Annotated in this window: 107 protein-coding genes, 5 tRNA genes and 1 other RNA gene (2 of these 113 only partly in view); 52 read left to right on the plus strand and 61 right to left on the minus strand. The window is 39.2% G+C overall.

What is annotated here, in order from left to right:
- The 4 genes from AACH28_RS20560 to AACH28_RS20575 all read right to left on the minus strand — a co-directional run.
- A protein-coding gene (locus AACH28_RS20560; protein ID WP_112375548.1) for a dihydrofolate reductase family protein crosses the window boundary here: on the minus strand, positions 1–530 show its 5' portion. 22 nt of this gene lie to the left of the window's left edge; 530 of the gene's 552 nt are visible here — the first part of the coding sequence; its start codon is at positions 528–530; its stop codon lies beyond the left edge, outside the window.
- A 391-nt stretch (positions 531–921) separates the two neighbouring features.
- Positions 922–2,892 (minus strand): DUF3857 domain-containing protein, encoded by a 1,971-nt coding sequence (locus AACH28_RS20565; RefSeq protein ID WP_341831369.1) that lies wholly within the window; start codon positions 2,890–2,892, stop codon positions 922–924.
- Positions 2,893–3,072: 180 nt separating this feature from the next.
- On the minus strand, positions 3,073–4,344 hold the full coding sequence (locus AACH28_RS20570) for a carboxypeptidase-like regulatory domain-containing protein (protein WP_341831370.1): 1,272 nt from the start codon (positions 4,342–4,344) through the stop codon (positions 3,073–3,075).
- A complete protein-coding gene (locus AACH28_RS20575; protein ID WP_088162847.1) occupies positions 4,331–4,909 on the minus strand; it encodes an RNA polymerase sigma factor in 579 nt (192 codons plus the stop codon). The genes AACH28_RS20570 and AACH28_RS20575 overlap by 14 nt, the downstream gene beginning before the upstream one ends.
- Positions 4,910–4,990: 81 nt before the next feature.
- Between AACH28_RS20575 and AACH28_RS20580 the strand changes: the two genes are divergently transcribed.
- Together AACH28_RS20580 and AACH28_RS20585 are read left to right on the plus strand one after the other, a co-directional pair.
- On the plus strand, positions 4,991–6,853 hold the full coding sequence (locus tag AACH28_RS20580; protein ID WP_341831371.1) for a von Willebrand factor type A domain-containing protein: 1,863 nt from the start codon (positions 4,991–4,993) through the stop codon (positions 6,851–6,853).
- A 270-nt stretch (positions 6,854–7,123) separates the two neighbouring features.
- Positions 7,124–7,534, plus strand: a complete 411-nt coding sequence (locus AACH28_RS20585) for a hypothetical protein (RefSeq protein ID WP_341831372.1) — start codon at positions 7,124–7,126, stop codon at positions 7,532–7,534.
- A 344-nt stretch (positions 7,535–7,878) separates the two neighbouring features.
- On the opposite strand, the gene AACH28_RS20590 is transcribed toward AACH28_RS20585, so the two are convergent.
- Complete coding sequence (locus AACH28_RS20590; RefSeq protein WP_341831373.1) at positions 7,879–8,541, minus strand: DUF6266 family protein; 663 nt, start codon at positions 8,539–8,541, stop codon at positions 7,879–7,881.
- A gap of 474 nt (positions 8,542–9,015) precedes the next feature.
- Here AACH28_RS20590 and AACH28_RS20595 point away from each other — a divergent pair, with 474 nt between their 5' ends.
- Positions 9,016–10,071, plus strand: coding sequence for a fatty acid desaturase (locus AACH28_RS20595; RefSeq protein ID WP_341831374.1), 1,056 nt, complete (start codon positions 9,016–9,018; stop codon positions 10,069–10,071).
- Here the strand turns inward: AACH28_RS20595 and AACH28_RS20600 are convergent.
- On the minus strand, positions 10,068–10,556 hold the full coding sequence (locus AACH28_RS20600) for a helix-turn-helix domain-containing protein (RefSeq protein ID WP_286778275.1): 489 nt from the start codon (positions 10,554–10,556) through the stop codon (positions 10,068–10,070). The genes AACH28_RS20595 and AACH28_RS20600 overlap by 4 nt on opposite strands.
- Positions 10,557–10,995: 439 nt before the next feature.
- Positions 10,996–11,178 carry a hypothetical protein gene (locus AACH28_RS20605; RefSeq protein ID WP_070565808.1) on the minus strand — a complete coding sequence of 61 codons (183 nt, stop codon included), beginning with the start codon at positions 11,176–11,178 and terminating at the stop codon, positions 10,996–10,998.
- A gap of 263 nt (positions 11,179–11,441) precedes the next feature.
- On the opposite strand from AACH28_RS20605, the gene AACH28_RS20610 reads away from it, so the two are divergent.
- Both AACH28_RS20610 and AACH28_RS20615 read left to right on the plus strand, forming a co-directional pair.
- Positions 11,442–12,329 (plus strand): sugar phosphate isomerase/epimerase, encoded by an 888-nt coding sequence (locus tag AACH28_RS20610; protein WP_070565810.1) that lies wholly within the window; start codon positions 11,442–11,444, stop codon positions 12,327–12,329.
- Between the two features lie 117 nt (positions 12,330–12,446).
- A complete protein-coding gene (locus tag AACH28_RS20615; protein ID WP_341831375.1) occupies positions 12,447–13,265 on the plus strand; it encodes a universal stress protein in 819 nt (272 codons plus the stop codon).
- A 60-nt stretch (positions 13,266–13,325) separates the two neighbouring features.
- On the opposite strand, the gene AACH28_RS20620 is transcribed toward AACH28_RS20615, so the two are convergent.
- Together AACH28_RS20620 and AACH28_RS20625 are read right to left on the minus strand one after the other, a co-directional pair.
- The gene (locus tag AACH28_RS20620; protein ID WP_341831376.1) at positions 13,326–13,769 is read right to left on the minus strand and encodes a hypothetical protein; all 444 of its coding nucleotides are present in this window, start codon (positions 13,767–13,769) and stop codon (positions 13,326–13,328) included.
- 84 nt (positions 13,770–13,853) lie between these two features.
- Positions 13,854–14,357, minus strand: a complete 504-nt coding sequence (locus AACH28_RS20625) for an N-acetyltransferase family protein (RefSeq protein WP_341831377.1) — start codon at positions 14,355–14,357, stop codon at positions 13,854–13,856.
- A 554-nt stretch (positions 14,358–14,911) separates the two neighbouring features.
- Between AACH28_RS20625 and AACH28_RS20630 the strand changes: the two genes are divergently transcribed.
- The 3 genes from AACH28_RS20630 to AACH28_RS20640 all read left to right on the plus strand — a co-directional run bounded on the left by AACH28_RS20630 (position 14,912) and on the right by AACH28_RS20640 (position 16,792).
- A complete protein-coding gene (locus AACH28_RS20630; protein WP_341831378.1) occupies positions 14,912–15,388 on the plus strand; it encodes a DUF5009 domain-containing protein in 477 nt (158 codons plus the stop codon).
- 10 nt (positions 15,389–15,398) lie between these two features.
- Positions 15,399–15,662 carry a hypothetical protein gene (locus AACH28_RS20635; protein ID WP_341831379.1) on the plus strand — a complete coding sequence of 88 codons (264 nt, stop codon included), beginning with the start codon at positions 15,399–15,401 and terminating at the stop codon, positions 15,660–15,662.
- Positions 15,663–15,748: 86 nt separating this feature from the next.
- Positions 15,749–16,792 (plus strand): glycoside hydrolase family 18 protein, encoded by a 1,044-nt coding sequence (locus tag AACH28_RS20640; RefSeq protein WP_341831380.1) that lies wholly within the window; start codon positions 15,749–15,751, stop codon positions 16,790–16,792.
- 20 nt (positions 16,793–16,812) lie between these two features.
- Here AACH28_RS20640 and ssrA read toward each other — a convergent pair.
- The 3 genes from ssrA to AACH28_RS20655 all read right to left on the minus strand — a co-directional run bounded on the left by ssrA (position 16,813) and on the right by AACH28_RS20655 (position 20,861).
- Positions 16,813–17,180: a transfer-messenger RNA gene (ssrA, locus tag AACH28_RS20645) on the minus strand.
- Between the two features lie 272 nt (positions 17,181–17,452).
- Positions 17,453–19,483, minus strand: coding sequence for a M3 family metallopeptidase (locus AACH28_RS20650; protein WP_286778279.1), 2,031 nt, complete (start codon positions 19,481–19,483; stop codon positions 17,453–17,455).
- A gap of 172 nt (positions 19,484–19,655) precedes the next feature.
- Entirely contained in the window at positions 19,656–20,861 is a 1,206-nt protein-coding gene (locus AACH28_RS20655; RefSeq protein WP_232475608.1) for a pyridoxal phosphate-dependent aminotransferase, read from the minus strand.
- Between the two features lie 267 nt (positions 20,862–21,128).
- Between AACH28_RS20655 and AACH28_RS20660 the strand changes: the two genes are divergently transcribed.
- The 4 genes from AACH28_RS20660 (at position 21,129) to AACH28_RS20675 (ending at position 25,634) form a co-directional block, all read left to right on the plus strand.
- On the plus strand, positions 21,129–22,118 hold the full coding sequence (locus AACH28_RS20660; RefSeq protein ID WP_153846845.1) for a cation diffusion facilitator family transporter: 990 nt from the start codon (positions 21,129–21,131) through the stop codon (positions 22,116–22,118).
- Positions 22,119–22,262: 144 nt separating this feature from the next.
- Entirely contained in the window at positions 22,263–24,053 is a 1,791-nt protein-coding gene (lepA, locus tag AACH28_RS20665) for a translation elongation factor 4 (protein ID WP_046672392.1), read from the plus strand.
- 64 nt (positions 24,054–24,117) lie between these two features.
- Entirely contained in the window at positions 24,118–25,005 is an 888-nt protein-coding gene (locus tag AACH28_RS20670; protein WP_088162834.1) for a bifunctional 5,10-methylenetetrahydrofolate dehydrogenase/5,10-methenyltetrahydrofolate cyclohydrolase, read from the plus strand.
- An 86-nt stretch (positions 25,006–25,091) separates the two neighbouring features.
- Positions 25,092–25,634: a hypothetical protein gene (locus AACH28_RS20675; RefSeq protein ID WP_115046770.1), complete on the plus strand. Its 543-nt coding sequence runs from the start codon at positions 25,092–25,094 to the stop codon at positions 25,632–25,634.
- 95 nt (positions 25,635–25,729) lie between these two features.
- Here AACH28_RS20675 and AACH28_RS20680 read toward each other — a convergent pair whose 3' ends face one another.
- Positions 25,730–26,599, minus strand: a complete 870-nt coding sequence (locus AACH28_RS20680) for a serine hydrolase (RefSeq protein ID WP_201638663.1) — start codon at positions 26,597–26,599, stop codon at positions 25,730–25,732.
- Positions 26,600–26,753: 154 nt separating this feature from the next.
- Between AACH28_RS20680 and AACH28_RS20685 the strand changes: the two genes are divergently transcribed.
- On the plus strand, positions 26,754–27,296 hold the full coding sequence (locus tag AACH28_RS20685; protein WP_201638664.1) for a DUF1543 domain-containing protein: 543 nt from the start codon (positions 26,754–26,756) through the stop codon (positions 27,294–27,296).
- A 67-nt stretch (positions 27,297–27,363) separates the two neighbouring features.
- On the opposite strand, the gene AACH28_RS20690 is transcribed toward AACH28_RS20685, so the two are convergent.
- The 6 genes from AACH28_RS20690 to AACH28_RS20715 form a co-directional block, all read right to left on the minus strand.
- On the minus strand, positions 27,364–28,848 hold the full coding sequence (locus AACH28_RS20690) for an amino acid permease (protein WP_341831381.1): 1,485 nt from the start codon (positions 28,846–28,848) through the stop codon (positions 27,364–27,366).
- 132 nt (positions 28,849–28,980) lie between these two features.
- Positions 28,981–29,628 carry an NAD(P)H-binding protein gene (locus AACH28_RS20695; RefSeq protein WP_341831382.1) on the minus strand — a complete coding sequence of 216 codons (648 nt, stop codon included), beginning with the start codon at positions 29,626–29,628 and terminating at the stop codon, positions 28,981–28,983.
- Between the two features lie 7 nt (positions 29,629–29,635).
- Positions 29,636–30,049, minus strand: coding sequence for an Rrf2 family transcriptional regulator (locus AACH28_RS20700; protein WP_201638667.1), 414 nt, complete (start codon positions 30,047–30,049; stop codon positions 29,636–29,638).
- 115 nt (positions 30,050–30,164) lie between these two features.
- Positions 30,165–30,851, minus strand: coding sequence for a carboxypeptidase-like regulatory domain-containing protein (locus tag AACH28_RS20705; protein ID WP_201638668.1), 687 nt, complete (start codon positions 30,849–30,851; stop codon positions 30,165–30,167).
- Positions 30,852–30,972: 121 nt separating this feature from the next.
- A complete protein-coding gene (locus AACH28_RS20710) occupies positions 30,973–32,919 on the minus strand; it encodes a M1 family metallopeptidase (RefSeq protein ID WP_237241809.1) in 1,947 nt (648 codons plus the stop codon).
- A 169-nt stretch (positions 32,920–33,088) separates the two neighbouring features.
- The gene (locus AACH28_RS20715) at positions 33,089–33,436 is read right to left on the minus strand and encodes an ArsC family reductase (RefSeq protein ID WP_088162829.1); all 348 of its coding nucleotides are present in this window, start codon (positions 33,434–33,436) and stop codon (positions 33,089–33,091) included.
- A gap of 316 nt (positions 33,437–33,752) precedes the next feature.
- Between AACH28_RS20715 and fbaA the strand changes: the two genes are divergently transcribed.
- The 3 genes from fbaA (at position 33,753) to AACH28_RS20730 (ending at position 36,545) form a co-directional block, all read left to right on the plus strand.
- Positions 33,753–34,832 carry a class II fructose-bisphosphate aldolase gene (fbaA, locus tag AACH28_RS20720; protein WP_046672381.1) on the plus strand — a complete coding sequence of 360 codons (1,080 nt, stop codon included), beginning with the start codon at positions 33,753–33,755 and terminating at the stop codon, positions 34,830–34,832.
- 135 nt (positions 34,833–34,967) lie between these two features.
- Positions 34,968–35,642: a head GIN domain-containing protein gene (locus tag AACH28_RS20725; RefSeq protein ID WP_088162828.1), complete on the plus strand. Its 675-nt coding sequence runs from the start codon at positions 34,968–34,970 to the stop codon at positions 35,640–35,642.
- A 234-nt stretch (positions 35,643–35,876) separates the two neighbouring features.
- Positions 35,877–36,545 (plus strand): sterol desaturase family protein, encoded by a 669-nt coding sequence (locus tag AACH28_RS20730; RefSeq protein ID WP_236582760.1) that lies wholly within the window; start codon positions 35,877–35,879, stop codon positions 36,543–36,545.
- Positions 36,546–36,654: 109 nt separating this feature from the next.
- Here the strand turns inward: AACH28_RS20730 and AACH28_RS20735 are convergent, their stop codons facing one another.
- Complete coding sequence (locus AACH28_RS20735) at positions 36,655–37,047, minus strand: group III truncated hemoglobin (RefSeq protein ID WP_088162827.1); 393 nt, start codon at positions 37,045–37,047, stop codon at positions 36,655–36,657.
- A 187-nt stretch (positions 37,048–37,234) separates the two neighbouring features.
- Between AACH28_RS20735 and AACH28_RS20740 the strand changes: the two genes are divergently transcribed.
- Positions 37,235–37,801, plus strand: a complete 567-nt coding sequence (locus AACH28_RS20740; protein WP_341831383.1) for a hypothetical protein — start codon at positions 37,235–37,237, stop codon at positions 37,799–37,801.
- A 187-nt stretch (positions 37,802–37,988) separates the two neighbouring features.
- Here the strand turns inward: AACH28_RS20740 and AACH28_RS20745 are convergent, their stop codons facing one another.
- Both AACH28_RS20745 and AACH28_RS20750 read right to left on the minus strand, forming a co-directional pair.
- Positions 37,989–38,525 (minus strand): biopolymer transporter ExbD, encoded by a 537-nt coding sequence (locus AACH28_RS20745; protein WP_341831384.1) that lies wholly within the window; start codon positions 38,523–38,525, stop codon positions 37,989–37,991.
- A 316-nt stretch (positions 38,526–38,841) separates the two neighbouring features.
- Positions 38,842–39,384 carry a hypothetical protein gene (locus tag AACH28_RS20750; protein WP_341831385.1) on the minus strand — a complete coding sequence of 181 codons (543 nt, stop codon included), beginning with the start codon at positions 39,382–39,384 and terminating at the stop codon, positions 38,842–38,844.
- 247 nt (positions 39,385–39,631) lie between these two features.
- On the opposite strand from AACH28_RS20750, the gene AACH28_RS20755 reads away from it, so the two are divergent.
- Positions 39,632–40,447: a winged helix-turn-helix domain-containing protein gene (locus AACH28_RS20755; protein WP_341831386.1), complete on the plus strand. Its 816-nt coding sequence runs from the start codon at positions 39,632–39,634 to the stop codon at positions 40,445–40,447.
- Between the two features lie 163 nt (positions 40,448–40,610).
- Here AACH28_RS20755 and AACH28_RS20760 read toward each other — a convergent pair whose 3' ends face one another.
- From AACH28_RS20760 to AACH28_RS20805, 10 genes are all read right to left on the minus strand, one after another.
- Positions 40,611–42,146, minus strand: a complete 1,536-nt coding sequence (locus tag AACH28_RS20760) for an IS1182 family transposase (RefSeq protein ID WP_341831387.1) — start codon at positions 42,144–42,146, stop codon at positions 40,611–40,613.
- 112 nt (positions 42,147–42,258) lie between these two features.
- Positions 42,259–42,343: transfer RNA gene (locus AACH28_RS20765), tRNA-Ser, on the minus strand.
- Between the two features lie 277 nt (positions 42,344–42,620).
- The gene (locus AACH28_RS20770) at positions 42,621–43,217 is read right to left on the minus strand and encodes a hypothetical protein (protein WP_088162823.1); all 597 of its coding nucleotides are present in this window, start codon (positions 43,215–43,217) and stop codon (positions 42,621–42,623) included.
- Positions 43,204–43,698: an RNA polymerase sigma factor gene (locus AACH28_RS20775; protein WP_341831388.1), complete on the minus strand. Its 495-nt coding sequence runs from the start codon at positions 43,696–43,698 to the stop codon at positions 43,204–43,206. The genes AACH28_RS20770 and AACH28_RS20775 overlap by 14 nt, the downstream gene beginning before the upstream one ends.
- 4 nt (positions 43,699–43,702) lie before the next feature.
- Positions 43,703–44,599: an alpha/beta hydrolase gene (locus AACH28_RS20780; RefSeq protein WP_341831389.1), complete on the minus strand. Its 897-nt coding sequence runs from the start codon at positions 44,597–44,599 to the stop codon at positions 43,703–43,705.
- A gap of 230 nt (positions 44,600–44,829) precedes the next feature.
- Positions 44,830–45,639, minus strand: a complete 810-nt coding sequence (locus tag AACH28_RS20785) for a transposase (RefSeq protein WP_341831390.1) — start codon at positions 45,637–45,639, stop codon at positions 44,830–44,832.
- The gene (locus AACH28_RS20790) at positions 45,623–45,814 is read right to left on the minus strand and encodes a hypothetical protein (protein ID WP_341831391.1); all 192 of its coding nucleotides are present in this window, start codon (positions 45,812–45,814) and stop codon (positions 45,623–45,625) included. Before AACH28_RS20790 ends, AACH28_RS20785 begins: the two co-directional genes overlap by 17 nt.
- The gene (locus AACH28_RS20795; RefSeq protein WP_286767917.1) at positions 45,807–46,160 is read right to left on the minus strand and encodes a transposase; all 354 of its coding nucleotides are present in this window, start codon (positions 46,158–46,160) and stop codon (positions 45,807–45,809) included. Before AACH28_RS20795 ends, AACH28_RS20790 begins: the two co-directional genes overlap by 8 nt.
- Before the next feature lie 144 nt (positions 46,161–46,304).
- Positions 46,305–46,389: transfer RNA gene (locus AACH28_RS20800), tRNA-Ser, on the minus strand.
- 95 nt (positions 46,390–46,484) lie between these two features.
- On the minus strand, positions 46,485–47,369 hold the full coding sequence (locus AACH28_RS20805; protein ID WP_341831392.1) for a bestrophin family protein: 885 nt from the start codon (positions 47,367–47,369) through the stop codon (positions 46,485–46,487).
- A 67-nt stretch (positions 47,370–47,436) separates the two neighbouring features.
- On the opposite strand from AACH28_RS20805, the gene AACH28_RS20810 reads away from it, so the two are divergent.
- Genes AACH28_RS20810 through trxA (AACH28_RS20820) form a run of 3 tightly spaced genes read left to right on the plus strand, consistent with a single transcriptional unit; the run spans position 47,437 to position 49,321 of the window.
- Positions 47,437–48,285: a GH25 family lysozyme gene (locus AACH28_RS20810; protein ID WP_341831393.1), complete on the plus strand. Its 849-nt coding sequence runs from the start codon at positions 47,437–47,439 to the stop codon at positions 48,283–48,285.
- 8 nt (positions 48,286–48,293) lie between these two features.
- Entirely contained in the window at positions 48,294–49,025 is a 732-nt protein-coding gene (locus AACH28_RS20815; RefSeq protein WP_341831394.1) for a rhodanese-like domain-containing protein, read from the plus strand.
- Positions 49,025–49,321, plus strand: coding sequence for a thioredoxin (trxA, locus tag AACH28_RS20820; RefSeq protein ID WP_075994036.1), 297 nt, complete (start codon positions 49,025–49,027; stop codon positions 49,319–49,321). Before AACH28_RS20815 ends, trxA (AACH28_RS20820) begins: the two co-directional genes overlap by 1 nt.
- Before the next feature lie 87 nt (positions 49,322–49,408).
- Here trxA (AACH28_RS20820) and AACH28_RS20825 read toward each other — a convergent pair whose 3' ends face one another.
- From AACH28_RS20825 to mqnC, 3 genes are all read right to left on the minus strand, one after another.
- Entirely contained in the window at positions 49,409–49,570 is a 162-nt protein-coding gene (locus AACH28_RS20825; RefSeq protein WP_167450446.1) for a hypothetical protein, read from the minus strand.
- A 153-nt stretch (positions 49,571–49,723) separates the two neighbouring features.
- Positions 49,724–50,284, minus strand: a complete 561-nt coding sequence (scpB, locus tag AACH28_RS20830) for an SMC-Scp complex subunit ScpB (RefSeq protein WP_341831395.1) — start codon at positions 50,282–50,284, stop codon at positions 49,724–49,726.
- 9 nt (positions 50,285–50,293) lie between these two features.
- Positions 50,294–51,418: a cyclic dehypoxanthinyl futalosine synthase gene (gene mqnC / locus AACH28_RS20835; protein ID WP_341831396.1), complete on the minus strand. Its 1,125-nt coding sequence runs from the start codon at positions 51,416–51,418 to the stop codon at positions 50,294–50,296.
- Between the two features lie 430 nt (positions 51,419–51,848).
- On the opposite strand from mqnC, the gene AACH28_RS20840 reads away from it, so the two are divergent.
- The 8 genes from AACH28_RS20840 (at position 51,849) to AACH28_RS20875 (ending at position 64,840) form a co-directional block, all read left to right on the plus strand.
- Entirely contained in the window at positions 51,849–55,151 is a 3,303-nt protein-coding gene (locus tag AACH28_RS20840) for a TonB-dependent receptor (protein WP_341831397.1), read from the plus strand.
- Positions 55,152–55,184: 33 nt separating this feature from the next.
- Positions 55,185–56,900, plus strand: coding sequence for a RagB/SusD family nutrient uptake outer membrane protein (locus AACH28_RS20845; protein ID WP_341831398.1), 1,716 nt, complete (start codon positions 55,185–55,187; stop codon positions 56,898–56,900).
- Positions 56,901–57,024: 124 nt separating this feature from the next.
- On the plus strand, positions 57,025–58,344 hold the full coding sequence (locus AACH28_RS20850; RefSeq protein WP_341831399.1) for a D-alanyl-D-alanine carboxypeptidase: 1,320 nt from the start codon (positions 57,025–57,027) through the stop codon (positions 58,342–58,344).
- A gap of 10 nt (positions 58,345–58,354) precedes the next feature.
- Positions 58,355–59,653: an MFS transporter gene (locus AACH28_RS20855; RefSeq protein WP_341831400.1), complete on the plus strand. Its 1,299-nt coding sequence runs from the start codon at positions 58,355–58,357 to the stop codon at positions 59,651–59,653.
- Positions 59,654–59,673: 20 nt separating this feature from the next.
- Positions 59,674–60,402, plus strand: a complete 729-nt coding sequence (locus tag AACH28_RS20860) for a (Fe-S)-binding protein (protein WP_070566110.1) — start codon at positions 59,674–59,676, stop codon at positions 60,400–60,402.
- Between the two features lie 22 nt (positions 60,403–60,424).
- Positions 60,425–61,315, plus strand: a complete 891-nt coding sequence (locus AACH28_RS20865; protein ID WP_046672364.1) for a TIM barrel protein — start codon at positions 60,425–60,427, stop codon at positions 61,313–61,315.
- Positions 61,316–61,592: 277 nt separating this feature from the next.
- Positions 61,593–63,167 carry a peptide MFS transporter gene (locus tag AACH28_RS20870; protein ID WP_341831401.1) on the plus strand — a complete coding sequence of 525 codons (1,575 nt, stop codon included), beginning with the start codon at positions 61,593–61,595 and terminating at the stop codon, positions 63,165–63,167.
- An 83-nt stretch (positions 63,168–63,250) separates the two neighbouring features.
- Positions 63,251–64,840 (plus strand): peptide MFS transporter, encoded by a 1,590-nt coding sequence (locus AACH28_RS20875; RefSeq protein WP_341831402.1) that lies wholly within the window; start codon positions 63,251–63,253, stop codon positions 64,838–64,840.
- A gap of 76 nt (positions 64,841–64,916) precedes the next feature.
- On the opposite strand, the gene AACH28_RS20880 is transcribed toward AACH28_RS20875, so the two are convergent.
- On the minus strand, positions 64,917–66,209 hold the full coding sequence (locus AACH28_RS20880; protein WP_201638674.1) for a hemolysin family protein: 1,293 nt from the start codon (positions 66,207–66,209) through the stop codon (positions 64,917–64,919).
- Positions 66,210–66,354: 145 nt separating this feature from the next.
- A complete protein-coding gene (locus AACH28_RS20885; RefSeq protein WP_046671778.1) occupies positions 66,355–67,701 on the minus strand; it encodes a Gfo/Idh/MocA family protein in 1,347 nt (448 codons plus the stop codon).
- Positions 67,702–67,931: 230 nt separating this feature from the next.
- Here AACH28_RS20885 and AACH28_RS20890 point away from each other — a divergent pair, with 230 nt between their 5' ends.
- Together AACH28_RS20890 and AACH28_RS20895 are read left to right on the plus strand one after the other, a co-directional pair.
- Positions 67,932–69,038, plus strand: coding sequence for an aminoglycoside phosphotransferase family protein (locus AACH28_RS20890; protein WP_341831403.1), 1,107 nt, complete (start codon positions 67,932–67,934; stop codon positions 69,036–69,038).
- A gap of 78 nt (positions 69,039–69,116) precedes the next feature.
- Entirely contained in the window at positions 69,117–69,761 is a 645-nt protein-coding gene (locus AACH28_RS20895) for a carbohydrate-binding family 9-like protein (protein WP_341831404.1), read from the plus strand.
- Positions 69,762–69,785: 24 nt separating this feature from the next.
- Here AACH28_RS20895 and AACH28_RS20900 read toward each other — a convergent pair whose 3' ends face one another.
- Entirely contained in the window at positions 69,786–70,124 is a 339-nt protein-coding gene (locus AACH28_RS20900; RefSeq protein WP_046671775.1) for a DUF2853 family protein, read from the minus strand.
- Positions 70,125–70,349: 225 nt separating this feature from the next.
- Here AACH28_RS20900 and AACH28_RS20905 point away from each other — a divergent pair, with 225 nt between their 5' ends.
- From AACH28_RS20905 to AACH28_RS20940, 8 genes are all read left to right on the plus strand, one after another.
- Complete coding sequence (locus AACH28_RS20905) at positions 70,350–70,598, plus strand: type B 50S ribosomal protein L31 (protein ID WP_046671774.1); 249 nt, start codon at positions 70,350–70,352, stop codon at positions 70,596–70,598.
- Between the two features lie 78 nt (positions 70,599–70,676).
- Entirely contained in the window at positions 70,677–71,843 is a 1,167-nt protein-coding gene (locus tag AACH28_RS20910; protein ID WP_341831405.1) for a putative sugar nucleotidyl transferase, read from the plus strand.
- An 11-nt stretch (positions 71,844–71,854) separates the two neighbouring features.
- Positions 71,855–72,622, plus strand: coding sequence for a triose-phosphate isomerase (tpiA, locus tag AACH28_RS20915; protein WP_070566100.1), 768 nt, complete (start codon positions 71,855–71,857; stop codon positions 72,620–72,622).
- Positions 72,623–72,631: 9 nt separating this feature from the next.
- The gene (gene prmA / locus AACH28_RS20920; protein ID WP_341831406.1) at positions 72,632–73,471 is read left to right on the plus strand and encodes a 50S ribosomal protein L11 methyltransferase; all 840 of its coding nucleotides are present in this window, start codon (positions 72,632–72,634) and stop codon (positions 73,469–73,471) included.
- A 7-nt stretch (positions 73,472–73,478) separates the two neighbouring features.
- Positions 73,479–74,849, plus strand: coding sequence for a Mur ligase domain-containing protein (locus AACH28_RS20925; RefSeq protein ID WP_046671771.1), 1,371 nt, complete (start codon positions 73,479–73,481; stop codon positions 74,847–74,849).
- Positions 74,850–74,915: 66 nt separating this feature from the next.
- On the plus strand, positions 74,916–75,245 hold the full coding sequence (locus AACH28_RS20930) for a helix-turn-helix domain-containing protein (protein WP_046671770.1): 330 nt from the start codon (positions 74,916–74,918) through the stop codon (positions 75,243–75,245).
- 137 nt (positions 75,246–75,382) lie between these two features.
- Positions 75,383–77,155 (plus strand): peptide MFS transporter, encoded by a 1,773-nt coding sequence (locus tag AACH28_RS20935; RefSeq protein WP_313187374.1) that lies wholly within the window; start codon positions 75,383–75,385, stop codon positions 77,153–77,155.
- A gap of 54 nt (positions 77,156–77,209) precedes the next feature.
- The gene (locus AACH28_RS20940; RefSeq protein ID WP_075994022.1) at positions 77,210–78,739 is read left to right on the plus strand and encodes a peptide MFS transporter; all 1,530 of its coding nucleotides are present in this window, start codon (positions 77,210–77,212) and stop codon (positions 78,737–78,739) included.
- Between the two features lie 73 nt (positions 78,740–78,812).
- Here AACH28_RS20940 and AACH28_RS20945 read toward each other — a convergent pair whose 3' ends face one another.
- Positions 78,813–79,805: an acyl-ACP desaturase gene (locus AACH28_RS20945; protein WP_317669714.1), complete on the minus strand. Its 993-nt coding sequence runs from the start codon at positions 79,803–79,805 to the stop codon at positions 78,813–78,815.
- A 190-nt stretch (positions 79,806–79,995) separates the two neighbouring features.
- On the opposite strand from AACH28_RS20945, the gene AACH28_RS20950 reads away from it, so the two are divergent.
- The gene (locus AACH28_RS20950) at positions 79,996–81,219 is read left to right on the plus strand and encodes a cysteine desulfurase (protein WP_286775381.1); all 1,224 of its coding nucleotides are present in this window, start codon (positions 79,996–79,998) and stop codon (positions 81,217–81,219) included.
- Positions 81,220–81,231: 12 nt separating this feature from the next.
- Positions 81,232–81,651: a SufE family protein gene (locus tag AACH28_RS20955; protein ID WP_341831407.1), complete on the plus strand. Its 420-nt coding sequence runs from the start codon at positions 81,232–81,234 to the stop codon at positions 81,649–81,651.
- Positions 81,652–81,728: 77 nt separating this feature from the next.
- Here the strand turns inward: AACH28_RS20955 and AACH28_RS20960 are convergent, their stop codons facing one another.
- The 4 genes from AACH28_RS20960 to AACH28_RS20975 form a co-directional block, all read right to left on the minus strand.
- Positions 81,729–82,550 (minus strand): VOC family protein, encoded by an 822-nt coding sequence (locus AACH28_RS20960; protein WP_341831408.1) that lies wholly within the window; start codon positions 82,548–82,550, stop codon positions 81,729–81,731.
- A 22-nt stretch (positions 82,551–82,572) separates the two neighbouring features.
- Positions 82,573–83,502 (minus strand): DUF1801 domain-containing protein, encoded by a 930-nt coding sequence (locus AACH28_RS20965; RefSeq protein ID WP_341831409.1) that lies wholly within the window; start codon positions 83,500–83,502, stop codon positions 82,573–82,575.
- A gap of 8 nt (positions 83,503–83,510) precedes the next feature.
- The gene (locus AACH28_RS20970) at positions 83,511–83,939 is read right to left on the minus strand and encodes a DUF1801 domain-containing protein (protein ID WP_341831410.1); all 429 of its coding nucleotides are present in this window, start codon (positions 83,937–83,939) and stop codon (positions 83,511–83,513) included.
- Between the two features lie 92 nt (positions 83,940–84,031).
- Positions 84,032–84,484 carry an SRPBCC domain-containing protein gene (locus AACH28_RS20975; protein WP_286770963.1) on the minus strand — a complete coding sequence of 151 codons (453 nt, stop codon included), beginning with the start codon at positions 84,482–84,484 and terminating at the stop codon, positions 84,032–84,034.
- A gap of 380 nt (positions 84,485–84,864) precedes the next feature.
- Here AACH28_RS20975 and AACH28_RS20980 point away from each other — a divergent pair, with 380 nt between their 5' ends.
- Positions 84,865–86,763 (plus strand): alpha-L-fucosidase, encoded by a 1,899-nt coding sequence (locus tag AACH28_RS20980; RefSeq protein WP_286775258.1) that lies wholly within the window; start codon positions 84,865–84,867, stop codon positions 86,761–86,763.
- 110 nt (positions 86,764–86,873) lie between these two features.
- Here AACH28_RS20980 and AACH28_RS20985 read toward each other — a convergent pair whose 3' ends face one another.
- The 4 genes from AACH28_RS20985 to AACH28_RS21000 all read right to left on the minus strand — a co-directional run bounded on the left by AACH28_RS20985 (position 86,874) and on the right by AACH28_RS21000 (position 89,634).
- Positions 86,874–87,857: a transposase gene (locus tag AACH28_RS20985; protein ID WP_286767918.1), complete on the minus strand. Its 984-nt coding sequence runs from the start codon at positions 87,855–87,857 to the stop codon at positions 86,874–86,876.
- The gene (locus AACH28_RS20990; RefSeq protein ID WP_286767917.1) at positions 87,850–88,203 is read right to left on the minus strand and encodes a transposase; all 354 of its coding nucleotides are present in this window, start codon (positions 88,201–88,203) and stop codon (positions 87,850–87,852) included. Before AACH28_RS20990 ends, AACH28_RS20985 begins: the two co-directional genes overlap by 8 nt.
- 136 nt (positions 88,204–88,339) lie before the next feature.
- Positions 88,340–88,412: transfer RNA gene (locus AACH28_RS20995), tRNA-Lys, on the minus strand.
- A 268-nt stretch (positions 88,413–88,680) separates the two neighbouring features.
- A complete protein-coding gene (locus AACH28_RS21000; protein ID WP_046671762.1) occupies positions 88,681–89,634 on the minus strand; it encodes an acetyl-CoA carboxylase carboxyltransferase subunit alpha in 954 nt (317 codons plus the stop codon).
- 161 nt (positions 89,635–89,795) lie between these two features.
- Between AACH28_RS21000 and AACH28_RS21005 the strand changes: the two genes are divergently transcribed.
- From AACH28_RS21005 to chrA, 3 genes are all read left to right on the plus strand, one after another.
- Entirely contained in the window at positions 89,796–91,982 is a 2,187-nt protein-coding gene (locus tag AACH28_RS21005; RefSeq protein ID WP_341831411.1) for a glucoamylase family protein, read from the plus strand.
- 97 nt (positions 91,983–92,079) lie between these two features.
- Complete coding sequence (locus AACH28_RS21010; RefSeq protein WP_046671760.1) at positions 92,080–92,601, plus strand: OmpA family protein; 522 nt, start codon at positions 92,080–92,082, stop codon at positions 92,599–92,601.
- 201 nt (positions 92,602–92,802) lie between these two features.
- A complete protein-coding gene (gene chrA, locus AACH28_RS21015; protein WP_341831412.1) occupies positions 92,803–94,131 on the plus strand; it encodes a chromate efflux transporter in 1,329 nt (442 codons plus the stop codon).
- A 137-nt stretch (positions 94,132–94,268) separates the two neighbouring features.
- On the opposite strand, the gene AACH28_RS21020 is transcribed toward chrA, so the two are convergent.
- The 3 genes from AACH28_RS21020 to AACH28_RS21030 form a co-directional block, all read right to left on the minus strand.
- Positions 94,269–94,353, minus strand: a tRNA-Leu gene (locus AACH28_RS21020).
- 5 nt (positions 94,354–94,358) lie between these two features.
- Positions 94,359–94,431 (minus strand) — tRNA-Gly (locus AACH28_RS21025).
- Between the two features lie 112 nt (positions 94,432–94,543).
- Positions 94,544–95,032 (minus strand): regulatory protein RecX, encoded by a 489-nt coding sequence (locus tag AACH28_RS21030; RefSeq protein WP_286774971.1) that lies wholly within the window; start codon positions 95,030–95,032, stop codon positions 94,544–94,546.
- 76 nt (positions 95,033–95,108) lie between these two features.
- Between AACH28_RS21030 and AACH28_RS21035 the strand changes: the two genes are divergently transcribed.
- Positions 95,109–97,550 carry a bifunctional UDP-N-acetylmuramoyl-tripeptide:D-alanyl-D-alanine ligase/alanine racemase gene (locus AACH28_RS21035; RefSeq protein WP_341831413.1) on the plus strand — a complete coding sequence of 814 codons (2,442 nt, stop codon included), beginning with the start codon at positions 95,109–95,111 and terminating at the stop codon, positions 97,548–97,550.
- Positions 97,551–97,594: 44 nt separating this feature from the next.
- A complete protein-coding gene (locus AACH28_RS21040) occupies positions 97,595–98,194 on the plus strand; it encodes a DUF502 domain-containing protein (RefSeq protein WP_046671757.1) in 600 nt (199 codons plus the stop codon).
- Positions 98,195–98,356: 162 nt separating this feature from the next.
- Here the strand turns inward: AACH28_RS21040 and AACH28_RS21045 are convergent, their stop codons facing one another.
- Entirely contained in the window at positions 98,357–99,256 is a 900-nt protein-coding gene (locus AACH28_RS21045; protein WP_046671756.1) for a pirin family protein, read from the minus strand.
- Positions 99,257–99,301: 45 nt separating this feature from the next.
- On the opposite strand from AACH28_RS21045, the gene AACH28_RS21050 reads away from it, so the two are divergent.
- Complete coding sequence (locus AACH28_RS21050) at positions 99,302–99,901, plus strand: hypothetical protein (RefSeq protein WP_341831414.1); 600 nt, start codon at positions 99,302–99,304, stop codon at positions 99,899–99,901.
- On the opposite strand, the gene AACH28_RS21055 is transcribed toward AACH28_RS21050, so the two are convergent.
- Positions 99,898–100,680, minus strand: coding sequence for a Cof-type HAD-IIB family hydrolase (locus AACH28_RS21055; protein WP_046671754.1), 783 nt, complete (start codon positions 100,678–100,680; stop codon positions 99,898–99,900). The genes AACH28_RS21050 and AACH28_RS21055 overlap by 4 nt on opposite strands.
- A 549-nt stretch (positions 100,681–101,229) precedes the next feature.
- Between AACH28_RS21055 and dnaE the strand changes: the two genes are divergently transcribed.
- Both dnaE and trxA (AACH28_RS21065) read left to right on the plus strand, forming a co-directional pair.
- On the plus strand, positions 101,230–105,648 hold the full coding sequence (gene dnaE, locus AACH28_RS21060; protein WP_341831415.1) for a DNA polymerase III subunit alpha: 4,419 nt from the start codon (positions 101,230–101,232) through the stop codon (positions 105,646–105,648).
- A gap of 124 nt (positions 105,649–105,772) precedes the next feature.
- Positions 105,773–106,093, plus strand: a complete 321-nt coding sequence (trxA, locus tag AACH28_RS21065; RefSeq protein WP_046671752.1) for a thioredoxin — start codon at positions 105,773–105,775, stop codon at positions 106,091–106,093.
- Positions 106,094–106,641: 548 nt separating this feature from the next.
- On the opposite strand, the gene rplI is transcribed toward trxA (AACH28_RS21065), so the two are convergent.
- The 7 genes from rplI to AACH28_RS21100 form a co-directional block, all read right to left on the minus strand.
- Positions 106,642–107,085: a 50S ribosomal protein L9 gene (gene rplI, locus AACH28_RS21070; protein ID WP_046671751.1), complete on the minus strand. Its 444-nt coding sequence runs from the start codon at positions 107,083–107,085 to the stop codon at positions 106,642–106,644.
- A 15-nt stretch (positions 107,086–107,100) separates the two neighbouring features.
- On the minus strand, positions 107,101–107,364 hold the full coding sequence (gene rpsR / locus AACH28_RS21075) for a 30S ribosomal protein S18 (protein ID WP_028071347.1): 264 nt from the start codon (positions 107,362–107,364) through the stop codon (positions 107,101–107,103).
- A complete protein-coding gene (rpsF, locus tag AACH28_RS21080) occupies positions 107,364–107,732 on the minus strand; it encodes a 30S ribosomal protein S6 (RefSeq protein WP_046671750.1) in 369 nt (122 codons plus the stop codon). The genes rpsR and rpsF overlap by 1 nt, the downstream gene beginning before the upstream one ends.
- Positions 107,733–107,879: 147 nt before the next feature.
- A complete protein-coding gene (gene dapA, locus AACH28_RS21085) occupies positions 107,880–108,758 on the minus strand; it encodes a 4-hydroxy-tetrahydrodipicolinate synthase (RefSeq protein WP_333627205.1) in 879 nt (292 codons plus the stop codon).
- Positions 108,759–108,795: 37 nt separating this feature from the next.
- Positions 108,796–110,820 carry an NAD-dependent DNA ligase LigA gene (gene ligA, locus AACH28_RS21090; RefSeq protein ID WP_088162787.1) on the minus strand — a complete coding sequence of 675 codons (2,025 nt, stop codon included), beginning with the start codon at positions 110,818–110,820 and terminating at the stop codon, positions 108,796–108,798.
- 119 nt (positions 110,821–110,939) lie between these two features.
- Positions 110,940–111,971: a glycosyltransferase family 2 protein gene (locus AACH28_RS21095; RefSeq protein WP_333627207.1), complete on the minus strand. Its 1,032-nt coding sequence runs from the start codon at positions 111,969–111,971 to the stop codon at positions 110,940–110,942.
- Entirely contained in the window at positions 111,968–112,834 is an 867-nt protein-coding gene (locus tag AACH28_RS21100) for a lysophospholipid acyltransferase family protein (RefSeq protein WP_341831416.1), read from the minus strand. Before AACH28_RS21100 ends, AACH28_RS21095 begins: the two co-directional genes overlap by 4 nt.
- 87 nt (positions 112,835–112,921) lie before the next feature.
- Between AACH28_RS21100 and AACH28_RS21105 the strand changes: the two genes are divergently transcribed.
- Positions 112,922–113,533: a WbqC family protein gene (locus AACH28_RS21105; protein ID WP_341831417.1), complete on the plus strand. Its 612-nt coding sequence runs from the start codon at positions 112,922–112,924 to the stop codon at positions 113,531–113,533.
- A gap of 63 nt (positions 113,534–113,596) precedes the next feature.
- A complete protein-coding gene (locus AACH28_RS21110) occupies positions 113,597–114,283 on the plus strand; it encodes a hypothetical protein (RefSeq protein WP_341831418.1) in 687 nt (228 codons plus the stop codon).
- Between the two features lie 5 nt (positions 114,284–114,288).
- On the opposite strand, the gene AACH28_RS21115 is transcribed toward AACH28_RS21110, so the two are convergent.
- Together AACH28_RS21115 and AACH28_RS21120 are read right to left on the minus strand one after the other, a co-directional pair.
- On the minus strand, positions 114,289–115,290 hold the full coding sequence (locus AACH28_RS21115; RefSeq protein WP_341831419.1) for a YihY/virulence factor BrkB family protein: 1,002 nt from the start codon (positions 115,288–115,290) through the stop codon (positions 114,289–114,291).
- A gap of 35 nt (positions 115,291–115,325) precedes the next feature.
- Positions 115,326–115,343: the final stretch of a long-chain fatty acid--CoA ligase gene (locus AACH28_RS21120; RefSeq protein ID WP_341831420.1), read on the minus strand. It continues 1,749 nt past the right edge of the window; 18 of the gene's 1,767 nt are visible here — the last part of the coding sequence; its start codon lies beyond the right edge, outside the window; the stop codon is at positions 115,326–115,328.

The raw sequence follows: 115,343 nt of genomic DNA on the forward strand, positions 1-115,343 counted from the left end.
TAGATTAACTGAACAACACCCGATTTGAATGTGACGCTTTGAACAAGTTTTAGAGATAGTCGTTCAGGTAAGTTTTCAAATAAAGGCTTGCCACTTCCCAGGGCAATGGGGTGAACGGAAATGCGATAGACGTCAACAAGGTTGGCTTGGATGAATGTTGTGATTAGACGTGCTCCCCCATATAGCCAAATATCTTTTCCGGGCTGTGCTTTTATTTCCTGAACATGTTCAGTGATATCAGTTTGGATGAAAGTAGCGTTTTCATCTTGTCTTGCTTGACTGGAAAAAACATATTTTTTCTTCGCATGGACATTTTTCCAAAGATTTATTTCCGTTTCATCGGCCGTAGCACCCGGTTGGAAATTACCCCAGGCATCATAGCTCACCCGGCCATAAAAGATGGTATCGACCGAAGCCAAAAAGCCATCGAAATCCATGTCATCATCCATAATGCACCAGTCAACCTCTCCCTGTGAGCCTTCAATAAAGCCATCTAAGGTCATGGCCAGATCCAATATTATTTTTCTCATGTGTGTTATTTGCTTTAAACCTATTACTTGCGTTCCCGTAATAATAGAAGCTGGGTTAGCTCAACGGCGGATTGTCAGGATGACATAAAGATAGAGAAATAATAAGGTTTGGCCAAATTGCCGAACAACGGAGCAAAGAAAAAGCCCAGCAAAGAATGTCTGGGCTTTGAGATTATATAAGGGGAATAATACTTGCTAAAAAAGTGAAGACCTAGTCTTCATCGGTGATAATATCATCACCATCTAATTCGAAACCTTCACCAAGGAAGGTATTCTCTAGTTCGAATAAATCTGAATCTTTAATCATTTTACTATTTTTTGATATTCAAAGTTATCACCCTTATTTAAGCTAATCGTCAATATAAAATGAAGTTTGTGTTAAGTGATATCGTTATATTTTTTTGAGTACAACATCTAATTTTTCTGCCTGGATGATCCGACTGAAAAACTCTTTTAAATCAAAATACTCTTCCGGCATAAACAAGGGTTTGTTTAATTGTGTTGCAGATTCGATGATCAGAACATCCGGTGTTGTATTATTGATTTTGAAAATATATCGGGCCGCACGTTCAGGAAGAGCCATACTGATGTTTTTTAACTTTCCTTCCGTTGGATATGCATAGCCTTTTGGCAGTTTGATTTCAATGTAGCACTCTTCTTGGACTAAAGAACCAAAGTCGATCGGATAATTCCGCTCCGTAAGGTTGAAGGGATTCTTGGACATTTTTGTGTCAATATAAGGATTGAATAGAAGTTGCTCATTTTGCAGGGTTGCAAAATTCTTAATCTCAATTTCAAACTCCTCCGTTAGCGGTTTATCAAGGGATTCCCGATTCGATACTTTAAAACTATTGATTTTGATGCGATTGTTTTCTTCATCTATTTTTTCGTAGAATTCTTCTTCAGAATTACTTCCTTGAAGGCGTTCACGCATTTTGGAAGCACCGTAACCGTTACGTGAGGTAATCCATTTTCCTTTTAATGCACCATCTTCCGACAGTTCACCGTAGAAGAAGTTACTGTAAGTAGATGCAAGATTTGCCTCGAGCTTTACCCAGTCAGATTCGCCTTCCAGGGGAATTGATCTTCCCTGAAAGTTGACACATTTCATTGGGATATTTCCAAACATCTCATAGGGAGAGGTCGCATCCAGCAGGTAGTAGTTTTCACCTATTTTTACCTGGGCAATGACATGGTTGAACTCTGATATCGCTGGTGCATAGAGCCCTGCATAGCCATTCTCACGTGTCGATAAAATAACAGGGATGGCATCTAGTTTCGCATAACGTAAGGCATTGACCAGTCCAAGGTTAATATCGGCGCTATTGCCTGTTCTTTTTTCGATGGCTTCTTTGATATTTTTTGCGTAGATCGAATGGCGGTTATTCCATTTTATTTGTTTCTGGAAGTAGGTATACAGTCGTACCGCTTTCTCCAGGTCATCTTTTGAATCCTGCAATACCGGTTCAATGAACTCTTTCAATGCCGTTTTTCGCTTTACCTGTCCACCAAAACTTTCGTCCTGTACGAGTTTATCTCTGACATTTTCCCACGTGAGCGAAAAGTCTTTTGTCGGTCCTATTGGAATGCTATACCGACCAAGCTCAAAGAAAATGATTGACCTAAAATTTTTAGAAGAGGTCATGTAATCTTCGGTGTGGAAAGCCGGGATATTTTCCATGGTATAAATGGTTTTATTGCCTAAGACTTCTCCAACTTGAGAGTTTAGCCCCGTGTTGTAATTTTCAACCTTTCGGTCACTGACGGCTAATCCCCCCTTTAAATTGGCTTTATAATGAAAAACTTCGGGAATACGCGTGACGTATTGGCTATAAAGTTTCGGGAGATCTTCCTGAAATTCCCAAGCATTTAGGTTAAAGATAAATGGCGATTCTGTGCGGTAGCGGTATTCAATAATTGTACCTTCTTGGACCTGCGGAATGGCCGCTTTTGTTACCGCATAGTTTTCTGAGGCGTTTTCGTTAAAAATATTCGCTTTCGTCATCTCTGTTTCCACGACCTTATCACCGACGAGGTGATAGGATGCTCCCTTGATGTCCATAAGGACTTCGCGTTCGTTCCCACTTTTATATAAAGGGATGCTGAAATTAGCGTAATCATAAGCTTCCTTATTTAATATTTTAATGCGGACGTGTCTGAAAAATTGAACAACCGGACCTTTGTTTTTATCATAACTAACTTCGGCTGATCCATATTCACGTAAGACAAAGGCATTTGCTGCTGTATCTATTTTGTCAACAGTAATGGCAAAATCTTCCTTTTTTATTTTACCGAACGAAAAATCTTGTGCTTGTAGGGATATACCACTAAGCAAGAGGAGGCCAGTGAAAAAACTTTTCATAAAAAATGACTGTATGGCTAAGAATTATAACACTAAAGTATGAAATAATTTTAAATCCAAACCCTTATAAATAAAATTGATTGAAAAGATAAATGGATCGATAAATTTCGACTGCTTATTTGTCCAGATAGCGAGATAAACTTGTGTTGTAGTCTGATGAGATGCGTAAAGATAGCGTATTTACAAGGTGAATTCGAAGCTTAACGTGACATAGCGGTAGTCTTCGCCTCTCCATTTTGGTCCCGAAAGTAGGATTTCTTTGGCTTTGGCATCGAGGTAATCATTTGCACTTTGGAGAACGCTGATATTTGTTGGGAATCCATCTTTATCGATATAGAAGCTTAAACGGACAGTGCCCTCATAACGGCTTTTAGCTGTTTTTTTCTTGATGTAATTGTTGAACGATCTCCAGCCCCAGATCGGTTCGGCACTTTTTGATTTGCGTGAAGACATCGTTGTGACGACGACTTCATCAAGTGTGGCGCCGGAAGGTTGCAGTTTGATCGTTGTATTTTTGCTGCGACGCATATTCAATGCAACCGAGTTGTAGCCCAGCGCCATGATGTCGACGAGTGAATCCATTGTACTGGGTTGGATGGTCGCTTGTCCCTGTGCGTCGGTATTCGTCGCAAACTTGCTATTGGGTTGAATGATTGTCACTCCCGAAATAGGCAAGCCTGTCTCTTTGTCCCGAATCGTAAGTTGTAGCGGTGTACCTTGTTGTTGTGGGATCGAAATACCTGGAGCCCTGGCTGCAAGTGCATTGTTTAAACTTGAGGTTCCTCGAATCATAATCGTTTGGGAAGCATCTTTTTTCTTTGCCATTGGCGCATAACCGATAACAATTGTACTGTCTGTAGGTCTTAATCCAAATACAGGGCGATCATTATTGAGACCTTCCTTCATTTCTTCCAGTGATTTTACACGTAGGGAGGGTTCCTGGGATAAAACGGTCACCTCTTCCAGTGGGTGCTGTTCATGAAGCCGCGGTCTGTTATTATCTGCTAATTGTGGCGAATGATCTTGAGATCCTATTTTTGATGCAATATCATCTGAAGGAATGATAGAATCTGCTGCTGTAACCTTTGTTTTGGGTTTTTCCTGTGTAACACTTACTTCAGCGGTACGCCTCGCTTCGGATGAATTTTTGTCCTGTTGACGGTAAAGAAGAAGACCAACCCCCAACACGATCACTGCTGCTGCAGCGATGCTAAGTCTCTTCCAATCAAAGACCTTTATTTTAGCGGAATTGTCTTTTTCAATACGTTGCGCAATTTGGTTGTTGATTGTTGTAATTACGGTTTTATTCTGATCCATTTCAATACCTATAAGAATATCCGCCAACATGGGGTCACGTTGCGCCTCCCGTTCAAGCGCATACATCTCCGTAGGAGATAATTCGCCGTTGACGTATTTCTTTAAGTATGCTATGTCGTAATTACTGTTGCTCATTCCAAGCCTCCATGCAATTTTTTAAATTCCGTTTTCCATTCTGAATATAGCTTTTTACTTCGTTCAAGCTATAACCGGTAGATTCACTAATCTCTTTGTAACATTTTTCTTCCAAAAAGAAGAGTCTAACCGACTGTTGCTGTTTGTCTGGCAATTTTCCCAGACAGCCTTCCATGGCTGTTAGCTGTTCTTCTTTTTCATCATATTGTTCATACTGATGCATGTCTCCCGGAAATTTCACAAATTCATCCAAAGAAATTTGAGTTTTGTTCTTTTGAGACCTCAAATACATCAGACAATGGTTCTTGCTTAATACATAAAGCCACCTTGGGAAGTCCTTGATTTCTTGTTTGTTGACTTTGTATATTAATTCTTCAAAGATATTCATGACAGCATCTTTACTCAATTCGGAATCTTGGAGATACCGTAAGCAAACATAGTATACCATCTCCGTATGTCGTTGGTATAGATCACCCAATACCTGGAGCTCCTTAGACTCCTGGTAGTGCAGCAAGAGCTCGTGGTCTTGTGCTGTATCTATTTTTGACGACTTGAATGCGAACATTTTATTGGTTAAAAATATTTTTTTTTTCTGGTTTATGGAAATTTAATATTTGAGGCATCCCTTGGCAAAAATGTAAAAGATATGAGAGCAATACTTTTTGTAATAGGCTTGTTGCTATCCTTAGGCGGATATGCCAAGCAAGGATATGAGGTTAGGGGGAAGGTTGTCGATGCGAATACAGGAATGGCAATTGTGGGGGTACAGGTGAACAATGCTGCAACCAAAGCACATGTGCAGACCGATGACAAGGGAAACTATCGTATTCAAGTCCTTGATGGTAAAAACATCTTGATTTTTAGTTATATCGGATATCTTGAGCAGCGGATAGCGGTCAACCATCGGACAACGGTTGATGTGGCGTTGGTGCAGCAAAATAATGCGCTGGATGAGGTTGTGGTGACCGGATATGAGCACAAGGCGAAGCGTCAGACGGCATCGGTGATGAATGTTAATGCAGCTTTGTCTGGGCAAGTATCGGGTTTGTATATTAGAGGAACGGCGTATGTGCCTAATCAGAACCAAGAATCTTATCAAAAGTTGAAGGAAAATAGCTTTATCAATCCACGTAAAGAGCCTTTATCGACCTTTGCAGCCGATGTTGATGCTGCTTCCTATAGTAATGTGCGTCGATTTATCAATTCGGGAACTCTGCCTGAAAAAGACGCAGTACGGGTTGAAGAGATGATCAATTACTTTCAGTATCAAGTGGCTGGACCTAAAAATGGTGAACCTGTAAATATCGTCACCGAATTGACCAAGGCACCCTGGAATACTACACATCAGCTCATGCGCGTAACATTAAAGGCGAAAGATATACCGACGGCGAATCTTAAAGCTTCCAATCTGGTGTTTTTGATCGATGTGTCGGGATCAATGATGGGACCGGGGCGTCTGCCTTTGGTGAAAGCTTCGCTGAAGATGTTGGTTGATCAACTACGTGCTGTAGACCATGTTGCCATTGTGACCTATGCTGGATCGGCAGGGGTAAAACTGGAGAGTACGCCCGGTGATGAAAAGATGAAAATTAAATCGGCTATTGAGGAGCTGGAAGCCGGTGGAAGTACGGCTGGAGCTGCAGGAATTAAGAAGGCTTACGAAATTGCGAAGCAACAATTTATCAAAGGTGGAAACAACCGGATTATTTTGGCTAGTGACGGCGATTTCAATGTTGGGGAAAGCAGTGACGAATCGATGGAAGAGCTGATTGCCAAAGAAAGTAAATCGGGGGTTTTCCTCACAGTATTGGGGTATGGCATGGGGAATCTGAAGGACAGTAAGATGGAAATCCTTGCAGACAAAGGGCATGGGAATTATGCGTATATCGACAACATTTCTGAAGCACGAAAAGCGATGGTGACCGAATTCGGGGGAACCTTGTTTACCGTTGCGAAAGATGTCAAGATCCAGGTCGAATTTAATCCCAGTTATGTGCAGGCATACCGTTTAGTGGGGTACGAAAACCGCTTGTTGGAAGCTGAAGATTTCAATGACGATCAAAAGATGGGTGGTGATATGGGGGTAGGTCATGTGGTGACAGCCCTATATGAAATTGTACCGGTCGGTGTGGAGTCTGGGATGGTCGGAACGGTAGACCCCTTAAAATATCAACAACAAGCGGATCCGGTAGCTGAGCGGAGAAATGCTGAACTGGCAACCGTGAAATTTCGGTATAAGGAGCCCGAAGGGGAGAAAAGCAAGTTGCAACAAAAGGTGATAGGAACTACTGTTACGGAATTGAATCGCGTGAGTGAAGATTTACAGTTCGCCACTGCGGTAGCGGAACTTGGTCTATTACTTCGTGATTCTGATTTTAAGCAAAAGGCCAGTTTTGATCAGCTCATCGCGCGCGCAAAAGCTTCCAAAGGCAAAGATGAGGAAGGTTATCGTGCTGAATTTATCCGTATGGCAGAGAATGCACGGGATTTATCGAGATCGAAAGAATAAATTAAGATAAGAATATCCAAAAGTATTTTCAGCAAATGCAATCGAAAGGCTGCTGCTGAAAATACTTTAGTTTTTGGGATCATAGACAAAAAAGTAAATAAAATCTATATTTTTAGGCCATAAATAAAAGGAACGTATTTTGCTGTTGTGACTGATGTTACACGCTATTTGGATGAGGCGATGTTTTGGTGAATAGAGGTAACGTGTAAAGGAATCGGTCAGGCTGTCGATAGTGAGGCAAAATATGCGGGAATAAAAAATAATAAATAAATGAAGAATTTCTTCTTGTGCTTTTTTTTGGCGATTGGTATTGCGATACCTACAGTAGCCCAAAACGCCGGTTTGAATAAACAGCAGACGATGGCCTATATTAACAAGCTGTATAAAGTAGCTTATCATTATAAGGATACAAAAATTGATACGGTGACGGTAGACGGAAGAGTGCTGACAGTCTTTCTTTCCAGTGGCCAGCATTTTCGAAGCGATATTGCCAAATCAGATGTACTTGTCATTGCCAGGGTAAAATCAGGGTATCAGATTCGATTCAAGTCGTCGCCAAGCACGGATGAAATTTTATGGGCAATCCAAACAGAAGATGATGCCAAACGTCTGAAAAATGCGTTGGAGCATCTGATTAAAATTGTAAAAACGGAGAAAAAGACAGATCCTTTCAGTAGTTAAGTATTTTAGAAGCGTTCTGGTCCGATGAATACTAGAATGTTCGGCAAGGTATGAGCTTGCCGAACTGAATAGAGAAAGTAGTAGGGCTTGCACATGGATATGTGTTGAGGATTGCTGAGGGGGTAACCAAATGCCTACTAGATATAAAGACGATTGGCTCATGGCCGAAATTGATGTGGCTATTGAAACCATCGATTGTAAATCACATCGCTTATACGAAGTAAGCATATTTACATGAATTCGGTGTTAAAATGTTGTTATCTTATTGTAATCAAGTGTGTTGTGTGTTTGTTTCCGAATGGTCTTATTTCTCCTGTTGATGAATTTATTTCCCTAGAGTGCCATTATCCTCTTTGCAAGCTTATATTTCCGAGATAGCTGCTATTCATGCTTCGATTAGTCCCGTCAGCTGCAATAAAACCTAGATATAAGTGATATGTATCACTTCGGGTTAGTTTCGGTATTTGAATAGATTCTTGTAAATCCATGATGTAATTATTAAGTAAAACACCTTGTGAACCGTTTATTGGATTCTCAGGAATGAGGAGTACCAAGGTTCGGAAATCTGTCAGATCTTCATGCAAGAGTTTTTCGGAGTTTTTTAGTTCCCAAGTGATATGGATAGTTTCGTTCAACAATTGAAATGTTGCCCCTGTAATCTCTTCGTCCAACCCTCGGCTTAGGGCAATCTTTTCATAATCGATATGAAAACCTTCATCGTCTTTTTGCATGGCATGGTGAAGGTTGTAGGACATTGCAGCATTATAAGCTGTCATATTTTTGGTGTAGTTTGCGAAGCCGAGCCGTATAATTTTTTTGTAGGGACTTAAGAATTGCTGCATAAGTCCAAATTTGTTTCGGTTGTTAACTTCCTTATCCGAAAGCGGCCTTCTTTTATTCACTCTTGGAAGAGATCGGACATAATTGATTTCTTTCCATTTACAAAAAACAACTGCACCGACCTTACCAGAAGGAGGACCGTTTATACCGTGTTTTACATTTGCCATAGTATTAAATTAAAGTTCATAGGCTTTTACTAACGTACAAGTGGTGGATAAGTTTAGACCAACACCTCGATTTATTGTAAATAAACTGTTACATTATAGGGGGCTAATAGGGAGCTGAAACGCTTTCATCCGAATGAGGTCCCTATCAGGTCCCTATAAAGTCCCTATCAAATCCCTTTTAGGGAATTATTTTTTTTGGATGAGATCCCTTGTTGCTGAAATAATGGTTTGCATAAAAAAAGCAGATCCGATGAATGATCTGCTTTGACTGATAGATATTAGAAGTTGGCTGATACGTTAACCTAGTAGTACGGTAAATAGTGGGATCACATATTTTGGGGCCCGTTCGTTTTGTTACAGCTTTTGGAAATATTTTTAGAGCTTATTATGGTTATTGGTAGGTAGGGGCATTCTACCTAACATGTTAGATGTCTGCGAAAAAATCCTTATTTTTACCGATAAAATCACATCGAATTGACACATCAGGAAAAGTCGAGCCAGATTAGGAGGGAAATAAATCTTTCCTATCAACAGCTTAAAGGAATGTACCCCATCTTAAAAAGTCAGAACAGTATCGGAATGGCCATATTTGCACTAGCGATCCTGGCCATTGTTGTTGTATCGATAGCTTGGTCTCGCGCTCTTGTTCCGACTTGGCTTATGATTGTCAGTAATGCCTTTTTTATGGGTGTTTTACATGAAATAGAACATGATCTGATTCACTGGCTTTATTTTAAAAGACAAAAAGTGGTTCATCATTTTATGCTTTTTAGTGTATGGATATTACGCCCATTGACTGTCAATCCCTGGATACGCAGGACCTTGCATCATCATCATCATAAATTTTCGGGTACATTACATGATGTTGAGGAACGCAGTGTGACGAATGGCGAGCAGTGGTCGATCAAACGTTTGGTAACAACGGCCGATGTTGTATTGGGCGGGCTCTTTCGGCTGCATCGTATGTTTAATGATATGGACAAAGAGGTGAAAAATGGGAATCTAAAATTGGAGACTTCTTCAAAACTAAAACGGATTATGTTTTTAAGCATTGTTCCAGTGACGATTTTTGCACATGTGATCTTATATTTCTTCTTTGCAGACCTATTATTTGATTGGTTAAGAGTGGTTTTTGGAGTGAATTTGAGTTTTCCACACTATGTTGATAACATGTTGATAAGTTTGCGTTGGATCATTTATGTTATTCTATTACCAAACTTATTACGCCAATTTTGTTTACATTTTATTACATCAAACATGCATTATTTTGGCGATGTCGAAGCTGGAAATGTTATTGAGCAAACGCAGGTATTGACAGTTTGGTGGACTTTTCCGATGCAATTGTTTTGTTTCTTTTTCGGTTGGACACATAGCATCCATCATTTTGTCGTCAATGAGACATTTTACGTACGTCATATTGGGCGCAAGAAGGCACAAGAAATTTTGCGCAAGTATGGGGTTCGTTTTAATGATTTGGGAACGTTTAGAAGGGCAAACCGTTTTCGTGAACTTTCCAACAAAGAAGTTTAGTCCTTTTTATTTACCTTTTTTTTACGATAGATTTTATAGTTACCATGCTGCTGATAGACGAGGGCTCCCTCTTCACAATAGTTGGTTAGATAAACAGAGAATTTGTTGCTTTGGCTCTTGTCAATACCCAATTGGACCAACACCTCCGAAACACGTCGTGCTGAGTGGAAAAAATCCGAATGATAGACGAGGTCATCCAGTTTTTTGCTTAGCGTGATTCTTTCCTGCGCATCAGGAGGTAGGGAATAGGGCGAATTAAAAACAATATCATGCTGAAAAAATACCGTCGGTTGGATTTCCAGGCTGCGGCATAAAGTTAAAAAGTTTGTGAGCGTTAAGTCTTTTCCCTTTTCTATACCATTGAGTGTTCCTGTTGAAATGCCTGTTAGATGGGATAGATCCCGTAGTGAATAATAAAGATCATTTCGTTTCGCGCGAAAGCGTAAACCAATTGTTTCCAGTAATGCTTTGTCTTCATCCGTCATACAACGAATTGAATGACAATTTGCGCAAAATATAGTTCATTATTTTGTTTAAAAATTTGTATTTATTATTTTTTCTTTTATATTTGTTATAACAGATGATTTAATCGGTACTGAGATTTGTTTAGTAAATAGACCCTACGTCACCGTCCTGTGTAAACCAATATAAAAAGTTATTATCTAGTAGCACACAGGCGAATGAAAAACGAAATTATTTAAGCAGATATTGTCGATTTACCTGGCTTCGGTTTCCAAGAATCCGTCAAGTTCCACCGGAGCCGTGGTAAATTGTCGAGTACGTCGGCACAATGACCGAAATTTTGGTCAGATTCTACCAGATTGTGTATGACGACAAAAGTCGACTTGCCCGGCTTCGGTTTCCAAGAATCCGTCAAGTTCCGCCGGAGCTGTGGTGAGTTGCATGGTTGCGGCTATTCGCCTGTTATTGTCCACTCATAAAATAATAAATCAGATAAAACACAATCAACACACATACTGCAATAATAAGTGTACGTTTGAGATTTCGACCGGCAGGTTCATCATCTTTTTCCTCAACGGCAACATCAGGTAGTTTCTCTTCCTGTTTTTGATCGCTATGTTCGGGGGTTTCATATTTATTTTCCATCACTCAACTTGTTTGTTATTGTAAATAGAACAGTTGCAAATTGTAAATCGTTGAGTTGGGTATATTTTTATTCCTATAAAAAAGCATGTTATGGAGCGCTGAGCACGCGACGTGAATAAATAAAACGGTAAAGCATTGTGTTTTTTCGAGTATTTGCATACATTGCGGCTATAATTAACGCGACAAACCTAAACAACCTGTAAACCTGCGTTTACAAATAATTTTGCGTTAAACGAAGTCTGTAATAAATAATTGAGCACTAAATGAAAAGAAGAACTCTTATCGGAACATTGGTAGCTGGATGTATGATGTTGGCTGTTAGTCCAACATTTGCACAACAGAAAGCTGCAAAAAAGGAAATTGGTCTACAGTTATATTCTGTACGTGAAGAAATCGGTAAAAACGCCAATTTCGACCAGATTCTGCAAAAGATCTCAGCATTGGGTTATACAGGAGTGGAAGCTGCTGGATACAAAGATGGTAAATTATATAACTTGAGCCCACAAGAGTTTAAGGCAAAAGTTGAAAAAGCTGGAATGAAGGTGATTTCATCACATGCAACGAAAACGCTATCAGAGAAAGAGTTAAGCTCTGGAGATTTTACAGAATCCCTAAAATGGTGGGACGAATGTATTGCTACGCACAAAGCAGCGGGAATGAAATACATCGTCACGCCTTGGATGGATGTACCTAAAACACTTAAGGATCTGGAAACGCAATGTCGCTACCTGGATGCTGTGGGTGCGAAATGCCGTCAGCAAGGAATCATTTACGGATACCACAACCACTCGCATGAGTTTAGAAAAGTGGAAGATAAAGTGATGTACGATTATATGTTAGAGCATACAAATCCTGAACATGTATTCTTCGAGATGGACGTCTATTGGGCGGTCATGGGGCAAGTTAGTCCGGTTGATTACTTCAATAAATATGCGGGCAGATTCAAGGCTTTGCACATTAAGGACCACCGCGAAATTGGCCAAAGTGGTATGGTCGGTTTCGATGCAATTTTTAACAATTCAAAAGTTGCTGGCCTGCAATATATTTTTGTTGAGCTGGAAGAAACACGTAACGATATTTATACCGGTTTACAACAAAGTATCGATTATCTGAAAAAAGCATCTTTTGTAAAGGCTAGCTACTTAAAATAGCCAAAAATAGGGAGAAAACTGACCCAGTTGAGACAATTCTCCGTTTGATAGATTTATTATTTTTCGTTAACTTGAATGTAATAAAAAGGGATTTTTTATTGAATTAAATTAGACCATATGAAACGGATTATTGTTGCCACAGACTATGCTGAAGAGGCCGAACATGCCTTAAAGTTTATTATGGAAGTTTTTGCAGGAAAAGAATACGAGCTCGTTTTATTTTCTCTTCAAAATCCTTCCATTCATGCAATGAACGCTCGACTTTCTCCCGATTCTATGTTCAAGATTTTTGAACATCAAAGTAAGGTTTTACGACGTAAAGCCGAGGCGATTACGGCCGAAAGTGGTGTTTTGACTATTCCTTATCTTGCGGCAGGTTTGTTTTATGACCAGATGACAAAATGCATCCAGGAGACGAATGCGGATTTGTTGGTGATGGGAATGGCCAAACGTTCCTTTGATCAGGACATGCTGGGGAATACCACCACGGCAGCAATCAGTAAGTTAAAAATACCTATCCTTTCCGTTCCGCTGGGCGCAAAATTTACGGGTCTGGAGCATATTCTTTTTGCCTGTGATATTGTTCGTGGTGTACAAAAGGAAATTCTTGAAAAAGTCAAGGATTTTGCCGCTGAATTTGGTGCGGTACTGGAGGTTCTCAATATTCGAAAAACTGTTGAGCAGCTGAATGAGGAAAAAGGAAAAGAAACACGTGAAACCATCAACGATGTGATGGGAATCGTAAGTTATTACTACAAAAATGTAACGTCCAATGAGGTCGTAAAAGCTATCCGGGACGAGGTAAAAGAAAGCAGTACGGATCTGCTGGTTATGATCCCCTATAGGTACGGTTTTTGGAGTTCATTGACCCATCGAAGTAAGACGCGTATGATGGCCTCGGGGCTGGATGTTCCTTTGCTGACCATCTCGATCTAATTTTTTTTATTATAAAAGCCCAGGTGAACTGAGATCAGCTGGGCTTTATCTTGATTGTACTTATTGAAATAGCGGGAGTATCTTATCCCAAATTTGCTGGTAGGCTTTATTGTTCCGGACGATTCCCTTATCTTCATCATAATAATTAGGTGCGTCAAAACTCCCGCCTTTACGCCTTTCTATTGAAAATATATTTAGAACTATTTTTGATCTTTCAGCTTGTAAAGGGCTGATCAGGAAGTTGAAAAATAATTTTTCTCCTTCTTTATTGCTTAGGAGATTATTGTTTTCAAGATATGTACTGGTTTGAATAAATCCCGAAGGCCGATCGAGCTGTACAATAAAATAACCACCATCCTGAAGCACTTGTATTATCTTGTTATATGCCGAATTACTTGCGATCGGGATAGTTTTAGTACGGTCTGGATTTTGTGCCAACAGGGGGCTGGAAAAGAAGAATACATAAGCAATCAGCATCAAGGAGAATTGGATAAAATGTTTCATATTGCCGAATTAAAGATCTTATCTAATGAATACTGTAATTTAACAATTTTATTTTTGATGACGGGTAATTAGATTGTCACGCTGTTATTTAATTCGTATACCTAATATTTTTAGACTACGTTCTTCCTGATCCAAGGTTGCTATATTGGGTAAGTTGGCCCATTCCTTGAAACCCGTCTTTTCAAATAATGCGATGCTTGGAAGATTGTGTGCAAAGATAAATCCCAATAAGGTATGTACGCCTAAACCTGGGGCTTTATCAATGCAGTACTGGAGAATCTGTTTACCCAGGCCTCGACCACGTTGCTGTTCATCCAAATAGATACTGATTTCTACTGTTGCGTCATAAGCTGGACGACCATAGAAAGATTGAAAACTTACCCATCCAAGTATCTGGTTATTTTCATCTTCTATCAGCCACAGGGGTCTTTTCGAAGCGTTATGTTCGTCAAACCATTTTTGTCTACTGGCAACAGATACTGGGGCAGTGTCTGCAGTAACCATGCGGGAGGCTATTGTAGAGTTGTATATTTCTACTATGCGTGGTAAATCATGTTGTGCTGCGTCGCGAAATTTTAATTGATTCATGGTTTGTACTGTTTAATTGTTGTTTGGACGACTCTGATATGCTGCCCGAAGATAGCCTGTGTTGCGAATAACAAGCAGATAAAAAGAATGAATTTCATGAAGATCGGCTTTATATTAAATCTGTTTTTGTCAAACTTAGATAAATTGCTTTTTATATGCAATACAATTACCCTTCATAAAGGTAACAATTCATACATGTGAGACATTTCTTGTTGTTTTTCTGGCTGATTTATATCGATCACAGGGGTAAATTGCACGATTTCTGTATTTTATGAGTGAAATTTACACTAATTTGAACAAATATTTCACTACATAGTGTTATTTTTTTTCTCATCTTAGATCATTCAACGAAGACACATCAGCGTTATTGATGATAGATCTTAGCGAAATAGCTTGTCTTTTCGTTTAGTTATACAGGAACTTTTCTAAACAGGAATTTTTCACCGAGTTCCGGTCGCCATAAAATCACTAAAAAATTAGCTAAGAAGGATCTAGGGAAGAGATTGGCTAGCAGCCATGCTGTTAGCTACTTTTTTGAATACAACGAATCAATTATGAACGCATTGCAAGCTGTACCTAAAATCCGAATCCGTTCAATGGATGTTATGCGTGGTTTCACGCTGTTCTTGATGTTATTTGTCAATGACTTGTTTATTCCAGGTGTACCTAAATGGCTGGTTCATTCGGAAGCAGATGAGGACGGAATGGGATTGGCGGATTGGGTATTTCCGGGATTTCTTTTTATGGTTGGAATGGCAGTGCCTTATGCTGTTGCGGCCAGGGAAAAGATAGGTTCATCGACAGCGGTCATTTTTGTTCATATGCTGATCAGAACATTAAGTTTATTGCTTATTGGTGTATTGATATTGAATGGTTCGCGAGTTGATCCACAGTTGACGGGGATGTCACATTTGTTGTGGTTGGCACTGCTGTATGTATTCGTTTTTCTGATTTGGAATCATTATCCGAAAGACATGCAATATCAAGATCCATGGTACGCCGAGCTGGGCATTGGTTTGTTGCGGGATTAGCGTATTGCTTTTGATACCACTTTATTATTTCATTGATGTGAAAGGCTACCATCGCGGGATAGGATTGTTTGAGGAGGCCGGAAAGAACTCATTAACGACCTATCTTGCTCCTGATCTGATCTACTTTGTCTGTTGGGGTTTTCATCTACCACTATTCTTCTATAAACAATCGGATTATATGAGCTTAGCTATTGCCGGTTCATTGCTTTGGGCTTTAGCCATGTTGTGGTATGCAATATTGATGAAGAAGCTACATATTTATCTGAAACTTTAGCTAGCGAGTAAGCATCAAATGTGAATGCTTTACGGATTATATATTAGAACGATCACTATCATCTAGAAACAAAATAAGAAGCTATTATGGAATGTAAATTGAAATCAATATTTAGTCAGACCTTCACTGTTCTGTTATTGACTTTATTGTTGTATCCTAGTGTAAGTTGTGCACGAGCGAAAAACAAAAAAGTTGTTATCGCCTATGTCACTTCCTGGTCTAAAGTGATGCCTGATCCGACTTATCTGACGCATATCAATTATGCCTTTGCACATGTCAGCGACAGCTTTGACGGCCTACGTATAGATAATGAATCTAGATTGAAGGCTATTACGGATCTTAAGAAAACACATCCACATCTAAAGGTATTGCTGTCCGTTGGCGGCTGGGGAAGCGGTCGGTTTAGCGAAATGGCTGCTAATGAATCTAATCGGCAAAAGTTTGCCAAAGACTGCTGGCGTGTGATGAGGGAATTTAATCTTGATGGTATTGACATTGACTGGGAATATCCAACGAATTCTTCTGCAGGGATCTCGTCTTCTTTAGCGGATACGGAGAATTTCACCTTGCTCATGCACGATATCCGCAAGGCTATTGGTAAGAAGAAACTGTTGACTTTGGCTTCTGTTGCGAACGGTAAGTATATTGCTTTTGACAAGATTAAGAATGATGTGGATTTTGTGAATATCATGACTTATGATTCGGGTCATCCGCCTTATCATCACGCGAGTTTACACCGTTCACCTTTATCTGGACATACAACTTGTGTGGAGGCCGTTAAGGCCCACATCGAGGGCGGTATGCCTGTTGAAAAATTGGTGCTGGGAATTCCATTCTATGGTCGGGGCAATAAAACTGAAGTCAAGAGTTTTATCGATTATAAAGATCTGCTTTCACTTCAGGGCTTTGAGCAGAAATGGGACGATGAGGCTAAAGCGCATTATCTTGTCAACGATAAAGGGGATTTTGTACTGACTTATGAAACGCCAGAATCGATTGCACTTAAATGCGATTATGTACACGACAGGACTACTCGGTGCGATGTACTGGGAATACGCGGGAGATACAGCAGGAGGTGTCTTACGGGATGCCGTCTACAAAGGTATTCTAGAATAAACAAAAAAGCCTAACGTGAGTTAGGCTTTTTTGTTTGTGGAGCTGGAGAGATTCGAACTCTCGTCCAGTCATGGTACTGTATACGCTTTCTACATGTTTAGCTTCTCTTTAATTGTCGAGCGAGGGAAGGTGAGTCGCTTACCTATACCGTACGCCGTAGTTGCTGTTTCTCACAAGTGCTTAGCAACATCACACTTGCCAGTTCTATTGTTCGATGCCCCGAATGTTAAACCAAAGAACAGGATCTAACGGGACAAATAGCTATGTTAAGTCTAACTTAAGCAGCTAAGGCGTAGTTTTCTTCGCCAGTTATAATTCTGAAAGTTCAGATTAAAGTGCTCTACTAACAACGCACTACATGCTTACATAACCGTCTCCATCCTGTCAATTCCGGTCAACCCCAATTATGTCTTACAAAGGTACTATTTTTTTGCTTAATCAGCAAGATACGTGCGATTCTTGTTTAATGCTTTGGTTCTGAATGGAAAACAAATGATGCTTTAATAAAATTGCTAAAGAATCGAACCTTATTTGACTGGCTGAGTGTTCTGTTATTTTTACAGGGATTTTGATAGGCAGAAAGTTCTTGATGGATTTATGTTTCCAATAAAAAAGCTGGATATAAAATCCAGCTTTTTTATTATTTGATCAATCCAATTATTTGATCAATCCAATTATTTGATCAATCCAGCCCTTTTCAACAAAGGTTCTACCGAAGGTTCTTGTCCCCGGAAACGTTTGTAAAGAACCATTGGATGTTCGGTTCCACCTTTTGAAAGAATATTATCCTTGAATTTGGTTGCGATTTCCTTATTGAAAATACCGTTTTGTTTAAAGTAGTCAAATGCATCTGCATCCAGTACTTCGGCCCATTTATAGCTGTAATAGCCCGAAGAATAACCGCCATTGAAAATATGGGAGAAGGCTGTGCTCATGGCATTGTCCTTGACATCGGGATAGAGTTTTGTCGAAGCAAACTGTTGATCTTCGAATGATTTGAGGTCCGAGATCGCGGTTGGATCCTGTCCATGCCAGCCCATATCCAATAGACCAAAGCTCAATTGGCGCATTGTTGCCATACCCTCAAGAAATGAAGCGCTTTCTCGGATCTTTTCGACAAGTTCAATCGGAATCACTTCGCCAGTTTCATAGTGTTTGGCAAATAGCTCAAGAGCTTCTTTTTCGTAGCACCAGTTTTCCATCACCTGACTCGGTAACTCGACAAAATCCCAATATACAGAGGTTCCAGATAGTGTAGGATAAGTGCTATCAGCTAGCATACCATGTAGGGCATGTCCAAATTCGTGAAATAATGTGGTCACTTCCTGAAAGGTCAACAGCGAAGGTTTTGAAGCTGTAGGACGCGTAAAATTGCAAACAATGGAGACATGCGGACGTTCTTGTTTACCCTGTTGAATGTACTGTGGTTTGAAAGATGTCATCCAGGCCCCATTTCTCTTTCCTTTACGCGGGAAGAAATCGGCATAGAAGATAGCGACTAATTCACCGTTGTCTTTACTGACCTCAAATGTTTGTACTTCTTCGTGGTAGGTATCTATTGTATCGACTTCCTTGAAGTTGATGCCAAACAAGCGATGGGCTACTTCAAATGCACCTTGTAAGACATTTTCGAGTTTGAAATAAGGTTTGAGCTTTTCATCGTCCAAATTAAAGCGTTCCTGTTTCAGCTTTTCGGCATAATAGGCGCCATCCCATTTTTCCAATTGGTCTATGCCATGCATGTTTTTTGCAAATTGGGATAATTCTGCAAATTCTTTCACTGCCGCTGGTTTCGCTTTTCCAAGGAGGTCGTTTAGGAATTCGGTGACTTTACTTGGGTTTTGCGCCATACGTTCGGCAAGGACAAAGTCTGCATGGGTGGCGTAGCCTAATAAGTTAGCACGTTCGAAGCGCAGTTTTACAATTTTAAGGACATTGTCTACGTTGTTGTGCTCGTTATCCTGAAAAGCTTTACGGCCTGCGGCGAGGGTAATTTCTTTGCGAAGTTCCCGATTGTCGGCATAAGTGACAAAAGGAAGATAGCTCGGGAAATCCAGGGTAAAAAGCCAGCCTTCTTTTTCCTTGGCTTTAGCCAAAGCATGGGCAGCTTCTACAGCACCCTCTGGAAGTCCAGCAAGATCTTTTTCGTCTGTTACCAACAGCTGATAGGCATTGGTTTCGGCCAGGACATTCTCCCCGAATTTCAATTTTAAAAGCGATAGCTCGGCATCTATTTCGCGGAGCTTTTCTTTCTGTTCATCATTTAAAAGTGCGCCGTTGCGTACAAAATCCTTATAGGATTTTTCCAATAAGGTGGTTTGCTCTGCCGTCAATGTCAGTTGATCCTTCTGGTCGTATACAGCCTTAACCCTTTTGAAAAGATCGAAATTTAAGGTGATATCATTGCCTAAAGCAGATAGTTTTGGGGCGACATCCTGTGCGATCTTTTCGAGATCAGCATTGGTTTCAGCGGAATGCAGATTGAAAAAGATATTGGACAAACGATCTAGTGTCTGTCCAGAGTAGGACATAGCAGCGATGGTATTGTCGAAAGTTGCCGTTTCGGGATTGTTGACGATAGCATCGACTTCATCTTTTGTCTTCTGAATAGCCTCATCAAATGCGGGAATATAATCTTCGTTTTTTATCTGTGAAAACGGAGCCGTGTCGTGCTGCGTTTTAAATTTTTCTGTTAAAATACTCATAGGAGTAAATGTAATAAATATTTATTTCAAGCGATAACATCTGCTTAAATTATGGGGCTGAGATGATATTTGACCGAATAGGCGTTTAGGCTGCGCCGAAAATTTAGGAGGAAAATTAGAACTGCATAAAAAAAGAGCTCCTCTGAGCTCTTTTTTATATTTGGATAGGAGATTAGGCCAGTTTTCCTAATGCTTCTTTGATTCTTTTCAAAGCTTCAATCAAACTTTCGTCTGAAGCAGCATAAGACAAGCGGATGTAATTGTCGTTACCGAATGAATCTCCACCTACTGTAGCTACGTGACCAACATTCAATAAGTACAATGCCAAATCAGATGAGTTTTTAATGACATTACCATCTTGGTCTTTTTTACCAAAGAACGAAGAGATTTCTGGGAAGAAATAGAATGCGCCCTCTGGAAGATTTGTTCTTACGCCAGGGATTTCAGTCAATAGATCGTATACCAATTGGCGACGACGAGCGAAAGCTTCTTTCATTTTGTTGACAGATTCTAATCCTTGTTCATAAGCGACGATTCCTGCACGTTGAGAAATTGAACATGTACCTGAGGTTGTCTGTCCTTGTAATTTATCATTCGCGGCAGCAATGGTTTTGTTGGCAGCGATATAACCTAAACGCCATCCCGTCATTGCAAATGCTTTTGAAAAGCCATTTATGATAATTACTCTATCTTTGATGCTTTCAAATTGTGCGATGGATTCGTGTTTGTCTACAAAGTTGATATGCTCGTAGATTTCATCGGATAGGATAAATACCTGTGGATGTTTTTCGAAAACTTCAGCTAATGCAGCCAATTCATCTTTGCTGTAAACTGTTCCTGTGGGGTTGTTTGGCGAAGAGAACATAAACAATTTGGTTTTTGGTGTAATTGCCGCTTCCAATTGTGCTGGTGTAATCTTAAAGTTATTGTCGATCTCTGTATTGATAAATACCGATTTTCCTTCTGCTAAAACGACCATTTCGGAGTATGATACCCAATACGGTGTTGGGATAATTACCTCATCACCCGGGTTGATCAACGTCAAAATTACATTAGACAGGGATTGTTTCGCACCTGTAGAAACAACAATTTGAGAGATATCATAATCTAAATTGTTTTCTGTCTTCAACTTGTTTACAATTGCCTGGCGCAACTCAGGGTATCCCGGTACCGGCGAATAACGCGTCCAGTTTTCATCTAGGGCTTTCTTCGCTGCATCTTTTACATGCTCAGGGGTGTTGAAATCAGGTTCACCTACGCTAAGGCTAATTACATTAACGCCTTTCGCTGCTAATTCGCGGCCCAACTTGGTCATTTTAAGTGTAGCCGATTCGGACAAATTATTTATCCTGTCTGATAAGTATGATGATGTGCTCATGGTAAGACAAAGATATTATATACGTTGCAAATAATCTTCTTTATTTTTGAGAATTTACAAAGAAAAGTAGCTCTTTTATTGGGCTTTTTTAATAAAAGGGCAGTTGAAGCGATTTAGCACAGTTATTTAATTGATCCCTGATGTTGGATGTTCAAAACTAATCGTTCTGATTTGTCGTTATATCTTTACCTTTGCGCTCACAAAAATGCTGGCTAGTCCTCATTTCATCATTAGCTCATAGAAGGTTTCATATAGAAGATAAGCATCATGTCAAGACAAAGAAGATTGGTTTTACTATCGCTTTTTACGGGAATAGGTTTGATGATTGTGAAGTTTTTTGCCTACTTTTTAACGGACTCCAGTGCAATCTTTACAGATGCGGCAGAGAGTATCGTTAATGTGATTGCTTCGGGTTTTGCATTTTATAGTATTTATCTTTCGGCGCAACCTAAGGATGAGAATCATCCCTACGGGCATGGTAAAGTGGAGTTCTTTTCGGTGTTTTTGGAAGGTGGACTTATTTTTATCGCCGGCGCCATTATCTTAGCCAAGGCTTGTTACAATCTTTTCTTTCCGGCAGCGTTAACGCACCTTGAACAAGGGATTTATTTGATCGGTATTACATCTGTGATAAATTTTGCAGTAGGATTCTATATCATGAAGCGTGGACGTGCATTGGGCTCTATTACCTTGGTGGCGGACGGAAAACATCTGCAGGTAGATGCCTATAGTACGGTCGGATTGATACTGGGTTTACTATTGATGAGACTGACAGGTTTCCAATGGATCGATGTGGTCATTTCAATTGTATTGGGGCTTTTTATCCTCTTCAATGGTTATAAGCTACTTCGCCAATCGATCGGTGGATTGATGGATGAATCGGATACAGCGCTCGTACAAGATGTCGTCGAAATCTTGGAGCGCAATCGGAAAGATGAATGGATTGATGTTCATAATCTTCGTGTACAGCGCTATGGGAACGAACTCCATGTAGATTGCCATCTCACACTACCCCGTTACCTTGACCTTATCCAGGTGCACGATGAAATTTCTGCTGTGGATAAGATTGTTAATAAGGAGATGTCGGTACGGACCGAATTTTTCGTTCATGCGGATCCTTGTCTTCCACAGTGCTGCCAATATTGTCAGGTCGACAATTGCCCAATTCGTTCGGAGCAATTTCGAGGACGAATTTCGTGGGACACAGACAATGTTACACGAAATCAGAAACATTTTTTATATGCTATTGCTGAATAGCGGATGCAGTTTCTACCGTTCTTAATAGGAATAGTGTCTAGTCTGATGTCTTCGCGTATAGTAAACTAAAAAAAAGCTAGTTTATATAAATATATATAAAAAAAGGTATCTTTGCCTTTTAGCAAAAGAGTTTAAAAATCCTATATGAAGCACATTCGTAATTTCTGTATTATTGCGCATATTGACCATGGCAAAAGTACTTTGGCAGACCGCCTTTTAGAGTATACCAATACCATCAGTCAGCGTGAGGCACAGGCACAATTACTTGATAATATGGATTTGGAACGTGAACGTGGTATTACGATCAAGAGTCACGCCATCCAAATGAATTATAAAAGAGATGGTCAGGAATATATTTTGAACCTGATTGATACCCCGGGACACGTGGATTTTTCTTATGAGGTGTCGCGTTCAATTGCTGCCTGCGAGGGCGCTTTATTGATCGTTGATGCATCTCAAGGTATTCAGGCGCAAACGATTTCAAATTTATATCTAGCGTTGGAGCATGATTTGGAAATCATCCCAATTCTCAACAAAATGGACCTTCCTGGTGCTATGCCGGAAGAAGTCAAAGATCAGATTGTGGATTTGATCGGTGGTGACCGCGATGCGATTATTCCTGCATCTGGTAAAACTGGTCTTGGTGTTCCGGATATTTTGGAAGCTATTGTGGACCGTATTCCACATCCAGTGGGTGATCCTGATGGACCTTTGCAAGCCTTGATTTTTGACTCTGTTTTCAACTCATTCCGTGGTATCATGGCTTATTTTAAAGTTGAAAATGGTGAAATCCGCAAGGGCGACCGCGTGAAATTTGTTGCTACTGGGAAAGAATATTTTGCCGATGAAATTGGTACACTGAAGTTGAATCAAGTACCTAAAGAAGTCATTAAGACCGGTGATGTAGGTTATATTATCTCTGGTATCAAGGAGGCACGGGAGGTGAAAGTAGGGGATACCATTACGCATAAAGATCGTCCTTGTTCTGAGGCTATCCAAGGGTTTGAAGAGGTGAAACCGATGGTCTTTGCGGGTATTTATCCTGTAGATACGGAGGATTACGAGGAGTTGCGTGAATCGATGCACCGTTTGCAGCTAAACGATGCTTCTTTGGTGTTTGAACCAGAGTCGTCGGCAGCCTTGGGTTTCGGTTTCCGTTGTGGTTTCTTGGGTATGCTTCACATGGAGATTATTCAAGAACGCCTAGAGCGCGAGTTTGATATGACGGTGATCACGACAGTTCCCAACGTATCCTATAAGGCCTATATGACCAAAGATAAAGAGGAAGTGATCGTACATAATCCTTCTGATCTACCGGATCCAAGTAAATTGGATTCAATCGAAGAGCCATATATTAAAGCTAATATTATTACGAAATCGGATTTCGTTGGACCAATTATGTCACTTTGTATCCAAAAACGCGGTACGATCATGAACCAGCATTATTTGACTTCAGATCGTGTTGAATTGGTTTTTGAAATGCCAATGGGAGAAATTGTATTTGACTTTTATGATAAGTTGAAAACAATCTCTAAAGGTTACGCTTCATTTGATTACCACCAGATTGGTTATCGCAAGTCAGATTTGGTAAAACTGGATATTCGATTGAACGATGAACCTGTAGATGCCTTGTCATCGTTGATACATCGGAGCAACGCGTATGATTTTGGTAAAAAGATCTGTGAAAAACTAAAAGAACTGTTACCCCGTCAACAATTTGAAATTCGTATCCAGGCGTCAATCGGTGCAAAGATTATTGCCCGGGAGACGATCTCAGCTTTACGTAAAGATGTTACGGCAAAATGTTATGGTGGTGATATCTCCCGGAAGCGTAAGCTTTTGGAAAAACAAAAGAAAGGTAAGAAACGCATGCGTCAGGTTGGGAACGTAGAGATTCCGCAATCTGCATTTATGGCGGTATTGAAATTAGATTAATCAAAATAACACAATAATAAAGGAGCTCTTGAGCTCCTTTTAAATACAATAAAATCTCCTAAACATGAATCTTTTAGATGGTAAACTAGTTTCCGAAAAAATTAAAGAACAAATTGCGTTAGATGCGGCTGAATTTACGACACAGACTGGCCGTAAGCCTCATTTGGTTGCTATCCTTGTGGGGAATGATGGTGGTAGCGAAACCTATGTAGCTAGCAAAATGCGCAACTGTCAACTGGTCGGCTTTGAATCAACAAACATTCGTTATGATGAAAACATAACAGAGGATGAATTGATCGCTAAGGTCAAAGAAATCAATCAGGATGAGTCTATCGATGGTTTGATTGTTCAGTTGCCTTTACCAAAACATATTGATCCAGATAAAGTTACCGAAGCAATTGATTACCGCAAAGATGTGGATGGTTTCCATCCGATCAACCTCGGACGTATGCAACGTAATCTTCCTTGTTTTATTCCAGCTACGCCATATGGTATTATGTTGATGTTGGATTATTATAAGATCGATACAGCAGGCAAGCACGCCGTAGTGGTTGGAAGAAGCAATATCGTAGGATCGCCGATGAGTATCTTACTGGCTCGTAATTCCAATCCAGGTAATTGTACTGTAACATTAACACATAGTCGCACAAAAGACCTTAAAACAGAGGTTTTGCGGGGTGATATCGTTGTTGCGGCAATCGGTAAGAAAAATTTTGTTACAGCAGACATGGTGAAAGATGGGGCAGTAGTAATTGATGTCGGTATTAATAGAGAAACTTCTACAGCAACGAAATCTGGTTTTAAGCTATATGGTGATGTCGATTTTGAAAATGTTGCTCCTAAAGCATCCTGGATTACACCTGTACCGGGCGGAGTTGGGTTAATGACGATCGTCGGTTTATTGAAAAATACACTGGAAGCTGCAAAAGGAACAATCTATCCGAAGCAATAATTTTGTCTAATTGGCATAGAAGTTGTATATTGATGTATACGTGCTCTGATGAGCCGTTGAAAACTACACTCATAAATCAATTTATAATGAAAAAAATTGCACTTTTAGCAGTCGTAGCAGGAGCATTGGTCATGTCTTCTTGCAACAATTCGGAGAAAAAAGACACTACAGCGACAGATTCGGCAAAAACAGTCGGTGAGCATGTAGATGCGGCAATCGCAGATTTAAAAAATGCGGAGGAAAATGCCCGTTTGAAAGCAGAGCAGGCGAAAAAGGATTTGGATGAAGCTATCGCAAAAGGCGATAAAGCCGCCGAGGAAAAGGCTCGAGCTGCTTCTGAAGAAGCTAACACTGCCTGGGAAAAAACCAAGGATGCTTTGCGTAATGCTGGAGAAGATGTAAAAGAGGGATTGAAAGACGCAAAAGATGCGACAGTAGATGCGACAAATACGGCTGTTGATAAAACAAAAGACGCTGCAAAAGATGTCGCTGACGGTACGAAGAAAGTTGCAAATGATGTTGCTACCGGAACCAAAGAGGCTGCTAAAGATGTAAAAGATGCTTCCAAAAAAGTAGGTGACGATATTAGTCGGAAAGCTAAAAATGTAGGTGAAGCGTTGAAAAATTAGTTGACGTATTTCATTTGAACGATAGGGAAGGGGAGCACTTTTTTGAGTGCCCCCCTTTTTTATATCACATCTTTATAATATTGACTTAAATAGGTTTATTGGTAATAATCCCATAATAATTTGGAAAGCTTACGGGTAAGCACCTCTGCTTCATTTGTTTTACCCCAGCTTTTGTCTACATTGTTTTTGGTGAAAATACTGAAAACGTAATCTCCTTTCGGCGCATTGACCAAAATGACCTCATTGCGTACGTCATCTAAAGAGCCTGTTTTTGAAGCTGTTTTAACAGTGGATGGGATTTGCGATAGTCCTCTTTCATCATAGAACATGTTGCCCATAAAACGATACATCTGATCGGAAGATTTTTGGGATACAACTTTGCCTTGTCGGATTAGTGTGACCAAGTCGGCCATTTCTTTTGGTGTAGTCTGGCCCCAGCCATATCTTTCCCAATCTGGCTTCCGCCCCTCTGTCTGTGAGTTGACACGTGTGTTGGCCAGTTGAAAATCGCTCATTAACTTATTGATCGCGACTCCTCCTCCCGCAAGTTTTTGGTTCCAAATGCTGGTTACATTATCACTATACGATAGCATAAGCGCAACCAAGGTTTTCAGGTCAACTTGTGTACTGTCCTTAAAAAATTGCATCAGCCCTGAGCCGCCATATCGTTGACTAGCACGGTAGAGCAGTTGCTGATCAAGTTGTAGTTCACCTTTTTCAATTTTATCAAAGATGCCGACTAAAATGGGGATTTTGACAATACTTGCCGTCGGGAAAATGCTGTCGCCCTGGATGTTGACTTCTTTGTTTTTTTTGAGATGGTGTACATAAATGCCGACATCGCCTTGAAAACCCTGAATCAGCTGTTTAATCTGTGATTCGAGTTTTTTATCGGTAGCGGCTTTTTGACCAAAGGACAGTAATGATAAGAATAGTAACGCAAATGATAGGAATATTTTGTGCATTGTGAAGATATAATATATGTTAAATGTGGTGGATAATAGTTATTTTTATTGTTTATAGGGCTTAAGTTACGAAATATCCATGATTCGTACGCACAGATCGATGAAAAATAAACTGGATATTCTAGCACGAACATTGAAAGACTGATTTTTGACTATGAAATTATTTATGATTTTGATCGGTTGTAAACCGAAAAATAGACGGACAGAACAGCATGACATTTTCTTTGGTATTGGTAATGAGCTCAAGGATTTTGTCGATCCCATTAAAGATTTTTGGCCCGAGGCAGACGGTAAAATTCACATTGATGCGTACCGTATTGTCCATAAGATTGGGGAATATGAGATCAAGGTTACTGAAAGGGGGAATGAACAGGCTATTGATTCAGAATTGAAGTTGTTTTTTGTCAATTTAGGTGGCTACAAACCGAATGAATTTGACGAGTTCCATTACAAAGAACTTATTGTAGCATCTAGTTTGGCCAAGGCGACTGAAAAGGCAAAACGCACTGTTTTTTGGAAGCACCACAGTTCGGCACATATCGATGATAAGTACGGTTTGGATGTTGATGATATTTATGAGATAGAAGATTTGCTATTACCTCATGATAAAGAGCTGTATAGTATTCAAATTACGCCAAAGATCGGTCTAGAAGAAGATACCATTGCGAATGGATATTTTAAACTGAGTGCGCTGTAATAAGAATGTGCGATTAGATTTCTTAAACATAAAAAAGGCTTCTTAATAAAGAAGCCTTTTTTTATGTTTAACCAATATTTTGTTGGTTCTGATGTTGTTTTCTAATGACACTATGTTTTTTACCGTATACAAAGTAAATCAATAAGCCTAAAGCGAGCCAGACCGCTAAACGCTCCCAGCTTTCAATTGGCAATGAGGCCATCATTAAAATACAGACCAAGATACCCATGATCGGAACGAAAGGAACCAATGGTGTTTTAAATGGGCGCTCCAAATTAGGATCTGTTTTACGTAGTACTAGAATACCTACACATACAAGGGTGAAGGCAAATAGGGTACCAATACTTACCATATGCCCAAGATCAGAAACTGGAACGAAACCTGCGAATATACTTACGAATACCATGAAAATAGCATTTGTTTTCCAAGGAGTCTGTCTTTTGGATAAGTCTGAAAATATCTTTGGAAGCAAACCATCTTTACTCATCGAATAAAATACGCGGCTCTGACCAAGTAACATCACGAGAATAACTGAAGTATATCCTGCAATAATCGTAAGAATCAACGCTGTATTTAAGAAATGATAGCCTGTTCGAGCAAAAGCTGTCGCAACTGGTTTAGCATCACCTTTGAACATCGTATAGTTTTCGATACCTGTCATGACGTAAGAGAATAAAACATACAAAAGTGTACAGATTATTAACGAGCCGATGATACCGATTGGCATACCTTTTTTTGGATCTTTCGCTTCCTGGGCAGCTGTACTCACTGCGTCAAAGCCGATGAATGCAAAAAAGACAACCCCAGCAGCGCGCAATACACCACTGATACCAAAGTGACCGAAGTCATCACTCTTTAAAAATGACCAAAAGCTTTGTTGTCCACTTTTCACAAGCTCTTCGCCTGCATTTGTAGGGATAAATGGATCGTGGTTTGCAGGATTGATAAAGCTCCATCCCAAGGCGATAAAAATCAATACTACCCCAACTTTTAGGATAACCAATATATTGTTTACCCGGGATGATTCCTGTGTGCCACGCATCAGTAACAGCGATAGTAAACAAACAATAATGATGGCCGGCAGATTGACTACCCCACCTTCCCAAGGGCCTTTGAGCAGGGTGTCGGGGAGCTGGATATGAAATATCATCAGGAGCTGGTTGAAATACTGAGACCAGCTGACGGCTACTGTAGCTCCTGCTAGTGCATATTCTAGGACGAGATCCCAGCCGATAATCCAGGCAACAAATTCACCCATTGTGGCGTAGGAATATGTGTAAGCACTTCCGGCAACAGGAATCATAGAGGCAAATTCGGCATAACAAAGACCTGCGAACCCACAGCCTACTGCTGCGATAATGAAAGATAGGATAACAGCTGGCCCTGCATTTTCAGCAGCGGCAATCCCTGTTAGGGAGAAAAGTCCTGCCCCAATGATGGCCCCGACACCGAGGGCGATAAGGCCCGAGCTGGACAGTGTCCTCTTTAGCGTGTGTTCTCCATTTTCATTTGCTTCAGCAATGAGTTGAGGAATCGATTTTTTAAATAGCATAGGATTAATTCTTTACGATTATTTAGCTTTTCAATTGTTTAATTAATGTCAAATATAAATGATCTCAATGAAAAAAGGGAAGATTGCTCCTCCCTTTTGTAATAAAATCTGAATCAAATGCTTGTTTGGGTACTAATACGCTGCTGTAAAGCGTTTATTGACGAATTGTTTGTTCTCAATTTCGTCTGCTATTGCTACAGCAAGATCCTCTACTGATAATCTAGAACGACCATCCTGATCAAATACCGGAGCATCAAGGCCTGTGCGGTATTTTCCGGTGCGAGTTCCACCAGCATGGGAATTCATTTCTATAGCAGGACTAAACATGGTCCAGGTAAGTTGATCTTCTTTCCGGATGGTATTCAGATAATCTGCTGCAGCTAATGCCCCAGGTTTAATTTCTTTGGGAAAATCCGGTGAATCGACCAGTCTATTTCCATCAACCAATAAACTTCCTGCACCACCAATAACAATGAAACGATTGATACCGGCATCTTTAACAGCCTGTTGGATGGCCAATGCACCTTTTGTAAAATCTTCGTATAGATTAGGGTTGGTCCATCCGGCATTGAAAGCCGAAACAACAACATCAACACCTTTTAGCGCAGAAACCAATTGATTATTATCATTGATATCTACTTGGAGTTTGGTTACTTTTTCACTCGATGGAATATTTTCGATGTGGCGGGCGATGGCGACTACGTCATAGTTACGGTTTACCAATTCTTTTACGAGATGAGATCCTACGTATCCTGTGGATCCAATTACTGCTACTTTCATGTTTCCTTTAATTAAATGTTTTGCTAAAATCAGCCAGGGTTATCTTTTCCAAACGCTGTACAATATCAGTGTCGACTTCCTGATACAGATCCTGGAGTTTGGAGTTGATATTTTTGCCCACAATACAGGCCGGATTGGGATTGTTAAATTTCCCGCCGAAATCGGTTTGCTTGGTGCTGATATAAATATCAGCCAAGGTAATCGTTGGATTCTCGGGATTTATGCGAATACCGCCGCCCTTACCTTCTTTACTTGTCAGTAAAGATGCTGTTTTGAGAGATGCAATTTCTTTGCGAACCACACTTGCATTGACCTGGATGCTTGACGCAATATATTCAGAAGAAAGCCATTGATTTGACTCTTCTAACTGTGCCAGAACCATAATGTGTAATGCTGTTGCGAACCTCAAGTTGTGTAACATCCTCTGCTGATTTTTCTAAATTATAACACAAAGTAACAGAAAAGGTTTTAAACTGAAATAAAAATTATTACAGTTTAAAACCTTCTGACAATCACGTGATAAAAGTGTTTGTTTTTTATTTTTTCTCGTTAAATTTTTTATAGCTATCCATGATATAGACCTTCAGAGTCTCTTGGGTGCTGTTTTGAATAAATTTATAGGAAGGTCTAAACCTTTCCTTAAACAGGGCTAGATCTGAACCATTGAGCGGAGTCAATTCTTTGATCAGATTTTCGGTGAATTTTCGATCAACTGCTCTTTTCTCAAGTTCTGCGACGAGGAGTTTGTGATTTGAACGTGCCTGTTTTCCCTCTTTGCTAAATATACGGCTTGGAGAAATTCGCACTCCGCCGCGGTTTTGACTTGCGTCGGAATACTTTCCTAAAGTCTTCTCGCGCTGGATTTCAGCAGCAAGTCTACTGTCTGTCATCCGTTCTACGACAACTTCATTGAGTTCGATAACATTATTCATTCTGTTCAAATAGATTCTGCGTAAGCTGCTATCATAAATGAAGACAGTATCTTGTTCATATCCCACAGCCTTGATTAACAAGAGGTCGTTAATATTGGCGTCAATTGCAAAGGAGCCATCTCTATTGGTCTGTACTTCAGCCTTGGTTCTTAAATTTTGAATTTGTGCAGCCTCAATTTTCTCACCGCTGACAAGTTCCATAATAATCCCCTTGGTTTTTTCCTGTGCAACAAGATGTCCACCCATTAGTGTAATAAGTAAGCAGCTTAGAATCGTTTGTAAGATTTTCATGTGAATAAATATAGTTATGTATTTTCAATCTATGAATGAACAGGGTATTTGCCGTTTTGTTTACGCCGTACGTTCATGATCGTTCTCTAGCCAAAAATAACGAATAGATTTTGAAAATCTGCTAATTTGCTTTCCACGAATTATTGTCTGGGTTCTTGTCCGGCATGACCATGTCAGGATCTAACTGTACAGATTGCAGTGGCTCTGTGGTCGGAATTTTAAATTGCCATACGTCGTTTCTTTCCCAGATTTCCACTGGTAGTTTTTTTCGAATCTTCTTGCCCGATACGGTTGTAGCTTCAACAATAACTGGCATCGGTAATTTTTCGAGATTTTCCACGGTGACAAGTGCGCCAAATTTTGGCTCGTTGTTGACATAGGATACCGATTTTATACCTTGGTCCATTTGCCAGTTGTTGACAAACCACCCGCGCCAGAACCAGTTTAGGTTTTCACCAGCACCATTTTCAATGGCTTTGAAGAAATCCTCCGGAGTAGGGTGTTTGTAAGCCCATTCTTGGATATACTTTTTAAAGGCGTAATCGAAACGTTCAGGACCGATGATTTCGTTTCGCAATAATTTCAGTCCATAAGCTGGCTTATAGTAGACCAAAGCACCAATATTACGTTCTTTCATGTTTTGCGGGGTACTCATGATCGGTTCAAGATTACGGGCAGTAAAGATGTACGATCTGCTCGCCTGATTACGGTAATATTCGCCATTGTTGAATTCTTTTGTTGCGAGTTCGTTAATAAATGTATTGAACCCTTCATCCATCCATCCATGTTCACGTTCGTTGGATGCGACAATCATTGGGAACCAATTGTGACCAAACTCGTGGTTGGTAACACCCCAAAGTGAGCCTGCTTTGGCCTGATTGCCACAGAACGACAAGGCTGGATATTCCATTCCACCGACGTTAGAGGCTACATTGACCGCTACAGGGTAAGGATACTCAAACCAGCTTTTTGAATAGATTTCAATTGCAGCTTTGGTGTATTCTGTCGAGCGTTCCCAGGCATTGTTACTGTTACTTTCAATTGGATAGGCTGACAACGCGAGGGATTTTTTTCCACTCGGTAGATTGATCTTCGCACCATCTAATATAAATGCCGTAGAGGACGCCCAAGCAATGTCTTGCGCATTATTAAGTTGATATTTCCAGGTTAAGGTTTTCTTGTCAGGCCTGGAGTTTTTTGCGTTAACTTCTTCGGCGGAGCGGATGATCACGGTTTCGTCGCTGCGTTGTGCCTGTTGGTATCGCTTGAGTTGCTCAGCTGTAAATACTTCCTGTGGGTTTAACAATTCACCACCCAATACAACCATGTGGTTTGCCGGGGTAGTGATCTCAACCTGGTAATTTCCGAATTCACGATAGAACTCTCCCGGTCCTGTATAAGGAAGGGTATTCCAACCTCTAATGTCGTCATAGACACACAGTCTTGGAAACCATTGTGCAATGGCATAGATTTTTCCGTTTTTTGTGTCAAGTATACCTGTACGGTCCGCACCGTATTTAGGAACTGTGTATTGGTATTTAATCTTAAAAGTTATTTTTCCGCCCTTGCTCTTTAACGCAGCAGGAAGTCGAAGCTGCATGCGGGTATCGTTAATAATATGTTCGATCGTATTTCCGTTTACATCCGTAACAGATTGTATCTGATATCCACCATCAAAAGTTGAGTTGCCATCACCGTAACGGCTGTTGGTCAAGGGGGAGATCAATTGACCGCGGCCATGTTGTGAAAACATATTTTGATCTAATTGTAACCACAGATAGTTCATATTGTCTGGACTATTGTTGCTATAGGTAATCTCGACAGATCCTGTAATTTGATCATTTTGATCGTTCAGGGAAGCCTGAATTTTATAGTCGGCTGCATTTTGCCAGTAGGCAGGGCCCGGTTTTCCGGCTGCGGAACGATATTCATTGCCATTATTTTTAAAAAACAAGGGTGCAAAGGCCTCTGTATAGCTGTAATTGGATGTTTTCTCCTGTGCAAAGGCTGGGTAAGCATAGCTCAACGCAACAAGGCTTAAAGAAGCCAGTGCAATTCTTTTCATCATACGTCTACTTAAATTATGTTTATTTGCTCCAATATACAATGAAAAGTACATTGAGCCAAAAAAAACGCAAACGACGTTTTATAATAAAAGGGATAGAAAGTGACCTTAAAGGTTTATTTTGGATAATTGGAGGCTTTTTAGAACCTCCATTCCGGGAAGCATTGTGGAACTATTTTAAATTTGTTACGTACTCTGCTTCATTAAAACCGAGTAATATACCTTTGTTGTATTCAATAACAGGACGTTTAATCATACTTGTATTTTCCTGAAGTACTTTATTGGCACTATCACTGTCAATGACTTGCTCTTGAGTTTCCGGAGATAACTTTTTCCATGTAGTTCCCTTTTTATTCACTAGAGCCTGCCAGTCTACTTGTTTTTCCCATTCTTTTAATTTATCCACACTGACGCCTTCTTTTTTGAAGTCATGAAATTGAAAGGGAACATTATTGTCTTCCAACCATGTAAGTGCTTTTTTTACTGTGTTACAATTTTTGATACCGTATACCTGTAGCATAATAGTGACAATTTGGTGAATCCAAATTTAATCAATCCCGATACAATTTTTAAAATAATTCATATTTCTATGGTGTCTTATCTGTGATTTAAGGATAATTGTGGATATTTTGTTGGCAATGCCATTGAAAAAAGGAGTAACCGGAAAGTTCTTATGCAATTGAACAATCAGGGTTTTATGATTTGTTAACATTCTATATCCCATGTGAAATGATAGTGTATTTAGTACACTATAAAAATTAGGAAGTAATAATAATTTTTAATAATTTAGTAGCTTCAAGTTTAATGAAAGATTAAAATAAATCAATAACAGAAATATGAGCCTAAAAGATTTTAAAGGTGTATTGACAGGAGATCAAGTACAAGAGTTGTTTGAGGTTGCGAAGAAACATAAGTTTGCTTTGCCTGCGGTAAACATTATCGGAACAAACTCTATCAATGCGGTTATGGAAACTGCGAAAGCAGTAAATTCTCCTGTAATTATTCAATTGTCAAATGGTGGAGCGCAATTCTACGCTGGTAAAACCTTAAACAACGATAATTTACAAGCTTGCGTATTGGGAGCGGTATCTGCAGCACAACATGTTCATTTATTAGCTGAGCATTATGGTGTAGCAGTTATTCTGCATACAGATCACGCAGCTAAGAAACTTTTACCTTGGATCGACGGTTTGTTGGACGCTGGCGAGAAATTCTTTGCGCAACATGGAAAACCATTGTTCTCTTCTCACATGTTGGATTTATCGGAAGAGCCAATTGAAGAAAATATTGAGATTTCCGCTAAATACTTAGCGCGTATGAAACCACTTGGTATGACAGTGGAGATCGAGCTGGGTGTTACAGGTGGTGAAGAAGACGGTGTTGACAACTCGGATGTGGATAGCTCAAAACTGTATACCCAACCAGAAGAGGTTGCCTACGCTTTTGAAGAATTGTCTAAAGTATCTGACAAATTTACAGTGGCAGCTGCATTTGGTAATGTTCATGGTGTTTACAAACCAGGTAATGTGAAATTGCAACCAGTTATATTACATAATTCTCAAGAATATATTCGTGAGAAATATAATCTTACTGCTGAGAAGCCCGTAAACTTCGTATTCCACGGTGGTTCTGGTTCTTCTCCGGAAGAAATTGCAGAAGCGATTTCATACGGTGCGATCAAAATGAACATTGATACGGATATGCAATGGGCTTTCTGGGATGGTGTAAGAGCTTATGAAGCGAAAAACCATGATTATTTGCAAGGTCAGATCGGTAATCCAGAAGGAGCTGATTCTCCAAATAAAAAATATTACGATCCACGCGTTTGGTTACGTAAAGGTGAAGAAACGTTTGTTGCTCGTCTGAAAGAAGCATTCGCTGATTTGAATGCAGTAGACGTTAATAGCAAACTATAAGCATAGGTTGAAAAAATAGATCATAAAGGCGCCCTTAGATAGGGCGCCTTTTTTATGTCAAAATAGGTTAAAAATATTGTTCTTACTAGGAATTGGCTTATTTTTTGACGAACAACAATAAAAAGTCAAGTAAATATGAAATTTTTAGGAGTCAGTGTAATTCTTTTATTAATTGCCCAAATGGGGTTTGGGCAGGTGAAGCAAAATGTTGGCGATTTTTCTTCGGTTGTAGCGACGGACAAGATTCAGGTGGAGTTGATTAAATCCGACGAGTCCTTGGTGACGTTTGAAGGACAGAACCATGAGAATGTTAAGGTAGTCAACACAAATGGATCCTTGGTTTTGAAAATGAATACGTTGAATATGCTGCAAGGGGGGAATATATCTGTGAAGGTATATTACAAGAGTTTGAACAATGTGGAAGCAAAAAAAGGAGCTAAGGTATTTGCAACTACAAATAATCCAGTTGCTGCTGACCACTTAAAAGTATATGCTTCAGAAGGGGGGCTGGTCGATCTCTATACAGCGGTAAAAACAGCTGAAATTAAGGTGACCTCAGGGGCTACAATCGCTTTGTATGGAAAGGCAAATAAACAGGAGATCATTTCAAACTTTGGCGGCAAATATGAAGGAAAAGATTTTAAGACGAGTATCACGACGGTCACTGTGAATGGTGGTGGTAAAGCAGATGTTTATGTTACTGATTCCATCGAAACCAAAACACGTGGTGGCGGTGTCATTGATGTCTATGGAAAACCAGAACAACGTGTAGAAAAGAAAATGGCCGGAGGAACAGTCAACTTTAAATAAGTAAACTGTCTTGGATTTGTCAATTTTAGTGCGCGTTTATTTTAGTTGGTTTTATAGAAAAGAGGGGAAATTTGAGGTAATAGATGAAATAAAAAGGGTTTAGCTTAATTAGAGTAATGATTGTTGTTTAACCTTTTTATTAAAAAGGTCAAATATTTTGTTTTTCTCATCAGAAACCTTCTTCATTTGTGCTTAAAATACTTATTTTTGTGAGGGAATAATAAAAATAGTATTATGGCAAAGCGTAATTATGTTTCAAATTCTACGGAATCTACGCGCATGTTCAAGAATGACTTTTTAGAGTCTTTGACGAAAGTGCATTGGAGTGTACCTTTGATTTTCTATGTACCCGTGGTTGTTTTCTTTTCGTATAAAGCGCTAGTTTGGGGAGAGATTTCCTTTTTAACCTACATTGGGTATTTTATTTTTGGTTTAGCTTTTTGGACTGCTTTTGAATATGCATTACATCGTTGGGTGTTTCATTTTCATCCGACATCGGAATGGGGAAAGCGAATCGCTTTTATTTTCCATGGTGTGCATCATGATTACCCAAGAGACCGTATGCGTTTGGTGATGCCGTTGTCAGCGAGTATTCCACTAGCTCTGTTGGTGTATCTTGGTTTTACATTGTTTTTTTCGAATGAGTTTATCTTAGCCTGTTTTTTTTCAGGTTTTATGGTGGGGTATTTGATCTATGACGAATGTCATTACGCGATGCACCATGCTAATTTTAAAAGCGGTATTTTCAAACGGATCAAGCAGCACCATATGTTGCACCATTATTCTGATCCAGAAAAAGGTTTTGGAGTAAGTTCTTCCTTATGGGATGAAATTTTACGCTCAGGTTTCGAAGAAAAGGAACCCAAAAAAGATTCTACTTCCTTAAAAGAAGAAAAAGCATAAATTGAATCACATCAACTAAAAAAGCCCTGGAAGTTTTCAAGGGCTTTTTTTATGGAATAATTTTTCTTTTTATTTAACAATGCCATCAAGTAGGCTTTGTAGGCTAACTTTAGATCAATGGTTTCTTGTTGGGGTTGGCATGCAGGTATTCCAGTTTGAACTGAAACATTTGGGCCATTTTCTGCGCACGCCATTTGGCTTCTTCGGCCTTTTGTCCACTGTATAAGCCATCTACTGTTGCTTCGAATAATTTGAGCCATTGACCAAAATGTTGCGCATCAATGGGTAAATTAATATGAGGTGGAAAGGGGCTGCCAAAATAACGATGTTCATCCAGTAGGATAGTCTGCCAGAAACTATACATCTTTTCAAGATGCATTGCCCAATTGTCTTGGATTCTTTCTTTAAAAATAGGTCCGAGCAAAGTATCGTTACGTATCGTCGTATAAAATTGATCTACTAATACTTTAATGTCATCGAGTGTTTGAATATCTTGTTTCATCGCGTATGATCTAAGCTCATGAATAAAGACCTATAGCTGGATCAAAAGCTTCTTCATGATGTTTATCTAGATTAAATGTAGTGACATTTATGGAGAATCGCATCACTTGGATGTAAAGATGTCTCGTTGAAATATTGTAATTCTCTTTTATTGTCAGTAAATTGACTCAATACTAAGGGAAAAACATATGGGAAAATACGTTCTTTTAATCCTATTATCGATGGGATTTTATGCGGCTGAGGCGCAGGTTACAACAATTTCGATCAATAAGGAAAATTTTCAATCTTCTGGTTTTCCATTTAAAGGGAAGCGTGTGTTGCAAGTGGAACGTATTCAAACTCCAAAAGAAGATAATTATATTGTGTTTTCAAAAGAGGAACGGGGTGCCTACCCCGACAAACTTTATGTACAACAATTTCAGCAGATCGATGGAATGTGGCAGCTCGTGGCTGATGAATTGATATCCGAAGAAGGGATCGTTACGTCGATTTGGGAATCTCGAAAGGCATTTTTTGATGCCGATAAGGATGGTAAATTGGATGCATTATTTATCTATTCAAGGCACCCAAAGGATGACCTAAAAAAGCAACTAAGCTGTATTGGTCTAGTTCTTTATAAGAAAAAGTTTTACCGTCTCCGTGCGGAGGAAGTAGATGGTTATAGTCAAACAACGTTTTCCGATAATTATGCGTCCCTACCGGTTGAGGTAAAAGAAAATGTGGAACGTTATTGGAACAATCTGGATAAAAGATAATTTACCGTACTGGGCTGGAATCTACCGAAAGATCGATCATACGACCTTTCGGTAAACTTGTTACTGTCTATTTTCATCAGATAGAAATCATTCCCATGTTTTTTGATGACAATAATTGATTTTACCTATGAAAAGCTCGTTCAATAGGTTGTTACAATGTATGGATAGGGCATCGCTCAAATCAATGTTACTGGATTATAGCGAGCAATTGCTTTTCTTCTTCGATTTGCGTTTTACTGATCACATAACGTGCGATATGCTGGCCCTTCAATTGATCTATCGTCTGAATAATATCTTTTGTGCGCGCTTCTTTGCTAGGCTTGATCAGTACAATCATGTCCTTTGTATTGGGCATAGTGCTTATCTTAGCTTTTAACTGTGCAATAACGCCTGAGAGCCCTTTCTCGATATCTACCGGTACTTTTGAAGAGCTGATCGGTTTTTTGAAATCCCCATGATACCACATGAATTTTCCTTCGCCAAGAATGAGCGTCGCCGTGCGGTTTTCATCAATAAGAACCGAACTTTCTACATCTGATTTACTTTTGTCCGGCATGGCGATATCCATTGCAGATGGTTTATTTAATGTTGTGGTCAACATAAAGAATGTAATGAGAAGAAATGCGAGGTCTACCATGGCTGTTAAATCTACTTTAGGAGCCATTTTTCTGCTTCTTATTTTTTTCTTTCCCGTTTCTTGCATTTTTTGGTTTAATTCTGCCATGATAGTCATTTTTAGGTTAACACGTTGTTGTTACTCACTATTATGATGTCAGAGAAGAATGGATTCCACAGTATTTTTTTTAAAACTGCGGTTTTTCTCAAGTATTTTCTGTGTTTTTTTCTTAATTGTTGATAATCAGTTTTTTTATGTTATGTTTTAGTTTGTTCGTTGTTGATCCGATTTGACCAATTCACTGGTCATTTTGTCCTTTCAATCAATTTAGGGCGCTTGCTAGGCTGTAGAAGTTTTTCTAATGGTGTGCAAAAAAGCCCTTCAATGCTGAAAGGCTTTTCTTGCGGAGTGGTGGGTAAGTTACTTAGCAACCGCCTTGGCTAGGGATGCGTTTATAAATTATTTTGTTATCTCTTTGTACATAGTCGCCCGCTACTATTGGATACGAATACTTAGGTGCGTACATGACACTACGACCTTTTATCGTTATTTTGTCGTTTACCTTCAGACTTTTCAATTGTTGAAATTCATTAGAATTTTCCAGACCAAAACTTAGAATATAGTCTTCACGATTAATCCTAACCATTACTCCGAAACCTAACTGTGCACCTAGTGGAAGGTAAAGAGAAGTTACAACCGCCTCTATGTCGGTAGAATTCTTTATTTGATTCTTTATTTTCCCAGCATTGTCAAGTACTTTTATCCCTTCGGAAGATTCTTTCCATTTTTTGAATTTTATACCATTGGGGCTCGCTTCCCATTTATTTATTTCGGCGGTCATTTCAGTAGGACTGCGTGAATTCGGGGCCGTTTTTTTTAAGGTTTCATTTTTGATTTCGCGATTGGCAAAGGCCAAGCCGCTTCCTATAGCGAGCGGTAAAACCAATACGTAGATAATTTTTTTCATATTTTTAAAAGTTTAATGAACATTAGATTTATCCCAGTAAATTAGATCCGTTCAAACTTTTTTTCTCGTATCTGTTTTAGAGTGATGTAACAAAATTACTTTTATGATACTTATATAGAGGTGTTTAGATTGTAAATAGTGATGTAATCTTTGTAAATAAATTGTAAATCGTATGTCTGAAAGCCGAAATATTTTCTCAGGGAACCGCAAGTACTTGTATGGCGGCATAATACTCTTGTTTATTGCGATGGCCTTTGTTGCTTTTGATATGACTGGCACAGACGATTTTGATAGCGCTAGGAGGGAAGTTTTGCTTAGGAGGATAGGAGATGAACTGCTTACGCAGTCGGGAGACAGTAGATCAAGGGTACTTCCGGTAGAAAAGATTCAAGAAAATGAATATCGGATCAGGTTTGAGAATGAAATCACCTTTAAACCAGACTCATTGGTGAGTACTATTCAGCGGCTGTTGGTCAATGATCCTCTTGCCCGTGATTATGTCGTTAATGTACTCAACTGTGGCAATTCGAGTGTAGCTTATGGATATGCTATTTCCCATAATAAAAAAGATGATATTATTGCTTGTAGAGGTAGAGTGCAACCTAAAGGATGTTACATGATCAATATTAAATTTAAACCGAGCGGGATAAATACAGCAGCGAATAACTATTTTCTTGGTATCGTGTTGTTTTTAGCATTTGCTGGATTCTTTTTTTTGAAATCGGATCGGAGGCGAAGCATTGTGTTAGACGATCAAAATAACAGTATTTTAACCTTTGGGGCCGTTTTGTTTAATCCGCAGGAGCGAGAAATGATCATTAATGAAAACACCATAGATCTCACTGGAACGGAAACCCGTTTGTTACATATTTTAGCCTTGTCTCCTAATCAAACGATAGCGCGAACACGGCTGCAAAAAGAAATTTGGGAAGATGAGGGAATTATTGTTGGGCGCAGTTTAGATATGTTTATATCAAAACTTAGAAAAAAATTGGAGTTTGATCCGAATATCAAAATTACGGTTATACGTGGTAAAGGATATAAACTTGAGGTAAGTTCTTAAGAAGAGTAAGGAGATAAATTTGGCTAAAATGCAAAAGAAGCTGTCTCAAATTTATTGAGGCAGCTTTTTTATTAAATATGGCTATGCGATAGATTTGTGAGTTGTTTGTTGATTATTTCACAGAACTGTTCATTTGGGAAGAAAAAGAACAAAAAGTAGCTTTTTAAGCTGCTTTTTTCCTTAGATTTTGCGCTATAGCCAATAAACCCCATTCTATGGACACTTTTTCCTTACCGCGGAGCATAAATCTTCGGAACCCGTGGTTCTGTTTTATGTTTCCAAAGACTGGTTCGACATCGTGACATCGCTGTTTTCTTTTGGCTATACCGACATCGCTGTTAAGCAATCCGTATGCTCTGTCTTTATAAGCCTCAAGCTGTTCATTTATCTGGATGATTCTATTGCCCTGTGATTTGTGGCAAGCACCGTTCAATGGGCAGTTTGTGCAGTTTTTTGCCTGATATCTTTTTATTTTTTGCTCGAAACCTGTGGAGGTCTTTTGTGTAAATAGACCTATGCAGTTCATTTCCTGTCCCATTGGACAGATATAGCAATCTTTTGCAGGGTTATAATGTAGTTTATCAACGGAGAATGGCTTCTTGCCCGAATAACTCTTTTTCTGCTCCTTGTCAAACATACCATATTTCACATAGGCCCCAATGTTTTTCCCTTCTAGTAACGCATAGTTCTCCTGGCTGCCATAGCCAGCATCTGCGGTAATGGTTTTCAGTATTTCCCCAAAGCTCGCCTCATGTTGTGCCAGATGACCGGGTAGCGTTGTGGTATCTGTGGGGTTGGGATGTATGGTGTAATTGACGATGTATTGATTGGAAGTAGATATCTGAATGTTATAACCTGGTTTGAGCTGGCCATTTTTCATATGATCCTCTTTCATGCGCATAAAAGTAGCATCGGGATCTGTCTTGCTATAACTATTTCTATCTCCAAGCGTTACTTCCTGCTCTTCATATTGAACAATCTTGGCCGGGTAGTTTTTAGTCGCATAGCGCAACTTTGCCCTCATCTTCTTGCTTACCGAAGGTTTATCGGACAAGACCCGGTTCAGGTTATCGACAGTAGCCTGAACTTTTTCGCGGTCAATTGTTGTCAGATCGGGAGGTTCCGGAAGGTTGTCCTCTGCTTTGGCGATACTTTGGGCGTATTCCCAAATATCTTTTAAGGCAGCTTTCATCTTCTCCTTATTGGTCTGGATAGCTTTTTTCCAGACAAAGGTGTATTTGTTAGCATTGGCTTCAATCTTGGTGCCATCGGTGTAAACATCTTCTATACTCAGCAGACCTTCTTCGGACAGGAGTTTGACAACTTCTTCAAATACACAACGAAGTGCTTCTTTCAAACGAACGCCTCGAAATCTGTTGATGGTATTGTGGTCGGGATAGCTCATGCCGCTCAGCCACATGAAATTGATGTTCTCCCGGCACGCCGTTTCCAATTTGCGACTGCTGTAGACATTGCTTACGTAGCCAAACACCAAAACTTTCAACAACATCTGCGGATGATAACTGGAGCAGCCTTTTATCTTATAAGCGTCCAATAGGGACTGGATGTTGATCCGGTTGATTACATCGTTAACGATACGTACCGGATGACCTTTGGACACCAGTTCGTCCAAAGTTGGAGGAATGGCCATGATCTGGTCCTGATAGTAAGGCTTAAAAGTAGCTCTTTGAGATGGCATATATCCTTTTTGTTTACACTATAAATATATGAAAATCAAACCGTTAAAACAAATAATAAACCTTAGATAATGCAAAAAAAGAGACTGCCTTTTTGAGACAGCCTCTTTTCTGCGGAGAGTGAGGGATTCGAACCCCCGAACCTGTGACAGTTAACGGTTTTCAAGACCGCCGCATTCGACCACTCTGCCAACTCTCCGCGACAAAAGTAGAAATTTTGTGTAGAATTACAAAACTTATTTTACATTTTTCTTTGTTTAAAAGCAGTTTTAGCACTCTTAAATAGAAATGTAGCTGAATACCAGTTGGTTATTTTTAGGGGTTGACCACCTTCCGATGTCATATTGGAGATAGCGGACTCTGCCCTGGACGATATGTCCGCTTTAGATGGGATCATAATCTTGTTTTAGGTTATTTATTGCAATTAAAAATGTAATCATGAACGTATTCTTAAGGAGCAAACATGATCCGATTTTTCAATTCCCGAACTGTCGTTCTAACTCCTGTAATTCAAAAATAACTTCGTTGATTGATCGGTCAATTTTAGCGAGTTGTCTTTTACCCAGATAAAAGTAGGAAAATAGAATCCAGCTATAGGTTGGAAGGTAAGTCAATAAATAATAGTGGAAACTAGCACCCGCTAGGATTTCCCGAAGATAGATCGAGATCGCTATACCGAGAAGTAGATGATAAATCGGCATATTCCAATGAATTCTTTTCTTTCGAAAGGAGTCAAACTCTTGCCACTGTTGTAAATGCTCGGTAGGTAAAGCTGCTTCGTTGATCTGTTTGACTTTACGTGCAGTGGTCAACATTAAGTATGCCTGTATAAAACAAAGGAACGATACGATAAACATCGCTGTGTACAATGTGAGCGTTTTATGCCTAAAATCAAGGAAATATGCCAGAGCAAGAATAATTAATCCTGTTGCAAGCAATAAAACAGCACCGGCTATTTCTTTCCTTATTAATTCTTGACGAAAGTTTTTGGCCTTATTCAGGTGTTTTGGGGGCAAGATATTTTGTTTGCTATCCTGTTTCCAAAGATGTTGTAAATCGTTAAAGTCTTGCATATTTATGGAAAATTTCGGTTAATTCCTTTTTAATTCTATGGATTTTTACACGGAGATTATTCTCTGTAATTCCCGTAATTTCTGCTATTTGCTCATAAGGTTTTTCATCTAATACCAATGTGATCAGTACTCTATCAGCTTCTTTCAGCTTGCTGATACATTTGTACAGCAGATCAATCTGCTGTATTTTTTCATTCGATGAATCCTCTGGTATATCGATGCAGCTTGTGTCGGTCATTTTTTTTAAATGCTGATGTTTTTTTCGCATACTCGTCAAGCAATTATTGATCGCTATTCTGTAGATCCAGGTGCTTAATATGGCATCGTTGCGAAAACTGTCGAGTTTTTTCCATACAGTAATGAAGGTCTCTTGGATTAAATCTTCTGCATTATCTCGGTCTCCGGTATAACTGAGGCATAACTTGCGGATGGCCGGCGCATATTCTTTGTAAATAATCTCAAAGTTTTCTTTGTTGGTCATCGGGTTATTTTAAAAATGTGTCTAGTTCTTTAAAAAACCAAATTGGCTGATCATACATAATAAAATGCTTACTGTTGGTATTGTGTAAAGTTAGCTTTTTTACATACTTATATTGCTCGGAAAGAATCTGTTGTGATTTTTCCAGCGTTTCGTACTTACTACCTAGCACCAAAACGGGTATCGTAATTTTAGCAAGATCCTGGCGGATATCCGTCGTCATCATTTCATAAAACGCAGATGCTAATGTAACTCTATCGCTTTGTACTTGCCATTCGGCTATTGTTTTGGCTTTTATAGAATCAGTTACCAGCTGTCGTGCTATATTTTCAGCATACACACTAAGTTGTTGGTTTCCCATCGAAGTAAATTGTGCGATAAGTGCATCTTTATCGACAAACTTTTTCACTTCCTCTACACTTGTATTTGGGTTCTGCATGGCCGGGTAGAACGGTACTCCGTCCACAACGATAACTTTTTGAAATAGCGAAGGTGCGGTGCTTGCGATCCAGAGACTCAAAAAGCCTCCTAAACTATGGCCTAGAAGAATCGGATTTTGCAATTTTTTTGCCTCTGTATATGCTATGATTTCATTGCGCATAGTCTCAAGCAATGCTTCTTTAATAGCTGCTTGTCCTGCGAAGCCAGGAAGTGTAAGCACGTGACATTCGTATTTGTCTTTTAAGTGATTTACAGTTTCTGTCCATACGGTTCCACTACAACTATATCCTGGAATAAGAATGATCGGTGTTCCTTTTCCATAGATACTGACCTGAAAATCATATTTTTTTTGTGCAAATGCCGATCCGTAAATCATAAGTAAAAGTATTGAAATACCGACTTTGGTGAAATGGCATAAATAGTTCCGTAGATCTTTATTGATACGAAGAACAATAGTTTTCATAAGAATTGAATTTAAAATTAGTAATTATGGTTTTCTAGAATATTCTGCCTATTAGATGTTATGAATTACAGATTATTACATAAAAGAATGAAAAAAGTGAAAAAGAGTACATGTGACCAGGAAGAGTTGAGGGAAATGTTGTTTTCTTGTAGATAACGCTCTGATAATTCGAATGGAATGGTACTATAAGAAAATTGGGATCATACCGAAAGTTTGGGGGGTAATCATTTTTAAGCATACAATTTCATCACTCTGTACAGGAAGAATGTTGTATCCCTTACTCCACGGAAGACGCTCCTGAAAGCTTTGAGTTTTGCATTGAAGGACTCTGCGGATGCATTGGTGCTTCTATTGTCGAAGTAGTGGAGAATGTATTGATGATGTGCTGCAATGGATCTTGCGACACTCTCGAATGAAGCAATACCCGCGTTCTCAACCTGGTTGTGCCACAGTCCTAACTTTGTGAAAGCAACTTTTTTATCCCTGCATTTATTGAAGATGTCACCTAAGGCAACTCCAAGATCATAAGCCTGTTTTAGCTTGGGAAACCTGATGAACAGCAGTTCTGCACGGCGTTTTTGGCTTTCCGACCATCGACTTGGATGCTTGAACAGGAGGTGTCTCGACCTAGCTAATAGCTGTTTGAGCGTATCACCATTAGGCAACAACTCGGGGTCATATGGGATACCCCGTTTTCGCGATTCCATTATTTTTTTGCTTTCTGCATCTAAGACTTCCCATCGGTATTTGATACGGAGTTCCTGAACAGCATCATAAGCAAGTTTTTGTACATGAAACCGATCGATAACCCTTCTGGCATTTCTGAAACACCTACGGATAGCCTTTGCCATATTGGGGGCCATATCCATCGTTACTTCCCTAACTTTGTTCCTTAGTTTAAGTGGAATGCGCTCTAATACAGCAATAATATCTTCCGCCTTTGTCCCTCTTATGGTAGCCAATATGGTTCCCTTCCTGCCCTTTGCTGATTTACTGCTTACGATCGTGTAAAGTTCACCGTTGCTAAAGCTGGTCTCCATCGATGCTCAGGTGTTCCGATATGTTATCAGGAAAAAGGGTCCATTGCTCTGCGTGTGGCTTTTGGTCCCAGTCCTGGAAGTCACTGAGATGGTTCTTGTATTGATCCTGTAGTTGCTTACCGTCCATTTGGAAGAACAGACCTACCAATTGGGCGCTTACAGGATGATTATCCAAATATCTTCTTTAAAAAAAGCCCGAATTCCGTAGTCATTCGAGCACCCTCACGCACCAGATTCCAATCTCTTGTGATGATCTCTCCGGTATCCAGGACCGTCCAGCGACGACGGCGGATATGTAGCGTAACTTTCTGGCCTCGAATGGGAAAGTCTGAAATCTCAGTGGAAGGCATGAAGCCCTTTGACTCCAACTTGCTGTTCTGATAGCCTGTCGGAGCAATATTAAGCTCATCTAAATAAATGTGGAGCTGATTGTCAACCTGATCGACTTCTAAAATCTGAAAGTATTCCAATAGCCCTTCGGGCATCAATAGGGACAGTAATTTACGTTCGGCTTCTTGCAAGGGATATCTGTATTAAGGATGCTAAACTAAGAAATTTTTGACATTCCCCCCAAGAATTCAGCTTGATCCGAAAATTGATCTTTTGATGGGGGAGAATAAAGGGGCAAAAGCAAAAAGCCTTTCATTTCTGAAAGGCTTTTTCTGCGGAGAGTGAGGGATTCGAACCCCCGAACCTGTGACAGTTAACGGTTTTCAAGACCGCCGCATTCGACCACTCTGCCAACTCTCCGCGACAAAAGTAGAAATTTCGAATAGATTTACAAAACTTATTTTCTATAGCTAGTCTTAGCGTTTGAAAATGAGCAAGATTGTTTTTAAAAAAGTCTATGCAGGGATAATCTCATGGCAGTGTTTCCTGATGTTGGCCGCAATTTTGTCGATCGGTAAATCGTCCTGGTCGATACCAAATGGCTCTTCAATGGACTCACCAATTAATTCAAGAGATGCTAAAACATATAAGATAAATGGTACAGCAATCACAACAAAGTAACCGATGGAAAAGACGTAACCTACTGGAAGGGTCATGGTATAGAATATAATGAACTTCTTGATAAATGCACTATATGCTAATGGTATTGGGGTGTTTTTAATACGCTCACAAGCTCCACAAACATGTGTCATGGTAATAATTTCCTCATTAAGGATAATAAGCTGATCGCCACTTATAGTTCCTTCTTTATATAGATCATTGATTTTGTGGAAGATCATGGTGGAAACTTGGTTCGGACCATGTTTTTTATTGTCTAAAGCCTTTAACTCAGGGTGTACGTTTTCGTCGAGCATAAACTTGGTGTAATCCGATCTTAAAAAATCGTATAGTGTCTCTGCGAATAGGGGGATTGCCTTTCTGAAAAAACTACGATTCACTTTGTCATCTACATCCAGCATGGCATTTAGTTTGTACGAAAATGCTCTACTAACATTGGTCAATGTACCCCATTGTTTTCGGGCTTCCCACCAGCGGTCATAGGCAGTGTTTGTTCGGAATACCAGTAAAAGCGATATAACAAAACCGAGTAGGTTGTGGACAATGGTAATGTTCTTGACCCAGCTCTTTTCATTTAGTTTGAGGTATTCCAATTCAAGAAAGGCAATCATCCAGGAATAAAACGCTATCAAAACAAGAAATGGCAGTAACTTTTTGAAGGTATCTGATTTATGCAATTTGAAAGTTGCCGAAAGCCAGTCTTTGGGGTTGTATACGATCATACACAAAAATATAAATTGTTGCGAAAATTTTGCGAGTTAATTGCTATTGCCGTAACTTCATCGTGCTATGGGACAACAGCGATCAAAAAGAAAGAAAACAAGTACAAAAGGAAGTCAGGTTCGTGGAACAAAGTGGATTTGGATGATAGCAGGAATGCTGGTGTTTTTCCTCTGTCTTGTTGTGTGGCATTATCGGGCTGGAATTATATACTATTTTCGCGTGGCTACCTCCAAAGACAAGTCTCTGACGAAGGAAGCTAAATATGATATTCGTAATATTGAGATTATGAGCAAGCACGATGATAAGGTGTTTGGCATAGACGTGTCTACCTATCAGGAAGAAATAGATTGGCAAAAGGTAAGCACAATCAATGATCATTTTCCGATAGATTTTGTGTTTATCAGGGCGACAATGGGTGAAAAAGGAATTGATGATAAGTTTAGTCGAAATTGGAGTAAAACGGAAAATAGGGCAGTTTTGAGAGGCGCCTACCATTATTTTAGACCCAATGAGAACTCGGTCAAGCAAGCGAAGAATTTTATTCGGAAGGTTAAATTACAGTCTGGCGATCTTCCACCGGTCTTGGATATTGAGGAGCATCCAAAACAACAATCGATGGATAGCTTGAAAGTTGGCCTAAAACGTTGGCTTGAAGAAGTCGAAGCTCATTACAAGGTAAAACCCATTCTTTACTCCGGAGATAAGTTTTATAGTGACTTTTTGGAAAAGGAATTTGCAGCTTATACGTTGTGGATTGCAAATTATAACTTTTGGGTTGAGAACCCCAAAGAGCATTGGGCCTTCTGGCAATTTTCTGAAAAAGGTACTGTTAGAGGGATTCAGGGCAATGTGGATTTAAATATATACAATGGTAAAATTGAGGAATTGGAAAAGCTGCTTATTCCTTTTAAATAGTAAAATATATGCGTAGAGTTTTTATCACATTATGTGGAGTCTGCATTGCACTGTTTAATGGTCAAATGCAATTACATGCCGAATCGAAGAGTCATCGGGTCGAGATGTCGCAACCCGCTTCAGATTTACCACGATTAACATTGAAAGAATTTAAAAAATTGCGTCGTGAAACAGCTATTCAAGTTCTTGATACGCGATCTGGCGATATATTCCTACAAGGATTTGTACCTAAATCAATAAATATAGGCTTTAAATGTCCTTTTAACCACTTTTTGGCGCAAGTGTTTCCCAATAAAGCTCAAAAGCTTTTATTGATTACAGACGGAGATAGTCAAGATACGGTTTATCATCATTTATTAAAGCTGGGTTATACCCATGTTATTGGGGGGTTGGAAGGCGGCATTGAAACTTGGAAAGCTAGCGAAGATGTAGTCTCGTTGCGTAATATCAGTGCAGGAGAATTCAGGAAAAGATCAGATCAAGGTCATATTGTGGATGTAAGAACAGATAAAGAATTTGGTAATGGACATATTGACAATGCAATGAATATTCCATTAACAGATTTCGTTAATTTTGGTTCTACGCTTAAAAAAGGCAATCAACAGCTGTATGTACACTGTCAATCAGGTTATAGGAGTGCAGTTGCTGTATCTATTTTGAGTGCTAAAGGATTTAAACATATATGCAATATCCAAGGTGGGTATAAGGCATTGCAAGAAGAAGTAAAGGAGAATCAATAATGGCTACTTTTGACCAGATTATTCAATCAAATTCGCTGGTTTTGGTGGATTTTTTTGCGACGTGGTGCGGTCCCTGCCAGACTATGGCGCCGATTTTACAGGATGTAAAGGAATTTTATCAAGATGATTTGTCTATCATTAAGATTGACGTGGATAAGAATCCAAAAATTGCTTCGATTTATAAGGTAAGTGGCGTGCCTACTTTCGTGTTGTTCAAAAATGGCCAACAGGTATGGCGACAAAGCGGCATGATTCCCAAGATGGAATTACATAAATTGATCGATCAAGTAAAGTAAAAAATAAGGCGTTCAATCAAATTGAACGCCTTATTTTTTAATGATACTCTGGTGTTTTAATAGGTAGTGTTATATCGCACTAAAATATTAAAATTCATCGTCATCATCGAAGTCATCCAATCCTCCAATCGAGTCGATTTCAGGTAAATCGAAATCATCATCGAAATCATCATCATCGTCATCAGGACCGTTGAAAGATGCGAATTTTACTTCTTCAAGATCTTCGTTAGCTAAAGTTGCCGTGTTCATAAAATAATACTTTATTGTTTCTTATTCAATGTTGTAAAATTAGAGAAGAAAACTATTTTTTAAAACTTTTTTTAAAAAAAATATTAAGCTTTATTTTTCTGTTAATCAGTATGTTGAATTGTATTTTGAAAATAAAAATTTATTTTATTTTATTTATTCATTTGTTTCGCCAATCGCATTGTCCTCGGTAACGATGTCTTTCAATTGAGGGAGATCTCTCACACCATTGATTCCGAAGTGATCCATGAACTGCTGGCTTGTTGCATAAAGTAATGGTTTTCCGATACTATCTGCTTTTCCCGCAATTTTGATCAGTTTCTTTTCCAGTAACCGTTGAATAGAGTAATCGCAGCTGACACCTCTAATCTGCTCCACTTCTAATTTTGTTATCGGTTGTCTGTAGGCAATGATTGCGAGGGTTTCTAGCGCTGATTGACTTAGTTTTCGCTTGTTATTGTGATTTTGGAGCTGTTGTATCGATTCATGGTAAACAGCTTTTGTCAAAAACTGATAGGCGTTGTTGATATAGCGTAATTCGAGTACATAGTCTTCGTCCTGGTACTTCGTTTCAATTTTTTTAATCAACTCACATAGCTCTTCCCTGGATACTTCGATGGCTAAGGATTCCTGCAAAATCTGTTTAATATCGGCAAGATCTATTCCTTCCGCAGAAGCAAATATAATTGCTTCAATATTTCTTATGACGTCTTTCAATGTATCGTATTAATAGTTAATGACCTGTTCGACCATATGGGCTGGTAGCTCGCGGAACTCATACTTTTGTGTTCGCAGTTGTGGGCTGAATCCAGCTTCCAAAATAGCTTCCTGTATAGATTTTGATGTAAACCGATGTGGTGCACCAGCTGCCGAAACGACATTTTCTTCAATCATAATTGAGCCGAAGTCGTTCGCTCCAGCGTGCAGACATAATTGCGCTGTGCGCTTTCCGACGGTGAGCCAGGAAGCTTGTATATTTTTAATATTAGGAAGCATGATGCGACTTAAGGCAATCATGCGAATATATTCTTCGCTCGTTACATTATTGGTAATACCGCGCAGTCTTTTCAATAAGGTACCATCATCTTGGAAAGGCCAAGGGATAAACGCAATAAATCCATGGGATTCCTGAGGTTTTTCATCCTGTACTTCGCGAATCCATACCAAATGTTCAAAACGTTCTTCTATCGTTTCGATATGGCCAAACATCATGGTGGCAGAAGTTGGTAAATTAATTGTATGGGCTGCCCGCATAACATCTAGCCATTCTTTACCACCGCATTTTCCTTTTGATATAAGACGTCTCACACGGTCATTGAGAATTTCAGCTCCCGCTCCAGGTAGCGAGTCTAGTCCTGCCTCTTTCAATTGCGTCAAAACTTCAATATGGCTCATGTTCTCCAATTTGGAAATATGCGCAATTTCAGGTGGACCGAGAGAATGTAGTTTTAGCGTAGGATAAAGTTCCTTTAATTGCTTGTAAAGGTTTTTGTAAAACTCAATACCTAAATCCGGGTGATGCCCACCTTGCAGCAGCAGTTGATCGCCACCGTATTTAAAAGTTTCCTCTATCTTTTGTTTGTAGCTTTCAATATCGGTAATGTAGCTATCTTCATGACCGGGGCGACGGAAAAAGTTGCAAAATTTGCAATTTGCAATACATACATTGGTGGTATTGACATTTCTGTCGATTTGCCAGGTTACTTTACCGTGTGGCACTTGTATCTTACGCAATTCATTGGCTACGAAAGTCAAATCAGCTGTAGGTGCGTTTTGATATAAAAAAACACCCTCTTCCTTGGATAGGAACTCAAATCGGAGCGCCCGTTCTAATAAATTACTTACATTCATCAACAACAAATATAAGGAGCTTTTAGCTTATTTGGACTTATTTGTGGAATATTTGACAATGCACATTGAATTTTGGGAAAGGTTCGAGAGATAGAAAACAAAAGGATTTGCTCGTGTAACAATAGTATTGCATTTTAGCTTAGCGTATAAAATACAATAACTTGATTTATAGCGCTTTGTGAATTAATTAAGATTTTTCCTTTTTTTTTCATTTATTATTCTTTATATTCATTTAACAGATTTTAACATTTCTGGAAAAATAACCAAATTAGAAAAAAATGAATAACCAAGGGGCCTGAACCTGCCAATAATATAGCATTGTTGTCGTCAGACCTAAAAAAATGACCAAAAACTTAAATAACAACCAATATCAACTAAAACAACTAAAGCATAAACATAAATTTTTTTAAACCACCTATTTAGTAAAATTATGATGAAAAAAACGGACAAAAATTGCTGTTTTGATCTCATATTGGGCCAAAAGTTCAATAAGAGGTTTCTGATTATGAGTTCTCTTCTCATTGGAGGAGGAATGACCACTCATGGATTTGCCAGTGGATTAACTAGCCATGGCAAAGTTGAAGTCGTTTCATTAATCAAAACAAGGAGCGTACAACAGACGCCTATCAAGGGGGGTGTGAAGGATGCTGCTACAGGTCAAGGTATTACTGGTGTATCTGTGAAAGTCAAAGGGAGCAGTAACGGGACGTCGACCGGCGAGAATGGTGCATTTACCATTCAAGCAAAAGTGGGCGATGTGTTGATTATCAGTTATATTGGGTACAAAAGTACTGAAGTTGCTGTTTCTTCGAAAGCTGATCTTGCAATTTCCTTAAGCGGTTCAGAAGATGCCTTGGAAGAGGTTGTTGTCACAGGTTATTCGGCGCAGCGTAAGAAAGATTTAACTGGTGCTGTTGCCGTTGTCAATGTGAAGGAATTGAAAACTACCCCGGCGGCGAGTGCTGTTGAGGCGTTGCAAGGGCGGGCAACAGGGGTTCAGATCGTAGTAGATGGTGCCCCTGGTTCTACACCACAGATCAAAATTCGTGGTTACAGTACGATCAACAACAACGAGCCGCTTTACATCATTGATGGAGTACCTTATGAAGGAAAGTTAAGCTGGTTGAATCAAAATGATATTGAGACGATGCAGGTCTTAAAAGATGCATCAGCAGCTTCAATTTATGGTTCACGTGCAAATAATGGTGTTGTCATCATTACCACAAAAATAGGTAAAAGCGGAAAACCTCAATTTAGCCTTGACTCTTATTATGGTGTGCAGGTTCCAAACAGTGGGCGTTTTCCAAAAATGTTGTCTCCGCAACAAACATTGGATATTGAAAACAGATTGGACGGCACAAACAATGTGATGCCTGATTACCTTATCGCTGGACCTAAAGTGGGCGGGAAAGATGTGATTACAGCTGCAGACGTGGATATGTCAAAATATAAGTACGATGCGAGTAGCCGAAGCGATTTTTATCAAATTACCAAAGCAAATAAGGCCGGAACCAACTGGTTTGATGCTTTATCCCAAAATGCCCCTACTCAGTCGCACCAACTTAGCGTTTTAGGAGGTGGTGAAGATGCTTCCTATGCGATTTCGGGTGGTTATCTGAAACAAAAAGGAACGATTATTCATACCGGTTTTGAAAAATATAATCTTCGTTCAAACACACGCTTCTCTGCCTTTAATAATAAACTACGTTTCGGCGAAAATATGCAATATAGTTTTACGGAAGGATTTGGTATGGGAGTAAATACCAATACTGCCGGGGACTATATCGGTGAAGGTAGTGCTTTAGGTTTTGCGTATCGTATTCATAATATCATTCCTGTATATGATGAGGGCGGAAATTTTGCAGGATCTGTTGGCGGACAGTATGGTAATGGAGAAAATCCTGTTGCTATCGCCTATCGTGCCAAGGATAATAAAAATAAGAGCAATATGTTTTTCGGGAATGTCTTTGGAGAATTTGATATTGTCTCAGGATTAACCTTCCGTAGCAGTTTTGGTATGAAGTATGAAAACTACAATGGTGTATCTTATACCTATCCAAACCCTGAGTTTACAGAAGGAAGTTTTAACAATGGAATTAATGAATTTTTTGGACTGAATAAAGAATGGACTTGGACAAATACTTTAAATTATAAAAAAACATTTAATGAGGCGCATACGTTGAGCATTCTTGCTGGTACGGAAGCTATTCAGAATAGAAATAGGCAAATAAGGGGAAAAGGAAATGGCTTTTTTACAATGTCATCGCTTGATTACCTTTACTTGGATGCCGCTTCAACTGGTCGCGTCAGTGAAGGTAGCGGTTCTGTAGGCTCCTTGTTTTCGGTGTTTGGAAAGGTTGATTATTCCTACAAAGATCGGTATATCTTAAGCGCAACAGTGCGTCGTGACGGTTCTTCTAATTTTGGGCCGAACAATAAATATGGAACATTCCCTGGAGCGAGTGCTGCCTGGCGTTTGTCGGAGGAAGAATTCATGAAAGGTGTGTCATGGATCTCGGACCTAAAAATCAGAGCGGGTTATGGGGTGACGGGGAACCAACGTATTCCAGCCAATCAATATCTGAATCGCTATCAGGTCGCTATTAATTCATCTTCATATCCTATTGACGGAAGCTTGACTTCCGGTATGTGGCACAATGCCTACAGTAATCCGGACGTAAAATGGGAACAAGTATCTGCATTAAACATTGGGGTCGATTTTACCCTGGCACAAGGTGATTTTGATGGATCTTTTGATTGGTACAATAAAAAGACGAAAGACATGCTGTACCTATTGCCTTTACCTGCTGTTGCCGCAGGCCGGGCCGGATCGCCTTATGTAAATATTGGTGATATGCAAAATAAAGGTATCGAGTTTTCATTGAATTATCATTACGGTAGACGTCAAGAAAGTGCATTTAAATTGGATCTGTCCGCTACTATTTCACGTAACGTGAACAAGATTGTTTCTTTGGCACCATCAGTAACCCAACAAGTGTACGGTAGTTTTAGAAGTATGGAAACCTCCATCTTAAAACCTGGAGAACCTCTTGGTGCTTTCTATGGCTATAAAGTAATTGGTATTTATTCGGAAGCGGATATGAACAATGCAAGTGTCGCTAAATATGAGGATGGAAAGTCGAGAGCTGGTGGACTTAAATTTGAGGATGTCAATGGTGACGGCAAAATTGATGCAAGTGACCGTACCGTTATAGGTAGCCCACATCCTGACTTTGTGTATTCATTCAATATCAATGCGGCTTATAAAAACTTTGATTTTATGGCCTACTTCTATGGTTCAAAGGGTAATCAAAACTATGAAGCTACGAGATACTTTACAGATTTTGGTGTGTTTAGAGGTCAAAAAAGTACGCGCGTATTGGATGAATGGAGTCCAACGAATAGCGGTAGCATGATCCCTTCCCAAGTGAGAAATGCTTCACCCTATGAGTATGCTTCTTCGAGCTATTATGTACAGGATGCAAGTTTCTTGAAATTGAAAAATCTTCAAGTTGGCTATAACTTCGATACCAATCGTGTTTTTGGTAATAATACCGGTATCAAGAAACTCCGTGCTTATGTGGGGGTAACAAATCTGTTTACGATTACTAAATATGAGGGGCTTGATCCAGAAGTTACGGCTACTCCGTCGACTTACCCAGCCTTGGGTGTAGACTTTGGTGTGTATCCACAGGCTCGTCAATATATGTTGGGTGTTAGTCTAGGATTTTAAGGGTTTAGTGATTTAAGTTAAAATTTGATTGAAATGAAAAAAAGAAATATAATTACAGTTTTAGGTATATCATTGACTTTATTAGCCTCTTGTGGAAAATCTTTTTTGGAGCGTGATCCGCAAGCAGAATTGCCTGAGTCTCAGATTGTAAATTCAAAAGGTATAGAGGCCTCTCTTATCGGGGTGTATGGAATATTAAACGGCAATGTCAACGGTACCTGGGGGAATTACTCTTCGGCGCCTAGCCAATGGTTGTTTGGTGAAGTTGCTGGAGATAATGCACATAAAGGATCTGAGGCAACCGATCAACCGAACATGAATATGATCGAATTTCATACGCCAAATAGTTCGAACGACAACCTGAGTCAAATGTGGGAAGTTTATTATGAGGGCGTATTAAGGGCAAATAATACGTTGCGTATTCTGAAGGCTGACCAAGCAGGTGAAAAAACGGTAACGGCTGCACGTGCGAAGGAAATAGAAGGTGAGGCCCGAGTATTGCGAGCGCATTATTATTTTTATTTATGGCGTGTTTTCAAAAATCTAGCGTATGTTGATGAGAACACAACAGATGATGAGGCTAAAACGAAACCGAATAAGGATGATGTACTTCCGAAGATTATTGACGATTTAAAAGCAGGAATAGCGAATTTGCCAGCGACAAAAATCAATAGCCAGGCCGGACGTATGGATCAGAATATCGCGAAAGCTTATCTGGGTAAAGTTTTCCTCTACCAGAAAAAATATGCGGATGCGTTAGTTTTGTTTAAGGAAGTTATAGGTGCAAAGGATCTACGTACGATGCCGTACCAAAATAACTTTGATGTACTTACAAAAGACGGCCCAGAGGCATTATTGGTATCGAAGCATGTGATTAATCCAGATGGATCTGGTGATAATGCCAATGTTGGTGATATGTTGTCTGGATTAAATGGAAGTAATCCTGTAGGTTGTTGTGGTTTCTATCAGCCGACCATTGATTTGGTTAATGCCTATAAAGTCGATGCAAATGGATTACCATTGTTAGATGGTTCTTATCGAAATAATCCATATAAATCAGATTTCGGTTTGTCCGATGACGCAAAGAAAACATATAAACTTGATGTTACGCTTCGTTTTGACCCACGTTTAGATTATACGGTTGGCCGTAGAGGTGTGAATTTCTATGATTATGGTGTCATGCCAGGTGATGCATGGATTCGTGAGGTGAGCTCGGGTGGACCATTTGTTGGTATAAAAACAATGATTCCGAAGAGTTTGCATGCAACACATACTGCGTCAGGAGCGGCATATATTACTGACTTGGATGTTAATATTATTCGTTTAGCTGATGTTGTTTTAATGGCAGCTGAATGTCAGGTTGAATTAGGCGATTTAGGTGCAGCAATGAATCTGGTAAATGCAGTTCGTGAGCGTGCGGCAAAATTACCTCCTAAAACGACTGGCGATAATGTAGCAGCGGCGGTATATGTTGTTAAACCTTATACTTCTTTCCCAGACCAAAATTATGCGCGCAAAGCTGTTCGTTTTGAACGTCGTTTAGAATTAGCGATGGAAGGACATCGTTTCTATGACCTTGTGCGTTGGGGGGAGGCGAAAACTGTATTGGAAAGCTACGCAACGTTTGAAGGCGGTTTTATGGCTCGCTATAAAGGCTTAAACTATAAACCTCAAAATGATTACTTCCCAATTCCACAATCGCAGATTGACAGAAGTGGTGGAGCTCTGACACAAAATCAAGGATATTAATTTTTGATAGTTTAAAAAGGAAAGGGGGAGGCAATGTCTTCCCCTTTCCTTTTTAAAGGATTTGTATCTGAATTTTGGCAATAGACGAAAGGGAGTTCTTGCAGTTTTTTGTATGTTTGAACTGATGAAAAAAATTTTAAGTGCATTGTTGCTGCTTTGGTTTGTGCCGGCGGCTACTTTTGTAGCGAAGGCTCAGAGCTTTGAGGATGTTTATCAGCTATTTCAAGAGTCTAAAATATTAAATGATCATTTTGTTGGTTTTTCTTTGTACGACCTAAATGCCAATAAATATGTGATGGACATAAACGGCAATAAGCATTTTACACCGGCTTCCAATACAAAAATGTATACCACCTATGCTGCTCTAGCACTGTTGGGGGATTCAATACCTGGTTTGGAGTATGTGGAACGTGGAGACTCGCTGCTTATCTGGGGGACAGGTGATCCGACGTTTTTGCATAATCGGTTAGATACCCGGGTGGTGTACAACTTTTTGAAAAATACGAATAAACGCATTTTTGTTGTGCCAGGGACAATGAAGAATAAATTCTTTGCGCATGGTTGGGCGATGGAAGATTTTGAAGCTTATTATCAGCCTGAAATCAGTACATTTCCTATTTATGGCAATGTGGTCACTTTTCGACAAAAAGGTTATAATTATTTATCAACTTCTCCAGCTAGTTTTCAAAATTCACTGGATTTTTTGCCCGAACCTAAGTTAGGTGATTTTGAACTTTCCCGTTCATTTCGTGCAAATTCCTTTTGGATGTCCAAACGCCCCGTTCCGAGCGGCTATGTCAATGAAGTTCCATTTATCTATTCTGATAGTTTATTTATTAAATTATTGTCGGATAGTCTAGGTAAATCCGTGACCTTATTGTCTTACCAAAAACCAAGCAATACCAAGATACTCTATTCCGGTGGTACCAAAAATTTAATCCGTGAAATGATGTTGCCAAGTGATAATTTTATTGCTGAACAGTTTTTAATGATGTGTTCGTGGAAACAATTCGGTCAATTTGATACTTACTTGGTGCGGGACTGGATGAAGAATAACGTTTATAAATACTTTTCAGCTGAGGTTGCCATTTTTGATGGATCGGGCTTGTCGTCCTATAACAAGGTGACTCCGCAAAATAATGTCGATCTATTGGTCGTCTTGAAAAATAAGTTGCCGGATGAGAAGGAACGTTTTCGTCTTTTTCCGGCCGGAGGTGTAGATGGTACCCTGAAACGTACCTATAGCAAAGATCTCGGAGAACCGTTTGTTTTTGCTAAAACGGGAACGATTACATCTGTCTATAATCAAAGTGGTTATTTGATCACACGGACAGGAAGGCGCTTGGCATTTTCTTTTATGAACAATAATTATATAGATGATCGAGCAAGTGCAATTCGTAAAGAAATGGCTAAAATAATTACTTATATTCGTCAAACTTATTAAGCCAATTTAAATGGAAGCAATTGTAAAAAACAATAAGAAATTGATTCGTTCTTGGGCCATGTTCGATTGGGCCAATTCTGCTTACAACCTTGTTATTACTTCCACGATATTCCCTGTTTACTATACCGCAATTACTACAACAAAAGAGCATGGTGATGTTGTTAGTTTCTTTGGGATTGAAGTCGTCAATACCGCACTTTCCAATTTTTCTTTGGCTTTTGCCTATCTGTTGATGTCTTTTTCTTTGCCCTTTATTTCTTCGTACGCTGATGCAAAAGGAAAAAAGAAACAGATTATGAAATTCTTCACTTATGTTGGAGCAGTTGCATGTATGTGCTTATTTTTCTTCAAGCTTGAAACTTTGGAAATTGGTATCATCTGTTTTGTACTTGCAGCGATGGGGTATATTGGCGGTGTTTTGTTTAATAATTCTTATTTACCGCTTTTGGCAACTGTCGATCAACAAGATAAGGTGAGTGCGCAAGGTTTTGCTTATGGTTATATTGGATGTGTCACTTTACAGATTCTTTGTTTTGTAGTGGTTCTTAAGCCTGAATGGTTTGGTATTACAGATGCTTCACTACCGGCCCGTATATCGTTTCTAATGGTCGGATTGTGGTGGCTTGGGTTTTCAATGATTCCTTTTAAATACCTGCCTAAAATCGAAGCAACCGAGAATAACACAGGTAAGAGTTTCGTTCAGAATGTACGGGATGAATTCGGCCATGTTATCCAAAAGATCAAAGGTATTCCTGAAATAAAACAGTTTTTGCCGGCTTTTTTCTTTTATGCAATTGGTGTTCAGACTTTGATGATTGTCGCCTCTTCTTTTGGGGAGAAAATTTTGCATTTAGGCGCAGAAAGGTTGATAGCTACCATTCTTCTCATTCAACTTGTAGCTATCTTAGGTGCATTTTTAATGTCTTATTTATCTACGCTTTTTGGGAATATCAAGGTGTTGATCGTTGTGGTAATGATCTGGATCGGCATCTGTATTTCGGCCTTTTATTTATCTACTCCACTTCAGTTTTATATCATTGCTGCATTGGTCGGTTTAGTTATGGGCGGGATTCAGTCCTTATCGCGTTCAACCTATTCTAAATTAATTCCGACGGATATCAAAGATACGACTGCTTTCTTCTCTTTTTATGACGTCACAGAAAAAGTTGCCATTGTCATTGGATTATTCTCATTCGGGTTTATAGAACAGGTTACACATAATATTCGATATTCGGCATTGGTTCTTTCTTTATTTTTTGTAATTGGATTGTTACTTTTGATCCGGATATTAGTATCCAATAAATCTTAATTTTATTGATTGAATTGCATATGAAAGTAGAACTTTTTGTTCCTTGTTTTATAGATCAGCTTTACCCTGAGACCGCTTTTAATACGGTTCGTTTATTAGAAAAGGTCGGCTGCGAGGTTGTCTATAATCCTGAGCAGACATGCTGTGGCCAGCCTGCCTATAATGCTGGATTTTGGGATGATGCAAAACAGGTCGGACGGAAGTTTTTAGGTGATTTCTCAGGAGATCATGTGATTATTTCTCCCTCTGCGTCTTGTACCGGTATGGTACGACATGCTTATAATGATTTATTCGCAAATTCGGCAGATTCCCATCAATGCCATAAAATACAGCAACAGGTTATGGAAATCTCTGATTTTTTAGTAAACGTGCTAAAAAAAGAGTATTTTGGAGCTGAGCTTGAGGGTGTTGCGGTGTACCACGATTCTTGTTCGGCTTTGCGAGAGTGCAAGATTAAAGAGGAACCACGGAAATTATTGAGTAAGGTCTTAGGTTTGGAGATGGTGGAGGTGAAAGATAGCGAGACATGTTGTGGGTTTGGGGGTAGTTTTGCCGTTAAATTCGAAGGAATATCCGCGGCAATGGCTGAGCAAAAAGTGCGCAATGCACTTGATCTGAATGCGGATTATATTATTTCCACTGATTCATCTTGTTTGCTACAGCTTCAATCTTATATCGATAAACATAAATTACCCATTCAGACGATGCACCTCGTTGATGTGTTGACTACTGGCTGGGGAAATATTTAAATAACACATTAAATCTAAACACATGAATTCAAGAAGAGATTTTCTTAAAAACCTTGCACTAGCGTCTGCTGGTATAGCATTAGCTCCCTCTTTGGAGAGTTTTGCGGCAGCAAAGAAAGATTGGTTTGACATTTCCTTGGCTGAATGGTCATTGCATAAATCCTTGTTCAAGGGAGATTTGAACAATTTGGATTTTCCGGTATTAGCTGCCAAAAAATACGGTATCTATGGGGTGGAATATGTGAATCAGTTTTTTAAGGATAAGGCTAATGATAATAACTACCTTACTGAGCTAAATATGCGTGCAAAAGATAATGGTGTACGTAATGTACTCATTATGATTGATGGTGAGGGAAATCTCGGTGATGAAGATGAAACAAAGAGAAAACAAGCCGTGCAAAACCATTATAAGTGGATTTCTGCAGCTAATTTCTTAGGTTGTCATGCAATCCGTGTCAATGCGGCTGGAAAAGGGACTCCTGAGGAAGTGAGTAAACGTGTTGTTGAAAGTTTAACAACGCTATCTGATATTGGTAAAAAAGCGGGGATTAGCATTATTGTAGAAAACCATGGTGGTATCTCTTCACATGGTGACTGGTTGGCTAATACATTAAAAGCAGTGGGTAGTAAATATTGTGGAAGTTTACCTGATCTTGGTAATTTCTATGAGTATGATCGTTATCAAGGTGTGACGGATCTAATGCCTTATGCACATGGTGTGAGTGCCAAAACACATGATTTTGATGCCAATGGAAATGAAACGCAAATTGACTATGAGCGTATGTTGAAGATTGTTAAGAAAGCAAAATTCAAAGGTTATGTGGGGATTGAATATGAGGGAAGTAAGTTGAGCGAAGAAGAGGGTATTTTTGCTACTAAAAAATTACTGGAACGTTTGCGCCCTTTGATCTAATATTTAACTAGTCGAGTTCTTTTCAGGAAATGGAAGGAACTCGACTAGTTAAATAGATTTTAATTGAAGTATTGCTCTGATGCAACAACGAAAAAAACTGCAGTCGATTCGTTAGAAACCTATTAAAATCTTCACTATCTTGCTTGAGTATATGAAGACGGGTGAACAACCTCTTTCTTTGTGTAGAGGATCATCGGATTTTTCCGTTTACCGATGGTATATTTTATAAATGGAAATCGCACTACCTTATTTTGAAAAATAACGACTAAAAAAAAACATGAATTTTGAAAAAAATGCTGTTCTTGAAACCCATTTGCAAAAAGTAGGGGCTGAACAAGTATTGGTACAAGGGCATCCTGCCGGCTTGTTTGTATTATTCTTCACAGAGATGTGGGAGCGTTTTAGCTATTATGGTATGCGGGCGCTGTTGGTAAATTTTCTGGTTTCTACCATTGCCCAACAAGGATGGGGTTGGACCAACTCCGAGGCCATGAAGCTTTATGGTTTGTACACCGGGATGGTGTTTTTAACGCCACTGTTCGGTGGGATTATAGCCGATCGCCTGACAGGATATAAAAAATCCATTATGGTCGGAGCTATAATTATGACGCTGGGACATATCGCTATGGCTTTAGAGGGATTTAATAAAAGCTTCTTTTTGGCGGGTTTGGTGCTGATTGTTTTGGGAAATGGATTGTTCAAACCCAATATTTCTTCGATGGTAGGGAAATTATATCCGGATAAAGGAGGTAAAAAAGATGCGGGTTATACCATCTTTTATATGGGCATCAACGGGGGAGCGTTTTTAGGAATGATGCTATGCGGTTATATTGGTGAGAAGATCGGCTGGCATTATGGTTTTGGGCTAGCCGGAGTATTTATGTTTTTGGGAATGTTGCAGTTCTATTTTGCACAACCCATTTTCGGAAAAATTGGAAATACACCCGAGAAACAAGACGAGTTAACCGATATTGCGGGTGGTCAAGAAGAAAATCCAAAGCATATTGTTCGTGATCGTTTGCTGGTAATAGCCATTTTTATGTTGTCAAGTATTGTTTTCCATTTAGCTTTTGAGCAAGCAGGTGGTTCGATGACGATCTTTGCGAAAAATTATACACAACGGGTATTGAGTGGTGAAGTGGCGGTTTTATTTAAATGGTTGGATGCTGCATTGACGGTTTTGCCGATTGTGGTAATTACCGGAGTACTGTTTGTTTTAGCAAAGAAAATCGTACGTAAATACCCTATGATCATACTTTTTTCGAGTATTTCTTTTGTGATCATTTGGTCTTTGTGTCTTTGGAAAGTTTATCGGGAATATTATGGTATGAATTCCGAAGTTACGGTATCCTGGTTTCCGATGTTAAATTCTTTCTTTATCATTACCCTGGCCACATCATTTAGTAAGATATGGGAGAAAGTGTGGAATCCTTCTGGTCCGATTAAGTTTGCAATGGGACTGACATTGGTTGGAGTCGGTTTTGCAGCTTTATCTATTGGAAGCTCTGAGATTCCTACCGGTGCAAAGACGGCCTCTGTTAGTATGATCTGGCTGGTATTGGCGTACTTTTTTCATACAGTGGGCGAATTATGTATTGGTCCGGTCGGACTTTCTTATGTCAGTAAACTATCGCCAAAAAAATTCCTGGGCTTATTGTTTGGTTTTTGGTTTTGTGCCAATGCCATAGCTAATTTTATAGGGGGCTTTATTGGGTCATATATTGATAAGATTACAGAATCTCATTCGATGTCTTACTTCTTTGCTGTGTTTACAGTGATCCCTATGGTGGCTGCTGTATTTCTTATTCTAGGCAACAAAAAAATAAAAAAGATGATGCATGGAATTGATTAATTCATAGAAAAATAGTGTATCTTCAAGCGATTTTTATCAAAATAAAAACAAAACCTGAGTTATAAAACAATTATTGAGATTATATGAATCAAGAAAAAGATCAAGTTCTTGTAGCACATCTTGCTAAGCAGGGGATCGATGACAAGATGGTAAATGGGCATCCTGCCGGATTATTTGTGCTATTCTTTACAGAGATGTGGGAGCGGTTTAGTTACTACGGTATGCGGGCATTGTTGACCTTATTTTTAATAAGTTCCCTTGCTGATGGGGGATGGGAATGGAGTAACGAACGTGCCATGAAACTTTACGGTTTGTATACTGGTTTTGTCTATTTAACACCATTGATCGGTGGAATGATTGCGGATAAGCTAACCGGTTTTAAGAAGGCGATTTTGATAGGCGCTTTGGTAATGACATTGGGGCACCTGTCTATGGCATTTGAGGGTGTGAATTCCAATTTCTTTTATCTGGGTCTTGTGTTAATGATTTTGGGTAACGGGATGTTTAAGCCTAATATTTCTTCTATGGTGGGAAATCTTTATCCAGATCAAAGTCCTAAAAAAGATGCAGGGTATACCATATTCTACATGGGCATCAATGCCGGGTCATTTTTGGGAATGCTTCTATGTGGGTATATCGGCGAAAAAATTGGTTGGCATTATGGTTTCGGGCTTGCCGGAGTATTTATGTTCTTTGGTATGTTGCAATTCTATTTTGGACAAAAGATCTTTGGAATTATCGGAGATTCACCCAAAGCACTTCAGGCTTACCATGAAAAAAAGATCAAAAATCACGAAGAGGAGGAAGAGGTCATTCCTGCACATGTTGTCCGTGATAGGTTAATCGTTGTCACCATATTTATGTTGGCTAGTGTGGTTTTCTTTCTGTCTTTTGAACAGGCGGGCGGATCCATGTCTATCTTTGCAAAGGATTATACACAAAGGGTCCTGTCTGGAAGTTCAGCAGTGACATTTAAATGGATTGATACTATTTTGACTATTGTGCCTATCGTTATTGTGACGATCGTTTTAACAGCATTGGCTAGAAAAATATATAAACAGTATCCATTGACTATTTTATTTACCGCTGTCTCATTTGGTATCATTTGGTGCTTAGGCTTATGGAAAGTATTTCGAGAAATTGGAATAACCGGATCGGAAGTTGGAGCCTCATGGTTTCAAATATTGAATGCATTTTTTATTATTTCACTTGCATCGTCATTTAGCAAATTCTGGGAGAAGGTCTGGAATCCTTCGGGACCAGTTAAGTTTGCACTAGGTTTAATATTGGTGGGAATTGGATTTGCAGCATTAGCTTATGGGGCGAGCGAGATTCCTCAAGGAGCAAAGACAGCGTCTGTGAGTATGATTTGGTTGGTGATCGCCTATTTCTTTCATTCAGCAGGGGAGCTTTGTCTTTCACCTGTTGGCTTGTCTTATGTTAGTAAGCTTTCCCCAAAGAAATTTTTAGGGCTTCTTTTCGGTTGCTGGTTCTGTGCTTCGGCAATTGCCAATTTTATCGGTGGATTTTTAGGGTCATACATTGATCGCATTACAGAAGAACATTCGATGTCTTACTTCTTTATGATATTTGCAATAGTTCCGGGAGTTACTGCATTGTTGTTGATCATCTTTAACCCCTTATTGAAAAAAATGATGCACGGCATCAACTAAATTGTTGTAGAAGGTGAGCATATAAAAGCGGTTGGCTGATCAGTATATCGATCAACCAACCGCTTTTTATATTCTTTTATTCCTCCACTTTCAAAAGTAGTTTATCGATGCGGTGTCCATCCATATCAAGCACTTCGAAAACTAGATTTTTAAATCGGACACGTTCGCCTTCTTCGGGCACGTGATCTAATCTTAGGAACACTAGGCCTCCTACAGTAGTTACATTGTTGATCTCATCTTCGTCTTCCTCAGAAAGACCGATTTCAAATTCATCCAAAAGGTCCTCGATCTGATATTGTCCGTCGACAACATAATCGCCGTTTTCCAATTGACGTATTGTCGGTCGGGCACTTAGGTCGCTTTCTGTGATGTTACCTACCAAATCGCCAACGATATCCCGTAACGTAATAATTCCCTGTGGCGAACCATATTCATCAATGACAACCGCCTGATGTATACTGGAGGTGCGCAGGGTATTCATGATGCTATAAGATGAGCTAAATTCGTTCACAAATTTGATGGGTAACATGAGCGTTCTTAGATCAAATGGTTCGTTTTGGAGGCATTGTCGTAGTAAGGACTTTACATGAACAACACCTTTAATATTGTCGAGTCCACCTTCACAGACCGGGTAGATGGAATGATCGTTGTCCAGTATGATCTTTCTGTTTTCTTCAAAAGAATCTTCCAGATCCAAAAAAACAATGTTTTTGCGGTGAGTCATTAGGTTGACCGCTTTTTTGTCCCCTAAACTCAATAGACGGTCGACGATATCGTGCTCAATACCTTCGATGACACCACTGTCGACACCTTCGTCTACTAGCGCCTTAATTTCTTCTTCCGTGACACTATTGCCGCTACTCTTGATATTGAGTATTTTGACAATAAACTCTGTCGACATACTGAGTAGCCATACAAATGGTCGTACGATTTTGCTGAGCAGGTTCATCGGGTAAGCGATTAGCATGGCATACTTCTCCGGAATAGCCATACCAATACGTTTGGGGACTAATTCACCAAGCACCAACGAAAAGTAGGTGATGATAAAGACGACAATGATTACAGCGAGCTGTTCGCTATAGGGGGCTATAATACTGGATTTATTAAATATGCCGACTAGATATGTGGAAATACTACCACCAGAAAAAAAACCGGTTAGAATGCCGATAAGGGTAATGCCTATTTGTACAGTGGATAGAAAGTTGTTAGGCGATTCTTTTAGGTTTAGCGCTATTTTGGCTGCCGCATTGTTTTTATCGCTTTCAGCCTGTAGCCTTGCCTTTCTGCTGGATACGATGGATATTTCTGATGCCGATAGTATTCCGTTTAGAATAATCAGGACTAAAATAATAATTGCTTCGGTAAGCATAATGAGTTGAAAAAGTTGTTTGCTAGTGCTAATTTACGGAAAAGACCAGCTAAAAAGTAGGATTATTATGATTATGTCAAGCATCCATAAAAAAAGCCGTATATCTTTCAATACGGCTTTTATAATAATAAGAATGTTTTTTCAATTACATTCCACTGTCATCTAACATAAAAGTATTTTTCTTGGTTTTCCATTTTCCTTTTGTGAAATCAGGGAATTCCAACGTTTTATTTCCTTTTGCAATAGACTCGGTAGATAATGGGAATACAGCACTCATGGTTACTGAATCATATACGTCAATTGGCGTCTGTACCTTTTGTTTTACTGCCTGAATGAACGCATTGAATACAAACCAGTCCATGCCACCATGACCAGAACCATTTGCTACCGCTTCATATTTTTGCCAGATTGGGTGATCGTATTTCTTTACCCATTCATCTGCAGAATCCCACGTGTGTGGTTTGGATTTACCCTCGATGTGAATACCTTTTGCAACATCCATCCAAATACCATCTGTTCCTTGTACGCGGAAGCCGATAGAGTAAGGTCTTGGCAAGTGTGTATCATGCGTTAATAACATGGTTTCTCCATTTGCACATTGTAACATCGTTTGTGTGATATCACCATTTTTGTAATTGATCTTACCGTTGGGGTGTCCTGGGGAAACTTTATTGACATAGGCTGCCAATCCACGGGCTTTACTTGAGTACGAAGTGATATGGGTGAATCTGTTACCCTTGTTGATATCTGCAAATTGCATAATTGGACCTAAACCGTGGGTAGGATATAGATCACCATCTTGATCGATATTGAACTGTGTACGCCATTGTGCCTCAGAAATCGCTTTCGGGCCATATTCAACGCCATGGCCATAATACGCTTTTCCGTCATTGAATAATACTTCGCGTAAATCGTGTTGATAACCGCCTTCCAGGTGCAACAATTCACCAAATAGTCCTTGTCTGTGCATATTCAATACAGCAAGTACGTCACGACGGAACGCCACATTTTCTAGGGTCATGTAAGGCTTTCCGGTTTCTTCGGATACTTTCACAATATCCCAGTGATCTTGTAGCGTTAGACCTGCTATAACCTCGCAACCTACGTATAGTCCAGCTTTCATTGCGTCAATAGCTTGGTTTTTGTGGAATTGCCAAGGTGTTGCAATAATGACAGCATCTAATTTTTCATTGCTTAACATCTTTTTGTAAGCATCAACGCCACCAGTATATTCTTTTGGAAGTTTGGTGCCTTTTGCGTTGAATTGTTTACGGCATTGTGCTAGAGATTCTTCTTGGGTGTCACAGACAGCCACAATTTCTAAATCATCTCTGTTTAGGGCAATTTGAACGTGATTACGTCCTCTAAGACCCACACCAATAAAACCGATTTTTATCTTGCCATTTGTTTGGGCAAATAATTCTGTACTTGAAAGGACACCGATTCCAGCTGTAGTGATGGCAGTCGATTTTATGAAATTTCTTCTATCCATTGTTTTGAGATATAAGGAGTTTGTATATTAGTTATTTACTTGTTTGAAAACAGTCTTTGAGACTGGGTACTATTAACAAATATATTATTTCATTTGGGATAAATGAAAGTGCAAACGTTTGCTTAATTTTATTAAATTTCATGCAAACGTTTGATTGAAATAAAAATTATCATTTATTAATTCAATTTGTGATATTGCAAGCACATTGATGATTTAAAAAACATAGTTTAATGTCTGATTTTAACCAATTAGTAGTAGAGAGCGCAGCAAAACAATTCACATTAGAAGGAGATATCATTTCAGTGCAACCGTTTGGTTCTGGTCATATCAATGATACCTATCGTGTAGTTACTACTGTAGATAGCGGTATATCGCATTTATTACAACGTATTAATCACCATGTTTTTCCGAACGTGGATGGATTAATGCATAATATTGAGATTGTCACCAAGCATCTTAGCAAAAAAGTTAAAGTCGCTGAAGGAAAAAGAATCAGCGATCATGTATTGACAATTGTTCCTACAAAAGGTGGGGAATTATATATAAAAGATAGTCAGGATAATTATTGGCGCATGTTTATTCTCATAGAGGATACGAAAAGCTATGATATTGTAGAGACTGAAGTCCAAGCAGCTGAAGGTGGCCGTGCTTTTGGGTTGTTTCAAAAACAGCTGTCGGATTTAGATGCTTCGTTGATCGTTGAAGTACTTCCAAACTTTCATAATATAGAGTTTAGACTTGAAAATCTTCGAAAAGCAATCGCTAAAGATGTGTGCCAACGTGTAGCGTCGGTAAAGGACAAATTGGATTTTATCTTTAGTCGTGAAGATCGAATGAAAACCATTCTTGAACTTGGTAACAAGGGGGAACTTCCACTGCGCATTACACATAATGATACCAAGTTTAATAATGTGCTCTTAGATCGCCACGATAAGATGCAATGTGTGATCGATTTGGATACAGTTATGCCAGGCTATGTGGCATACGATTTTGGAGATGCGATTCGGACGATTATTAACCCTGTTGCCGAAGATGAGATGGATGTTTCGAAAATTCTGCTAAATCTTGCCTTATATAAGGCCTATGCCGAAGGTTATTTGGAGGAAGCTAATGACTTCTTGACAACTTTAGAGAAAGAAACATTAGTCGATGGGGCCATCTTATTGCCCTATATGCAAGGAGTACGTTTCTTAACGGACTATTTGGAAGGAGATCATTACTACAAAACTAAATATGATGACCATAATCTGGTGCGTACAAATACGCAATTGAAATTGGTTGAAGAGATGGAAAAGAATGAAGCATTTATGCGGAAGGTAGTTTTTGATTGCATTTAACAATTTTATACCTTTAATCATATTGAGAAGCTTCCATCGCGTAGATGAAGCTTCTTTTTTCTGTAAAAAAATATTCGAATGAAAAAACTAACCATTTTGCCTATCGCAGCGGAGCTGGCCAATACACTTGATTATCATACTTTGTCGAAGCTCTTGAACAATTTTGAATCGCATTCGCTGGAGTTTAATAACTGGAGCGAATCTTTCCCGTATAAACCTGAGGTACAATTTAAGATTGGCTATACCCAGGAGTATCTTGTGTTGCAATATGATGTCGTCGAAGAACAACTTCGGGGTAATTATTCCGAAACAAATCAAAATGTATGGGAAGATAGCTGTGTGGAGTTCTTTATTTCTTTTGATGGACGCGAACATTATTATAACCTGGAATTTAATCTAATTGGAACAGGCTTGATCGGTTATGGTCCGGCCGAAAAGGCAAATAGAAATCGATTGGATAGTACAACACTAGAACAGGTGCGTACTTACTCTTTAATTGAGCGTAATGGTTCCGATAAGCGATGGAGTATGATTGAGGTCATTCCACTTGCTGTATTTCAGTTTGACGATGTTGTAGACCTGAAAGGTAAACGGATACATGGGAATTTTTACAAATGTGGTGATCATCTCAAACAACCACATTTTATATCTTGGAATAAAATAGAAAACCCAACTCCTAATTTCCATCTCCCTGAGTTTTTTGGAGAAATGGTCTTTGGTTAGGAGTTGAGTGAAAAAAGGTGATGCTTATTGGTAAACAGATTCTTTTTTGAATTTCTTTGCCAATAAAGCATATACTAATACACGGTATTTATTTTTATTGGATTTGCCAATAGCGGTAATCACTTCCTCTAGTGCCTTGTCTAAATCAGGGCCATCTTTTAGACCTAATTTTTTGATCAAAAAGTTTTGTTTGACACGGTTAAGTTCTTCGGGATCTGATGCAGCAATGGTTTCCGAGTCTGCATTGTAAATGGAAGGTCCTATTCCTTTTGTTACTTTTGCAATAAATGCTTCATCTAATGATAAGCCTAGCTTTTTTGATTCTGCAACATATGCAGCAATTTTTTCATCTAATTTGCTCATAATTATGTAAGTGATTTAATTGTAGTAAGTTAAGTTAGGTAAAAAAGTCGATAAACAAAATTATTCTTTGGTTAGGATAAAGATTGTTACATTTGTGCCCTTGATAAGTGCTGTTAACCAAAATGTGGAAAATTTCAACTAATTATTCTTCGTAATTGTTGTAAGTTACATTTTTATAAGTTATCTTTGCACCTCAATAATTGAATATACGTAATCATAATAATAATGAAAAAAGATTTGCATCCTTCAAATTACAGATTAGTTGTATTTAAAGATATGTCAAATGACTATGCTTTTATTACAAAATCTTGTGTTGATACAAAAGAGACTATTACATGGGAAGACGGAAATGAGTATCCAGTTGTAAAATTAGAGATTTCTCATACATCACACCCTTTCTATACAGGTAAAATGAAATTGGTTGATACTGCTGGTCGTATCGACAAATTCCGTAACCGTTACAACAAAAAATAATTGTAGCAGATCTGTATATTACAATATTAAGAACTCGATAAATATAATTTGTCGGGTTTTTTTTGTTATTTTTAATTTGTGAAAATCTTCTTTACAGATTGCTTTGATTCGATCCAATTGTTGGATAAGCTTAGCTCCCCATTAACTACTTTTGATAGAAAGAGTCTTTATCCATTTACTTTCGTGAAATCTTGTTTGGACCTTAGGGTTGGTATACTGACTTTACGGGAGAAATGGGCAAAATTAGCTTTAAAATTTGATGTACACTATGTTGCCAACGATGCGGATAAGGAGGGGCTTATATGGGTGTCTGAGAACGTTATTCCGTCAGTAGCCTTATTACAGCTTCTACAGCGCTTGCGTGTAGGAGAGGTCCTTGTACAGGACGGATACGTTTTAGCTTGTTGTTATACACATATAGACTCTTATCGTGTGCAAGAGGTTGATATATCCGTTGATCTATTAAAAGGGATAGAAGATCTGTTTTTGCTCACAGGAACTGAAATAACACATGATTTCAATCATCTGGTACAAAGTGTTCAGTCGTCCAGTATATCTGGAACAAATCAATTGTTGGGTAATGATCTTTATGTAGCTGATCGCGTTAGCATGGAATGTGCTACGCTCAATACCCTACAAGGTCCCATATATATCGATGAAGATGTTACAATTATGGAGGGCGCGCATTTGCGTGGTCCATTATATCTTGGTAAAGGAGCCGTTGTAAAAATGGGCGCTACGATTTATGGGAATGTTTCGGTAGGGAAGCAGAGTGTTATTGGGGGAGAGATCGGGAATTCGGTCATTGGTGATTTTTCGGCCAAGGGGCATCATGGTTATCTAGGGTGCTCGGTAATAGGAGATTGGTGTAATTTAGGAGCTGGTACCTCTAATTCCAATTTGAAGAATAACTTAAAGACTGTTTCAATTTACGATTATGCATTAGATAGTGTTCGGGATACAGGTCTTTTAAAATGCGGTGCCTTTATTGGAGACTATACTCGCCTTGGCATCAATTCGGCTTTAAATACAGGAACAGTAATTGGAATTGCAAGCATGCTAGCAGATACAAGTTTTTATGCTAAATTTGTACCGTCATTTGCTTGGGTGTTTGACGGAGGTGCTCAGACTTATGAATTTGATAAGTTTATGGCATATCTGGAGACGCTGTATGCATCAAAAGGGGAAGAGCTCACGGAGCAGATTAAAGATAAATTGAATCAACTTAACAAAAAATATAATTAAATCGTAAAATCATGCGTAAAAAAATCGTAGCTGGTAATTGGAAAATGAATTTAGACTATCAATCAGGATTGAGCTTGTTTTCTGAAATTATCAATATGGCCAAAGATGAAGTGATTGGAAACCAGGAATTGGTTGTTTGTAGTCCATTTATTCATTTGTCAAGTCTTGGGCAACTGTCTAAAAATGTCGCGAATGTAAATATTGGTGCTCAGAATATTCACCAAGCGGAGTCGGGTGCTTATACAGGTGAGATTTCGGCTTCACAAGTAAAATCAGTAGGTGCTTCACATGTTATTTTAGGTCACTCTGAAAGACGTGCTTATTTTGGTGAAACTGATGCATTGTTGGCATCTAAAGTGGATATTGCATTAAAGCATGATTTAACCCCAATATTCTGTATTGGAGAAACAAGAGAGGAACGCGAATCTGGAGCTTTCTTTGATGTGATCAAAACACAATTGACAGATGGATTGTTCCACTTGTCTAAAGAAGCTTTTGCAGCTGTGGTGTTGGCATATGAACCAGTTTGGGCAATTGGTACTGGCTTGACAGCTAGCCCTGAGCAAGCACAGGAGGTTCATAAATTTATTCGTGAGGTGTTAGCTGATCAATATGGTCAGGAGATTGCTGATAATACAAGTATTCTATATGGAGGGTCTTGTAATCCAGGTAATGCAAAAGATTTGTTTGCTCAAGCCGACATCGATGGTGGTTTGATTGGAGGTGCTTCTTTAAAATCGAGAGATTTTATTGATATCGCTAAAGTATTTAACGGCTAATTTTTAGAAATGAAATACGTAGAGGTTATCTTTCAAATGCGATCAGGTGAAGAATGGCAGAAGGATTTGTTGATATCTGATTTGGCTGATATTGGCTTTGATACTTTTGAGGATACCGAATCTGGATTTGCAGCTTATATTTCAGCTGCAAATCTTGACTTGCAAGCATTAGAAACACTGATGCTTCAACCTTATGAAGGCCTGGAGGTCGATTATAAGATACAGGAAATAGAAAATCAGAATTGGAATAAATTGTGGGAAAGCAATTTCAACCCAATAGAGGTAGGAGGGCAATGCTATGTGCGTGCAACTTTTCATGAGGCCAAACCTGAGTTTCCCTATGAAATCATTATAGATCCGAAGATGTCTTTTGGAACAGGCCATCATCAAACAACTTCGATGATGCTTCAGTATATTTTGGAGAATGATTTTATGGGCAAGCAGGTTTTGGACATGGGCTGCGGTACAGGGATACTGGCCATTTTGGCATCAAAAAAAGGCGCGAATGCTGTATTGGCTGTGGATTATGATGAGATATGTGTTGAAAGTGTAATCGAAAATAGGGCACTCAATCATGTTGAGCATATCGAAGCGCTCTGTGGATCTTACGAAGTTTTGGCCGGTCGGGTCTTTGATGTGATTTTGGCAAATATTAACCGTAACATTCTTTTAGAACAATTACCTCAGTATGCCCTGAGCATTCGTACAAGGGGTGAGCTGTACCTAAGTGGTTTCTATGAGCAGGAAGATTTAGCAATCTTAAGCGATGCGGCGACCACATTGGGTTTTGAGTTTATCTCCAATAAAGTTTTAAATAATTGGTGTGCAGCCAAGTTTGTGAAGCGATAATTTAGCTATGCGGATTCATTTTATAGCAATAGGTGGTAGTGTGATGCATAACCTTGCTATTTCATTGGCAAAACAAGGGCATCAAGTGACCGGTTCTGACGATCAGATCGTAGAGCCCTCCCGTTCTCATTTGATTGAAGCAGGATTGCTTCCTAATCAATTGGGGTGGTTTGAAGAAAAAGTGACGGAGGATATTGATGCTGTGATCTTGGGCGCTCATGCCCAGGCAGATAATCCTGAATTAAAGCGGGCCCAGGAATTAGGTCTTAAAATTTATTCTTTTCCAGAATTTATACAAGAGCTTTCGCAGGATAAAATCCGGGTGGTTATCGCTGGAAGTTACGGTAAGACAACCATAACGAGCATGGTGATGCACGTTATGCGATTTCTAGGAAAAGAATTTGACTATTTGGTAGGGGCTCAATTAAGAGGCTTTGATAAGTTGGTCGATATTACTAAGCATAATAAGATTATTATTATCGAAGGAGATGAATATGTTTCATCCAAGATTGATCCGAAGTCAAAGTTTTTGTATTATAAACCGAATATAGCCTTAATTTCGGGTATTGTATGGAATGAGTTTAACTCGAAAATATCACAAGAGGAATATATTAAACAATTTGAAGATTTTATTGACTCAATTCCGCCTAAAGGTACCTTAATTTATAATAAGGAAGATGTTGTTTTACAGAAGGTTCTTCAAGATACGAAAGATTGTAAGATCAATAGACATGGCTATAAGATTCCAGATTATACAATTAATAAGGGGGTAACCTATATTAATACACCGGATGGAGATGTTCCTTTGCAAGTGTTTGGCAAGCACAACCTATCTAATATTGCTGGGGCCTATACGATCTGCGAATGGTTGGGGATCAAAAAAAAGGAGTTCTTTGAGGCTATAAAAAGTTTTAATACTTCGATTCGTTATTTGGAATTTGTTGCAAGCTCGGAAGGATCGGTGGTTTATCAGGATTATGCCTGTAATGCGGATAAAGTGAAGTCAAGTATTCACGCCGTGAAAGAGCAATTTCCTAATCAGAAATTGGTCACAATTATCGAATTAAACTCGTATGATAGTTTAGATTCTTCCTTTTTGTTACAATATGCAAACTCGATGAAAGAGTCGGATGTATCTGTGGTCTACGTGAATATAAATTCTTGTAAAGAACTTAATAAAGATATCGAAAGTGTCCCAAATAATATTAAAGATAATTTTAATAATCCTGATTTAGAGGTTGTTGTAAGTTTAGACGGACTCTATTCATTTTTAGATGGTGTCAAATCAAAGGGCTACAATTTACTTCTTATGAGTTTAAATAATTATAATGGGGTTAATTTGTCCGTGCTGGCTGATCGGTTTTTTAGAGATTTTTAGAGAAAAAATTATAATTTAATGTAAATTAAATTGTAATTTATTATTTTTGTTTAAAATATCTACCAGATGAATGCATTAGGAAAAAAAATCAGATTACTTAGACACCAAAAGGGGTGGAGTCAAGAGGATGTTGCAAAACGATTGGATATCTCAATCCCAGCATTTTCTAAAATTGAAACAGGGATTACAGATGTGAATTTGTCTCGCCTGAATCAAATCTCAAAATTATTCAATTTGACAGTTGTTCAACTTTTATCTACCTCTGATTCTGAAGAAGACAAAGAGTATGTAAATGAGGTGAATGCTTTGACGCAAAAATTACAACAACGCGATAGCGAAGTAATTGAATTGCAGAAAAAGGTTATTGATCTTTATGAGCAATTGCACAAAAGATAAGGCATATTAAAATTGTTACCGAAAAGGCAATCCAAAGGGTTGCCTTTTTTTGTTTATGCAACTTTATTTTGGTCAAAAGTGATTTTGTTTTTGTTTCTTTGTAAGTATTTTATCAAAAAAATAAAGGTTGATTATTTATGGGGAGATTAAACGGGGATATTACGACTAGCCCGTCGACTGATTTTTTTAAGTCAAATGTATTGGGACAGCGTTCAGGGCTTTTTGTCCTTTTCTTTACTGAAATGTGGGAACGTTTTTCGTTCTACGGGATGCGTGTACTCTTAATGCAGTTTTTAACTGCTGCAGTTATTCAAGGTAGTCCTTTCTCTGGATGGTCCTGGACTGCACAACAAGCTGGAGCACTTTATGGGACCTATGCCATGATGCTCTATTTAACTCCTATTATAGGAGGGATTATAGCGGATAAATATATTGGATCACGTAAAGCTGTGATCATCGGTTCGGCGATTATGACGCTTGGCCATGCTGCCATGGCCTTTGATACTTCGATTATGTTTTTCCTTGGTTTAGTGTGTCTAGTTATCGGAACGGGTTTCTTCAAGCCTAACATGCCATCTATCTTAGGTGAGATGTATAAAGATCTGCCAGAAAAAAAAGACGGCGCTTATACCATATTTTATATGGGGGTCAATGCCGGTGCTTTCTTTGGTATGATGCTATGTGGATATATTGCCGAAACTTATGGCTGGCATTGGGGATTCGGTTTGGCTGGTATCTTTATGCTTTTGGGAACACTGCAGTTTGTTTTCGCAAAACCACTCATGGGAAATCTTGGTGTTTTAAATAAGTCCACCTCTGGGGAGCATAAAGTTATCGCTGAGGATACGGATACAAGAAATCCATTTACCATACGGGATTATGTATTGATCGCGATCGTTTCTATTATTGGTTTTGTATACGCTTTTAATGACCCCTTGTCTAAAAATGGGATTCGTGATGTGTTTGCTGCGTTGGATACGCCGTTTCTAAGAGGGCAGTATATAATGGTCATTGTGGCGTTGATTCTCTTTATTTATCTTGTTGTTACTCGGATATTGCGTTACGACAAAGTGGTGCGGGATCGGATGTTCGCAGTTGTGCTGTTGGCTTTTTTCTTGGTCTTCTTTTTTATGAGCTTTGAGCAGGGAGCAACTTCATTAGTTCTTGTGGCTAGAGATAATATTGATAGATCACTTACTGGTGCTGCATTGACGACCTTTAATGTGGTAAATGGTTTATTGACGATTGTACCGCTTTCAATTATCTCTTGGGTTCTGATTAAATTGGCAAAAGTAACCTGGAACAAAATTGCCATTTCAAATATCGTATTGTTTATCTGTTTTGGGTTGATTTGGGGAGCAGTAATCTGGATGTTGTACAATGAGTTCAATAAAGAAGCATCAGAAATCAAAGTTTCTTGGTTCTCTATTCTAAACTCATTTTTTATCATTGCACTTGCCTCTTCGGTATCCAAAATTTGGGAGTCGAAGTATAATCCATCGGCGGCCTTTAAATATGGTTTTGGACTGATCTTGGTTGCGATAGGATTTTTGATTATTGGATTAGGATCAATAGGAATAAGTCAGGGGGCTAAAATCTCTATGGTATTTTTGGTGCTGACCTATTTGTTCCATACATTGGGTGAATTATTTATTTCACCGGTAGGCCTCTCTTACGTATCGAAATTGGTGCCTGCGCGCATGCTTGCATTTATGTTTGGCATCTGGTACTTGGCAATCGCTATTGCGCAGAAACTTGCTGCAGCATTGGGGGGACAAGTGGAGACCATTCAAGAGGAACACTCCTTGAGTTACTTCTTCTTTTTATTTACAGCAATTCCTGCCTTAGCAGGCCTGTTAGTAATGCTGTTTAATCCATTGATTAAACGATTGATGCACGGAATTAAATAACAAATATATAAGCTTCTTTTACGAAAGAAGCTTTTTTGATTAATATAAATTAGTATGGAGGTTAGTACAAGGGAATCGCTAGAAGAGATTCAAAATTTTGACGGAAAGTACCCAAAGCAAATCTGGAGTTTGTTTTTTTCCGAGATGTGGGAAAGGTTCTGTTTCTATGGTATGCGCGGTATGTTGGTGTTCTTTATGATCACACAATTAAACTTTGCTGAAAAGGATGCCAATTTACAATATGGAGCGACACAGGCATTTGTTTATGCGTTTACATTTATAGGTGGGCTGTTTGCAGACAAAATTCTTGGTTTTAGAAAGTCTTTATTCTGGGGTGGCTTATTGATGATCGTAGGGAGCTTATTTCTTGCAGCAGATCCGCATAAGTATTTCTTTTTTGGTTTATCATTTATCATTATAGGTACCGGTTTTTTTAAACCCAACATATCGACGATGGTAGGCGAGCTGTATAAAAAAGGTGATGTTCGTCGTGATGGTGGTTTTTCATTGTTTTATGCGGGAATAAATTTAGGTGCATTCTTAGGCGGATATATCTGTGTTGCGATCGGTAAAGGATATATGCTGACGTCAATTATTTCTGAGGGACATCGTTGGAATGTTGCTTTTGGCTTGGCGGCGGTAGGAATGTTGGTTAGTTTAGTGAATTTTCATTTCACTAAAAGACATTTGGGGCCAATTGGACTTCAGCCGGGTAACCCTGATGCGATTGTAAAAACAAAGGCACTTCCAAAATGGGTAGAATATGCTGTATATATTGCCACGTTGATTTTTATCCCTATCATTCAGATCATGGTGTCAAAAACGCAGTATACAGACTATTTTATGTACACAATTGGCCCATTGACGCTGTTGTATCTTTTCTATGAAATGTCTAAAGTGACTGCTGAAGAGCGGAAGAAATTAATTGCTGCCTTGGTGTTTATTCTTTTCTCGATTATCTTTTGGGGAATATATGAGCAAAGTGGCGGTTCCTTAAGCATCTTTGCTGCTAAGCATTTGAATGATTCCTTATTGGGCGTTATGACGCTCGATCCAAATGGTGTTAACAATTCAGGTGGAGCGTTATTTATTATTGCATTAGCACCTCTTTTTGGCCTTTTTTGGATTTGGCTGGGCAAGCGTAAACTTGAGCCAAATACCATTATTAAGTTTGGTCTTGGTTTTGTTTTCTTGGGATTAGGTTATTATGTTCTATTTGCTACGCGTTTATTCGCTCACGATGGTATGACCTCATTGGATGTCTTTACCCTTGCGCTGCTTGTGATTACCGTTGGGGAGCTTTGTCTATCACCAATTGGTCTTTCCATTATGACGAAATTGTCTCCAGCAAGATTACAAGGTATCATGATGGGCATGTGGTTCTTGGCAAGTGCTTACGGTCAATACGTAGCAGGCTTGATTGGTGCTAGTATGGCTGAAGCTAAGGAAGGAAGTTCATTGGCGGATAAACTGGTGACTTATACGGAGAGTTATAAACAATTGGGCTTATATTCTTTGATTGCTGGTGTGGTGCTTATAGCCTTATCTCCTGTTGTACGTAAATTGATGGGGAATGTAAAGTAAAGTGCGCAACTTTGAAACATTAAAGTTATTGATATAAAAAAAAGCTTGATTATTAAATCAAGCTTTTTTTATATTAATAAATCCATTTGAATTTATAATCTTTTTCTGGAACCTTCATCCGATCAGCCAGTCTAGCCAAACGATCGGGTAGTTTTAGTAGATAATCTCTCGCTTTCTCGCCTTTATCATTCAGCCCTGTGACTTGATCTATTTGCCATTCGTTGTTTAGGTCTTTCAATATATCAACATAGTCTAAGGCAGTATATACACCCAGTCGTTGAGCTGCATCAGAGAAATGTGCAAAAGCTTCTCCTTGAGGTTCGCCTGCTTCTCTTAAAAATTGTGCTGGCATAACGATTTTTTTGCGCATCATATCCTCAAATGCAATCATGACTTCACTCGGGTCTACTGTGATTGCCTTTGAAATAAAAGACATATAGGCTTTGGCATGGCGTGCTTCATCAGATGCGATGACACCACACATTTTTGCCAAAAGTTTATCACCGCTTTTTTTAGAAAGCCCAGATACACGGCGGTGGGAAACGTTGGTTGCCAATTCCTGAAATGAAGTATAAATAAAATTCCGGTAAGGGTCTGCACCAGTACCGATATCAAAACCGTCTTGAATAAGATATTGCGTAGACATTTCAAATTGACGCATGTCTATTCTGCCTGACAAATAAAGGTATTTGTTCAACAGGTCACCGTGGCGGTTTTCTTCAGCCGTCCAAGCGCGTACCCATTTCATCCATCCACCCTGTTCGTTTTTGTCAACATCTTCTACCATGGTCAACCATGATTCGTACGTTGGAAGGGCCTCTTCGGTAATGGTGTCTCCAACTAATACTGCGACCAAATCATAAGAGAGTTCTTTTGCACTTTCCTGCAACTCTTTTACTTCCTCAAAAAAAGTGTCCCTAGAAGAATCTGGAAGAAAATCGGCAGGTTGCCACATGTCTTCAACAGGCTTCAGGTATTCGCTCATCTCATTGAGCATGAACGGTTCCAAATAGGCCATCACTTCTTTACGTGAGCCTTCTGGTAAATTTAGAGGTAATTCTTGCATATCATTACAAAGGTAACTAAATAGCATCAATAAATTATAAAAGCGAACTATAATTGTTTAAAATGCCAAAAATTACTTTTTTGGCTGAGGATACCTTGAAAAACCGATATTGATAATGACATAAAAAACAGATTGGCCAGCCTGTATTCGATAAAATACTATTAACTTTGTATAAATTATTTAGACGACGTTGGAAAAATTTAATATAGATAAAATACGTGCCGATTTTCCGATTCTGAAGAGAGAGGTCAATGGTAAACCATTGGTTTATTTGGATAACGGCGCGACAACACAGAAGCCGAGTTCTGTCATCAATTCTATTGTACATTATTATACAGATATGAATAGTAATGTGCATCGGGGCGTACATTATCTTAGTCAGATATCGACGGACGCTTTTGAGGTGACTCGAAAAAAAGTTCAGGCTTTCATCAATGCTGCTGAAGATAAGGAAATCATTATCACCAAAGGAACAACAGATGGAATAAATCTGATTGCAACTTGTTATGGCAGAGCTTTTATCCACGAAGGTGATGAGATTATTATCTCAGCGATGGAACACCATTCTAATATTGTGCCTTGGCAGATGCTTTGTGATGAAAAGGGCTGTAAAATTCGGGTCATTCCGATGAATGATAAAGGTGAGCTTGATATGGATGCCTACAGCAATTTGTTTAATGAGAAAACCAAATTAGTTGCTGTAACCTATGTTTCAAACTCCCTTGGGACAATCAATCCTGTGCGTGAGATGATTTCAATTGCTCATGGACATGGTGCTGTTGTTTTAGTCGATGCTGCGCAGGCTGTTCAACATATACAGATTGATGTTCAAAAGCTGGATGTAGATTTTCTGGTATTTTCCGGACATAAAATGTACGGTCCTACAGGTGTAGGAGTGTTATATGGCAAAGAGGAGCTATTGAACGCGATGCCACCTTATCAAGGTGGTGGAGATATGATTAAAGAGGTTACTTTTGAAAAAACGACCTATAATGAATTGCCTTTTAAATTTGAGGCGGGTACGCCTAATATTGAAGCCGGTATCTGTTTGAACGAGGCCATCGATTATATCAATTCAATAGGTCTGGAAAATATCGAGGCCTACGAACATGATTTGTTGCAATACGCTACGGAGAAGTTGGCTGAAATTCCGGGCATGCGGTTTATTGGAACGGCCGAGCAGAAATGTTCCGTTATTTCATTTGTAATTGATGGCACGCATCCTTACGACGTTGGTGTGATCTTGGATAAATTGGGGATCGCTGTACGTACAGGCCATCATTGTGCCCAACCTGTCATGGATAGGTTCGGTATTCCGGGAACTATTCGTGCTTCTTTAGCCGTATATAATACAAAAGAGGAAATAGATATTTTGGTCGCCGGTATCCAACGCGCGGTCAATATGTTGGTTTAATAAAAAATAGGTATGACCATTAATGAAATACAGGATGAATTAATTGAGGATTTTGCTTTCTTTACGGATTGGATGGAAAAATATGAGTACATCATCCAGCTGGGAAAAGAAGTGCCTCTAATTGATGAACAATACAAAACAGATGAATATATCATCAAAGGATGTCAGTCCAAAGTATGGCTTTTTCCGGAAATAAAGGATGGAAAAGTGTATTTTACGGCAGATAGCGATGCAATTATCACAAAAGGCTTGGTGAGTTTAATGGTCAAAGTACTATCTGGACATACCGCCAAGGAGATTGTTGATGCCGGTTTATATTTTGTGGATAAAATAGGGCTGAAAGAACATTTGTCACCAACTCGGGCAAATGGCTTGCTATCCATGATTAAGCAAATGAAATTATACGCTCTGGCGTTGCAAGTGAAAGCATAAAAAGGGGATTATTCATCCCCTTTTTTCTTAATACTATTTTAAAAGCTGTTCCCCTCAGCTTGAGATTTATTTTGAAATTATCCAATGAGTTCCTGAATAATGATCTTTTTCATTCTCATGAGCGCTTCATTTGCCCCTGGTCGCTTTAGTAATGTTGCAATTTGTTCGGGTACGATCTGCCAGCTTACACCGAATTCGTCTTTGCACCAGCCACACATGCTCTCTTTGCCTTTCTTCGTGATCGTATTCCAGAAATAATCAATTTCCTGCTGATCTTTACATAGAATAGTGAGTGAAATGCCTTCGTTAAAAGTGAAATTTTGTGGAACTCCGCTATCCATTGCCATGAGTGTAAAATCCCGGACTAAAAATTGGGTATGTTGGATTGATCCGGTATATTCACCTTCTGTGTATTTCATGATCCCATTGCTTCGAAAATCATGAAATAATTCTGCATAAAATGCTAGTGCTTGTTCGCAATTTCCTTGTTGCTCTCCGCAATACATTAGCGTAGGTACAATTGCCTGTTGGTTGGTATCGCTCAGTTTACCGAGGTATAATTGCCAATTTACGCCAAACTTGTCGGCCAGCCAGCCGTAGTGCGGGCTCCAAGGGTAGGAGTTTAAAGGCATTAAGGTGTTGCCTTCCACAGCAAGTGAATTCCAGATACGATCAATTTCCTCTTTGCTTTCGCAAATGACCATAAATGATATGGATGGGTTGGGTTTGAATATAGGACCTCCATTTATTCCAATAAATTTCACACCGCTTAGGACAGCTTCAACAACGATGGGAGAGTTGTTGCTAATATGGCTTCCAGGGAAGGTACCAGCGTAAAGATCAAAGGCTTCCTTCGCGTTTTGATCGAACCAAATGGATGGGATAATTGAATTATTCATCTTTTTTTGTTTTAGCGTTCACCTATTTGTATTTGTCGTTCAGGCCTTTTTTAGCGAGGACCAACGGTTTAATTTTTTCAATACGGGATTGTTTCGTTTTTTCTTGCTTGGCCTCATCGATGTACTCGATGTATTCTTTCTGTTTTCCTGGTGTTAAAGCCTGGAAACTTTCTGCGAAGGTCGTATCCGTCTGCAGTGCTTCAAATAATAGACCAGCAGGGGCCTTCATTGGAGATTTAGTTGGCTTGAGCTCTTTTCCCTCGTCAATGGTTTGGATGAATTCTTGGATATATGCGGCTATTTTTTCGGCATTCATATCCTTAACGTCTTCAAAGCGCCATTGTCGTAATGCTTTCGTTTTTCCTTCGGAGGCACTGATGAGATGTTTATCGCGATCGGTTAAGAATACACCATTATAAAACCAGAGGGAGAAGAAATTTTTAAAGCCGCCCCAACCAATAACATTTTTTCCTTTATGCGTATAGATATAGCTCCCCCATTTGAATTCCTTTTTCAAGGAAGTTTGCTGGATGATCTCATGCATGAGTTCTTCAGCCTCCTGCCAGTTCCCTCGGCTTTGGTACCAATTAGGGCCTTGTTTGTCTTTAAGTTTATCAATATTAAAATTGACAATATCGGTAATTAATTGTGTTGGAATCGGTTGATCCAAAGGAATTTGTATTGCCCCTTTTGTGGTTTTAAAATTTTTGAGTTCTGTAATGAAGTGCTCGATAGCAGCAGGTCCTGGATATAGGCCCAAATGGTTTTTGTTCATCGCAAAATGGATGATATTACCCTTGTATCTGAAAGTAGGCATTTGATAGGAGATCGTTTCATCTGCATCGGGAGGGACTAGGCCAGCGATAAGCTGTCTCACCTTGATCAGATATTCTTTTTTCTCCCCGTCAAATTGATTGATATATTCGTCTATTGTTGCGATGCTCGTTGTCATAATTTGTGCTATTCTTTGATTCTCGTATACTTATTTTCAATAAACTGTATCGTTTCGGACATAAGCTGATGGAGTATTTCTATGTTGATGTCGCTTAATTTCTTGATGTATATGCAGGCTTTGCTTATTTTAAATTTCCCGAGCCGATCGACTAAATGTCGATGTTCATCGGCACCGGTAAATACATAAAGGGAGATTGCTGATTTTCGGGGGCTAAATGCGATCAAAGGAGCATAGCCTTCGTGCCCACTTATATAGGTATAATGATAGTTTCCAAATCCGATGATCGTTGGTCCGTACATTTTAGCCGGCTCACCCGTTGTGGTTTCCATTAATTGTATCAGTGTTGCACTATCGATTTGTTTTTGTGGGTCGTCAACTGTTTTTATAAAGTCTTGGACAGATGCTTCGGTATATGCCGTTTTATTTTTTGCCATGTATAGTTGATGTATTTGACGGATATTCGGATAATCTCAATTGAATATATTATATTTGAAGTAATTCGATGAGCAGCTATTTTTAGAGAGAACTATTTTTGGAACATAAAATCGAAAGCCCCAGTTCTCAGATTGATACCATATTCTAGATACGCTTTCATGCAAGCTAAAAAGTTGGCCCAACCCTCTGTTTGTCGCATCATCATTAAAATTCCATCTGCATCGTTGTTCATCTCGTGTTCTGTAATCTTTATGACGGTCGCGTTTTCTCCGAATGTGGATAGTGCGATTTCTACCAGTTGATTGGGAAGTCCCCCGCTCCAGTCGAAAGAGATATATGAATTGGGCCTGATGGTTTTTCCTGTCACGGGAAAACTGTCGGGAAATTCTGGAAATGTCCATTCTACCGTTTTATCTGTCTCTAGACGTCCAGTCGAAGATTTTATAAAATAATGATTCATTTTATTGGGATCTACAATAGCCTCAAAAACTTCGTTGATCGGTTTCTGAATTTGGATACTGGCTTTGGCGGTTAGTTTTTCCATATTAATTTAAAGTTTTAGACAAATATTCAATAAATACAGATAGCTTGTATCTGATTACATTAAAAATATTGAAAAGATCTTTTCGTGACCATGGACCAATCTATTGTCCAAATCACTGTTTATTATTTTAAGATGTATAGACTATATAAACACCTTATTGAAGAATAGGTTTTCATTTTGGGGACCTGGATCAATATTTCCCCTAAAAGGAACGAATTGTACACTTGTAAAATGTAGTTTTAGCGTATTTTTGACTATAGTTAAAATTGATCCTGCATTCCTTCCATTAGGTCTCAAGGAACGATAATCCAATAAATTTAGAAAAGGTATCCGTCTGAAATCTTTCAGGTGGTATTTGCTGTCTTCATAAAACCAACGTTATGTTTAAAATCAAGTGTTTTTTTCTTTTTATGGTTTCTTCGGGCGTTTTTTTTTCGAGCGCACAGACTAAAAATGTAAATGAAGGCAATGAGGCTCCAAATATGTTTAATGATGCGACAACACGTGATAAAAATGCGATTGTTGAAGCAGAAACCGGTTGGTGGAAACGTGCCGCATTAACTCGTGAACAACGCTTGGAGAAATGGAAGGCCGCCTCATTTGGTATGTTTGTTCATTGGGGCGTTTATTCCCAATATGGAAATATTTGGAAAGGGAAGGCGGGCGGGGGCTATGCGGAGCATCTGATGCGTGTGATGAAAATCCCACGTAGTGAGTATCTTGACTCAGCACGTCGATTTAATCCCCTAAAGTTTAATGCGGAGGAATGGGTATTGTTGGCAAAAAATGCAGGGATGAAATATTTTATTATTACGGCTAAGCACCATGATGGCTTTGCGATGTATCCTTCTGCATTTTCAAGTGACTACTCATTGTCAAGCACGGCATTCAAAAGGGACCCGTTGGCGGAATTAGCAGCTGCCTGCCATAGGCATGGACTCTTGTTTGGCTTCTATTATTCGCATGCTTTTGACTGGGAGCATCCGGATGCTCCCGGTAATGACTGGGATTACCGTAATCCCGGCGGGGATAAATTGTTGGGTGGCACAAATTGGTTTGACAAACATCCTGAATGGTTGACAAAGGCTCGGCATTACGTAGATCAAAAGGCGATTCCTCAGATTGAGGAACTTATTCAGCGCTATCATCCGGATTTGTTATGGTTTGACACACCGCATAAGTTGCCGCTGTCTGAAAACCTGCGAATTTTAAAGGCTATTCGAACAGCTGATCCGAATATTATTGTCAATGGTCGATTGGCACGTACCGAGGAAAAGAATTACGGCGATTACCTGAATACGGCAGATCGACCTGAGGAATATTATCCAGTTGCTTCTGGCGCTAATTGGGAGGCCATACCAACTACCAATGAATCCTATGGTTATTCGTCGACTGATAAGAGCCATAAACCGACAGCGCATTTTATCAAACTCTTGGCGAAGGCTAAGGCCATGGGTGGGAATATTCTAATGAATATTGGACCCAAGGGCGACGGAAGCATCGACAGCGCTGATGTCGCTATTTTAAAGGGATTAGGTCGGTGGATGCGGGGGAATAGTGAAAGTGTCATTGATGTTGCACCATCTCGCTTGCCTCGTCAGCCTTGGGGAGTCATTACTCAGCGTAAAAATACCCTGTATTTACACGTGTTTGAGCGCCCTCAACGGAATGATCTGATTGTCGGCGGATTGATTGCTCAGGTTAATTCGGTTTCGTTATTGTCGGGAGAAACTATCGGAAAATATAGGTCCGACAAAGATGGACTGCATATTCCTATAGATCAAATTGCTTCTGAGGATGATGACCTGGTCGTAGTGGTGCAATTGAAGGATAGCATAGCTAATCCAATAAATCCTACTTTAATGTATGTGGATCATCATGTCAATAAAAATCGGCTACTGACCTTTTATGCAAAACAGATCGGGAATCCGATGAAGTTTGGGGACGGTAAAAAGAATCGCTATTATGTGACGGGTTGGACTAGGTTAAGTCAAGGGTTAAGATGGGATACCCATGTGTTAAATGGCGGACGCTTCAAGGTGGCTATACGGTATGTGAAAGATGTTGTAGGTACAGGAGGGAACCTGGGCTTGAATTTAGGGGGGAAGAATATTGCTTTTACAATAGATCCGTCTTCTTCCGTTGGTTTGCGTGAACATCAGCTTGAATTGGGTACGGTGACATTGCCAAAGGGCAAGCAAGTGATTGAATTACGTGCCCATACTATAGCGGGAGCAGAAATGGTGAAATTTTTGGAAGTCATATTGCTTCCGGAATAATATTTCACAGAACAAGCTTGTGTGTTATGACTGGTCCATCCTTGTGCCTCCTTGGATCAAACCCTACCGACACTTCCGGATCATACCGAAAGTTTGGGGGGTAATCATTTTTAAGCATACAATTTCATCACTCTGTACAGGAAGAATGTTGTATCCCTTACTCCACGGAAGACGCTCCTGAAAGCTTTGAGTTTTGCATTGAAGGACTCTGCGGATGCATTGGTGCTTCTATTGTCGAAGTAGTGGAGAATGTATTGATGATGTGCTGCAATGGATCTTGCGACACTCTCGAATGAAGCAATACCCGCGTTCTCAACCTGGTTGTGCCACAGTCCTAACTTTGTGAAAGCAACTTTTTTATCCCTGCATTTATTGAAGATGTCACCTAAGGCAACTCCAAGATCATAAGCCTGTTTTAGCTTGGGAAACCTGATGAACAGCAGTTCTGCACGGCGTTTTTGGCTTTCCGACCATCGACTTGGATGCTTGAACAGGAGGTGTCTCGACCTAGCTAATAGCTGTTTGAGCGTATCACCATTAGGCAACAACTCGGGGTCATATGGGATACCCCGTTTTCGCGATTCCATTATTTTTTTGCTTTCTGCATCTAAGACTTCCCATCGGTATTTGATACGGAGTTCCTGAACAGCATCATAAGCAAGTTTTTGTACATGAAACCGATCGATAACCCTTCTGGCATTTCTGAAACACCTACGGATAGCCTTTGCCATATTGGGGGCCATATCCATCGTTACTTCCCTAACTTTGTTCCTTAGTTTAAGTGGAATGCGCTCTAATACAGCAATAATATCTTCCGCCTTTGTCCCTCTTATGGTAGCCAATATGGTTCCCTTCCTGCCCTTTGCTGATTTACTGCTTACGATCGTGTAAAGTTCACCGTTGCTAAAGCTGGTCTCATCGATGCTCAGGTGTTCCGATATGTTATCAGGAAAAAGGGTCCATTGCTCTGCGTGTGGCTTTTGGTCCCAGTCCTGGAAGTCACTGAGATGGTTCTTGTATTGATCCTGTAGTTGCTTACCGTCCATTTGGAAGAACAGACCTACCAATTGGGCGCTTACAGGATGATTATCCAAATATCTTCTTTAAAAAAAGCCCGAATTCCGTAGTCATTCGAGCACCCTCACGCACCAGATTCCAATCTCTTGTGATGATCTCTCCGGTATCCAGGACCGTCCAGCGACGACGGCGGATATGTAGCGTAACTTTCTGGCCTCGAATGGGAAAGTCTGAAATCTCAGTGGAAGGCATGAAGCCCTTTGACTCCAACTTGCTGTTCTGATAGCCTGTCGGAGCAATATTAAGCTCATCTAAATAAATGTGGAGCTGATTGTCAACCTGATCGACTTCTAAAATCTGAAAGTATTCCAATAGCCCTTCGGGCATCAATAGGGACAGTAATTTACGTTCGGCTTCTTGCAAGGGATATCTGTATTAAGGATGCTAAACTAAGAAATTTTTGACATTCCCCCCAAGAATTCAGCTTGATCCACACTTCCTTCAAATCCTGATATTCCTAAACAAAAAAAGCTAATCTTACGATTAGCTTTTCTTTCTGTGATCCCGCTGGGATTCGAACCCAGGACCCATACATTAAAAGTGTATTGCTCTACCAGCTGAGCTACGGAATCCTTTCTGTTTTTGAAAGTGATGCAAAGGTAGAAAAATAAGTTATTTGTGCAAAATGTTTTTATCTTTTTTGTTGACAAAAATTGTAACTATTTAAAAATTACTGAATTATTTCTTGTTTAAAAGGCCTTTTAAACACTTGGGGATAGGAAGGATTAGTATAGCGGAGGTTTTTTGGAGCAAGGAAGCGTATTTTTAAGCTAGAATGGTCATAAAAAAAGTCAGCTAATTGCTGACTTTTTTTATGCTGTAGGGGTTGTATGGATAACATTATTCAGTTACCACACCCATTTTGCTAAACTTATCAATTCTTTCAGTAACTAATGTATCGCTATCTTTAGCCGTCAATTCGGCAAGATCTTTCAACAACTGGCTTTTTAGATTAGCCGCTGCTGCCGCAGGATCCTGGTGAGCACCACCTAGCGGTTCAGGGATAATACCATCAATCAATCCGTTGCCCAACATGTCTTCTGAAGTCAATTTTAATGCCTCAGCGGCTTTTTCTTTGTGATCCCAGCTTCTCCATAGGATGGAAGAACAAGATTCAGGTGATATGACCGAATACCAGGTATGTTCCATCATGTAAACTCTATTTCCAACACCAATACCCAAAGCTCCACCTGAAGCTCCTTCACCAATAACAACGCAGATGATCGGAACTTTCAAGACAGCCATTTCCATGAGGTTGCGCGCAATCGCTTCACCCTGTCCGCGTTCCTCAGCTTCAAGTCCTGGATAAGCACCCATCGTATCAATTAGAGTGATCACAGGTTTATTGAACTTTTCCGCCATTTTCATTAAACGTAATGCCTTTCGGTAGCCTTCAGGATTGGCCATTCCAAAATTGTGATATTGACGCTCTTTGGTGTTTTTACCTTTTTGATGACCGATGATCATAACGGCATTACCATCAATAGAAGCCATACCACCGACGATCGCTTTATCATCCTTAACGGTTCTATCACCATGCAACTCGATAAATTCGTCGCAGATAGCTTCTATATAATCATAAGTCTGAGGGCGATCCGGATGGCGCGACATTTGAACGTTCTGCCAGCCTGTTAAATTGCCGTATATTTCTTTTTCAGTAGAAGCAAGCTTTTCTTCAAGCTCACGAACGGTTGCGCTCATGTCAACTTGAGTTTTTTCGGCAACTTGAGTTACCTTTTCAATTTGCAATTGCAAGTCTGCAATTGGCTTTTCAAAATCAAACGTGGTTTTCATATATCTATTTTATGAAAATATTCAGAGGGCTAATTTAGCGCATTTTTTCTGAAATTAAAATTAGGGAGGATAATATCATTGGAATTCCTTTGTTACATTTGCGTTATAATCGTACTGGTTGGCTTAGTTTTTGATTGTAGGCCTGTGAAAAATGTTGACTTATGCTGAAAAAATATTTTTACTTTCTTTTATTACTGATCTTACCTACACTTGTTCGGTCAGAAAGTTATCCTGAGGTTTTATTTGACAATAGTGTAATCAACGGGAGTTATGCGAAGAGTATCGCTCATTATACCGGTGAATCATGGATCCAAAATGTGAGCTATAGCCTTCCGGTTTCCGATAGTTTGTTTTTTACGCCAGGCAATTCGCTTTCTTTGCGGTACGTTTCTTCTCCTAATGGTAAGTGGGAGGCAAGTATTTTAAACGACAAACAGAAATTTCCCTATTTAATTGCCAAGGATGATCATCTAACTTTTAAGCTCTTTGTTCAAAGCAATACTGAAAAGGGACAATTGCCAAAAGTTACCTTACAACAAAACGACACGAAGACAAATGCTGTGGATATCGCAAATTATATCGATGATTTTGCTTATGATACCTGGCTTAATGTGTCCATTCCAGTCAATAAATTTGGAGGAATTTCACTAGGGAAGTCTGTTTCGGCTTTAATTCTGGAACAAAACGGAACTGCCCTGCAGACAAATCAATTATTTATCGATCAAATTGAGTTTTTGCCCAAAAACTATCCAAAGGTAAGACTTTCATCAGCAGCTATCTTATCGAAGATCAGTTCCGTAGATAAACAAGTTGAGCTGGTTTGGCAATTGCCGCTGACACCAAGTATCCGCTATGTGAAAATCTACCGTTCGGAAGATAAACTCAATTTTCAGCCGATAGCAATTTTACCCATCTATGTACAGAAGTCGCTGGATAGGGTTAATGAATATAATAAATCTTATTATTACAAAATCGCTTGGGTAGATTATAATTATGTTGAATCTCCATTTTCTGAGGTTAGGGAGGTACAAACAAAAAAGGGGACGGATAAAGAGATGTTGAATTTTATCCGAAATGCTCATGTGAATTATTTTATAGACAACTATGATGTGAATAGTGGTATGTTTCTACCTGACCGAGGTAATAGACAAGCTATTGTATCAACAAATGAAACCGGCTATGCGATCTTGGGTTTGCTTGTGGCAGGAGAGAACAATTTGATCTCGCGACAAGCTCTTTTGGTCAGGTTAACACGGATTGTGAAATTTTTGAGCAGTGCACAACAACATCAAGGGGTCTTTACAGCGCTTTACGATGGCCGCTCAGGGGTACCTTATTATCGCGATTCAGTTCCAACGTACGATTTGCGCGGTACCTCCCATATTATGGAATCGCTTTTGATCGCCCGACAATATTTTTCTAAAGAGGATCCTGAGGAACAGGCCTTGAGGAATACTATTACGAAGCTCTGGGAGCGCATAAACTGGAACTATTTTACGGATGCACAGCATCCTGATGTACTTTGGAATAAGTGGTCTCCAGTAGACAGTACAGCTAGATCGAGGCCTTTGGGGGGATTTAACGAGAGTCTGGGGACCTACTTGCTGGCGATGTCTTCACCTACCCATCCTTTAGCGATTTCAGCTTATATCAATGGATTTGCAACCAAACATAAAGGTCACGAATTGTATTTTGGGGATGACACCAATGATTTGGCTCCTGAACTCAAAATGAAATTAGATGATTCTTTAGCGCGTTCAATAAGTGCAAACCCTTTAATTGGCGATGCTGGAAATGCTGGTGTTTCGATCTACTCCGACGATAAAGTTATTTTCGCCAAGAATATTGCCGGCGGTAGTTTAAATGAATCGTTGATGTCCGTTTATCGTCCCTTTTTGATTATGGATCCGAAAGGAAAAGTGGATGACTTTGTCGATTACAAGAAATATTTGTCGAATTATATTTTGGCCTATAAACGTAGAGATAATGAAATGAGCATAGGGACACGATTTACAGATATTTGGGGCGTGGAAAATGTGGAAGACACGTATCAGGGATATTTGGTGAATCCTGCGGTAGCTATTGCAGCGTACCCATTTGAAAAGGAGATCGGTCTAAAAGCATTACGTAAGTTTTACGAAGAATACGCCGATGTGTTATTTACGCAATATGGTTTCAGAAGCTGGATTGATATTAAAAACAACGATGTTTCTGAAAGCTATCGTGCGAGGAATCAGGCAACGATTGCCGTAATGATCGAGAATGCAAATTCAGGCATGATCTGGAAATTGTATGAGAATATTCCTGAGGTAAAAAAGACTTTAGAAAAAGTATATACCAAGAAATAGATTTGTTACGTTAGTTATGGCGTAGAAGGGATGTCATATTGGACTTTTTTCGCTATATTTACTTGCTTAAATCGATATTAAATACGTTAGAAACGACATGCTTAGAAAAATTAATTTGGGGATTTTAACCTTATGTGCAAGTTTATCGTTATTTTCCTGTAAACAACAAGCTATTGTAGTCAATCCGGGTGCTGTTGTAACAAAAGATGGAACTGATGATGGTTTGAAAAATGTGAAGAAGGATTTTAATGATGCGAAAAGAACTGATGAAGGGATTAAGTTTAGTATATCGTCTGATTTATTGTTTCCAACAAACTCTTCTTATCTATCTGAGAAGGCAAAAACTGAAGTTAGTAAATTGGCGTTGATCTTGAAAGAAAGTAATAATAAGATCAAAGTTGATGGGTATACTGATGCTACGGGTACTGTTGAGTATAATCAGTGGCTTTCCGATAAAAGAGCAGCGTCTGTTAAGAAGTTCTTAGTAGATTCAGGTGTTGCTGAATCACGCATCACGGCAAAAGGTTTCGGTCAGTCAAATCCAGTTGGCGATAATAAAACTCCGGAAGGACGCCAAAAAAATAGAAGAGTGGAAGTTACTATTTTAGATAAAAAATAGTTTATCAGACCAATTCTTAATATAAAAAAGCGTGGTATTTAAGATATCCCGCTTTTTTTATGCAGTTATATCGCGGTTTTAAATCGTTGTATACCGTCTCCCCAAACGAGATATTTTAAATAGGAGATATCGGTAGGAGGCTCGCGCTGTGGAGATTGTTTTCGATAAGGTACGAGTCTAGGGGAAATAGCGTTGAAAAAGATGAATTTAGAAGAAGAAGATCATAAACAAAAGCCAATTTTTCGGGAAGCCATGTGGTTTTGGTTTGTGTTAGGTTGGATAAGTTTTGGTGGAACAACTGGTCATGTGACCATTATGCACGATTTTTTGGTCGAAAAGAAAAGATGGGTAAGCAACAGGAAGTTTTTTCAGGCACTCAATGCCTGTATGTTATTGCCAGGACCTGAGGCGCACCAATTGACGATCTATTTAGGATGGAAGTTGTACGGCTTAAAAGGAGGTGTGTTGGCCGGACTATTTTTTATTGTTCCTTCACTTCTCATTATATTTGGACTCAGTGCACTATATGTGCACTATGGTAACTCCGCATTGCTTATTGCTTTATTTTCGGGTTTAAAACCTGCCGTTCTAGCGATCATTATATTTGCAACCTTTCGAGTGGGGCAGAAATCTCTTGTCAGCATATGGCATTATTTGGTCGCATTGGCTGCCTTTCTGCTATCGTATTTTGCTGGGGTTCCAATGCTCTGGATTATTGTGGGCGTGATCGCTTTCGGTGTACTATGCCATGCAATCTTGTCAAAAACTTCCAAAATAAATGCCCATCATGAAAAGGAAGATAAGCAGCTCGAATCAGTTTATTATATCAATACGCTCGAAAAACTACCCCCTATATCTTACCGTCGTATTTCTCTTCAGGTTCTGCTGTTTTTCTTACTATGGTTGATTCCGCTGTCCATTTTACTGTTTTTTACTATCGATACGGAATTTTGGAAGACACTTTCCTTTTTGTTTACAAAGTCTGCTTATTTGACGATTGGAGGTTCTTATACAATCATTCCCTATGTTGCGGCCCTTGTGACAGAGAAATTGTTTTGGCTTTCCAAGAGCCAGATGATAGATGGATTTGCGCTTGCAGAGACAACCCCGGGGCCTTTAGTGGTCGTTTTGGCCTATGTTGGTTTCATGGCCGGCTTCAATCATTTCCATCAGTCCTATTCCATGGCCGCAATAGGTTTGATCGCTACAGCATATTTTACCTTTTTGCCAAACTTTGCCCTGATTTTTGTTGGGGCACCACTGATCGAACGGACCCAAAAAAATGCATGTATACAATTTATTCTGTCTTTAGTAACAGCATCGGTCGTTGGTGTAATCGTTAATTTAGCCTGTTATTTAGGGCTAGGAATTCTATTTCCAGGTGGGGTTAGTTCTTGGTATGCCATTGAGCCGATGGCTTTGGTATGGGTGCTATTTTCACTTTTTCTTTTATTCAACTATAAAATAGGCATGTTGAAACTTATAATGTTAAGTTTGGCCTATGGCTTTCTCTTATTTTTATGGCGATAAAATAAAAATGTCCATCGACTGATGAGCTTCGCGAGCAAATTTATAAAAGATTGAAGGGGGGAGTGAATTTGATAGGGTTATTCTAGGTTACAGACGCATATAAACAAGAAAAGCCCATCGTTAGATGAGCTTTCTTGTACCTAGGGCGGGAATCGAACCCGCACTCCCTTAACGGGAACAGGATTTTAAGTCCTGCGTGTCTACCAGTTCCACCACCTAGGCAGGTGAGCGAAAAACGAGATTCGAACTCGCGACCCCAACCTTGGCAAGGTTGTGCTCTACCAGCTGAGCTATTTTCGCATTGGAATTTTATTTCAATTTTCAAAAGAACCTTGCGTTCCTTTTTGGTGATGCAAATATAGAGCGAAAATTCAATATTGCAAAATATTTATTTACTTTCTTTCTGTGTTTTTTATAACTCCTTTGAATTCAGTATAGAAAAAATTAAATCACTCTCAAATCCGCGGTATAGTGCAAACTGATAAACTTTGTTTTTAACTGCATAGCGGTCCTTGCCACTAATTTCACGGAGTTTTTTGTCCATGATGTGATTTAAGATTTGTTCATATTCATCGAGATCGATTTGCTTAAATGCAATTTTTATCAATTGCTCGGATACCCGTTTTGCCTTGAGTGCCTGCTTGATTTTTACTTTGCCCCAGCCTTTCATGCGGAGCTTTCCGTTACAGTAGGCAATAGCAAAGCGTTCTTCATTTAAAAAATTATCGGCGATCAAATTGGCCAAAATATTTTCGACTTCTACTTCGTGTAGTCCCCAGCTGTAGAGCTTATCGCGTACTTCTTGCTGTGCGCGTTCTTGATAGACGCAATAGCTTTCCGCTTTCAACTGTGCCTGATGCTGCGTTAATATCTTCTTATTTCTTTTTTCCTCGTCAAACATATTGTCAAAATTTCAAAAATAATATGAAATAACTAAAAAAATGTTCAGTTTTGACACAATCAAAAATATCAGGAGAATGTACAAAATATCGGAAATCGCCCAGATTTTACATCCCAATCGCACATTTATCACGGATCCCAATTCTTTTGTCCAGCATTTATTTTACGACAGCCGTAAAATTGTCCAAGCGGACAACGGGATTTTTTTTGCACTTCAGAAGAATAGAGATGGCCACCGTTATATTAGAGAAGCTTATGATAAGGGAGTTCGTAATTTTGTGCTTCAAATCGATAGTTCACAGGAAATGGAGTTTTTGGAGGCTAACATTCTTTGGGTAGCGGATAGCTTGGTCGCTATGCAGGAACTGGCAACTTTTCATCGGCAGAAATTCGATTACCCGGTCATTGGAATCACTGGTAGCAATGGTAAAACGATAGTGAAAGAATGGCTTTTTCAGCTGATGTCTCCTGAATATAAGATCTATAGAAGTCCCAAGAGTTATAACTCTCAGCTCGGTGTGGCACTTTCGTTATGGGGACTATCCGATCAGTATAATCTTGCGCTGATCGAAGCAGGAATTTCAGAGAAAGGAGAAATGCAGCGCCTTGAGCAGATGATAAAACCAACGATAGGACTATTGACCAACATTGGTGTGGCACATAAAGCCGGTTTTAAATCGAAGGAGGAAAAGATTTATGAAAAGCTCGAGTTGTTTAAACATGTTGAAACCATGATTTTTCCGAATACTTACCTTGAAAATGTTCAATTGCCTTATCGGCCACGAAAATTTTCCTGGGGGCTTGATGAGGGGCTTTCTTTGGAGGTGTATTCCATCAAACAGGTCAACGACCGATTTACTAAGGTAACCTTCTATTATACCGGGCGCACCTTTGCTGTTGAAGTACCGTTTGTGGATAAAGGAAATGTTGAGAATGCCATAAATTGTGTAGCGGTGATGCTACGTTTTGGTTATGAAAATGAAGTGATCGCATCGAGGATTAAAGAGTTGCAGCCTGTGGCGATGCGTCTTGAGTTAAAAAAAGGAAAAAAGAATAGCTCCATTATCGATGACTCGTATAGTAATGATCTGGATGCACTACAAATAGCCCTGGAGTTTTTAAATCAACAGGGCCAGCATCCGTTCAAGATGTTGATATTATCGGATATTCCCGGTGTTACTATCGAAGATGAAAAAAGCTTGTCCAAGCTGAGACGTTTGCTTAGTGAGTATCGTTTGGATAAATTGATATTGATAGGTGAAGTGTTGCCTAAATTGGCTGCACAATTTGATGTGCCTTCCATTTCATATAGCGATACTGCTGCTTTTTTGGCCGATATAAGGTCGCTTTCTTTTGAAAATGCGACGGTATTACTGAAAGGAGGACGGGAGTTTCATTTTGAACGTATCAGTCAGCTTTTGGTCGCAAAATCACATGATACAGTGCTTGAAATCAATTTGAATGCACTGGAAAACAATCTAAATGTATACCGCCAGTTGTTACCGAAGCATGTTAAGCTGATGACGATGGTCAAAGCTTTCTCTTACGGCAGTGGAAGTTTCGAGATAGCAAATCTTTTGCAATTTAATCGGGTGGATTATCTGACGGTCGCTTTTGCGGATGAGGGGGTGGATTTGCGCGGTGCAGGAATCACATTGCCTATTGTGGTAATGAGTCCGGATGAAAGTTCTTTTGAGTCCATCGTTCAGTACAACCTTGAACCGGAGATTTATAGCTTTAGAATATTGTTTTCCTTCTTGAATTTTCTGAAAACGAAACAGATAACTTCCTTTCCGATTCATATTAAGATAGATACTGGCATGCATCGGTTGGGTTTTATGCCTGACGAGGTCAATCGTTTAATAGCTGTGTTGCGTACGGAAGCGGTTTTAGAGGTTAAATCTGCCTTTTCCCATTTAGCGTCTGCAGGAAATGAAAAGGACCGGGAATTTACACAGCGACAAATTGATCTGCTGGATGACTTTACGAAACGTCTAGAAAGTGGTCTAGGATATTCCTTTCTACGTCATATTGCAGCAACCTCGGGTATTGAACTGTGGCCGAATGCGTATTTTGATATGGTACGATTGGGGATCGGTCTCTATGGTATCGATATTGAGCGGCATGATTTACCCATTAGGGAGGCGAGTACCTTGAAAACGAATGTGACGCAAATTAAATACCTCCCGGCAAGTGAGACCGTAGGTTATAATAGGCACGGTGTTCTGTATAGAGATAGTAAGATCGCCACGATTAAAATTGGTTATGCGGACGGTTACGATAGGCGTTTTGGTAATGGTGTCGGTAAAATGTTGGTTAACGGTTTTTTAGTCCCTACTATTGGTGATATCTGTATGGATATGTGTATGCTGGATGTAACGGATGTGGAAGTTGGAGAGGAAGATGAAGTTATCGTGTACCCTGATATAAAGTCAGCAGCGAAGGCTATAGGAACGATCCCTTATGAACTGCTGACCAGTATTTCCCAACGCGTAAAAAGAGTATATTTTTATGAATAATAAAGGATATTCTGCATTTTTGAATAATATTTGATTTTCAATTCATGTTTAGCAAATTAATTAGAGGCTTTATTAATTATTTGATAAGAGGTATCCTGGTGGTGGTTCCTCTAGCTGGTGCTATTTTTTTAATAGTTTGGATTGTTGCATCAGTTGATTCGGCATTGAATCTAACTGAACATTTTTTGGAAGATGATAGAGGGCATCCCTTGTATATTCCGGGAATAGGTATTCTGACCGTTATTTTGGTGTTGGTTTTGGCAGGGCTTATTTTTACAAATTTTGTTACAGATCCAATTAAAGTGTGGATTAATCATCAGATCCAGCGGATTCCACTTTTAAATACATTATATTCTTCGATTAAAGATTTTACAGAGGCCTTTGTTGGTGATGCAAAGAAATTTAATGAACCTGTCTTGGTAACGGTGAATGAGTTTGGTCTGAAGAAGATAGGTTTCTTAACGCAACATGATTTAAAAAGCATTGGGCTTGAAGAAGAGGTTATGGTGTATTTTCCATATTCATATTCTTTTGCGGGACAGGTTGTCATTATCAGTGCAGACAAGGTGAAAAAATTAGATATGTCGCCAACAGATGCCATGAAATTGGTTGTTTCCGGTGGTGTGAGCGGGATAGCCCATTAGTACTTCTTTGCAACAGTTGACTTTAAGATTTATTCAATAAAAAGGCTGGAAATTGTCCACAATTTCCAGCCTTTTTGTTTTCGTCTGTTTTGTCCTTCCAATTGTAATCCCGTACGGCAGATACGTTTGCGATTGCCAAGTTTAAATGAAGAAATAGTGCTGCTAAGCTTTTTTCTGCCCTAAAGTTGGATTTACTGGCGGGATTGGGATATAGCCGTCATCTCCAGGAACCTTTGGAAATTCATGTTTTTCCCATTTTTCGCGCGCTATTTTTAATGTTTCAATGTCCGAAGCGACGAAGTTCCAGTCGATATAGCGTTGTTCAGGAAAAGGTTCGCCACCAAAAATGTAGACCGAGGTTCCAGCCTCCATTTTGAATTCACATAGTTTCGCATCTTTGGCAACTAAAATCTGCTTTGGACCGAATTCCTGACCTTCCGCATGAACAGTCCCATGCAGGATATATAATCCACTTTCGCCATATAGATGATCACCTAGTTTAATAGTTGCATCTTTTTCCGCTTTGATTTCAATAAGGTATAATGGGCTGTATACGGGGACCTCGGAACGGTGATCTTTAATTTCTCCTGCAATTAAGCGATAGGATACGCCATCTTCGGTCCAATGTGGAAGTTGCGGTTCTTCTATGTGAACAAAATTAGGCTCCATTTTTTCGAGTTCTTTTGGTAGGGCCACCCAAATCTGCAGTCCATGGAGGTCGTGCGGCGTCGATCGCAGTTGTTCCGGGGTTCTTTCGGAGTGTGTGACACCCTTACCTGCCGTCATCCAATTGACTGCTCCAGGTTTGATCTCAACGGCATTTCCTAAGCTGTCCCGGTGCATAATGCTACCTTCGAATAGATAAGTCAATGTGGATAACCCGATATGCGGATGTGGTGCAATATCCATAAAGTGCGGTTCGGCAATGTTATCAGGTCCCATGTGGTCGATGAAGATAAAAGGGCCGACCATACGTTTCTGCCTGAAAGGAAGAAGTCGCCCAACTAAGAAATTGCCTATGTCAGCGGCTCTTTCTTCAATAACTATTGCAATATTTGACATAATGTTTCCTTATTTTTGTGTTTCTAATCTACAGCAATTTAAGAAATGTCAAGTATAATCAATCGTTTTTTGGGTAAAAAGAGTGTAAGAAATGAAGCGCTTTTGGCACTGGCAGATAGGTTGTCTTTTAGGAACAGTCAGCTGGACAGTTTTTTGATCGATCACCTAATACAAAGTAACAAAATAGATCCAGCCGACTTTTTTGCTTTCCAAGAGCAGTTGCTTAAGCTTCATGTTGACCGATTGGAGTCGATGCAGGTGGAGCTTAGCTTGTTGAACCAATATTTGCAATTGGCTGAACGTTTTCTTCCGGCAGGTTTTACAGTCAAATGGGAAAATAAGCTTCAGTCTCAGGAGGAGATGATGTTGCCGCCGCTCATTCTTTTTCCTGTGGTACAGCATGCTGTTGAGAATGGTTATAATACGATGTCTTCTCATCCTGTACGGATCCGATTATCGGGCTTATCCAAGTTGATTATGCTTGAAGTTAGCTATCGTGTGAACCATTATCTGGAAAGTCAATTTAGCAGTACACTGATACGTGATTTTAGACAGCGATTGGACTATCTTTTTCCGGAAAAACATAATTTGCTGATGAATAGCAACAGCAATACTTCTCGAATAACTTTAACTATCCAACTTTAGATGATATTGAAGTGTTTTAATGCATTCCAGATACCATTTTCATCAACACTGTCTGTTATATAATCTGCAATTTCCTTTACCTCGGGATTTGCATTACCCATAGCAATTCCAATATGGGTGTGCGCTAGCATGGTAATATCATTTCCGCCATCGCCAAATGACATAGTTTCTTCCAAGGTAAAGTTGAAATGATCTAAAAAAACATCTATTCCAATTTTTTTGCTTTGCCCCATCGGATTGACATCCGCAAAAATGGGCGTCCATCTCGAAGCAACTGAATTTGGCATCACATTTTCCATGAATTCAGCTTCTTCTTCAGGATTGATGAAAACATTGACCTGCATAACGGAGTCCAGATCAAAATCCTTTTCGTAATCCCGAATAGGTGGTGTCGGCACATTGACCTGTTCGTACATTCGTTGTACCTCAGGTGTAACCTGGTTTAAGGAAATTTCCTTTTCGGACATAAATGAAAAAGTCAGGTCCTCACGCTTTTTAGCATAATCCAATAAGGAGCGAATGTCTTTTTGAGGGATGTTATTTTTATAAATGACTTCCTGTTCCTTTGTGACGCAATACCCGCCATTGAAGGTGATATATCCATCAAAATCGAGGTAACGAATATGTCCCAGCTGATTGTAGGATCGTCCTGTTGAAACAAATACCTTGATGTTTTTTTCTTTTAATAATTGAAATGCCTGTTGAGTAGATTCGGGAACCTGATGTGTTTTGAAACTTAGCAAAGTTCCATCGATGTCAAAAAAGATCGCTTTAATCATGGATTTTTGGGTCAAAACCAAATATACTAAATACTTAGGATAGTGTAACTATTACAATATTAAATCTGAGGCGTTTTATCTCCTACAGACCATGAGAATTTTACCACATTGGTGGAAGAAAGGTGAACGTCAAATTTGTAATTAAAAGGAAATAAAACCTGAAATAAAAGGGACTTAATAGGTAGATTATAGGGCTTCATCCGAATGAGGTCCCTATAAAGTCCCTATTAGATACGTATTAAATGTGTTGTTAATTTGATATAAACTTGGCTCCTTCAATATATACGAAAAAAAGAGGCCGGGGGCTTTACGATTTGGTTTGATATTTACTCATGGGATACACATAAAAAAAAGAAGATTGAGGAGTTTATGATGTTATTTCTTGTTGAAGCGGAACCGGTAGGCGGTATCGTGTGGCGCTAGATTTTCTTTAGTGGATTTTCGCAAAAATCTGACATAATCTTCTCTAATAATTTCGTAAATTTCAAGTTCAAAAAAATGTAAATTGTCTTGCATTTAATGTGTTGTATTAAAGAGGGTTAGAATTTTATGTATATTATTTTCGATACGGAAACGACGGGTTTGCCTAAGCGTTGGGACGCACCAATTACCGATACGGACAATTGGCCTCGCTGTATTCAATTGGCTTGGCAGATTCATGATGAGATGGGAAATTTGGTCGAACATCACGATTTCTTGATTAAGCCAGATGGATTTGATATACCCTATGACTCTGAAAAAATACACGGCATATCGACTGCATTGGCAGAAGAGCAGGGATTGCCGCTCCAGGAGGTCTTAGAGAAATTCAATGTGGCATTGAATAAAGCCAAGTTTGTTGTTGGACAAAATATTGGTTTTGATTTGAATATCATGGGCTGTGAATTTTACCGTTATGGTGTTACGTCCAATATGGCTAATATGTCTGTATTGGATACCTGTACGGAAGTAACAGCTGAACTTCTGAAAATTCCAGGCGGTCGTGGTGGACGCTTTAAACTACCCAATTTGACTGAGTTGCATTCCTATTTATTTGGAGTGCCATTTGCTGAGGCACATAATGCAACAGCCGACGTTGAAGCGACAACACGTTGTTTTCTGGAGCTTGTAAGAAGAGAGGTATTCACTGCCGAAGAACTTCAGGTCGATACGGGCTACTTTGTCGATTTTAAAACCAACAATCCGGGGCCTATACCCACTGTTGGACTGAAACATATCAACCTAAAAGCAGCTTCTGATGAAATTAGAAAACGGTCTCAGCCAGATGAAGTCAAGGTTGTCGTTGATGCGGACGCGTTAGCAGCTTTAAAGGATGCCAAATTTGCCCATTTACATAACCACTCTCAGTTTTCGATCCTGCAGTCGACGATGTCGTACGATAAGTTAGTTTCGGCAGCGGTGAAGGATAATATGCCTGCTGTTGCATTAACGGACCACGGAAATATGATGGGGGCTTTTGAGTTTGTCTCTCGTGTTATAAGTCATAATAAAGAAGTTGAAGCGCAAAATGCGGAGGCAGTTGAGAATGGAGAGGAGCCTACTGGTCAGCTTTTAAAGCCAATTGTTGGTTGTGAATTTTTTGTTTGTGAAAACCACAAAGATAAGTCGAGGAAGGATAATGGTTATCAGATTGTGTTATTGGCGAAAAATAAACGGGGGTACCATAATTTGGCTAAACTGGCTTCTTTTGCTTATACCGCGGGCTTCTATTATGTGCCGCGGATTGATAAAGATCTTATTCTTCAATACAAGGAAGATGTTATCGCTTTGTCAGGTAACCTACAAGGCGAGGTGCCGAATAAAATACTGAATATAGGTGAGAGTCAGGCCGAAGAGGCTTTGCTGTGGTGGAAAGAACAATTTGGGGATGATTTTTACCTGGAATTAATGCGTCATGGTCAGGAAGATGAGGATCGTGTGAATCAAACCTTGCTTAAATTTTCCCGCAAATATCAGGTCAAAGTTGTTGCGACCAATAATACATATTACGAGAAGAAAGGCGATGCACATGCGCATGATATTTTGCTCTGTGTGAAAGATGGTGAAAAGCTATCGACTCCAAAAGGTAGGGGACGTGGATTCCGTTTTGGTTTACCCAATCAGGAATATTATTTCAAATCTTCAGATGAAATGAAGGCCCTTTTTAAAGATTTGCCCGAAGCGATTCTAAATATTCAGGAGATTGTCGATAAGGTAGAGATATTTAAGTTAAACCGCGATGTCCTATTACCTAAATTTGATATTCCTGAGGAATTTCAGGTGGAAGCCGATCTTGAAGATGGGGGAAAACGTGGTGAAAATAAATACCTGGCGCATCTTTGTTATGTGGGGGCTGAGAAGCGTTATGAGGAAATAACAGATGATATTCGCGAACGTCTTGACTTTGAGTTGGCTACCATTGAGAAAACGGGGTATCCAGGTTACTTTTTGATTGTTCAGGATTTTATTGCGGCGGCCCGGGATATGGGAGTTTCCGTGGGGCCGGGACGGGGATCTGCTGCTGGTTCGGCAGTAGCTTATTGTTTGGGAATTACCAATATCGATCCGATTAAATATGACTTGCTTTTTGAGCGTTTCTTAAATCCCGACCGTGTGTCCATGCCTGATATTGATATCGATTTTGATGACGAGGGACGTGGACGTGTCATGCAATATGTAATCAATAAATATGGTGCTAGTCAAGTTGCCCAGATTATTACCTATGGTACAATGGCAGCAAAGTCATCCATCAAAGATACAGCGCGTGTATTGGACTTACCTTTGGGTGATGCCAATGAAATTGCCAAGCTGATTCCGAACCTTAAATTATCCAAGATTTTTACTTTAGATGATGCCGGTTTAAAGGAAAAGCTAAGGACTGAGGAAATTGAAGCCGTCAATAGATTGAAATCTATTGCGGATGGTGCTGGATTGGAAGCGGAAACGATCAGACAGGCCCGGGTTTTGGAGGGTTCTGTACGAAATACAGGTATCCATGCCTGTGGTGTTATTATTACACCAGACGATATTACTAATTTCGTTCCTGTTTCTTTGGCAAAAGACTCTGATCTTTATGTGACGCAGTTCGATAACCACGTTGTTGAAAGTGCCGGTTTGCTGAAAATGGACTTTTTGGGTTTAAAGACACTGACACTGATTAAAGATACGGTAGAAAATGTCAAATTAAGCCATGGTATCGTGCTGGATCCGGATCAATTTCCGATCGACGATGAGCTTACTTATGAGCTCTTTCAACGTGGAGAGACCATCGGGGTGTTTCAGTATGAATCTCCTGGAATGCAGAAATACATGCGAGACCTTAAGCCGACGGTATTTGCCGATTTGATTGCGATGAATGCACTTTATCGCCCGGGTCCAATAGAGTATATTCCAAGTTTTATTAAGCGTAAGCATGGTATAGATCCTATTGTTTACGATTTGGATGCCTGCGAGGAATATTTGAAAGAAACGTATGGAATTACGGTATACCAGGAGCAGGTAATGCTTTTGTCTCAAAAGTTAGCTGGATTTTCGAAAGGTGATGCCGACGTTTTGCGTAAGGCCATGGGTAAGAAGCAAAAGGCAGTACTGGATAAGATGAAGCCTAAGTTTGTGTCGCAGGCAGAGGAGAAAGGACATAATGCAAAAGTTTTGGAAAAGATCTGGACCGACTGGGAAGCTTTTGCAAGTTATGCATTTAATAAATCCCACTCGACCTGTTATGCTTGGGTTGCTTATCAAACAGCCTATTTGAAAGCGCATTTTCCAGCGGAATATATGGCTGCGGTACTTTCTAACAATATGAATGACATCAAGCAGGTGACATTCTTTATGGAGGAATGTAAGCGCATGGGGCTAGAGGTACTTGGCCCTGATGTGAATGAATCCTATTATAAGTTTACAGTAAATGAGTCTGGGGCTATTCGTTTTGGGATAGGTGCAGTTAAAGGTGTCGGGGCAGGAGCAGTAGATGCTATCGTGCAAACTCGACAATCAGGATTGTATAAATCTGTTTTCGATATGGCCAAACGGATTGATCTTCGTGCGGTCAACAAGAAAGCTTTCGAGAGTCTGGCTTATGCTGGTGGTTTTGATAGTTTTGAGAACACGCACCGTGCACAATATTTCCATTCGGATGAAAATTCAACAGGAATGGAAAAGGCGATACGATTTGGCCAGCGCTTTAAAGAAAATGAAAGTTCGGCCCAGGCGAGTTTGTTTGGTGTAGGTGGAGCTGCAGAATTGCCGGAACCTGTTTTGGCACCATGTCCGCAATGGGGATTGATTGAAAAGCTTAAATATGAAAAAGATGTTATCGGTATTTATTTGACCAGTCACCCCTTAGATACATACCGGTTTGAGATTGAGCATTTTTGTCAGAATTCGGTTTCAGATTTGGCATTGATCAATAAAGTTAAAGCGGCAGAGGTCGATGAAGAGACTTTGCTTGAGTTTAATCGAATCAAGAATAAGGAATTAGTGATTGGTGGCATTATTGCATCGGCAAACCATCGATTGACGAAGACTGGTAAGCCTTTTGCGTCGTTTATTATAGAAGATTATAGTGATTCTTATGATATGGCAGTTTTTGGCGAAGAATACGTCAAATTGAAGGGGTATTTGCAAGAAGGCTATTTTGTGCAATTACGAGGTTTGGTACAGGAACGTTTCAGGCAGGTTGGAAATTGGGGCTTTGAGCTGCGTAGTGTACAGTTACTTTCGGATCTTCGTGAGAAGATGGCGAAGAGTTTTACGATCAATATTCCTTTACCTAAGTTGAATGAAGCATTTCTTGACGGAATCAAAGATATACTGGCACAAAATGAGATTGAGGGGGTTGTGCCAAATTGTCAATTAAAGTTTAAAATTTGGGATCCCCAAGATGAAATATCTGTCGAAATGCCAGCTAAAAGTCTGAAAATAAACCTAACAAATGAATTTTTGGACTGTATAGATAAGTTTGAAGGGATAAATTACCGATTGAATTAGTTTGGATTAGAATTTGTGTAATTAAGATTACAAATAGATTGGTAGTTGTTACTATCTTTGTTTATTGATTTTAGCAATTAAATAGTATTAAAGATATAACTTCGGTTTATAAAATTAAAAGATTATGGCATTAGAAATTACAGATAGCAACTTTGAAGAAGTTGTCTTAAAAGCAGACAAACCAGTATTAATTGATTTTTGGGCAGAGTGGTGTGGTCCTTGCCGTATGGTAGGTCCTGTGGTTGAAGAACTGGCTAAGGATTATGAAGGTAAAGCTGTTGTAGGAAAAGTAAATGTGGATGAAAATCCAGAGATTTCTGTTCGTTATGGCATTCGTAATATTCCAGCTCTATTGTTCTTTAAAAATGGAGAAATTGTCGATAAACAAATTGGAGCTGTTCCAAAATCAGTATTGAACGAGAAATTAGAAAAACAATTAGCATAACTTAGCTAAATAATAATAAAAAGCCTGAAATATTATCTTTCAGGCTTTTTTTTGTTTTTAAAACCCCATTTTTTTTGATTTTATTTCAAACTTTAGTTGTTTTATGTCTATATTTTGTTTTTTTTTGTGTATTGTTTGTGTTTATTTTGATACTTTAATAGTGTAATGTGCTGTATTTTTAGTGTTTTAGTGTTTTTAGTGTGATTTTGTTATTGTTTTTTGTGTATTTATATTTATTTTTTGATAAAAATCAATTTTATTTGCAAAAACAAATATTTTTTACTTCTTTTGAGTATTGAAATTGGTTTTCGAAAAGAATTTGTTTCGATTTTTTGATTTTGATGTTATTTTTTTTGACTCGATGATTTAGGAGTTGTTTTTTTTGAAAAAAAAAGAAATTGACAAAGATTTTCCCTTTCAAATACCCTAGATTATGCCTCGCGTTGCTCTCCGTAACGCGAGTTTTTTTTGGGGCTAAAGTATGGGTAAAAACAAAAGCGGCTATCCGAAAGGATAGCCGCTTTTTATTATTGACTAAATAAACTGAATTATTCAGCAATTACTTCGAAAGGAACTTGAACTTTCACTTCTTTGTGTAAGTTTAAGTTTGCGATGTATTCACCTAGTTCTTTAGGTTCTACTTCGAAAGTGATACGACGACGATCTACATCAAAACCTTTTGCTTTCAACGCATCAGCAATTTGAATGCTGTTTACTTTACCAAAGATTTTACCAGATTCACCTGCTTTAGCGCCGATTGAAAGTTTGATAGCTTCCAATTTACCAGCTAATTCAGTAGCGTCTTTTTTGATTTTTTCTTGTTTGAACTGAGCTTGTTTGATGTTCTCAGCTAAAACTTTCTTTGCAGATTCAGTCGCTTGGATAGCAAATCCTTGCGGGATTAAGTAGTTACGACCGAAACCTGGCTTTACATTAACGATATCGTTTTGCTCACCTAAGCCTTTGATATCTTGTTTTAAAATTACTTCCATTTTCTATCGTCCTCCTTATTTAATTGCATCAGCTAAGTAAGGTAATAAGCCGATGTGACGAGCACGTTTAACAGCTTGAGCTACTTTACGTTGAAATTTCAAAGATGTACCAGTTAAACGACGAGGTAAGATTTTACCTTGATCATTTACAAATTTCATCAAGAAGTTAGCATCTTTATAATCGATATATTTGATACCATTCTTTTTGAAACGACAGTATTTTTTACGGTTGTCCTCTACTTTAGGAGCAGTTACGTATTGGATATTTTCGTTAGCCATTAGTTTGCGCCCTCCTCAGTTTTAGTTTCAGCTTTTTTGTTGAATGCACCGCTACGTTTTTTCTCGTTGTATGCTTTAGCATGTTTGTCTAAGCTTACAGTCAAGAAACGCATAATGCGCTCATCACGTTTGTATTCAACCTCTAATTTATTGATTAATTCACCTGGAGCCTTGAATTCAGTTAAGTGATAAAATCCAGTAGTTTTTTTCTGGATTGGATACGCTAATTTTTTCAAACCCCAATTGTCTTCAGCGACAATCTCGGCTCCGCCTTCTGTTAAGATGTTTTTGAATTTTGCGATTACTTCTTTCGCAGCATCATCAGAAAGCAACGGGGTAAGAACGATTACAGATTCGTACTGTTGCATTGTGTTAATTAATTTTGTTATTTAAAATTCCACTTTTGTGGAAGTGCAAAGGTAGTTATTATATTGTTATGTTGCAAAGCTTTGAAATAAAAAAGTTTAGATCCTTTGGAGGGATCTAAACTTTTCTCAACCGAACTAGGCTATATTTTAGTTCAATTTCTTTAATTCTTCTTTGATAGCAGCCTGTATTTTCTCGCTAACAGGGACTAAAGGAAGTCGTAATTGATCTTTTCCGATCCCCAATTCCTGTAGAATATATTTTACACCCGCAGGGTTTCCTTCAATAAAACACAGATCTGTAATGTTAAGGAGTTCATTATGGATCGATCTAGCTTCCGTATAATTGCCTTCAGCGCATAACTTAGCTAATGTGGCGACCTTTTTCGGTAATGCGTTTCCGATCACTGAAATGATACCAGCAGCTCCAAGAGACATCATCGGCAAGGTAACCGGATCATCTCCGGAGATCAATAGAAATCCTGCAGGTTTATCCCGTAGAATTTCGCTGAATTGCGCAAAATTTCCAGAAGCTTCTTTGATGGCTACAATATTGGAAAAATCATTGGCCAGTCGTAATGTTGTCTGTGCTGTTATATTGCTGCCCGTACGCCCAGGCACATTGTATAAAATAACCGGAAGTGGAGAGGCGTTTGAAACAGCCTTGTAATGCTGGTAAATGCCTTCTTGTGTTGGTTTGTTATAATAAGGAGATACGGATAAAATTGCACAGAAGCCTGTTGGATCAAAGTTCTTAATTTGTTCCACAATTTCGGCAGTATTATTACCACCAATTCCAGCAACCAAAGGAAGTCTACCGTTCACGCGCTTGACAGTAAAATCCCAGATACGCTTTCGTTCATCATTGGTTAAAGTGGCAACTTCTCCAGTTGTACCTAAAGAAACCAAATAATCCATACCTTCGTTGATTTGCAAGTCAATTAGCTGACCTAATGCTTCGAAATCAACAGATTCATCTGAGTTAAAAGGAGTGACTAATGCTACTCCTGCGCCGTGAAGCTCGTTCATCTTGTTTTTGTATTTATATAAATTTAATTAAAAAAACTTACTTGGGATTAATGAGTTCAAATAGTTCTTTATCATTAATCATCGGGATACCCAATTTTTCTGCTTTCGCCAGTTTGGACGGTCCCATTTTATCTCCCGCTACGAGGTAGCTTAATTTGGCAGAAATGGAAGATAACATCTTTCCGCCATTGCTTTCAATTACTGCTGCTAGCTCTTCACGTGAATGGTCTGCAAATACACCGGAAATCAGGAAGGTTTTCCCTTCAAGTGAATTGCTCGCAAGGATGATCTCCTTTTCCTCAATTTCGAAATTTAAGCCATAATTTCTCAATGCAACGATCTGTTGTTGATGAATTGGATTGTCTAAGTATTCTTTGACACTCTCCGCAATACGGCGTCCAATGTCTTGTACTCCTTCGATTTCCTCTGTCGAGGCTTGCGCGAGTGCATCAATATTTTTGAAATGCTGGGCTAATTTTTTTGCAATCGTCTCGCCGACATGACGTATTCCAAGCGAAAATAAGACTTTTTCAAAAGGTTTTTCTTTGGATTTTTCGATGCCGTTGAGCATGTTATCGATTGATTTTTGACCGAAACGTTCCAGTTGTTGCAGGTCATCTTGATGGTCTTTTAGGCCATAGATGTCAACGATATTGCGTAACAAACCTTTCTTGAAGAAAGTATCCACGGTCTCGTCTCCCATTCCTTCGATGTCCATCATTTTTCGTCCGATAAAATGCTGCATTTTGCCAACAATTTGTGGCGGGCACCCAGTTTCATTAGGGCAGTAGTGTACGGCTTCCCCTTCTTGTCGTATAAGTGCTGTGTCGCATTCCGGACAAGATGTGGGGTAGACAAAACTTGTTGATCCTGCTAATCTTTTCTCGAGGTTTACCCCAATTATTTTAGGTATAATTTCGCCCCCTTTTTCTACAAAGACAGTGTCATCTTCGTGTAGGTCGAGACGTGCAATTTCATTTGCATTGTGTAAGGAAGCGCGTTTTACCGTTGTGCCTGCCAGTTGTACAGGTTGAAGATTGGCAACAGGTGTAACAGCGCCGGTACGTCCAACTTGATAACTGATCGAGTTCAATGTGGTTTCTACACGCTCTGCTTTGAATTTATAGGATATTGCCCAACGTGGATTTTTGGCAGTAAAGCCCAGTTCCTCCTGCTGTGCGTAATCATTTACTTTAATAACAATTCCATCAATTTCATAACCTAGGTTATGACGTTCGACATCCCAGTAGTCAATAAATGCAAAAACATCGGTTAACGTGCTGCATTTTCTGCTATGCTCGCTGACATGAAATCCCCAGTCTTTGACATGGTTTAAGCTATTCCAATGGTCGTGAAATAGATTTGTTCTGTTGTCGCAGTACAAAAAGTAAAGGAAACAGTCCAATGGGCGTTTTGCAACTTCAGCAGAATCTTGGAGTTTGATGGTTCCAGAAGCGAAATTTCTTGGGTTGGCATAGGTTTGCTCCTCATTATCGGCTCGTTCCTTATTCAGGCGGAGAAAAGCTGATTTGTGCATAAATATTTCACCTCGTATTTCGAATTGATCTGGATAATCTCCTTCTTTGAGTTTGATCGGGATAGAACGAATGGTTTTAACATTGTTTGTGACAACATCGCCTTGTGTACCATCACCGCGCGTAACGGCTTTACTTAGTAAGCCATTTTCATAAGTCAAGCTGATGGATAAACCGTCAAATTTTAATTCACAAACATATTCGAACTGATCGCCGATGATTTTGCGGATTCGCTGGTCGAAGTCAAGTAATTCCTCCTGATTGTATGTGTTGCCCAATGAAAGCATTGGCCAGCGGTGCTTTTCCGTTTGAAATCGGGAGGTAATGTCTCCACCAACACGCTGTGTAGGGGAGTTGGGGTCGGCAAAGTTGGGATATTGAGCTTCCAGCGCTTCGAGTTCCTTTAATTTAAGGTCGAAGTCGTAGTCCGAAATAACACTGTTCGCCAATACATAGTATTGATAGTTATAATGGTTGAGCTCTGCCGTTAAGTCTTTTATCTTTTTTTCAATATCCATCACCAACATTTTGCAAAATTACAAATAAAAAGTACGTTTAAATAAAATAAATAAAGAATCTTGTCGTAATGACTGCTTTATTTTGAAAATGCGTTTTTCTGCATTTTATGTTACAGGGAAATAATACGCTATTTGAAATCCTCTGGATTTAGCTGAGAAAATTTATGTTTGTTATTTGTGTAAAAATCGATGATAATCGATTTTGTGTACAGCCCTTTTGTATTTTCTTTCACCTTGTATTTTTTTCGTTTTTTAGCATTTTTGAAAATATTCAAGAAGAAATACTGATGTGCACGACTGATTGCCCAGGCATCCTTGGGTTTCCTGTCGATCAGAAACTTAGCAAGGGCTGCAAAGTCAAACCAAAGCCTGATGAAAATAATCCATATGGCTTTGCCTAGCGGCAGGTTTTTTTGCAGCATGACCATGTTATTCCTAAAATTGAGGTAAGTCTTTTTGGGATTACTTGCATTGAGGGTCCCCCCGCCAACATGATAAACAATAGATTTAGGACAATAGCCTATGCCATAGCCCATTTTCTTTAATCGCCAACATAGATCGATTTCCTCCATATGAGCAAAGAAATCTTCGTCAAGGCCATCTGCCTCTTTCCAGGCGTCAGAGCGAATAAAAAGTGCAGCTCCAGATGCCCAGAAAATCTCGGATTCATTATCGTACTGTCCCGCATCATCTTCTACTTCATGTAGGATTCTACCTTTACAGAAAGGAAAGCCAAAGTAATCCAGATAGCCACCGGCCGCTCCGGCATGTTCGAACTTCTGCTTGTCATGAAATGAACGTATTTTGGGCTGTGCTGCTGCCAGGGAAGGGTTTCTTTCCAAGTATTCAATCACTGGCTCAATCCAGTTTTGGCTCACTTCAACATCCGAATTGAGAAGTACATAGTAATCAGCATCTACACGCTGCAGTATTTTGTTATAACCTCCCGCGAAGCCATAGTTTTTGTCATTTTCAAGGATAGTAATCGTCGGATAGTACTGTTTCACAAATGAAATTGAATCATCATCGGAGGCATTGTCTCCAATGACAAATTCGACATTCGGATACGAACTGTTATATACGGATGGTAAAAATTTTTCCAGGAAAAATCGGCCATTCCAATTGAGGATAACGACAGCTACTTTTGGTAATTTACTCATTTTCTACGTTTTCTTTTCCAGCGATTATGTGACCATAACCAATATTCTGGGTTTTCACGAATAAGCTGTTCAGCAAATTGATTGTGTATATCGGTAATTTCATGCTCTCCAAAACCACTTGGATCTTCGATTAAAGTAACGAATTTACAGAAATATTGCCCTCTTTTGGGCTTTCTTCCGATATAGCAATAGACCACAGGCGCTTTACTTATTCTAGAAAGTCTTTCGGCTCCTGTATAGACCAATGTTTCCTGATTTAGCCAATTAATAAAATAATCGGAATCCGAATACAGCGGTGTTTGATCGGCAACGAGTATACTGATATTGGGCTGGCCTTTCAACTTTACGATATGGCGGAGTATTTGTTTCATTGGTACCATTTCGGCGCCAAATCTTCCACGCATATCATTGTATACTGTATCAATATCTTTGTTATTGAGTGGTTTGTATACAATCAGCGTAGGAAAGTTTGTAATTAAGCTCAAACGGTGAATACCCAGCTCCCAATTGGCATAATGTGAGGTCACCCCGATTACGTTTTTGCCCGCTTCGAGGTGTTTCGTCAATTCTTCTACATTTTCCAAAGTAATCTTTTTCTTGACTTCCTCAGCTGTAATCGTTTTCAATTTGATCGATTCGACAAGGAGATCCGGGAAAAAACGATAAAACTTTTTGGCAATTACCAGACGTTCTTTATCCGTTTTTTCCGGAAAAGCATTCTTTAAGTTCTGAAATACAATATTCTTCCTATATCCAATAATATAGTAAAGTATGTAATAAAGCCCATCGGAGATCAAATATAGAAACCAATAGGGGAGAAGAGATATGATATAGATTAATGCGTTTAACGCTTTTTGTTTCATGCTATAGCTAAAATTCCCAGTGTTCTTTACAAATATCCTTAATTTAAGTTATTTTTGCGTCACTTATAACAAAAATCATCAGTTTTTATGGAATCGCAGTTATTACTTCCGGCATGTTATCTTCCACCAATATCCTATTTTCATACGGTACAGGAGCATAATCTTCCTTTGGTCATCGAGAAATATGAGCATTTTCAAAAGCAGAGTTATCGTACGCGCGCACGCATTGCTTCAGCAAATGGTGTGCAGGATTTGATCGTACCCATTCAACATGGCAATAAAGAACGTGTTCCTATGAAAGATATTCGGATAAGTTATGAGTTTGACTGGCAGCGTTTACACTGGTTAAGTATCCAGACAGCTTACCGTAGCTCTGCATATTTTGAATATTATGAAGATGATTTTATACGTTTCTATGAGGAAAAGTTTACGTATTTGGTAGACTTTAATGTTGCTCAATTAGAACTCATTCTAAAATCGATCAAACTTAAACGAGCAATAGGGTTTACAGAAGCGTATGTGGCTGCGCCTTCGGAAATGATCGATTTCCGTAACCTGATCCATCCTAAAAAAGAAAGTGTATTGCGTAATCCAAAAGAATATTATCAGGTTTTTTCTGATAAAAATGGATTTTATCCCGATTTAAGCATTATCGATTTGCTATTCAATCAAGGCCCACAATCAAAAAGTTACCTGTAGCCTGACGGTTTTTTGAACAAAATGCGTTTAATATTGTTGTTATTCAATATTGAACGCATTTAAATGAAACATTTCTTTTTTACTTTTCTTCTTTTTTCTTTGTGTTGGACTTTCGCGCGGGCTCAGGGCGGTGTTGATACGATACATTATCGAAAAGTTTACTATTGGGGTACAACGGGAATGGGCTTTCCGATCGGACAAACCAAAGATATACTTTCGCCAAAGTTTTCGGGTAGTATTGGTTTGGATATCTCCCTGAAAAATCCAATGTTTTTCGTATCCCCCACACTTTATACACTTTCATTCAAGTATAAGCAGCGATTGGTCGATCCGAATTTTGAGTATCGTATCGAAGATGCAAATACCAATTTCTATACCCTTTCATTTTCGGGGGGCATTAGGAAGCAGATGCGATTATTGAATATCTATGGTTTTGTGGGGCCTGGTGTAGGATTGACGAGTGAGCCAAGGGCAAATGTATTCGCGGACCAAAAGCTTATTAAGATGGAAAATATAAATCACCTGAATTTCTCCAGCAAAATAGGTGCTGGGGCAGATTATAAATTTAACGGCTTCTTTTTAGGACTTGAGCTTGGTTATCTCCATAATTTTAGGAAGATACAGGATACTCCTGTGAATATTTTTACCGTTATGGTGGGATTAAAATCCGATATTACACAAATTGGGGATAAAGTCATCAATGTCATTGGCATCGATGGTTCCATTAGCGGTAAAAAAGAGAAAAAATAGACGGCTTATTTTAAGACCTGAATGGTGTCTCCAACATGTGCTTCGGCGTCGCTGCCTGTTTTTTTTACTTTTTCCGTTTGTTCAATCGCTACTGCAAATGCGGATGGAATAATGCCTGCGCCAAATTTAATTGCATAAAATTTGGTGAATTCCGCGCCAAAATACAATATCGCAGCCGAATAGTAGATCCATAATAACATGACGATGATTGATCCCGCAGCTCCGTAAAAGCTTGCTGTGGAGGAAAGGTTCAGATAGATTGAAATGCCGTACCGGCCTAACATAAAGAGTAAGCCTGTAAAGATAGCCCCACCAAGCATGTCCCTGAATTTTACTTTAGCATCCGGAAGGAAGGAAAAGATAAAGCCAAATAAAATGACAATGACCGAAAATGTGATGCCCGTATTCACCCATGAAATGAGTGCAATCGGAATAAAAGGAAAATAAGTCATGACTAAATTGGTCACGGCAACGATAACTCCGTTGATCATGAGTGAGGCAATTAGCAAAAAACCAAGGGCAATCACGATGCAAAAAGAAATCAGCCTGTTGATGATTAATTTTAGCCATCCCTTTTTTGGTTTCGGTTTTACTTTCCAGATATTGTTTATTGAATCCTGTATATCAACGAATAAGGTTGTGGACGACAGAATCAATGTAACGATACCTATCGTGATCCCCATATTAGATTTATTCTCGAAAGTTATCTTCTGAAGATAGGACTGGATCTGTGTGGTCACATCCTGGCCAAAAAGAACCATGACTTCCTCCAGCACCTGATCTTGCGCTGAAGATCCACTTTGAAGATGTTCTCCATAGAAAAATCCAATACACCAGATAACAATCATAAGAAGTGGGCCGATGGAGAAGACGGTATAATAAGCCAATGAAGCACTCTTCTTCATACATTTGTCATCATTGAATCCATTAAAGGCATCAATTAAGACATGCCAAATGTTTTTCCAGTAGGCGAGTGTAAATAAATCTCGTAATGTAACGTGCTTCATAATAAGATGATCAGCTCCAATAATCGTGCAAATTGTTACTCTTGGTTTTGTTC

It is taken from the genome of Sphingobacterium thalpophilum (genome assembly GCF_038396785.1).
Lineage (GTDB): Bacteria > Bacteroidota > Bacteroidia > Sphingobacteriales > Sphingobacteriaceae > Sphingobacterium > Sphingobacterium thalpophilum_A.

Coding starts and splice junctions, on each gene's coding strand:
- AACH28_RS20895 (WP_341831404.1), top strand. CDS start 69,117: ATGAAAAAACTAACCATTTTGCCTATCGCAGCGGAGCTGGCCAATACA.
- fbaA (WP_046672381.1), top strand. CDS start 33,753: ATGAGCCTAAAAGATTTTAAAGGTGTATTGACAGGAGATCAAGTACAA.
- AACH28_RS20710 (WP_237241809.1), bottom strand. CDS start 32,919: ATGATGAAAAGAATTGCACTGGCTTCTTTAAGCCTTGTTGCGTTGAGC.
- AACH28_RS20945 (WP_317669714.1), bottom strand. CDS start 79,805: ATGCAAGAATTACCTCTAAATTTACCAGAAGGCTCACGTAAAGAAGTG.
- AACH28_RS20955 (WP_341831407.1), top strand. CDS start 81,232: ATGACCATTAATGAAATACAGGATGAATTAATTGAGGATTTTGCTTTC.
- AACH28_RS20620 (WP_341831376.1), bottom strand. CDS start 13,769: ATGAAACATTTTATCCAATTCTCCTTGATGCTGATTGCTTATGTATTC.
- AACH28_RS20880 (WP_201638674.1), bottom strand. CDS start 66,209: ATGCTTACCGAAGCAATTATTATTTTAGTCCTGATTATTCTAAACGGA.
- AACH28_RS20810 (WP_341831393.1), top strand. CDS start 47,437: ATGGGACAACAGCGATCAAAAAGAAAGAAAACAAGTACAAAAGGAAGT.
- AACH28_RS20975 (WP_286770963.1), bottom strand. CDS start 84,484: ATGGAAAAACTAACCGCCAAAGCCAGTATCCAAATTCAGAAACCGATC.
- AACH28_RS20750 (WP_341831385.1), bottom strand. CDS start 39,384: ATGAAAAAAATTATCTACGTATTGGTTTTACCGCTCGCTATAGGAAGC.
- AACH28_RS20785 (WP_341831390.1), bottom strand. CDS start 45,639: ATGGAGACCAGCTTTAGCAACGGTGAACTTTACACGATCGTAAGCAGT.
- AACH28_RS21035 (WP_341831413.1), top strand. CDS start 95,109: ATGTACAAAATATCGGAAATCGCCCAGATTTTACATCCCAATCGCACA.
- AACH28_RS21010 (WP_046671760.1), top strand. CDS start 92,080: ATGCTTAGAAAAATTAATTTGGGGATTTTAACCTTATGTGCAAGTTTA.
- AACH28_RS20715 (WP_088162829.1), bottom strand. CDS start 33,436: ATGCTACAGGTATACGGTATCAAAAATTGTAACACAGTAAAAAAAGCA.
- AACH28_RS20815 (WP_341831394.1), top strand. CDS start 48,294: ATGCGTAGAGTTTTTATCACATTATGTGGAGTCTGCATTGCACTGTTT.
- AACH28_RS20670 (WP_088162834.1), top strand. CDS start 24,118: ATGAATCTTTTAGATGGTAAACTAGTTTCCGAAAAAATTAAAGAACAA.
- AACH28_RS20630 (WP_341831378.1), top strand. CDS start 14,912: ATGAACGCATTGCAAGCTGTACCTAAAATCCGAATCCGTTCAATGGAT.
- AACH28_RS20565 (WP_341831369.1), bottom strand. CDS start 2,892: ATGAAAAGTTTTTTCACTGGCCTCCTCTTGCTTAGTGGTATATCCCTA.
- AACH28_RS20585 (WP_341831372.1), top strand. CDS start 7,124: ATGAAGAATTTCTTCTTGTGCTTTTTTTTGGCGATTGGTATTGCGATA.
- AACH28_RS20580 (WP_341831371.1), top strand. CDS start 4,991: ATGAGAGCAATACTTTTTGTAATAGGCTTGTTGCTATCCTTAGGCGGA.
- AACH28_RS20845 (WP_341831398.1), top strand. CDS start 55,185: ATGAAAAAAAGAAATATAATTACAGTTTTAGGTATATCATTGACTTTA.
- AACH28_RS21095 (WP_333627207.1), bottom strand. CDS start 111,971: ATGAGTAAATTACCAAAAGTAGCTGTCGTTATCCTCAATTGGAATGGC.
- tpiA (WP_070566100.1), top strand. CDS start 71,855: ATGCGTAAAAAAATCGTAGCTGGTAATTGGAAAATGAATTTAGACTAT.
- AACH28_RS20935 (WP_313187374.1), top strand. CDS start 75,383: ATGGGGAGATTAAACGGGGATATTACGACTAGCCCGTCGACTGATTTT.
- AACH28_RS20610 (WP_070565810.1), top strand. CDS start 11,442: ATGAAAAGAAGAACTCTTATCGGAACATTGGTAGCTGGATGTATGATG.
- AACH28_RS21110 (WP_341831418.1), top strand. CDS start 113,597: ATGAAACATTTCTTTTTTACTTTTCTTCTTTTTTCTTTGTGTTGGACT.
- AACH28_RS20735 (WP_088162827.1), bottom strand. CDS start 37,047: ATGAAACAAGATATTCAAACACTCGATGACATTAAAGTATTAGTAGAT.
- AACH28_RS20885 (WP_046671778.1), bottom strand. CDS start 67,701: ATGGATAGAAGAAATTTCATAAAATCGACTGCCATCACTACAGCTGGA.
- rpsF (WP_046671750.1), bottom strand. CDS start 107,732: ATGCAACAGTACGAATCTGTAATCGTTCTTACCCCGTTGCTTTCTGAT.
- AACH28_RS20760 (WP_341831387.1), bottom strand. CDS start 42,146: ATGCCATCTCAAAGAGCTACTTTTAAGCCTTACTATCAGGACCAGATC.
- AACH28_RS20805 (WP_341831392.1), bottom strand. CDS start 47,369: ATGATCGTATACAACCCCAAAGACTGGCTTTCGGCAACTTTCAAATTG.
- AACH28_RS21055 (WP_046671754.1), bottom strand. CDS start 100,680: ATGATTAAAGCGATCTTTTTTGACATCGATGGAACTTTGCTAAGTTTC.
- AACH28_RS20925 (WP_046671771.1), top strand. CDS start 73,479: ATGCGGATTCATTTTATAGCAATAGGTGGTAGTGTGATGCATAACCTT.
- AACH28_RS20860 (WP_070566110.1), top strand. CDS start 59,674: ATGAAAGTAGAACTTTTTGTTCCTTGTTTTATAGATCAGCTTTACCCT.
- AACH28_RS20660 (WP_153846845.1), top strand. CDS start 21,129: ATGTCAAGACAAAGAAGATTGGTTTTACTATCGCTTTTTACGGGAATA.
- AACH28_RS21030 (WP_286774971.1), bottom strand. CDS start 95,032: ATGTTTGACGAGGAAAAAAGAAATAAGAAGATATTAACGCAGCATCAG.
- rpsR (WP_028071347.1), bottom strand. CDS start 107,364: ATGGCTAACGAAAATATCCAATACGTAACTGCTCCTAAAGTAGAGGAC.
- AACH28_RS20770 (WP_088162823.1), bottom strand. CDS start 43,217: ATGCAAGACTTTAACGATTTACAACATCTTTGGAAACAGGATAGCAAA.
- AACH28_RS20680 (WP_201638663.1), bottom strand. CDS start 26,599: ATGCACAAAATATTCCTATCATTTGCGTTACTATTCTTATCATTACTG.
- AACH28_RS20655 (WP_232475608.1), bottom strand. CDS start 20,861: ATGAGCACATCATCATACTTATCAGACAGGATAAATAATTTGTCCGAA.
- AACH28_RS20960 (WP_341831408.1), bottom strand. CDS start 82,550: ATGAATAATTCAATTATCCCATCCATTTGGTTCGATCAAAACGCGAAG.
- AACH28_RS20865 (WP_046672364.1), top strand. CDS start 60,425: ATGAATTCAAGAAGAGATTTTCTTAAAAACCTTGCACTAGCGTCTGCT.
- AACH28_RS20870 (WP_341831401.1), top strand. CDS start 61,593: ATGAATTTTGAAAAAAATGCTGTTCTTGAAACCCATTTGCAAAAAGTA.
- ligA (WP_088162787.1), bottom strand. CDS start 110,820: ATGTTGGTGATGGATATTGAAAAAAAGATAAAAGACTTAACGGCAGAG.
- AACH28_RS20650 (WP_286778279.1), bottom strand. CDS start 19,483: ATGAGTATTTTAACAGAAAAATTTAAAACGCAGCACGACACGGCTCCG.
- AACH28_RS20745 (WP_341831384.1), bottom strand. CDS start 38,525: ATGGCAGAATTAAACCAAAAAATGCAAGAAACGGGAAAGAAAAAAATA.
- AACH28_RS20775 (WP_341831388.1), bottom strand. CDS start 43,698: ATGACCAACAAAGAAAACTTTGAGATTATTTACAAAGAATATGCGCCG.
- AACH28_RS21040 (WP_046671757.1), top strand. CDS start 97,595: ATGTTTAGCAAATTAATTAGAGGCTTTATTAATTATTTGATAAGAGGT.
- AACH28_RS20695 (WP_341831382.1), bottom strand. CDS start 29,628: ATGAAAGTAGCAGTAATTGGATCCACAGGATACGTAGGATCTCATCTC.
- lepA (WP_046672392.1), top strand. CDS start 22,263: ATGAAGCACATTCGTAATTTCTGTATTATTGCGCATATTGACCATGGC.
- AACH28_RS20700 (WP_201638667.1), bottom strand. CDS start 30,049: ATGTTACACAACTTGAGGTTCGCAACAGCATTACACATTATGGTTCTG.
- AACH28_RS20780 (WP_341831389.1), bottom strand. CDS start 44,599: ATGAAAACTATTGTTCTTCGTATCAATAAAGATCTACGGAACTATTTA.
- AACH28_RS21100 (WP_341831416.1), bottom strand. CDS start 112,834: ATGAAACAAAAAGCGTTAAACGCATTAATCTATATCATATCTCTTCTC.
- AACH28_RS20615 (WP_341831375.1), top strand. CDS start 12,447: ATGAAACGGATTATTGTTGCCACAGACTATGCTGAAGAGGCCGAACAT.
- AACH28_RS20640 (WP_341831380.1), top strand. CDS start 15,749: ATGGAATGTAAATTGAAATCAATATTTAGTCAGACCTTCACTGTTCTG.
- AACH28_RS20730 (WP_236582760.1), top strand. CDS start 35,877: ATGGCAAAGCGTAATTATGTTTCAAATTCTACGGAATCTACGCGCATG.
- AACH28_RS20855 (WP_341831400.1), top strand. CDS start 58,355: ATGGAAGCAATTGTAAAAAACAATAAGAAATTGATTCGTTCTTGGGCC.
- AACH28_RS20675 (WP_115046770.1), top strand. CDS start 25,092: ATGAAAAAAATTGCACTTTTAGCAGTCGTAGCAGGAGCATTGGTCATG.
- AACH28_RS20965 (WP_341831409.1), bottom strand. CDS start 83,502: ATGACAACGAGCATCGCAACAATAGACGAATATATCAATCAATTTGAC.
- rplI (WP_046671751.1), bottom strand. CDS start 107,085: ATGGAAGTAATTTTAAAACAAGATATCAAAGGCTTAGGTGAGCAAAAC.
- AACH28_RS20890 (WP_341831403.1), top strand. CDS start 67,932: ATGTCTGATTTTAACCAATTAGTAGTAGAGAGCGCAGCAAAACAATTC.
- AACH28_RS20590 (WP_341831373.1), bottom strand. CDS start 8,541: ATGGCAAATGTAAAACACGGTATAAACGGTCCTCCTTCTGGTAAGGTC.
- AACH28_RS20705 (WP_201638668.1), bottom strand. CDS start 30,851: ATGAAAATCTTACAAACGATTCTAAGCTGCTTACTTATTACACTAATG.
- AACH28_RS20900 (WP_046671775.1), bottom strand. CDS start 70,124: ATGAGCAAATTAGATGAAAAAATTGCTGCATATGTTGCAGAATCAAAA.
- AACH28_RS21050 (WP_341831414.1), top strand. CDS start 99,302: ATGTCAAGTATAATCAATCGTTTTTTGGGTAAAAAGAGTGTAAGAAAT.
- AACH28_RS20930 (WP_046671770.1), top strand. CDS start 74,916: ATGAATGCATTAGGAAAAAAAATCAGATTACTTAGACACCAAAAGGGG.
- AACH28_RS20570 (WP_341831370.1), bottom strand. CDS start 4,344: ATGAGCAACAGTAATTACGACATAGCATACTTAAAGAAATACGTCAAC.
- AACH28_RS21045 (WP_046671756.1), bottom strand. CDS start 99,256: ATGTCAAATATTGCAATAGTTATTGAAGAAAGAGCCGCTGACATAGGC.
- AACH28_RS20905 (WP_046671774.1), top strand. CDS start 70,350: ATGAAAAAAGATTTGCATCCTTCAAATTACAGATTAGTTGTATTTAAA.
- AACH28_RS20685 (WP_201638664.1), top strand. CDS start 26,754: ATGAAATTATTTATGATTTTGATCGGTTGTAAACCGAAAAATAGACGG.
- AACH28_RS20600 (WP_286778275.1), bottom strand. CDS start 10,556: ATGACGGATGAAGACAAAGCATTACTGGAAACAATTGGTTTACGCTTT.
- AACH28_RS20970 (WP_341831410.1), bottom strand. CDS start 83,939: ATGGCAAAAAATAAAACGGCATATACCGAAGCATCTGTCCAAGACTTT.
- AACH28_RS20740 (WP_341831383.1), top strand. CDS start 37,235: ATGGGAAAATACGTTCTTTTAATCCTATTATCGATGGGATTTTATGCG.
- AACH28_RS20725 (WP_088162828.1), top strand. CDS start 34,968: ATGAAATTTTTAGGAGTCAGTGTAATTCTTTTATTAATTGCCCAAATG.
- AACH28_RS20940 (WP_075994022.1), top strand. CDS start 77,210: ATGGAGGTTAGTACAAGGGAATCGCTAGAAGAGATTCAAAATTTTGAC.
- mqnC (WP_341831396.1), bottom strand. CDS start 51,418: ATGAATGTAAGTAATTTATTAGAACGGGCGCTCCGATTTGAGTTCCTA.
- AACH28_RS20575 (WP_088162847.1), bottom strand. CDS start 4,909: ATGTTCGCATTCAAGTCGTCAAAAATAGATACAGCACAAGACCACGAG.
- AACH28_RS21000 (WP_046671762.1), bottom strand. CDS start 89,634: ATGAAAACCACGTTTGATTTTGAAAAGCCAATTGCAGACTTGCAATTG.
- AACH28_RS21005 (WP_341831411.1), top strand. CDS start 89,796: ATGCTGAAAAAATATTTTTACTTTCTTTTATTACTGATCTTACCTACA.
- AACH28_RS20980 (WP_286775258.1), top strand. CDS start 84,865: ATGTTTAAAATCAAGTGTTTTTTTCTTTTTATGGTTTCTTCGGGCGTT.
- AACH28_RS20840 (WP_341831397.1), top strand. CDS start 51,849: ATGATGAAAAAAACGGACAAAAATTGCTGTTTTGATCTCATATTGGGC.
- dapA (WP_333627205.1), bottom strand. CDS start 108,758: ATGAACGAGCTTCACGGCGCAGGAGTAGCATTAGTCACTCCTTTTAAC.
- chrA (WP_341831412.1), top strand. CDS start 92,803: ATGAATTTAGAAGAAGAAGATCATAAACAAAAGCCAATTTTTCGGGAA.
- dnaE (WP_341831415.1), top strand. CDS start 101,230: ATGTATATTATTTTCGATACGGAAACGACGGGTTTGCCTAAGCGTTGG.
- AACH28_RS20605 (WP_070565808.1), bottom strand. CDS start 11,178: ATGGAAAATAAATATGAAACCCCCGAACATAGCGATCAAAAACAGGAA.
- AACH28_RS21105 (WP_341831417.1), top strand. CDS start 112,922: ATGGAATCGCAGTTATTACTTCCGGCATGTTATCTTCCACCAATATCC.
- AACH28_RS20825 (WP_167450446.1), bottom strand. CDS start 49,570: ATGAACACGGCAACTTTAGCTAACGAAGATCTTGAAGAAGTAAAATTC.
- trxA (WP_075994036.1), top strand. CDS start 49,025: ATGGCTACTTTTGACCAGATTATTCAATCAAATTCGCTGGTTTTGGTG.
- AACH28_RS20690 (WP_341831381.1), bottom strand. CDS start 28,848: ATGCTATTTAAAAAATCGATTCCTCAACTCATTGCTGAAGCAAATGAA.
- prmA (WP_341831406.1), top strand. CDS start 72,632: ATGAAATACGTAGAGGTTATCTTTCAAATGCGATCAGGTGAAGAATGG.
- AACH28_RS21115 (WP_341831419.1), bottom strand. CDS start 115,290: ATGAAGCACGTTACATTACGAGATTTATTTACACTCGCCTACTGGAAA.
- AACH28_RS20850 (WP_341831399.1), top strand. CDS start 57,025: ATGAAAAAAATTTTAAGTGCATTGTTGCTGCTTTGGTTTGTGCCGGCG.
- AACH28_RS20625 (WP_341831377.1), bottom strand. CDS start 14,357: ATGAATCAATTAAAATTTCGCGACGCAGCACAACATGATTTACCACGC.
- trxA (WP_046671752.1), top strand. CDS start 105,773: ATGGCATTAGAAATTACAGATAGCAACTTTGAAGAAGTTGTCTTAAAA.
- AACH28_RS20875 (WP_341831402.1), top strand. CDS start 63,251: ATGAATCAAGAAAAAGATCAAGTTCTTGTAGCACATCTTGCTAAGCAG.
- AACH28_RS20755 (WP_341831386.1), top strand. CDS start 39,632: ATGGCCTTTGTTGCTTTTGATATGACTGGCACAGACGATTTTGATAGC.